General features: G+C 59.9%; 102 protein-coding genes and 2 pseudogenes (1 of these 104 only partly in view). 35 read left to right on the top strand and 69 right to left on the bottom strand.

Translation table 11 applies throughout. From position 1 onward, the window contains the following. On the bottom strand, positions 1 to 289 hold the start of the coding sequence (aceE, locus tag AACY08_RS01555) for a pyruvate dehydrogenase (acetyl-transferring), homodimeric type (RefSeq protein WP_339467536.1). 2,372 nt of this gene lie to the left of the window's left edge; 289 of the gene's 2,661 nt are visible here — the first part of the coding sequence; it begins with the start codon at positions 287 to 289; its stop codon lies off the left edge, out of view. A 145-nt stretch (positions 290 to 434) separates the two neighbouring features. Between aceE and AACY08_RS01550 the strand changes: the two genes are divergently transcribed. Next, a complete protein-coding gene (locus AACY08_RS01550) occupies positions 435 to 905 on the top strand; it encodes a MarR family winged helix-turn-helix transcriptional regulator (protein WP_339467535.1) in 471 nt (156 codons plus the stop codon). 63 nt (positions 906 to 968) lie between these two features. Here the strand turns inward: AACY08_RS01550 and AACY08_RS01545 are convergent, their stop codons facing one another. From AACY08_RS01545 to AACY08_RS01535, 3 genes are all read right to left on the bottom strand, one after another. Beyond that, the gene (locus AACY08_RS01545) at positions 969 to 1,973 is read right to left on the bottom strand and encodes a transketolase-like TK C-terminal-containing protein (RefSeq protein ID WP_339467532.1); all 1,005 of its coding nucleotides are present in this window, start codon (positions 1,971 to 1,973) and stop codon (positions 969 to 971) included. Positions 1,974 to 2,306: 333 nt separating this feature from the next. Further along, complete coding sequence (locus AACY08_RS01540; RefSeq protein WP_339467529.1) at positions 2,307 to 3,335, bottom strand: AraC family transcriptional regulator; 1,029 nt, start codon at positions 3,333 to 3,335, stop codon at positions 2,307 to 2,309. Beyond that, complete coding sequence (locus tag AACY08_RS01535) at positions 3,332 to 4,462, bottom strand: carbon-nitrogen hydrolase family protein (protein WP_339467527.1); 1,131 nt, start codon at positions 4,460 to 4,462, stop codon at positions 3,332 to 3,334. The genes AACY08_RS01540 and AACY08_RS01535 overlap by 4 nt, the downstream gene beginning before the upstream one ends. A gap of 213 nt (positions 4,463 to 4,675) precedes the next feature. On the opposite strand from AACY08_RS01535, the gene AACY08_RS01530 reads away from it, so the two are divergent. Both AACY08_RS01530 and AACY08_RS01525 read left to right on the top strand, forming a co-directional pair. Then, entirely contained in the window at positions 4,676 to 6,715 is a 2,040-nt protein-coding gene (locus tag AACY08_RS01530) for an NADPH-dependent 2,4-dienoyl-CoA reductase (protein ID WP_339467743.1), read from the top strand. 57 nt (positions 6,716 to 6,772) lie between these two features. Continuing rightward, positions 6,773 to 7,657: a 1-aminocyclopropane-1-carboxylate deaminase/D-cysteine desulfhydrase gene (locus tag AACY08_RS01525; RefSeq protein ID WP_339467525.1), complete on the top strand. Its 885-nt coding sequence runs from the start codon at positions 6,773 to 6,775 to the stop codon at positions 7,655 to 7,657. Between the two features lie 191 nt (positions 7,658 to 7,848). On the opposite strand, the gene AACY08_RS01520 is transcribed toward AACY08_RS01525, so the two are convergent. From AACY08_RS01520 to AACY08_RS01510, 3 genes are all read right to left on the bottom strand, one after another. After that, entirely contained in the window at positions 7,849 to 8,415 is a 567-nt protein-coding gene (locus AACY08_RS01520) for a cytochrome b (RefSeq protein WP_339467523.1), read from the bottom strand. 114 nt (positions 8,416 to 8,529) lie between these two features. Then, positions 8,530 to 9,357 (bottom strand): phosphonoacetaldehyde hydrolase, encoded by an 828-nt coding sequence (gene phnX, locus AACY08_RS01515; protein WP_339467520.1) that lies wholly within the window; start codon positions 9,355 to 9,357, stop codon positions 8,530 to 8,532. Then, complete coding sequence (locus AACY08_RS01510; RefSeq protein ID WP_339467519.1) at positions 9,354 to 10,478, bottom strand: 2-aminoethylphosphonate--pyruvate transaminase; 1,125 nt, start codon at positions 10,476 to 10,478, stop codon at positions 9,354 to 9,356. The genes phnX and AACY08_RS01510 overlap by 4 nt, the downstream gene beginning before the upstream one ends. A 113-nt stretch (positions 10,479 to 10,591) precedes the next feature. Here AACY08_RS01510 and AACY08_RS01505 point away from each other — a divergent pair, with 113 nt between their 5' ends. Further along, positions 10,592 to 11,449, top strand: coding sequence for a LysR substrate-binding domain-containing protein (locus AACY08_RS01505; protein WP_339438285.1), 858 nt, complete (start codon positions 10,592 to 10,594; stop codon positions 11,447 to 11,449). A 100-nt stretch (positions 11,450 to 11,549) separates the two neighbouring features. After that, the gene (locus AACY08_RS01500; protein WP_049712595.1) at positions 11,550 to 12,257 is read left to right on the top strand and encodes a YebC/PmpR family DNA-binding transcriptional regulator; all 708 of its coding nucleotides are present in this window, start codon (positions 11,550 to 11,552) and stop codon (positions 12,255 to 12,257) included. 116 nt (positions 12,258 to 12,373) lie between these two features. On the opposite strand, the gene AACY08_RS01495 is transcribed toward AACY08_RS01500, so the two are convergent. The 4 genes from AACY08_RS01495 to AACY08_RS01480 form a co-directional block, all read right to left on the bottom strand. Beyond that, a complete protein-coding gene (locus tag AACY08_RS01495) occupies positions 12,374 to 13,666 on the bottom strand; it encodes a protein kinase (RefSeq protein ID WP_339467518.1) in 1,293 nt (430 codons plus the stop codon). A 39-nt stretch (positions 13,667 to 13,705) separates the two neighbouring features. Then, positions 13,706 to 14,800 carry a cell division protein ZapE gene (gene zapE, locus AACY08_RS01490; protein ID WP_339467516.1) on the bottom strand — a complete coding sequence of 365 codons (1,095 nt, stop codon included), beginning with the start codon at positions 14,798 to 14,800 and terminating at the stop codon, positions 13,706 to 13,708. A gap of 120 nt (positions 14,801 to 14,920) precedes the next feature. Further along, positions 14,921 to 15,658 (bottom strand): anti-sigma factor family protein, encoded by a 738-nt coding sequence (locus AACY08_RS01485; protein ID WP_339417959.1) that lies wholly within the window; start codon positions 15,656 to 15,658, stop codon positions 14,921 to 14,923. Further along, a complete protein-coding gene (locus tag AACY08_RS01480; RefSeq protein WP_339417958.1) occupies positions 15,655 to 16,161 on the bottom strand; it encodes a sigma-70 family RNA polymerase sigma factor in 507 nt (168 codons plus the stop codon). The genes AACY08_RS01485 and AACY08_RS01480 overlap by 4 nt, the downstream gene beginning before the upstream one ends. Before the next feature lie 167 nt (positions 16,162 to 16,328). On the opposite strand from AACY08_RS01480, the gene AACY08_RS01475 reads away from it, so the two are divergent. Further along, the gene (locus tag AACY08_RS01475; protein WP_339467515.1) at positions 16,329 to 17,411 is read left to right on the top strand and encodes a catalase family peroxidase; all 1,083 of its coding nucleotides are present in this window, start codon (positions 16,329 to 16,331) and stop codon (positions 17,409 to 17,411) included. Beyond that, on the top strand, positions 17,408 to 17,947 hold the full coding sequence (locus AACY08_RS01470) for a cytochrome b (RefSeq protein ID WP_339467514.1): 540 nt from the start codon (positions 17,408 to 17,410) through the stop codon (positions 17,945 to 17,947). The genes AACY08_RS01475 and AACY08_RS01470 overlap by 4 nt, the downstream gene beginning before the upstream one ends. Here the strand turns inward: AACY08_RS01470 and AACY08_RS01465 are convergent. Further along, positions 17,849 to 19,120: an MFS transporter gene (locus tag AACY08_RS01465; RefSeq protein WP_339467512.1), complete on the bottom strand. Its 1,272-nt coding sequence runs from the start codon at positions 19,118 to 19,120 to the stop codon at positions 17,849 to 17,851. The genes AACY08_RS01470 and AACY08_RS01465 overlap by 99 nt on opposite strands. Before the next feature lie 99 nt (positions 19,121 to 19,219). On the opposite strand from AACY08_RS01465, the gene AACY08_RS01460 reads away from it, so the two are divergent. Next, the gene (locus AACY08_RS01460) at positions 19,220 to 19,672 is read left to right on the top strand and encodes a winged helix-turn-helix transcriptional regulator (protein WP_339417953.1); all 453 of its coding nucleotides are present in this window, start codon (positions 19,220 to 19,222) and stop codon (positions 19,670 to 19,672) included. Here AACY08_RS01460 and AACY08_RS01455 read toward each other — a convergent pair. Together AACY08_RS01455 and AACY08_RS01450 are read right to left on the bottom strand one after the other, a co-directional pair. Next, the gene (locus AACY08_RS01455; RefSeq protein ID WP_339467510.1) at positions 19,669 to 20,820 is read right to left on the bottom strand and encodes a M14 family metallopeptidase; all 1,152 of its coding nucleotides are present in this window, start codon (positions 20,818 to 20,820) and stop codon (positions 19,669 to 19,671) included. The genes AACY08_RS01460 and AACY08_RS01455 overlap by 4 nt on opposite strands. Positions 20,821 to 21,285: 465 nt before the next feature. After that, entirely contained in the window at positions 21,286 to 21,636 is a 351-nt protein-coding gene (locus tag AACY08_RS01450) for a DUF6124 family protein (protein WP_339467509.1), read from the bottom strand. Between the two features lie 130 nt (positions 21,637 to 21,766). Between AACY08_RS01450 and AACY08_RS01445 the strand changes: the two genes are divergently transcribed. Then, entirely contained in the window at positions 21,767 to 22,399 is a 633-nt protein-coding gene (locus AACY08_RS01445; RefSeq protein WP_339467741.1) for a LexA family protein, read from the top strand. Here AACY08_RS01445 and AACY08_RS01440 read toward each other — a convergent pair. The 4 genes from AACY08_RS01440 to AACY08_RS01425 all read right to left on the bottom strand — a co-directional run bounded on the left by AACY08_RS01440 (position 22,396) and on the right by AACY08_RS01425 (position 28,018). Continuing rightward, positions 22,396 to 24,321: an acetyl/propionyl/methylcrotonyl-CoA carboxylase subunit alpha gene (locus AACY08_RS01440; protein WP_339467508.1), complete on the bottom strand. Its 1,926-nt coding sequence runs from the start codon at positions 24,319 to 24,321 to the stop codon at positions 22,396 to 22,398. The two genes, AACY08_RS01445 and AACY08_RS01440, sit on opposite strands and share 4 nt — an antisense overlap. Continuing rightward, on the bottom strand, positions 24,318 to 25,124 hold the full coding sequence (locus tag AACY08_RS01435) for a gamma-carboxygeranoyl-CoA hydratase (RefSeq protein ID WP_339467506.1): 807 nt from the start codon (positions 25,122 to 25,124) through the stop codon (positions 24,318 to 24,320). The genes AACY08_RS01440 and AACY08_RS01435 overlap by 4 nt, the downstream gene beginning before the upstream one ends. Positions 25,125 to 25,139: 15 nt before the next feature. Next, on the bottom strand, positions 25,140 to 26,744 hold the full coding sequence (locus AACY08_RS01430) for a carboxyl transferase domain-containing protein (protein WP_339467505.1): 1,605 nt from the start codon (positions 26,742 to 26,744) through the stop codon (positions 25,140 to 25,142). Between the two features lie 110 nt (positions 26,745 to 26,854). Then, positions 26,855 to 28,018, bottom strand: a complete 1,164-nt coding sequence (locus tag AACY08_RS01425) for an isovaleryl-CoA dehydrogenase (protein ID WP_339467502.1) — start codon at positions 28,016 to 28,018, stop codon at positions 26,855 to 26,857. Positions 28,019 to 28,168: 150 nt separating this feature from the next. Between AACY08_RS01425 and AACY08_RS01420 the strand changes: the two genes are divergently transcribed. Further along, entirely contained in the window at positions 28,169 to 29,803 is a 1,635-nt protein-coding gene (locus tag AACY08_RS01420; RefSeq protein ID WP_339467500.1) for an AMP-binding protein, read from the top strand. Positions 29,804 to 29,813: 10 nt separating this feature from the next. Next, entirely contained in the window at positions 29,814 to 29,951 is a 138-nt protein-coding gene (locus AACY08_RS01415) for a hypothetical protein (RefSeq protein ID WP_339467498.1), read from the top strand. A gap of 614 nt (positions 29,952 to 30,565) precedes the next feature. Here the strand turns inward: AACY08_RS01415 and AACY08_RS01410 are convergent. The 3 genes from AACY08_RS01410 to AACY08_RS01400 all read right to left on the bottom strand — a co-directional run bounded on the left by AACY08_RS01410 (position 30,566) and on the right by AACY08_RS01400 (position 32,888). Further along, complete coding sequence (locus AACY08_RS01410) at positions 30,566 to 31,465, bottom strand: hydroxymethylglutaryl-CoA lyase (protein ID WP_339467495.1); 900 nt, start codon at positions 31,463 to 31,465, stop codon at positions 30,566 to 30,568. 16 nt (positions 31,466 to 31,481) lie between these two features. Continuing rightward, complete coding sequence (locus AACY08_RS01405) at positions 31,482 to 31,874, bottom strand: MerR family transcriptional regulator (RefSeq protein WP_049712613.1); 393 nt, start codon at positions 31,872 to 31,874, stop codon at positions 31,482 to 31,484. Positions 31,875 to 31,952: 78 nt separating this feature from the next. Beyond that, on the bottom strand, positions 31,953 to 32,888 hold the full coding sequence (locus AACY08_RS01400; protein ID WP_339467492.1) for a LysR family transcriptional regulator: 936 nt from the start codon (positions 32,886 to 32,888) through the stop codon (positions 31,953 to 31,955). A 152-nt stretch (positions 32,889 to 33,040) separates the two neighbouring features. Here AACY08_RS01400 and AACY08_RS01395 point away from each other — a divergent pair, with 152 nt between their 5' ends. Then, on the top strand, positions 33,041 to 34,270 hold the full coding sequence (locus AACY08_RS01395; protein ID WP_339417936.1) for an acyl-CoA dehydrogenase: 1,230 nt from the start codon (positions 33,041 to 33,043) through the stop codon (positions 34,268 to 34,270). A 126-nt stretch (positions 34,271 to 34,396) separates the two neighbouring features. Here the strand turns inward: AACY08_RS01395 and AACY08_RS01390 are convergent, their stop codons facing one another. Both AACY08_RS01390 and xthA read right to left on the bottom strand, forming a co-directional pair. Then, positions 34,397 to 35,728: a phosphate ABC transporter substrate-binding/OmpA family protein gene (locus tag AACY08_RS01390; RefSeq protein WP_339467491.1), complete on the bottom strand. Its 1,332-nt coding sequence runs from the start codon at positions 35,726 to 35,728 to the stop codon at positions 34,397 to 34,399. A gap of 119 nt (positions 35,729 to 35,847) precedes the next feature. Continuing rightward, the gene (xthA, locus tag AACY08_RS01385) at positions 35,848 to 36,660 is read right to left on the bottom strand and encodes an exodeoxyribonuclease III (RefSeq protein WP_339417934.1); all 813 of its coding nucleotides are present in this window, start codon (positions 36,658 to 36,660) and stop codon (positions 35,848 to 35,850) included. Between the two features lie 169 nt (positions 36,661 to 36,829). On the opposite strand from xthA, the gene AACY08_RS01380 reads away from it, so the two are divergent. From AACY08_RS01380 to AACY08_RS01350, 7 genes are all read left to right on the top strand, one after another. Continuing rightward, a complete protein-coding gene (locus AACY08_RS01380; protein ID WP_339467488.1) occupies positions 36,830 to 37,480 on the top strand; it encodes a GNAT family N-acetyltransferase in 651 nt (216 codons plus the stop codon). Positions 37,481 to 37,544: 64 nt separating this feature from the next. After that, complete coding sequence (locus AACY08_RS01375) at positions 37,545 to 39,272, top strand: autotransporter assembly complex protein TamA (protein ID WP_339467487.1); 1,728 nt, start codon at positions 37,545 to 37,547, stop codon at positions 39,270 to 39,272. Beyond that, positions 39,272 to 42,943 (top strand): translocation/assembly module TamB domain-containing protein, encoded by a 3,672-nt coding sequence (locus AACY08_RS01370; protein ID WP_339467485.1) that lies wholly within the window; start codon positions 39,272 to 39,274, stop codon positions 42,941 to 42,943. The genes AACY08_RS01375 and AACY08_RS01370 overlap by 1 nt, the downstream gene beginning before the upstream one ends. Before the next feature lie 184 nt (positions 42,944 to 43,127). Next, entirely contained in the window at positions 43,128 to 43,601 is a 474-nt protein-coding gene (locus tag AACY08_RS01365) for a MarR family winged helix-turn-helix transcriptional regulator (protein WP_339467484.1), read from the top strand. After that, positions 43,598 to 45,049: an efflux transporter outer membrane subunit gene (locus AACY08_RS01360; protein WP_339467482.1), complete on the top strand. Its 1,452-nt coding sequence runs from the start codon at positions 43,598 to 43,600 to the stop codon at positions 45,047 to 45,049. The genes AACY08_RS01365 and AACY08_RS01360 overlap by 4 nt, the downstream gene beginning before the upstream one ends. A 15-nt stretch (positions 45,050 to 45,064) precedes the next feature. Beyond that, positions 45,065 to 46,264: an HlyD family secretion protein gene (locus AACY08_RS01355; RefSeq protein WP_339437225.1), complete on the top strand. Its 1,200-nt coding sequence runs from the start codon at positions 45,065 to 45,067 to the stop codon at positions 46,262 to 46,264. After that, entirely contained in the window at positions 46,264 to 47,793 is a 1,530-nt protein-coding gene (locus AACY08_RS01350) for a DHA2 family efflux MFS transporter permease subunit (protein WP_339467480.1), read from the top strand. Before AACY08_RS01355 ends, AACY08_RS01350 begins: the two co-directional genes overlap by 1 nt. Positions 47,794 to 47,854: 61 nt before the next feature. Here AACY08_RS01350 and lpxH read toward each other — a convergent pair whose 3' ends face one another. Together lpxH and AACY08_RS01340 are read right to left on the bottom strand one after the other, a co-directional pair. Next, entirely contained in the window at positions 47,855 to 48,637 is a 783-nt protein-coding gene (gene lpxH / locus AACY08_RS01345) for a UDP-2,3-diacylglucosamine diphosphatase (RefSeq protein ID WP_339467479.1), read from the bottom strand. Then, positions 48,634 to 49,137 (bottom strand): peptidylprolyl isomerase, encoded by a 504-nt coding sequence (locus tag AACY08_RS01340; protein WP_016977438.1) that lies wholly within the window; start codon positions 49,135 to 49,137, stop codon positions 48,634 to 48,636. The genes lpxH and AACY08_RS01340 overlap by 4 nt, the downstream gene beginning before the upstream one ends. 248 nt (positions 49,138 to 49,385) lie before the next feature. Between AACY08_RS01340 and AACY08_RS01335 the strand changes: the two genes are divergently transcribed. From AACY08_RS01335 to AACY08_RS01320, 5 genes are all read left to right on the top strand, one after another. Further along, the gene (locus AACY08_RS01335; protein WP_339467477.1) at positions 49,386 to 51,086 is read left to right on the top strand and encodes a glutamine--tRNA ligase/YqeY domain fusion protein; all 1,701 of its coding nucleotides are present in this window, start codon (positions 49,386 to 49,388) and stop codon (positions 51,084 to 51,086) included. A gap of 37 nt (positions 51,087 to 51,123) precedes the next feature. Further along, positions 51,124 to 52,512, top strand: coding sequence for a cysteine--tRNA ligase (gene cysS / locus AACY08_RS01330; protein WP_339467476.1), 1,389 nt, complete (start codon positions 51,124 to 51,126; stop codon positions 52,510 to 52,512). A 241-nt stretch (positions 52,513 to 52,753) separates the two neighbouring features. Continuing rightward, entirely contained in the window at positions 52,754 to 53,704 is a 951-nt protein-coding gene (locus AACY08_RS01325) for an ABC-three component system protein (protein ID WP_339467474.1), read from the top strand. Further along, positions 53,685 to 53,924: an ABC-three component system middle component 8 gene (locus tag AACY08_RS30335; protein WP_095016757.1), complete on the top strand. Its 240-nt coding sequence runs from the start codon at positions 53,685 to 53,687 to the stop codon at positions 53,922 to 53,924. Before AACY08_RS01325 ends, AACY08_RS30335 begins: the two co-directional genes overlap by 20 nt. Next, entirely contained in the window at positions 53,921 to 55,705 is a 1,785-nt protein-coding gene (locus tag AACY08_RS01320) for a DUF2326 domain-containing protein (protein ID WP_339467473.1), read from the top strand. The genes AACY08_RS30335 and AACY08_RS01320 overlap by 4 nt, the downstream gene beginning before the upstream one ends. An 81-nt stretch (positions 55,706 to 55,786) precedes the next feature. On the opposite strand, the gene AACY08_RS30330 is transcribed toward AACY08_RS01320, so the two are convergent. From AACY08_RS30330 to AACY08_RS01275, 10 genes are all read right to left on the bottom strand, one after another. Continuing rightward, a complete protein-coding gene (locus tag AACY08_RS30330; protein WP_445262014.1) occupies positions 55,787 to 56,113 on the bottom strand; it encodes a DUF6124 family protein in 327 nt (108 codons plus the stop codon). A 301-nt stretch (positions 56,114 to 56,414) separates the two neighbouring features. Beyond that, positions 56,415 to 57,113: a Type 1 glutamine amidotransferase-like domain-containing protein gene (locus AACY08_RS01315; RefSeq protein ID WP_339467471.1), complete on the bottom strand. Its 699-nt coding sequence runs from the start codon at positions 57,111 to 57,113 to the stop codon at positions 56,415 to 56,417. A 44-nt stretch (positions 57,114 to 57,157) separates the two neighbouring features. Then, positions 57,158 to 57,709: a dihydrofolate reductase family protein gene (locus AACY08_RS01310; protein ID WP_339467468.1), complete on the bottom strand. Its 552-nt coding sequence runs from the start codon at positions 57,707 to 57,709 to the stop codon at positions 57,158 to 57,160. Between the two features lie 198 nt (positions 57,710 to 57,907). Continuing rightward, on the bottom strand, positions 57,908 to 58,246 hold the full coding sequence (locus AACY08_RS01305; RefSeq protein WP_010209506.1) for a Na+/H+ antiporter subunit G: 339 nt from the start codon (positions 58,244 to 58,246) through the stop codon (positions 57,908 to 57,910). Beyond that, the gene (locus tag AACY08_RS01300; protein WP_339467467.1) at positions 58,243 to 58,521 is read right to left on the bottom strand and encodes a K+/H+ antiporter subunit F; all 279 of its coding nucleotides are present in this window, start codon (positions 58,519 to 58,521) and stop codon (positions 58,243 to 58,245) included. Before AACY08_RS01300 ends, AACY08_RS01305 begins: the two co-directional genes overlap by 4 nt. Continuing rightward, on the bottom strand, positions 58,518 to 59,006 hold the full coding sequence (locus AACY08_RS01295) for a Na+/H+ antiporter subunit E (protein WP_339417917.1): 489 nt from the start codon (positions 59,004 to 59,006) through the stop codon (positions 58,518 to 58,520). Before AACY08_RS01295 ends, AACY08_RS01300 begins: the two co-directional genes overlap by 4 nt. Continuing rightward, positions 59,003 to 60,685 carry a monovalent cation/H+ antiporter subunit D gene (locus AACY08_RS01290; RefSeq protein WP_339467465.1) on the bottom strand — a complete coding sequence of 561 codons (1,683 nt, stop codon included), beginning with the start codon at positions 60,683 to 60,685 and terminating at the stop codon, positions 59,003 to 59,005. The genes AACY08_RS01295 and AACY08_RS01290 overlap by 4 nt, the downstream gene beginning before the upstream one ends. Then, on the bottom strand, positions 60,682 to 61,026 hold the full coding sequence (locus tag AACY08_RS01285; RefSeq protein WP_003192163.1) for a Na+/H+ antiporter subunit C: 345 nt from the start codon (positions 61,024 to 61,026) through the stop codon (positions 60,682 to 60,684). Before AACY08_RS01285 ends, AACY08_RS01290 begins: the two co-directional genes overlap by 4 nt. Beyond that, a complete protein-coding gene (locus tag AACY08_RS01280) occupies positions 61,026 to 63,947 on the bottom strand; it encodes a monovalent cation/H+ antiporter subunit A (protein WP_339467463.1) in 2,922 nt (973 codons plus the stop codon). Before AACY08_RS01280 ends, AACY08_RS01285 begins: the two co-directional genes overlap by 1 nt. A 167-nt stretch (positions 63,948 to 64,114) precedes the next feature. Then, positions 64,115 to 65,044, bottom strand: coding sequence for a DMT family transporter (locus AACY08_RS01275; RefSeq protein ID WP_339467461.1), 930 nt, complete (start codon positions 65,042 to 65,044; stop codon positions 64,115 to 64,117). 92 nt (positions 65,045 to 65,136) lie between these two features. Here AACY08_RS01275 and AACY08_RS01270 point away from each other — a divergent pair, with 92 nt between their 5' ends. From AACY08_RS01270 to AACY08_RS01255, 4 genes and pseudogenes are all read left to right on the top strand, one after another. After that, positions 65,137 to 65,700 carry a helix-turn-helix domain-containing protein gene (locus tag AACY08_RS01270; RefSeq protein ID WP_339467460.1) on the top strand — a complete coding sequence of 188 codons (564 nt, stop codon included), beginning with the start codon at positions 65,137 to 65,139 and terminating at the stop codon, positions 65,698 to 65,700. A 154-nt stretch (positions 65,701 to 65,854) separates the two neighbouring features. Next, a pseudogene (locus tag AACY08_RS01265) lies at positions 65,855 to 66,081 on the top strand (SfnB family sulfur acquisition oxidoreductase); the annotation flags it as partial. 31 nt (positions 66,082 to 66,112) lie between these two features. Continuing rightward, a pseudogene (locus tag AACY08_RS01260) lies at positions 66,113 to 66,436 on the top strand (ATP-binding cassette domain-containing protein); the annotation flags it as partial. Positions 66,437 to 66,448: 12 nt separating this feature from the next. Then, entirely contained in the window at positions 66,449 to 67,843 is a 1,395-nt protein-coding gene (locus tag AACY08_RS01255; protein ID WP_339467458.1) for an FAD/NAD(P)-binding protein, read from the top strand. A 42-nt stretch (positions 67,844 to 67,885) separates the two neighbouring features. On the opposite strand, the gene AACY08_RS01250 is transcribed toward AACY08_RS01255, so the two are convergent. Genes AACY08_RS01250 through AACY08_RS01235 form a run of 4 tightly spaced genes read right to left on the bottom strand, consistent with a single transcriptional unit; the run spans position 67,886 to position 72,512 of the window. Continuing rightward, complete coding sequence (locus tag AACY08_RS01250) at positions 67,886 to 69,133, bottom strand: efflux RND transporter periplasmic adaptor subunit (protein WP_339467455.1); 1,248 nt, start codon at positions 69,131 to 69,133, stop codon at positions 67,886 to 67,888. After that, on the bottom strand, positions 69,123 to 70,601 hold the full coding sequence (locus AACY08_RS01245; protein WP_339467453.1) for a TolC family protein: 1,479 nt from the start codon (positions 70,599 to 70,601) through the stop codon (positions 69,123 to 69,125). The genes AACY08_RS01250 and AACY08_RS01245 overlap by 11 nt, the downstream gene beginning before the upstream one ends. Next, positions 70,594 to 71,811: an ABC transporter permease gene (locus AACY08_RS01240; RefSeq protein ID WP_339467451.1), complete on the bottom strand. Its 1,218-nt coding sequence runs from the start codon at positions 71,809 to 71,811 to the stop codon at positions 70,594 to 70,596. Before AACY08_RS01240 ends, AACY08_RS01245 begins: the two co-directional genes overlap by 8 nt. After that, entirely contained in the window at positions 71,808 to 72,512 is a 705-nt protein-coding gene (locus AACY08_RS01235; RefSeq protein WP_339467449.1) for an ABC transporter ATP-binding protein, read from the bottom strand. Before AACY08_RS01235 ends, AACY08_RS01240 begins: the two co-directional genes overlap by 4 nt. A gap of 360 nt (positions 72,513 to 72,872) precedes the next feature. On the opposite strand from AACY08_RS01235, the gene AACY08_RS01230 reads away from it, so the two are divergent. Next, positions 72,873 to 73,631: a TetR/AcrR family transcriptional regulator gene (locus AACY08_RS01230; RefSeq protein WP_339467448.1), complete on the top strand. Its 759-nt coding sequence runs from the start codon at positions 72,873 to 72,875 to the stop codon at positions 73,629 to 73,631. Between the two features lie 181 nt (positions 73,632 to 73,812). On the opposite strand, the gene AACY08_RS01225 is transcribed toward AACY08_RS01230, so the two are convergent. Together AACY08_RS01225 and AACY08_RS01220 are read right to left on the bottom strand one after the other, a co-directional pair. Then, the gene (locus AACY08_RS01225) at positions 73,813 to 74,871 is read right to left on the bottom strand and encodes an FUSC family protein (RefSeq protein ID WP_339467447.1); all 1,059 of its coding nucleotides are present in this window, start codon (positions 74,869 to 74,871) and stop codon (positions 73,813 to 73,815) included. A gap of 53 nt (positions 74,872 to 74,924) precedes the next feature. Further along, positions 74,925 to 76,541, bottom strand: a complete 1,617-nt coding sequence (locus tag AACY08_RS01220; protein ID WP_339467445.1) for an NADP-dependent glyceraldehyde-3-phosphate dehydrogenase — start codon at positions 76,539 to 76,541, stop codon at positions 74,925 to 74,927. Positions 76,542 to 76,704: 163 nt separating this feature from the next. Here AACY08_RS01220 and AACY08_RS01215 point away from each other — a divergent pair, with 163 nt between their 5' ends. After that, positions 76,705 to 77,580 (top strand): Dyp-type peroxidase, encoded by an 876-nt coding sequence (locus AACY08_RS01215; protein ID WP_339467738.1) that lies wholly within the window; start codon positions 76,705 to 76,707, stop codon positions 77,578 to 77,580. A 183-nt stretch (positions 77,581 to 77,763) separates the two neighbouring features. Here the strand turns inward: AACY08_RS01215 and AACY08_RS01210 are convergent, their stop codons facing one another. Continuing rightward, on the bottom strand, positions 77,764 to 78,285 hold the full coding sequence (locus AACY08_RS01210; RefSeq protein WP_339467444.1) for a DUF3087 family protein: 522 nt from the start codon (positions 78,283 to 78,285) through the stop codon (positions 77,764 to 77,766). Positions 78,286 to 78,398: 113 nt separating this feature from the next. Here AACY08_RS01210 and AACY08_RS01205 point away from each other — a divergent pair, with 113 nt between their 5' ends. After that, positions 78,399 to 78,575, top strand: a complete 177-nt coding sequence (locus AACY08_RS01205; RefSeq protein WP_339467442.1) for a hypothetical protein — start codon at positions 78,399 to 78,401, stop codon at positions 78,573 to 78,575. Between the two features lie 14 nt (positions 78,576 to 78,589). Next, on the top strand, positions 78,590 to 78,790 hold the full coding sequence (locus AACY08_RS01200) for a DUF6021 family protein (protein ID WP_314566665.1): 201 nt from the start codon (positions 78,590 to 78,592) through the stop codon (positions 78,788 to 78,790). 31 nt (positions 78,791 to 78,821) lie between these two features. On the opposite strand, the gene AACY08_RS01195 is transcribed toward AACY08_RS01200, so the two are convergent. The 23 genes from AACY08_RS01195 to AACY08_RS01085 form a co-directional block, all read right to left on the bottom strand. Beyond that, positions 78,822 to 79,058: a DUF6555 family protein gene (locus tag AACY08_RS01195; protein WP_339417897.1), complete on the bottom strand. Its 237-nt coding sequence runs from the start codon at positions 79,056 to 79,058 to the stop codon at positions 78,822 to 78,824. Between the two features lie 319 nt (positions 79,059 to 79,377). Next, on the bottom strand, positions 79,378 to 80,841 hold the full coding sequence (gene nuoN, locus AACY08_RS01190) for an NADH-quinone oxidoreductase subunit NuoN (RefSeq protein ID WP_049712664.1): 1,464 nt from the start codon (positions 80,839 to 80,841) through the stop codon (positions 79,378 to 79,380). A 7-nt stretch (positions 80,842 to 80,848) separates the two neighbouring features. Beyond that, positions 80,849 to 82,381, bottom strand: a complete 1,533-nt coding sequence (gene nuoM / locus AACY08_RS01185; protein ID WP_049712665.1) for an NADH-quinone oxidoreductase subunit M — start codon at positions 82,379 to 82,381, stop codon at positions 80,849 to 80,851. Between the two features lie 55 nt (positions 82,382 to 82,436). After that, a complete protein-coding gene (gene nuoL / locus AACY08_RS01180) occupies positions 82,437 to 84,290 on the bottom strand; it encodes an NADH-quinone oxidoreductase subunit L (protein WP_339427839.1) in 1,854 nt (617 codons plus the stop codon). Further along, complete coding sequence (gene nuoK, locus AACY08_RS01175; RefSeq protein ID WP_003174727.1) at positions 84,287 to 84,595, bottom strand: NADH-quinone oxidoreductase subunit NuoK; 309 nt, start codon at positions 84,593 to 84,595, stop codon at positions 84,287 to 84,289. The genes nuoL and nuoK overlap by 4 nt, the downstream gene beginning before the upstream one ends. Before the next feature lie 2 nt (positions 84,596 to 84,597). After that, positions 84,598 to 85,101: an NADH-quinone oxidoreductase subunit J gene (nuoJ, locus tag AACY08_RS01170; RefSeq protein WP_049712667.1), complete on the bottom strand. Its 504-nt coding sequence runs from the start codon at positions 85,099 to 85,101 to the stop codon at positions 84,598 to 84,600. Between the two features lie 9 nt (positions 85,102 to 85,110). Continuing rightward, the gene (gene nuoI, locus AACY08_RS01165; RefSeq protein ID WP_003174725.1) at positions 85,111 to 85,659 is read right to left on the bottom strand and encodes an NADH-quinone oxidoreductase subunit NuoI; all 549 of its coding nucleotides are present in this window, start codon (positions 85,657 to 85,659) and stop codon (positions 85,111 to 85,113) included. Positions 85,660 to 85,670: 11 nt separating this feature from the next. Further along, positions 85,671 to 86,678: an NADH-quinone oxidoreductase subunit NuoH gene (nuoH, locus tag AACY08_RS01160; protein ID WP_012724954.1), complete on the bottom strand. Its 1,008-nt coding sequence runs from the start codon at positions 86,676 to 86,678 to the stop codon at positions 85,671 to 85,673. Continuing rightward, entirely contained in the window at positions 86,675 to 89,389 is a 2,715-nt protein-coding gene (gene nuoG / locus AACY08_RS01155) for an NADH-quinone oxidoreductase subunit NuoG (RefSeq protein ID WP_339467440.1), read from the bottom strand. Before nuoG ends, nuoH begins: the two co-directional genes overlap by 4 nt. Before the next feature lie 135 nt (positions 89,390 to 89,524). Beyond that, on the bottom strand, positions 89,525 to 90,880 hold the full coding sequence (nuoF, locus tag AACY08_RS01150) for an NADH-quinone oxidoreductase subunit NuoF (protein WP_065872061.1): 1,356 nt from the start codon (positions 90,878 to 90,880) through the stop codon (positions 89,525 to 89,527). Further along, complete coding sequence (nuoE, locus tag AACY08_RS01145; RefSeq protein WP_049712670.1) at positions 90,877 to 91,374, bottom strand: NADH-quinone oxidoreductase subunit NuoE; 498 nt, start codon at positions 91,372 to 91,374, stop codon at positions 90,877 to 90,879. The genes nuoF and nuoE overlap by 4 nt, the downstream gene beginning before the upstream one ends. Before the next feature lie 2 nt (positions 91,375 to 91,376). After that, positions 91,377 to 93,161, bottom strand: a complete 1,785-nt coding sequence (gene nuoC, locus AACY08_RS01140; protein WP_065872063.1) for an NADH-quinone oxidoreductase subunit C/D — start codon at positions 93,159 to 93,161, stop codon at positions 91,377 to 91,379. A 73-nt stretch (positions 93,162 to 93,234) separates the two neighbouring features. Beyond that, positions 93,235 to 93,909: a NuoB/complex I 20 kDa subunit family protein gene (locus AACY08_RS01135; RefSeq protein ID WP_012724951.1), complete on the bottom strand. Its 675-nt coding sequence runs from the start codon at positions 93,907 to 93,909 to the stop codon at positions 93,235 to 93,237. A gap of 10 nt (positions 93,910 to 93,919) precedes the next feature. Next, positions 93,920 to 94,333: an NADH-quinone oxidoreductase subunit A gene (locus AACY08_RS01130; protein ID WP_003219575.1), complete on the bottom strand. Its 414-nt coding sequence runs from the start codon at positions 94,331 to 94,333 to the stop codon at positions 93,920 to 93,922. A gap of 592 nt (positions 94,334 to 94,925) precedes the next feature. Further along, a complete protein-coding gene (gene aceA / locus AACY08_RS01125) occupies positions 94,926 to 96,251 on the bottom strand; it encodes an isocitrate lyase (RefSeq protein ID WP_339417886.1) in 1,326 nt (441 codons plus the stop codon). 489 nt (positions 96,252 to 96,740) lie between these two features. Beyond that, complete coding sequence (locus tag AACY08_RS01120) at positions 96,741 to 97,478, bottom strand: secretin N-terminal domain-containing protein (RefSeq protein ID WP_339467438.1); 738 nt, start codon at positions 97,476 to 97,478, stop codon at positions 96,741 to 96,743. Positions 97,479 to 97,629: 151 nt separating this feature from the next. Then, positions 97,630 to 98,052 (bottom strand): GNAT family N-acetyltransferase, encoded by a 423-nt coding sequence (locus tag AACY08_RS01115; RefSeq protein WP_339417882.1) that lies wholly within the window; start codon positions 98,050 to 98,052, stop codon positions 97,630 to 97,632. Further along, complete coding sequence (locus AACY08_RS01110; protein WP_049712673.1) at positions 98,045 to 99,211, bottom strand: ribosomal protein uL16 3-hydroxylase; 1,167 nt, start codon at positions 99,209 to 99,211, stop codon at positions 98,045 to 98,047. Before AACY08_RS01110 ends, AACY08_RS01115 begins: the two co-directional genes overlap by 8 nt. A gap of 83 nt (positions 99,212 to 99,294) precedes the next feature. Next, complete coding sequence (purB, locus tag AACY08_RS01105; protein WP_032889684.1) at positions 99,295 to 100,665, bottom strand: adenylosuccinate lyase; 1,371 nt, start codon at positions 100,663 to 100,665, stop codon at positions 99,295 to 99,297. A gap of 125 nt (positions 100,666 to 100,790) precedes the next feature. Then, the gene (gene hflD, locus AACY08_RS01100) at positions 100,791 to 101,414 is read right to left on the bottom strand and encodes a high frequency lysogenization protein HflD (RefSeq protein WP_065872067.1); all 624 of its coding nucleotides are present in this window, start codon (positions 101,412 to 101,414) and stop codon (positions 100,791 to 100,793) included. Then, a complete protein-coding gene (mnmA, locus tag AACY08_RS01095) occupies positions 101,411 to 102,535 on the bottom strand; it encodes a tRNA 2-thiouridine(34) synthase MnmA (protein ID WP_339467436.1) in 1,125 nt (374 codons plus the stop codon). The genes hflD and mnmA overlap by 4 nt, the downstream gene beginning before the upstream one ends. 58 nt (positions 102,536 to 102,593) lie before the next feature. Then, positions 102,594 to 103,040: an NUDIX hydrolase gene (locus tag AACY08_RS01090; RefSeq protein WP_339467434.1), complete on the bottom strand. Its 447-nt coding sequence runs from the start codon at positions 103,038 to 103,040 to the stop codon at positions 102,594 to 102,596. A gap of 228 nt (positions 103,041 to 103,268) precedes the next feature. Next, positions 103,269 to 105,494 (bottom strand): NADP-dependent isocitrate dehydrogenase, encoded by a 2,226-nt coding sequence (locus AACY08_RS01085; protein ID WP_339467432.1) that lies wholly within the window; start codon positions 105,492 to 105,494, stop codon positions 103,269 to 103,271. A 495-nt stretch (positions 105,495 to 105,989) separates the two neighbouring features. On the opposite strand from AACY08_RS01085, the gene icd reads away from it, so the two are divergent. Beyond that, positions 105,990 to 107,246, top strand: coding sequence for an NADP-dependent isocitrate dehydrogenase (icd, locus tag AACY08_RS01080; protein ID WP_339467430.1), 1,257 nt, complete (start codon positions 105,990 to 105,992; stop codon positions 107,244 to 107,246). Positions 107,247 to 107,327: 81 nt separating this feature from the next. On the opposite strand, the gene cspD is transcribed toward icd, so the two are convergent. Continuing rightward, positions 107,328 to 107,618, bottom strand: a complete 291-nt coding sequence (gene cspD, locus AACY08_RS01075) for a cold shock domain-containing protein CspD (RefSeq protein WP_445261405.1) — start codon at positions 107,616 to 107,618, stop codon at positions 107,328 to 107,330. 224 nt (positions 107,619 to 107,842) lie between these two features. On the opposite strand from cspD, the gene clpS reads away from it, so the two are divergent. Next, entirely contained in the window at positions 107,843 to 108,211 is a 369-nt protein-coding gene (clpS, locus tag AACY08_RS01070) for an ATP-dependent Clp protease adapter ClpS (protein ID WP_101271708.1), read from the top strand. Positions 108,212 to 108,240: 29 nt separating this feature from the next. Next, positions 108,241 to 110,511, top strand: a complete 2,271-nt coding sequence (gene clpA, locus AACY08_RS01065) for an ATP-dependent Clp protease ATP-binding subunit ClpA (protein WP_339467427.1) — start codon at positions 108,241 to 108,243, stop codon at positions 110,509 to 110,511. Positions 110,512 to 110,655: 144 nt separating this feature from the next. Here clpA and infA read toward each other — a convergent pair whose 3' ends face one another. The 3 genes from infA to aat form a co-directional block, all read right to left on the bottom strand. After that, positions 110,656 to 110,874 (bottom strand): translation initiation factor IF-1, encoded by a 219-nt coding sequence (gene infA / locus AACY08_RS01060; RefSeq protein ID WP_002553999.1) that lies wholly within the window; start codon positions 110,872 to 110,874, stop codon positions 110,656 to 110,658. A 100-nt stretch (positions 110,875 to 110,974) separates the two neighbouring features. Continuing rightward, entirely contained in the window at positions 110,975 to 111,682 is a 708-nt protein-coding gene (locus AACY08_RS01055; RefSeq protein ID WP_339467426.1) for an arginyltransferase, read from the bottom strand. Positions 111,683 to 111,737: 55 nt separating this feature from the next. Next, positions 111,738 to 112,418, bottom strand: coding sequence for a leucyl/phenylalanyl-tRNA--protein transferase (aat, locus tag AACY08_RS01050; protein WP_339467425.1), 681 nt, complete (start codon positions 112,416 to 112,418; stop codon positions 111,738 to 111,740). Between the last annotated feature and the right edge of the window lie 226 nt (positions 112,419 to 112,644).

The raw sequence follows: 112,644 nt of genomic DNA, 5'->3' as shown, positions 1-112,644 counted from the left end.
GCAATACCATCGCCATGGCGTTCCAGCGAATAAACGCATTGGTGCGGCGTTCCATGGCCAGGTTGCCGGGGTAGGGCAGTTGGCGGTCCACCGGGAGGGTGTTGACGTAGGGGGTGGTAACCCGCCCATAGAAGTCGCCATGCCGCGCCACGTCGAAATCCAGCAACTGATCGATCAAGTAGTGCGCGCGCGGGCGGCCTTCGGTGGACAGCACAGATTCGATGGACTCCAGCCACTCGCGGGTTTCCTGTGGATCGTCGTCGCGTCTGACTGCGTTGTTCGGGGTCATGTGAAGCTCCAGGGTAGGCGGAATTCAAGTGACGGGCTCCTCGTGGGAGTGTCGTCAATGTAATTGCAATTGCAACTACATGACCGAATCTAGCGCGGGATGAGCTACTATTGCAACCTTCTTGAAATCCCTCGGATGGTGTTGCATGTCGTCGAAAGAGCCTGATGTATGGTTCCGTTTTGTCAGGGCCCACAGGACGGTCATCCGTGAAATCGAACGCCGCCTGGCCGAGGCGGACTTGCCGCCCTATGCCTGGTACGACGCATTGTGGGGCCTGGAAAGCGGCCCCGATGGCACCCGCCGCATGCACGAGCTGGCGGATGTGTTGGCCATCGAGCGCTACAACCTCACGCGTCTGGTCGACCGCCTGGAAAAGGATGGCTTGGTCGTGCGTTCGCGCTCCGATGGCGACGGCCGCGCGGCGTTTGCCTCGATCACCGATGCCGGCCGGGTGTTGCGTAAGAAAATGTGGAAGATCTACGAGAGCACGGTGGATGAGTTGTTTCTGTCGCAGATCGAGCCGGCGCAGCGCCGGGGGTTTGCGGATGCGCTGGAGCGCACAGCGGGGCTGGCGATGGAAGCCGGGGTACAGACCCGCAGCCGGCGCAAAACCTGAGCCTCAGCAGAGATCCAATGTGGGAGCAGGCAAGCCAGCTCCCACAGTTGACGGCATTCCAGTTCATTTGAGTGGGTACCGGGCCATCGCTGTTTCCACCTGCTGAATATCAATGCGCCCCTCATCCGCCAACGCCCGCAGCGCCATCACCACAATCCAATACCGACTCGGCGCACCGGCCTGCACCGACCCCGCTCCCAGCGCCACAAACCGCGCATCCATATGAGCGGCCAACTGATCGACAATCGCCTGCGGATACCCGGTGACGGCTATCACTGGCGCCGCAGTTGCGGCCAGGCATTCACGCAGATGGCAACTGCGCTTGGGCGCTGTGGGGTGCAGCCGATTCCAGCGTTCAGCCGCTGCAGCCTCACGCGCCAGTCGCGTGTAACTGGGGCAACTCCACACCTGGGCCTTGATGTCCCAGTCCTGCTTCAATAACCGTGCGGCATGCAGCACGTCTTCCAGTGCCCGGCCCGCACCGAGCAAACGTACGTCGCCCGTGTGGTCACGCTTGATTGGGTACATGCCCTTGAGCGCGTCCTCGCGATCCTGCGCGCTCAGCACCCCTGCGCTTTGCTGATCATGCAACGCCAGGTAATAAAACCCCGGTTCACCGTCGACATACAGCGTGTGCAAGCCAGCCAACACGATTGCCCGGGCTTCTTCGCCGGACGCCGGGTCGTACGGCGTGCAACGTGGATGGGTAGCGAGCCACAGCGGCAGGGAAGGTTGTGCACCTTTGGGCCAGGGCGAAGGCTGGTTTTCGATGTCGTTACACAGGATGCCGCGCTGCTGGGTCACGTCCGCCAGCGCACTCAACTGTGCCGATGATTGCGCGCTGTGTAGGTACAGCAAGGGTTTTTCGACGGTATTGCGCGCAAACCAGCGGGGCCAGTTCCCCACACGCCGGGAGCGTGACTGGCCGCGAATCACCCACGCCTGTCGGCTGGATTCGAGCGTGTTGGCCATGGTCATCACGGTGTACAGCGGTGAGTTGGGAGGGTCTTCTGCGGCGCTCAAAACGTCGATGCAGCGTTGCGCGCAGTCAAGGGTGGAGGCGGGCATGGGCGAGTCACCTGGTAACAGATGCGCCTACCCTAATCGAATTCTCTATATTATTGCAATTGCAATGATTGCAATCGCACCTCAAGTCCTGGCGACTAAATCCATAAAGCGCTGCTACGTTTAATCCTGAAGTGCAGGAACGTCATGGCGCAGACATTTTTTCGTCATCACGGCACTTTAGGCTTGTGATGAATGTCATTTGTTTGCAACCGCTTTTAATTCAAAAAAGGAGTCCCCCATGGACGATTACCAGGAAGAGCTGCTCGAGTACCAGGCCTTTGAATGGGACCCGCTGGAACCCGCAGACGATGCAACCGAGCTGTAAGACCGACTTCAGGCGGAATGCCGCTGACTGCGGCGAAATTCCCCTGGGGTCTGGTTGTTCCACCGCCTGAACGCCCGCTGGAAGGCTTGGGCCGAGGCAAAACCGAGCAAGTAGGCGATCTCGCCGAACGCCAGTTCCGTGTCGCGAATATAGGTCATGGCCAGGTCGCGGCGGGTATCGTTGAGAATTGCGCGGAACTGAGTGCCTTCTTCGGCCAGTTTGCGGCGTAGCGTCCAGGTCGGCAGCTTCAAGCGTGCCGCCACTTCTTCCAGGTCGGGTTCCCGGCCGCCATTGAGCATCGGCCCGAGCAACCGGGTAATGCGCTCGCGCAGGCTGCGGGTGCGGGTCAATTGCTCCAACTCTCTCTCACAAAGTTGTAACAACAAGTTCCAGGTGCTTGGGCAGTGCTGCGGGTTGCGCAGGGCCAGGGTTTGCTGGTTGAGGCGCAATTGGTTGGCCTCGGCGCTGAAGTGAATGTCTCCGAGCGGGTTGTACTGATCGGCATACACCGGTGCTTCAAATTCGATGTCGATGCGTTGTGCCTGCACCCGATGCTGGGCCAGGCTCGACAACTGATGCAGCCAGCCGGCGATGATCGAGTCGACCACAAAGCGGTTGAAGGCGTTGTAGGGGCTGATGGAGTAGAAGCGCAGCCATGCGCCTTCGGCATCCTCGACAAAGCTCGACTGCCCGCGATAATTGGAGCCATACAGTGCTTCGAAACGAGTCAATGTGCGCGCAGCCTCGCGTACGTTGGGCGCCTGGGCGGCAGTGACGCCCGCGAGCCCTGACTGGCTCAAGCGGCTGAACTGGCCCATGCGCAAACCCAGGCTTGGGTCGCCGGTGAGCTGGATGGCCGCATGGCCAAGGCGCATGTAACGCGGGATCGATAAGCGTGCTCCGGCCTCTGCGAGGCGGGCCGGGTCGAGGCCGTATTGCAGCAGCAGCGGCTGCGGGTCCAGGCCGTGGCTGTGGATGGCATCCGCCAGGGTGTGCACGAAGCCCACCGACAGGTCCCCCAGCCGTACGGGCTTCACAGCCAGATATTCAACAAGCGCGCACCACGGGCGTCGCTATCTGCGCTGATGTGCCCGTTGCTGCTGAGGAAGCTATGCCCAGCAGTGCCCAGGTCCCAGAACTGTCCACGCAGGAACACGCTCATGCCGGCGCTTGCCTGACTGACGGGCGGCTGGCTGATCAGCGTGAGACGGCGCCAGGCTTCGCCTTCACTGAGTTCTTCGGGCTTGAGGCTGATTTCAGTCGGGGTGGAGACGCTTTTGAAACCGCGCCATGGGCGGTCCCAGGTGTCACGTCCCAGCACAAAGGCTGGCACTGCGATCAACTGCGCGCCGTGTTCGTTGAGTTTGCGGTAGTTGTCCGGGTACCAGCTGTCGCTGCCCACCAGCACGCCCAGGCGACCGGCCGGGGTGTCGACCACGCTGACGACGTTTTCATCACCGGGTTCGATAAAGCCACGTTCATCGTAGATCGGGTAGAGCTGACGCTGCGGCTCGCCGACGGGCAAACCGTCGGCGCTGAAGACAACGCTGGCGTTATACAGCGCACCATGGCCGACCTGCAGCTGTCCCTGACTGACGCTTGGGTTGGGCAGGGTGATGGAGCCGGCCACCAAGGTCACGCCAAACTCCTTGGCCAGGCCGCCAAACAACACCTGATAGTCCCGCGCCATGCCATCGGCTTTCATGCGCAGGTAGGCGTCGTCGGTGCGGTTGTCGCCCGTGGCGCTGATCCACGCGCGCGCAAACATCAGTGGGTTGCTGACCGACAGCCAATTCATCGCATCCTTCGCGTGGAGAGCCTGGTAGACCTCGTTCTTCTCGCCTATGAGCATCAGCCAGGTGCCAATATGTTCGGGCAGTACCACGATGGTCTTGTCGTTGATCAGCCCTTGGTCGCGTGCTTTTTGCAGGTAGGCCGACAGCTTCAGGTGCAGGCGCTCCAGGCTCTGGTAGTCGGCCGGAAACAGCTCCGGCTGGATGCCCAGCAAGTTGCCACGGTCAGCCGGCAGGCCTTCGTTGACGGCGAGGGTGATGCGCAGGTCCGACAGGTAATGCGCCACGGGGCGCTCCTGGGTCCAGACCAGATACGCGGCGACGGCGGCAACCAGGGCCATGGTGGCGGTAAAAGCTAGAAGTTTACGCATGGGGCAACAGACAACAGACCGTGTGCAGGGTTCGCCGACTAGGGTAGGGCCCATGGGCCGGCTTGCCAAGGGGCGCTGTGCATTTGGATCAATAACTTGTCAGTTTCAGTCATTGAGCGGTAGTCCGCCGGCTCTTAGTCTGTGGGACATAAACCGATGGCGGGCCGCATGAGCCTGTCACGCCCCCGTGATGATCCGTTGTGGAGCTTGACCATGACCGCTGTTGCCTACCCGCACCTGCTGGCCCCGTTGGACCTGGGTTTTACCACCTTGCGCAACCGTACCCTGATGGGCTCGATGCACACAGGCCTTGAAGAAAAGCCCGGCGGTTTCGAACGCATGGCCGCCTATTTTGCCGAGCGCGCCCGTGGCGGCGTTGGCCTGATGGTCACGGGCGGCATTGGCCCGAATGACGAGGGCGGGGTGTACGCCGGCGCGGCCAAGCTGACCACCGACGAAGAAGCGCAAAAACACAAGATCGTGACCAAAGCCGTGCACGAGGCGGGCGGCAAGATCTGCATGCAGATCCTCCACGCCGGTCGTTATGCCTACAGCCCTAAACAAGTTGCACCGAGCGCGATCCAGGCGCCGATCAATCCGTTCAAGCCCAAGGAGCTGGACGAAGAAGGCATCGAAAAGCAGATCCAGGATTTTGTCACCTGTTCGTTGCTGGCCCAGGTCGCCGAGTACGACGGCGTGGAAATCATGGGGTCCGAAGGCTACTTCATTAACCAGTTCCTCGCCGCCCACACCAACCATCGCACCGACCGTTGGGGCGGTAGCTACGAAAACCGCATGCGCCTTGCGGTGGATATCGTGCGCCGTGTGCGTGAAGCCGTCGGCCCGAATTTCATCATTATCTTCCGCCTGTCGATGCTCGATCTGGTGGAGGGCGGCAGCAGCTGGGAAGAAATTGTGCAGTTGGCCAAGGCTATCGAAGGCGCCGGTGCGACCCTTATCAACACCGGGATTGGCTGGCACGAAGCGCGTATCCCGACCATCGCCACCAAGGTGCCGCGCGGCGCGTTCAGCAAAGTCACCGCCAAACTGCGCGGTGCGGTGCAGATTCCGCTGATTACTACCAACCGCATCAACACCCCGGAAATCGCCGAGCAGATCCTCGCCGAGGGCGATGCCGACATGGTGTCCATGGCACGCCCATTCCTGGCCGACCCGGAATTCGTCAACAAGGCCGCCGCTGGCCGTGCCGATGAAATCAACACCTGTATCGGCTGCAATCAGGCCTGCCTGGACCACACCTTCGGCGGCAAGCTGACCACCTGTTTGGTCAACCCGCGCGCGTGCTATGAGACTGAGCTCAACTACCTGCCCGTGCAGCAAATCAAGAAGATCGCCGTGGTTGGTGCCGGTCCTGCCGGTCTGGCGGCGGCAACCGTGGCTGCGGAGCGCGGCCATCAGGTGACGCTGTTTGATTCCGCCAGCGAGATCGGCGGCCAGTTCAATATCGCCAAGCGCGTGCCGGGCAAGGAGGAGTTCTTCGAAACCCTGCGCTACTTCAAGCGCAAATTGCAGACCACCCACGTGGAGCTTTGCCTCAATACCCGTGTGGACGTGGCGCAACTGGCGGCGGGCGGTTATGACGAGATCATCCTGGCTACCGGCATCGCGCCGCGTACCCCGGCGATCCCGGGGGTCGAGAATGCCAAGGTACTGAGCTACCTGGACGTGATCCTCGAACGCAAGCCGGTAGGCAAGCGCGTAGCGGTGATCGGCGCCGGTGGTATCGGTTTCGACGTCTCGGAATTTCTCGTGCACCAAGGTGTGTCCACCAGCCTGGACCGCGAAGCGTTCTGGAAAGAGTGGGGCATCGACACCCAGCTGCAAGCCCGCGGTGGTGTAGCCGGTATCAAACCGCAACCCCATGCGCCGGCGCGTGAAGTGTTCTTGCTGCAACGCAAGACTTCCAAGGTGGGCGACGGCCTGGGCAAGACTACCGGCTGGATCCACCGTACCGGTTTGAAGAACAAGCAGGTGCAGATGCTCAACAGCGTCGAGTATTTGAAAGTCGACGATGAAGGCCTGCATATCCGCATTGGCGCCGAGGGTGAACCCCAAGTGCTGGCGGTGGACAACATCGTCATCTGCGCCGGCCAGGACCCGCTGCGCGAACTGCAGGACGGCCTGGTCGCGGCGGGCCAGAACGTGCACCTGATCGGCGGCGCCGATGTGGCGGCCGAGTTGGATGCAAAGCGCGCTATCAATCAGGGTTCACGCCTCGCTGCCGAACTGTAAGAACCCAAACGGGGCGGTGTTAGACTACCGCCCCATTTTTCATGCAGATGTTTCCCGATGGGCCCCTTCGATTGGTTTCCCCGCGCACCGCTTGAACCCTTGCAACTGGATTGGCTGCAAGGGGTCGAGCTGGCCGTGTTGCGCCTGGATTGTATCGACCCGCTGATCAGTGGCAACAAATGGTTCAAGCTCAGTGGGCATTTAGCGCAGGCGCAAAACGCCCGCGGCATCATCAGCCTGGGCGGCGCTTACTCCAACCATTTGCACGCGTTAGCCGCTGCCGGCAAGCGTTTTGACTTCCTCACCGTAGGCCTGCTGCGCGGGCATCCACAAGACACCCCTACTGTCCTCGACTTGAAGGCTTTTGGCATGCAATTGCATTGGCTGGGTTATGGCGGCTACCGCGCGCGCCATGAGCCGGACTTTTGGCTGCCGTGGCGTGAGCAGTATCCCCATCTGCATCCCGTGCCTGAAGGCGGCGGCGGTAGTGCGGGTGCATTGGGTTGCTCCGTGTTGGTCGAGCAGGTGCGGGCGCAATTGCCCGCGCGGGGGTGGGCCGATTACGACGCTTGGTGGTTAGCTGCGGGCACTGGCACCACATTGGCCGGCCTGGTGCTGGCAGAGGCGGGGGCACACACGGTGTACGGCGCCATGGCGGTGCCGGATGATCACGGTGTGGCGCAGAACGTCGAAGCGATCGTGCAGGGAGGTTATGAACTGTTGGACGCTAGTCGCGGGGGCTTTGCCAAAGTTGATCCGTTGCTGCTCGATTTTATCGACGCTACGCAGCAGGCCTGCGGTGTGCCCTTGGAGCCGCTCTACACCGGCAAGGCGTTACTGGCGTTGAAGCTGCAGATCGAAGCCGGGCGCTTCTCCCCCGGCACACGCCTGATCTTCGTCCACACCGGCGGCCTGCAGGGCTGTCGAGGGTTCAATGCCTGACGCAGAACCCTTGTGGGGCTGGCTTGCCTGCGAAGAGGGTGTATCAATTGACATTCTGTAGCTGACCTACCGCCTTCGCAGGCAAGCCAGCTTCCACATTTGAACCGGTAACCCCTGATAAAACCAGGTCGCCTGTCAGACCGTCACAGATACAACGCAGCACATGCTACCCATGCCGCAATAGAGGTCCATCATTCAGCTGTTTTCCTGGCAAACCGACCCGGTATCATCCGCAACGCCGTGTTATCCCGCAGGATGTAATGGTGAGCAATCCCCGCCAGTGCATGCAGCCCGATCAGCCAATAACCGACTTTGCCGAACCAGACATGCCAGCCTTCAATCTGCTTGGCGAGGTCCTTGTTCTCGCCAATCAACGGCGGCAACTCCATGCCATAGAAACTCACCGAATGCCCCTCGGCACTGACAATCAGCCAACCGGCAATCGGCATGCCGATCATCAACGCATACAACGCGACATGCATCAGCGTAGCCAGCAAACGCTGCCATTGTGGCGGTGCAGGTAGGATCTTCGGTGCCACGCCCAGGCTGCGCGCAAATAACCGCAGCCACACCAGCACAAACACGGTAAGGCCAAACATAAAGTGCATTTCGACGATCAACGTTCGCGCACCGCTGCCTTTCGGAAACTGGCCGCGCAGTTCAATGCAGGCGTAGACCACTGCCAGCAGCACCACCATCAACCAGTGCAACGCGATCGACAGGGTGCTGTAGCGCGTATCGGAGTTTTTCCACGGCATCGCTGTGTTCCTCACTTATCAGGTCATACCTCCGTTCTTTAATGACGAAGTCCTTTTAATGTAAGCCTGTTTTGTGCGTTTTACCCGGTGCGACTGCGCTTTTCTTGACCTCGGTCAGTGGCTCTGCGGCATTTCCCCACGCGCCAGGCGCGCATTGATGTCGGCGATCACCGAAGGCAGGTCGTTGATGGTGTCGATCAGGTAGTGCGGGCGCGAGCCTTCGAACATCGCTTCGACGCGCTTGCGCTCGCTGGCCAGGGTCGCGGCGTCAAGGGCGCTGAACTGCGCGTAGGTCAATCCCAGTGCGTTGCCTGAACAGGTCAGGGCAACGGTCCACATGCCGGCGCGGCGGCCTTCGAGGATGCCCGGCACCGTGTCGTCAACCTTTACGCACGCTGCCACATCATCGATACCCAGCGCGATCACATTAGTCAGCGCCTGGGCCGGCCAGGGGCGACCATTGGGCACTTCATCGGTGGCCACTACATGATCGGCGATATAACCGTTGGTGGCCGCCAGTGCGACGACTTTATCCATCACTTGTTTGGGGTAGCCGGAGCAGGAACCGATCTTTATGCCTTGCACGCGCAGCCGTGCGATGGTGTCGAGGGCACCGGGAATAAGCGTCGAGTGCTCGGCGATCTTCTCGATCTGCAATGGCATGAAGCGTTGGTAGATGGCGGTTACGTCGTCATCGCTCGGCGTGCGGCCGAAGGCTTTGCGGTAGCGTTCGGCGACCTGCGGCTGGTCGCACAGGGTGCGGATGTGGTCCCACTTGCCCATGCCCATCGGGCCTCGGGCTTCTTCGATGGAGACTTGCACGTCGAATTCGGCAAAGGCTTCGACAAAAATCTGCGTCGGTGCGAAGGAGCCGAAGTCGACCACGGTGCCGGCCCAGTCGAGGATCACAGCTTGCAGGGCGTTGGGGTTCTGGTAGTTCATGCGTTTGTTCCGAAGGAAGAGAGGGTGATGCCCATGGCTTGCAGTACTTCGCCAATGGCGGTGACGGCGGCGTTCATATCGGTGGCATCGACATGGCCGATGCAGCCCACGCGAAAGGTTTCCACCTGGGTCAACTTGCCCGGATACAGGATGAAACCCTTCGCCTTGACTCGTTCGTAAAAATCCTTGAATTGATAGCGCGGGTGTTGCGGAGCGTGGAAGGTGACGATGATCGGCGCCTGGATCGCCGCCGGTAGGAAGCTGCGCAGGCCCAGTTCGGCCATGCCATCCAGCAGCACCTGGCAGTTGCGTGCATAGCGTTGATGGCGCGCGGGCAGGCCGCCTTCTTCAACGTACTGCAGCAGCGCTTCGTGAAGGGCTGCGACCACGTGGGTCGGCGGGGTGAAGCGCCATTGGCCGGTCTTGGTCATGTAGCTGTGCTGGTCAAACAGGTCCATCGCCAGGGAATGGCAGTTGCCTTGGGCCGCGGCCAGCGCGGTTTTTTCGGCGAAGACAAAACCCATCCCCGGCACGCCTTCCAGGCATTTGCCGGAGGCGGCAATCAGAGCGTCGAACGGCACTTCTCGGGCGTCGATCGGCAGCGCACCAAAGGAACTCATGGCGTCGATGATCAGGCGCTTGCCGTGGTTTTTAATGACTTGGGCGATTTGCGGCAGTGGGTTGAGAATACCGGTGCTGGTTTCGCAGTGGATCAGCGCGACGTGGGTGATGGCCTTGTCGGCCTGCAGCAGCCGGTCGACGTCGGCGGCGGTGGTCGGTTTGTCTTCGGCGGTTTCAAAGGTGCTGAAATCGCGGCCGAGCACTTCGCAGATCCGTGCCAGGCGCTTGCCATAGGCACCGTTGATCAGCACCAGCACCTTGGCGTTGTGCGGTACGAGGGTGCCGATGGCGGCTTCGACAGCGAACGTGCCGCTGCCTTGCAATGGCACGCAATGGTGACTGTCGGCGCCGTTGAGAATCGCCAACAGGTGTTCGCACGCACTGGCGGTGAGCTGGTTGAAACGGTCATCCCATGAACCCCAATCCACCATCATTGCCTGACGGGTCCGGGCGGAGGTGGTCAGGGGGCCAGGGGTCAGCAGGATCGGCGCGGTGGTCATCTCAAATTCTCGCAAGGCATCGGGGGCTGAAGCTACGGCGCCTAAATTGCAGTTTGGCTTGTCATCAATCAAATTGTTTGTTGTTATACGAGCTATCAGTGAGGCCGATAGCTATGAATCTGTTTCAATTGCGCGCATTCGATGCCGTGGCCCGCGAAGGCAGTTTTACCCGTGCGGCGGCGCGGCTGTTCATCAGCCAACCGGCGGTAACCGGGCATATCAAGGCTCTGGAAGAGCACTACCAGATCCCGTTGCTGCGGCGTACCGCACGTCGGGTAGAGGTGACGCAGGAGGGCGCGCGCCTGGCGGCGATCACGCGGGCGATCTTCGGCCTGGTGGATGAAGCACAGGCGATGCTGGAGGCCAACCGGCAATTGCTCACCGGGCGCCTGGAAGTGGCGGCGGACGGCCCGCATCTGGTGATGCCGATGATCGCCAGCCTGCGCGCGCGTTACCCTGGGATTACCGTCAACCTGCGCTTGGGCAACGCCCAGGAAACCCTGGCTGCGTTGTTGTCCGAGCATGCGGATGTGGCGGTGCTCACCGAAGTGGAGCCGCGTAATGGCCTGCATCTGCTACCCCTGAGCGAGTCGCGGATCTGTGCGCTGGTGCCTGCCAGTCACCCCTGGGCGACGCTGCCCAAGGGTATCCGCCTGGATCAGCTCAACGACGTGATCATGGTGCTGCGCGAGCCCAGCTCCATCACCCGGCGCACCTTTGATGACGCCTGCCTGGCTGCCGGTGTACAGCCCAAGGTGCTGCTGGAACTCGACAGCCGTGAGGCGGTGACCGAGGCCGTTGCTGCCGAATTGGGCGTAGGCGTGGTGTCGTCGATGGAAGTCAGCCCCGACCCGCGCGTGTGCGCCGTGCCGATCCAGGGCGAAGGGCTGCTGAATCACCACATGCTTGGCTGCATGGAGCGGCGGCGCTCATTGCGCTTGACCCAGGCATTTTTCGAGTTGGCACCCTGACGGTTTTTTGGTGGAACGATGCGTTCTTGCGCTATAAACTCTGCCCCCAAAGCGCCGGCCAGTAGACGTTTCGGCGCGATGGACGAAAAGAGAGTGAGTCATGGGCGCACAGTGGAAAGTCAAACATAAAGAAGCGGCATCCAATGCCAAGGGCAAGATCTTCGGCAAGCTGGTGAAAGAAATCACCATCGCCGCCCGCAATGGCGCCGACACCGCGACCAACGCCCACCTGCGTCTGGTGGTGGAACAGGCCAAAAAGGCCTCGATGCCCAAGGAAACCCTGGAACGCGCGATCAAGAAAGGCGCCGGTCTGCTCGGCGAAACCGTGCAATACCACCGTGTGACCTACGAAGGGTTCGCCCCGCACCAGGTGCCGCTGATCGTCGAGTGCGTGACCGACAACATCAACCGCACCGTGGCTGAAATCCGTGTGGCGTTCCGCAAGGGGCAACTGGGTGCCTCCGGCTCCGTGGCGTGGGACTTCAACCACGTCGGCCTGATCGAAGCCTCGCCGGACAGCCCGGACGCCGATCCGGAAATGGCCGCGATTGAAGCCGGGGCCCAGGATTTCGAAGACGGCGAAGAAGAGGGCACCACCCTGTTCATCACCGAAACCACCGACCTGGACGCCGTACAAAAGGCCTTGCCGGAGCAGGGTTTCACCGTGCTGTCGGCCAAGCTGGGTTACCTCTCGAAAAACCCGGTGAGCGGTTTGAGCGCCGAGCAGATGGCCGAAGTCGAAGCCTTCCTGGAAGGCCTGGACAACCATGATGACGTGCAGGATATGTTCGTCGGTCTGGCTGGCTGAAACGCGGTAAAAAGTGCGGCAGCTGGCTTGCCTGCGATAGCGGTGTATCAGTCACTGAAAAAGTGAATGACACGAGCTCATCGCAGGCAAGCCAGCTCCCACATTTGAATCGAGTTTCAGTCCCGGTTCAGCAGTGCTTCGATTTCCTCGAACCCTGGCCGCGCCAGTACATCAGGCTGACAGCAGCTTTCTTGCAGCGTCATCAATTCGCTGCTCACCGGCTCCTCAACCCGCTCCAACAACTCCCCCAGCAACACGCCGAACGCTCGCACTTCAATGCGCTGCAACGCCTTGGTTTCCAGGGTGCTTGCCGTGCCATGGAATGAAGCCGCGCCAAAGTCCCCCAGCAGGCAATCACCCGCTTCATTCCATAAAATATTGTGGCCGTAGAGGTCGCCATGGGTAATGCCATGACGGTGCAAATGCGCAGTCACCGAAGCGATGCCCCGTGCCATGCGCAAGGCCACTTCAAGACTGAGGCGCATGCCCGGTTCGTAGATATCCCGGGTGCACGAGGCCAGGCTCGGCAGGGCTGCAAGGTTGCGGTAGCTCGGGTCGATCAGGTCCATCACCAATGCGGCCTGGTCATCAGGATGGCCGATAACGCGGCCTTCTACCGTGATCAGGTTGGGGTGCAACCCGGCGGCGATGCAGGCTTGCATTTCGTGCAACGGTGAGCCGTCGCTGGTGATGGTGCCTTTATAGAGTTTGACTGCGACGGGTTTGCCTGACGGTTTCCACAGCGCTTTGCGGATAACGCCGGAAGCGCCTTCACCGAGGACTTCGGCCAGTTCCAGTTCGGACCAAGGAATATTGGGGGTGGCGTCATCACCTGCCACCTCCATCGCCATTTCCACCGGGTTACCGGCATAGGCCAGCCAGGTCAGGCTTGGCAGGGCCAGTAGCCATTCCGGCAGCTGGGTGAGGCGGTTGGAGGCGATGCGCAGCAATTCGAGGTTGTGGCAGTGGGCCAGGCTCTCCGGCAGGTGCACCAGGTGATTGCCGGCCAGCATCAGCTTTTGCAGCAGCGGGCGCTTGCCCAGTTCGTCGGGCAATTGGCTGATGCAGTTATCGGTCAGGATCAGCCAGCGCAACAACGGCGGCAACGCGGCGGCAGGCACGTGGCGGATCTGGTTGGCCTTGAAGCCGATCATGCTCAGTCTCGTGCATTCGCCCAGGCAGGCTGGCAGTTCAGTAAAGAGGTTATCCGAGCAAAACAGCACGCGCAGGTGAGGCAGGCGGTGCAGATCGTCGGGCAGGCTGCTCAGGGCGTTACCGCTGAGGTTGAGGATCTCCAGCGAGTCGGCCAGTTCGAAAATTTCCCGGGGGAATTCGGTCAGTCCACAGGACAGGTCCAGCCGCGTGATACCGGCCAGTTGGCCGGCCTTGAGTTGGGCGAGGGTATTCATGAACGGCGCAGTCACTCGGCAAGGTGGCGTGAATGGCGTTCATGATACCGGGTCGCGCGAGCGTTGCGGGCCGGCCTGTTGCAATTGTCCGAGACGGCTGGCGGTGCGGGCGAGGTCGATGGCTTTGCCACCCAAGGCAAGGTTGAGGGGCTGCTCGCCGATCAGAATCAGTTGCTTGTCCCGGTCGTAGAGTACGTCCACCAGATTGATGAATCGCTGCTGCACGGCAATCGGGCACTCCGCCAGTTGTGGCAGGCCGTCGATGATCCAGTCATCGTAGTCCTGGCAGAGCAGCAAGTAGTCCGTCACTGCCGTCAACTGTTCGCACAGGTCGTTGAAGGTGAAGGCAATGGAGCGGCCTGTATGGCGGCGACATATCAAGGTTCGAGTGCCGACGGGCAAGGGCTGAGGCGTGCAGTCTACAGCGGTCAAACCGAGTGCTTCGCGCTGGCTCGCGGTCCCCGGCCAGACGTAGTGACCGCTGGTAAAGCGTTGCGCGCTCCGAGTCTGGGGCAGGCTGCGAAAATCCTGGGGCGAGCTGACTTCCAGCACCTCCATACGCGCGGCGATCAGGTCGATCACCGGCTTGAAGCGCTCGTGATACAGGGGGTTGGGTAGCAAGTCTTGCGGCGCATAGTTGGACGTTACCAGCACCAGCACACCGCGTCCGAACAGGGCCTTGAACAGCCGAGATATCAACATGGCATCGCCGATGTCGTGGACGTGGAATTCGTCGAAACACAGCACCCGGCAGTCCGTCAGCAGTTCATCCAGGGTCAAGACCAGGGCATCGTCTTGCCCGCGATGCTTGAACATGCCGCGATGCAGTTGGGCAAAAAAGTCATGGAAGTGCACACGTTGCTTCTCGGTAATCGGCAACGCCTGAAAAAAGCCATCCAGCAGCCAGCTTTTGCCGCGGCCCACCGGCCCGTGCACATACAGGCTGCGGGTGGGCTGGCCGGCGAGCAGGGTCTTGGTTTCACGGGCCAGGGCGGCAATGGCGCGGGTTTGGCCGCTGCTCAGAGTAAAGCCCTGTTGCTCGGCTTTTTGCTGAAAGAATGCAGGGATGGGCGAGTCGTCGAGGCTGTCGGTTCTTTTACCGAGGAGGCGACGGATAAGGGGAAGCACGGCCAATGCAAGTCACTCTGTATTTCAGTGGTCGCTTACTGTAGGGCGCCCGCCGCGATTTGACCAATAGAGCTAGGTGCCGCTGGGCGGCACCTGGCTCGATAGCATCGTGTTGGGCGTGGGCTTCTAGAACTTCAGCATCTGCGGGGTCGGCTGGCCCACGGGGCTGACCACCGCATAGTTGTAGCCAGCGCCGGACCAGTATTGGGCCTGCAAGCCATCGGCGCGGCGGCTGCCACTGGGCAGGAAACCGTTATCCGGGCCAGGCGGGCGGATGTAGAAACTGATGCGCCGCCCTTGCGGGTCTTCGTAGAGCACCATGGCGGCGGCACCTTGCTCGGTAGTGAGCAGGCGCCCGCTGACCGGCCTGAAGCCCGATGCGCTCAGGTCAGGCAGGCGGTGCGCCTGGTTGAAGTAGCGGTCTAGCCAAGCCTGCATCGTGCCGTCGCCCTGAACCTTGTAGTCGGCGGGCATGATGCCGTCCTGGGCAAACAGGCGGAAGGCTTGCATCGCATCGGCCATCGGCAACAGAGGCGGCTGAGTGGCTTCACGGGCGTGCCAGCCACCCAGGCCACCGAGGCTGACGGCGATCAATAGCATGGCTGCCGTAGCGAAATGGCGGCGCGATTGGCGCTTGATGCGCTGGCGAATCAGTGCCGGGTCCAGGTCCGGGTTAGCCGGCTGTTGCAGGGCACCGCCCAATGCGGCGCGCAGCAATTGCGCGTCGTGCTGCCAGGCGTGGACCTGGGCGGCGACGTCCGGATGGGCCGCCAGATAGGTTTCCAGGACACGGCGATCACTTTCCAGCAGTTGGTGATCGACGTAGGCATGCAAATCGCGTTCGCTGGGGGGCAGGCTGATCATTTGAGTATCCGCAGGGAAGGGCTGGCAATTTCGCCATCACTGAGTTGACGCAGGGCTTGGCGTGCTCGGGACAGGCGCGACATCACGGTACCGATGGGGACATCGAGGATCTCGGCGACTTCCTTGTAGCTCAAGCCTTCGACCGAGACCCACAGCAGCAGGGCGCGCTGCTCGGTGTTGAGTTGATCGAAGGCTTGCAGGGTTGACTGGGCGATCACCGTACGTTCGACCGACGGCTGTGCATCATCACGCCCGGTAAAGAATTCCAGCATGCGTGCGTAGCGCCGTGTGCGGCGGTGGGTGTCGAGAAACTGCCGATAGAGGATCGAGAACAGCCACGCGCGCAAGTCGCCTTCGACGCGTTTGTCGGCCCAACTGATGATCGCCCGTTCCAGGGTCGACTGCACCAGGTCGTCGGCGCTGCTGGTGTTACGCGTCAGGGACACGGCAAAGCGCCGCAGCCTGGGGATGAGTTCACGTAACGGTTCGTCGAGTTCATGCATGGGGAGCTGGCTGTTCACTACGCTGGGACTAGAGAGACGTGCGGCGATGAAGGTTATTCCCGTTGCCGGGAAATAAATCCAAGGCCAGGGAATAGAGCCAATCGGCGTTCGTCTTAATGCTCCGACCTTATGTTCACCCCTACGGCCTTTGGCCCTGGAGTTTCTTCATGGTAGATCACTCATCACCGCCCCGTCCCCCCTTGAGCACGTCGAGCCTGATCGCGCGCCTGGCGGGTATCGGAGCCGTGGTTGCGGTTATGGCGGGGGCATTTGCCTACGTCAATGGCACCCTCGACCCACAGCGCTTGCGTCCGAAAACCCTGGTCAATGCCTTGGAAACCAACAACGGTGTCCACCCAGGCTTCCGGCGTAACCATGCCAAGGGCGTGTGCGTGGCCGGGTATTTCGAGAGCAGCCCCGAGGCGCGTGCCTACTCCAGTGCCCAGGTGTTCAACGAGGCCAAGACCCCGCTGATCGGCCGGTTTGCCTTGCCCAGCGGCAACCCCTATGCGCCGGACAGCAGTGTGCCGATCCGCAGCTTTGCCGTGCAATTTAGCCAATCCAACGGCCAGCAGTGGCGCACCGGCATGAACAGCATGCCAGTGTTCCCGGTGGGTACGCCCGAGGCGTTCTACCAGATGCTCAAGGCCGGTGCGCCGGAGCCTTCCACCGGCAAGCCCAACCTGGCGAGCATGCCGGCGTTCTTTGCGGCTCATCCCGAGACGGCGCCGTTCCTGGCGTGGGTCAAGACCGCCAAGCCTTCCGCCAGTTATGCGACCGAAACCTACAACGGTATCAACGCGTTTTACCTGGTGGGCGCCGATGGCAAGCGCCAGGCCGTGCGTTGGGGCGTGGTGCCACAGCGTCAGGATGCAGCGGGCGATACCGCACCTGCGGGCAGCGATTTCCTGGAAAAAGACCTGGTGCAACGCCTGTCCGCTGGACCGTTGCGTTGGCAGTTGAACATGACCTTGGCCAATCCCGGTGACCCGCTGGACGATGCGAGCAAGACCTGGACCGGCGAGCATAAAGTCATCAATGCCGGCACCCTGGTGCTGCAAAGCAGCCAGGCTCAGGCCGATGGCGATTGCCGCGATATCAACTTCGACCCGCTGATTCTGCCCAGTGGCATCGAAGCCTCCAATGACCCGTTGCTCGCGGCACGTTCGGCGGCGTATGCCAGCTCGTACCTGCGCCGCGCCGGTGAAGTCAGCCCGTTGCACAGCGCCCCTCAGGAGTCGAAGCCATGAATGACCAACCACGGGTTTTCGCCCCCCTGGCGCGCCTGCTGCACTGGCTCATGGCGCTGATGGTCATCGCCATGCTGTTTATCGGCGCGGGCCTGGCGGCGTCGGTTTCGGAGCGGCATGAATGGTTGATCCACCTGCACAAGCCGCTGGGTATCGCGATTCTGGCGCTGGTGATCGTGCGGCTGGTGGTGCGCTTCTCCACGCGCCAACCACCGTTGCCCGCCGACGTACCGCTGTGGCAAGTGTTGGCAGCCAAGGCGTCTCACCTGGTGCTGTATGCCTTGATGCTGGTGTTGCCGCTGCTGGGTTGGGCGATGATTTCGGCGGCGGGCGACCCGGTGATGCTTAGCAGTTCAGTGCAGTTGCCGGCGCTGGTGGGGGCAAATGCGCCTTTGTTTGCGGTGCTGCGCAAGGCCCATGGGTTCCTGGCCTATCTGCTATTCCTCACCGTGTTGTTGCACTTGGCGGCGGCGCTGTTCCATGGGCTGATTCGCCGTGACGGCGTGCTTCAAAGCATGACCGGCAGCAAAGACTGAGACCGGTTTCGGGGGCAGTGTGGTCAGCCAGTAGATCAACGCCAGCAGGTTGATCGCCGCGCCCAGGCCGCACACCCCGATCCACCCGGCCCAGGCATACATCGCCGTGGCACTGACCGATCCCACCGCACTGCCCACTGAGTAAAACACCATGTAACCCGCCACCAGCCGACTCTGTGCATCGGGGCGTACCGCATAGATCAGGCTTTGGCTGGTGACGTGCACGGCCTGCAAGCCCAGGTCGAACACAATCACCCCCAGCGACAGTGCCCACAGAGACGATTGGGTAAAACCGATGGCAACCCAAGAGAGCAGCATGAGCAGCAGTGCCGTGCCGCTGACCCATTGGGCGAAGCCCTTGTCGGCCAGGCGTCCGGCGTGCGCGGCACCCAGGGCTCCGGCGGCACCGGCGAGCCCGAAGAGGCCGACCTGCGTGTGCGAAAGCGACAGCGGCGGGGCGCTCAAGGGCAGTACCATTGGCGTCCACAGGACGGTGCCGGCGGCGAAAATCAGCATCGCCAGCACGGCGCGGTCACGCAGGACTTTTTCCTCTTTGAACAAGCTGAAAACCGAGCGGATCAACGCGCCATAGGTGCCGGTTGCCTGCGGTTGCTCCGTGCCTGGCAGCACTCTCCACAGCAGGATCGCCATCAATAACGTCAGGCCTGCCGACAGCAGGTACACCGAACGCCAACCCGCCAGGTCAGCCATGGCGCCTGAAACCGAGCGCGCCAGCAGCAAGCCGACCACGATACCGCTGGTAACCAGCCCGACCACGTGCCCGCGCTGTTCAGGCGACGCCAGATGGGCCGCGAATGCCACCAGCACCTGGGCGATAACGGCCAGCAGCCCGGTGAGCACCATGCCGGCCAGCAACCAGAAACTGTTGCAAGACAACGCCACCACCAGCACGGCGAGCGTGGAAAGCAGCAGTTGGGTGACGATCAATTTGCGCCGGTTGAGTAAATCCCCGAGAGGCACCAGCAGCAACAGTCCCACGCCATAGCCGACCTGGGTGAGGGCGATGATGATGCCAACGGTGGCGTGATCCATGGCGAAGGTCTCGGCCATGGCGTCGAGCAGCGGCTGCGCGTAGTAGACGTTGGCCACCGACAGGCCACAGGCGATGGCGAACAGCAACACCACGGCGCCGCTCAAGGGGGATGAGGGCATGCGGCTTATCCTTGTGTGGTTCTAAAATGAAACCAGTTGCACGGTAAGGATTCCGGTTTTATATTGCAACCACATTATTGATCCAAGACAGGCAGCCTGATGGTCAACCTCACCCGTTTTGAAAGTGCCGAATGCCCGGTGGCGCGTTCGTTGGATGCCATTGGCGATGGTTGGTCGTTGCTGATCATTCGCGACGCGTTTGATGGCATCCGTCGCTTTAGTGAATTCCAGCGCAGCTTGGGGATGGCCAAGAATATTCTGTCCACGCGCTTGCGCAGCCTGGTGAACCATGGCGTGCTAGAGGTCGTGCCGGCGTCGGATGGTAGTGCGTATCAGGAGTACGCCCTCACGGAAAAGGGTCAAGGCCTGTTCAACGTGATCATCGGGTTACGGCAGTGGGGGGAAGGGTTTTTCTACGGGGCAGGCGAGGCGCATTCGGTGATGGTAGACCGCGCCCAGGGTGAGCCGCTGCGAGCGCTGGAATTGCGCTCCGCGGATGGACGCTTGCTGGGGCCCGAGGATTGTCGGCGGGTGCCCGCCGAGTCGGTTTAACGCAGCTCGTCGACGATAGAGGCCACGGTGCTCAACACATCCTTGCCCAACTGCATCGAGCGTTTACCTGACCAACCGGTGTGCGGGTTGGGGGCGTCGTCGTTGTCCTTGAAGGGCATTTCCAGGGTCAGGGACAGGCAGTCGTATTGCTCGCCTACCGCGTTGCAGGCCAGGCTCATGTTGGCTTCTCCCGGCAGGTCGCGGGTGTAGCCGTAGGTGGTCTGGAAGTCGCGGGTCAGGCCACTCAAGTGGCTGCGGAAATGTTCTTCCAGCGCCACGATGCGCGGGGTATAGCCGGGGTTGCCTTCACAGCCAGCGGTGAATACGTAGGGGATTTCCTCGTCGCCGTGGATATCGAGGAACAGGTCAACGCCGTACTTTTCCATTTGTTGCTGCACGAACAGCACTTCCGGGCTGTTCTCCTGGCAGGCGCTCTGCCAGGCGCGGTTGAGGTCCTGGCCCATGGCGTTGGTGCGCAGGTGGCCGTGGAAGGCGCCGTCCGGGTTCATGTTGGGCACCAGATACAGGTCGGCGACTTTCAGCAGCTTTTTCATCTCATCGTCGCCGTCCTGTTGCAGGCGTTCGATGATGCCTTCCATAAACCATTCGGCCATGTGCTCGCCGGGGTGCTGTTGAGCGATGATCCAGATCTTGCGCCGGCCTTCGCCCCCTTTACCCCGCCGTAGCAGCTGGATATCACGGCCTTCAACACTTTTACCGGTGACCAGCAGTTGGGTGCCAGTGCGGTTCAGGGCCTGCTCGATCAGCCAGTCGTGACGCTCGCGGCTATAGGGTTCGAAATAGGCGAGCCAGGCATTTTTTTCGCGGGTCTCGAGGCTGATATGCAGGATTTCCCCATCAAATCGCGAAGGTACCCTAAACCAATTGATGTGGTCGTAGGACGCCACGGCGTTGTAGCCGCTCCATGCGTTGGGGTAGGAGGACTGTCCCGCGTTGCTCAGGCGAAAGGTATGGGTGTGGCCCACATGCATGCCTTCGGCCTTGAAGTGGAACCATTGGTAATGCGCGCTGCATGTATCGGGTTTGATTGCCAGCAACAACTGATAGGCATCGTGGGCATCCAGTACCTGGATATTGCCACTGTCGAAGTCGGTGCTGATTTTGATGGAGGTCAAGGCCACGGTCATAGTCTGGTTGCCTGAATATGAGTGTTGTGGCGGCTATATTACACAGGAGTCTGGTAAAGATCGGATGCAAAATTGTTGCGAGAGGGAGGGGGCGTCTTCCTTGACGCCGCGGCAGCTTAGAATCTATGAGATTGATTCTCAAGCGCTAATTCGCAAAGATGTGGGCTAGAGCTATCCGCTGGCTTTCTTTTGGCGATGGTCGTTTGCTACCATGCGCGCCATCAAGTCGCACACAGTCTTCATTAGCCTGAAGCCACGCCAGGGAAACTGGCAAAAAAAAGACCCGGCCAAAGAGCCGGGTCAAAAACCGTGATTAGCCTGATGAGGAGATATTCCAAGAGTCCGACCTAAGGTCCCTTGGTCTATCGACTGATCTCGCGATCAGCTAGGCCCAATAATAATCATTATCATTTGCAAGTCAAATGTTTTTATCCTTGGGATAGAAATATTTTTTCTAACCGCCAGTTATCTATTCGCTTGAGCCTCTGGCACTTGCAACGACCGCTCCACCATCGCCTTCGCCATATCGATCAAATACACCACTGAAAACGCCATGTCACGATGACTGCCCTGATGGCTGCTCGCTGATGCATAGGCCGTGGCCGCAGCGCTGCGCAACAGCTCCGAGGCGTGCACCAGGGCATCCTCCTGGCTGATGCCTGCATTGATGGCAAACAAGGCCTTTTCAGGGGTTGATGTCGACATATCCTCTTTCAAGTAAAAGTCCAACGCACGCTTGGCGGCACCGCTGCTGAGCAGGTCGTGCAATTCGTCGTCTTCCGGGATTTCAGGCAGGAGAAGCGGGCTTGTCGTCATAAGGGGCGGTACTCTGGGTGGGTGTCGAAAACCTTATGTCCGATGATAGTACGTATCGTATTTATGTCGTTTTATGGATTACTACAAACTGTTTATTGCCCTGAAAACTACGTCACGTATTGTCAGCCCCATGGATAACTGGATCGCGTTGGTCAAGGCCAACATGGAAGACCGCAAGGTCACGCAAGGTGAGTTGGCTGAACGCTTGGGTATGTCCCAGGGGGGCGTGGGCCATTGGCTCAACAAGCGCCGTGCACCCAGCCTGGCGGACATGAACCGGGTATTGGCGGCGTTGGGCCTGGGCTACCTGGAGGTCGCGCTGGATATTCGCGAGCGGGTCGATGAAGTGCCTCAGGAGAAAAACTACAACCCGTATTTCCGCTATCCGGTCAGCGACTGGAAAGGGCTGTGCGAAATCCGCGAAGAGCGAATGCCTTATGGCACCGCCCGCTTCGAGTTGACGGATTATCATGCCCACGGCGATGCCTTTTGGCTGCCGGTCACAGGCGATGCCATGACGGCACCCAGCGGGCTCAGCGTGAGTGCGGGCATGATGATTCTGGTCGATCCGGCCATTGCCGCCGAGCCCGGCAAGCTGGTGGTCGCCCAATGGGCCGATAGCCCGCAGGCGACCTTCCGTCAGCTGCTGGAGGAGAGCGGCCAGCTCTATCTGGTGCCGCTCAATCCGACTTACCCGAAACGGCAGTTCACCGGCGATTGCCGCATTCTTGGCGTCGTTGTGCAGGCCACGGCAAAGTTCTAGCCCGCTGTTTCCAGCTCCACCAACGCGCAACCTTCGGCAACCATTTCGCCTTCCTGGCAGAACAGCGCCTTGACCACTCCAGCCTGGGGCGCGCGAATGCTGTGTTCCATCTTCATAGCCTCCAGCACCACCAGTTGCGTGCCGGCCTCCACGTTGTCCCCGACCTGCACCAGCACGCGCACGATGCTGCCGTTCATCGGTGCCGTAAGGCCACCTTGATGAGCGCCGCTGGCGTCGACCGCTGCAATCGGGTCAAACAGGCTGACGGCATGCACCTCGCCGTCCCAACGCAGGTACACCGTGCGGTCGTGGCGCACAGCCAGATGGCCAAGGCGCACGCCCTGGTGCTCGATCAACAACTGTTCACCGCGCAATTGCGCGGTATCGGCAGCGAGTGTCACCAGCCGATCCTGACCATTGCAGCTCAAATGCAGCGAAACCTCGGCAGGTAAACCGGCACGAAAGCCTCGCTTATCTGCCCAAGGCCCTTCACCGGCCGGCAAGGTCTGTATGAACGCCGCGCCCGCTGCCTGCCAGAACTCATTGCTCAGTTCGCCAGGTGTCGGCAGCAGCTCATCCTGATAGCGCGGAATAAAGCCGGTATCCAACTCGGCTGCCGCAAACGCCGGATGCCCGATAATGCGCCGCAAAAAGCCCAGGTTGGTCTTCAGGCCACCCACGGCAAACTCATCCAGCATGCCCAGCAGGCGCAGGCGCGCCTGTTCACGGTCCTCGCCCCAGGCAATCAGCTTGCCCAGCATCGGGTCGTAGTAGGGCGACACGCTATCGCCTTGCTCGACACCGCTGTCCACGCGGCGGCCAGCGCCCGACGCCGATTCGCGGTACAGCGTCAGGTGCCCGGTGGCGGGCAGGAAATCATTGGCCGGGTCCTCGGCATACAGGCGTACTTCGATCGCATGGCCGATCAGCGGCACCTGCTCCTGGGTGATCGGCAGCGCCTCGCCCTGAGCGACACGAATCTGCCAGGCCACCAGGTCGAGGCCGGTAATCGCCTCGGTCACCGGATGCTCCACCTGCAGACGCGTGTTCATCTCCATGAAGAAGAACTCACCGCGAGCGTCCAGCAAAAACTCCACGGTACCTGCGCCGACATACCCGATGGCCTGGGCCGCACGCACAGCGGCTTCGCCCATGGCTTTGCGTTGTTCAACACTCAAGCCTGGAGCCGGCGCTTCCTCGACGACTTTTTGGTGGCGCCGCTGTATCGAGCAATCCCGTTCATTGAGGTACAGGCAATGCCCATGCTGATCGGCAAACACCTGGATCTCCACGTGACGCGGCTTGAGCAGGTATTTTTCAACCAGCATCTGCCCATTGCCGAAAGACGACAGCGCCTCACGTTGTGCCGAGGCCAGGGCCTCGGCCAGTTGGCTGACGTCCTCGACCACCTTCATGCCTTTGCCACCGCCACCGGCCGTGGCCTTGAGCAGTACGGGGTAGCCGATACGCTCGCAGGCCGCGCGGAAGGTTTCCAAGTCCTGGGCCTCGCCGTGATAACCCGGCACCAGCGGCACGCCGGCGGTTTCCATCAGCGCCTTTGCAGCCGACTTGCTGCCCATGGCATCGATGGCCGAGGCGGGCGGCCCGAGGAAGATCAAGCCGGCGGCTTCAATCGCGCGGGCAAACCCGGCGTTCTCCGACAGAAAACCATAGCCTGGGTGAATTGCCTGGGCGCCACTGGCCTGGGCGGCGGCGATCAGTTTATCGATTTGCAGGTAACTGTCAGTGGCCTTGCTGCCGCCCAGGTCGACACGGATATCTGCCTCGCGACTATGTCGCGCATCGCGGTCGGTGGCGCTGTGTACGGCCACGGTTTTCAGGCCCATGGCCTTGGCGGTGCGCATCACGCGGCAAGCGATCTCGCCACGATTGGCTACCAGCAGGGTCGTCAATAGGCTCATGAAAGCGGCTCCTGGAGCTTCCAGTTCGGAGGACGTTTTTGCAGGAAGGCGCGCAAACCTTCCTGGCCCTCGGCACTGACGCGAATGCGCGCAATCGCATTTTCGCAATAGCGGCGCAGGGCCGGGGTGAGGGCGCCGTTGCCGACTTCGCGCAGCAAGTCTTTGCTGGCACGCATTGCCGCCGGGCTGTTTTGCAACAGGTTGGCGACCCACTGCTCCACCTGCTGGTCCAGCGCGTCGATTGGGTAGCTCTCCGCCAGCAAACCGATATCCCGTGCGCGCTGGCCGCCAAAGCGTTCAGCGGTCAGCGCATAGCGCCGTGCCGCGCGTTCACCAATGGCCTGTACCACAAACGGGCTGATCACCGCCGGCGCCAAGCCAATGCGCACTTCCGACAGACAGAACTGCGCATCGTCCGCGCCAATCGCCATGTCGCAGCAACTGATCAGGCCCAGTGCGCCGCCGTAGGCCGCGCCTTGTACCACCGCCAGTGTCGGGATTTTCAGCTTGGCCAGGTTGTACATCAGCTCCGCCAGTTCGCGGGCGTCGTCCAGGTTGGTGTGGTAATCCAATTCGGCCGATTGCTGCATCCAGGCCAGGTCTGCGCCGGCACTGAAGTGCTTGCCTCGCCCGCGCAGGACTAAAAAGCGCAAGGACGGATCGCCTTGCACTTGGTCGAGGGCGATGATCAGTTCGCGGATCATCTGGGCGTTGAATGCGTTGTTCTTGGCTTCACGACTGAGCCACAGCGTGGCAAAACCACGGCTGTCGGTGATCAGTTCGAGGGTATTGAAATCGCTCATGGGGTGCAGCTCCATTTACATGCGGAACACGCCGAAGCGGCTCGGCTCGATGGGGGCGTTCAGCGAGGCGGACAAGGCCAGGGCCAGCACGTCACGGGTCTGCAACGGGTCGATGACACCGTCGTCCCACAGGCGCGCGCTGGAATAGTAGGGGTGGCCCTGGGTTTCGTACTGGTCGAGGAGTGGCTGCTTGATCGCGGATTCTTCTTCGGCGCTGAAACCAACGCCCGCGCGTTCAGCCTGCTCACGTTTTACCTGCACCAGCACGCCGGCCGCCTGTTCGGCCCCCATCACGCCGATGCGTGCGTTCGGCCACATCCACAAGAAACGCGGGTCATAGGCACGGCCGCACATGCCATAGTTACCGGCACCAAAGCTGCCACCGATGATCACCGTGAACTTCGGCACCTTGGCGCAGGCCACTGCGGTGACCAGCTTGGCGCCGTGTTTGGCAATGCCGCCAGCTTCGTATTTCTGCCCGACCATAAAGCCGGTGATGTTCTGCAGGAACAGCAGGGGAATGCCGCGCTGACAGGCCAACTCGATAAAGTGCGCGCCTTTTTGCGCCGCCTCGGCAAACAGAATCCCGTTGTTGGCCAGTATCGCCATCGGGTAGCCGTGCAGGTGCGCAAAGCCGCACACCAGCGTGGTACCGAACAGTGCTTTGAACTCATCGAACACCGAGCCGTCGACCAGCCGTGCGATCACTTCGCGTACGTCAAAGGGCTGCTTGGCGTCGGCCGGGATCACACCGTAAAGCTCTTCGCAGCTGTACAGCGGTGCTACGGGCGTGCGCTGCAACAGTTCGCCCTGCTTGCGCCAGTTGAGGTTGGCCACGCTGCGCCGGGCCAGCGCCAGGGCGTGTTCATCGCTGTCGGCGTAGTGGTCGGCCACGCCAGAGATCTTGCAGTGAACATCGGCACCGCCGAGGTCTTCGGCGCTGACTACTTCACCGGTGGCAGCCTTCACCAAAGGCGGTCCGGCGAGGAATATCGTCGCCTGGTTGCGCACCATGATTGCCTCGTCCGCCATCGCCGGCACATAAGCACCGCCGGCGGTGCATGAGCCCATTACCACGGCAATCTGCGGGATGCCTTGGCCGCTCATATTGGCTTGGTTGAAGAAGATCCGCCCGAAGTGCTCGCGGTCCGGAAACACTTCATCCTGACGTGGCAGGTTGGCGCCACCGGAGTCCACCAGGTAAATGCACGGCAGGCGATTCTGCTCGGCGATGGTTTGCGCGCGCAGGTGCTTTTTTACAGTCAGGGGGTAGTAGGAGCCGCCTTTTACGGTGGCATCGTTGGCGACAATCATGCATTCGACGCCCTCCACGCGGCCGATCCCGGCAATTACGCCAGCGGCGGGCACATCTTCGCCATACACCTGATAAGCGGCCAATTGGCTGAGTTCGAGAAACGGCGAGCCTGGGTCGAGAAGGCGGTTGATGCGCTCGCGTGGCAGCAATTTGCCGCGCGACGTGTGCCGTTCCTGAGCCTTGGCGCCGCCGCCTTGCTGCACATGGGCGAGCAGGCTGTGCAGGGCGTCGACCTGTTGGCGCATCGCCGCGCTGTTGGCGGCAAACTCCGCCGAGCGTGGGTTGAGCTGGGTGTGTAAAAGCATGGCTTACTCCGTAGGCGTTGCGAGCTACGAACTGCAAGCTGTCAGCCACAAGCTGCAAGTAAACGCGGTCCTCTTGCAGCTTGAAGCTTGGCACTTGCGGCTGACGAAATTCATTTCGTCTCGTTAAAGAGTTCGCGGCCGATCAGCATCCGGCGGATCTCACTGGTGCCGGCGCCGATTTCGTACAGCTTGGCATCGCGCAGCAGGCGCCCGGCAGGGAATTCGTTGATGTAGCCGTTGCCACCGAGAATCTGGATCGCATCGAGGGCCATTTGTGTGGCGCGTTCGGCGCTGTAGAGGATCACCCCAGCCGCATCCTTGCGCGTGGTTTCGCCACGTTCGCAGGCCTGGGCCACCGCGTAGAGATAGGCGCGGCTGGCGTTGAGTTGGGTGTACATGTCGGCGACCTTGCCCTGGATCAGCTGGAATTCGCCGATGCTCTGGCCGAACTGCTTGCGGTCGTGGATGTAGGGCACGATCAGGTCCATGCAGGCCTGCATGATCCCGGTGGGACCACCGGAGAGCACCACGCGTTCGTAGTCCAGGCCGCTCATCAGCACTTTCACGCCGCCATTGAGTACACCGAGGATGTTTTCTTCGGGCACTTCGACGTCATCGAAAAACAGTTCGCAGGTGTTGGAGCCGCGCATGCCTAGCTTGTCGAACTTGTTGCTGCGGCTGAAGCCTTTCCAGTCGCGCTCGACGATAAACGCGGTGATGCCGTGGGCACCTTTTTCCAGGTCGGTCTTAGCGTAGATCACGTAGGTGCTGGCGTCAGGGCCGTTGGTGATCCAGGTCTTGCTGCCGTTGAGCACGTAATGATCGCCGCGCTTATCCGCGCGCAGTTTCATCGAGACCACATCGGAACCGGCGTTCGGCTCGCTCATGGCTAACGCGCCGACGTGTTCGCCGCTGATGAGTTTGGGCAGGTACTTGAGTTTCTGTTCGTGGTTGCCGTTGCGGTTGATCTGGTTTACGCACAGGTTGGAGTGCGCGCCATAGGACAAGGCCACCGACGCCGAACCGCGGCTGATTTCTTCCATGGCCACCACGTGCGCCAGGTAACCCAGGCCGGCGCCGCCGTACTCTTCTGGCACAGTAATGCCTAACAGGCCCATGTCGCCGAACTTGCACCACAGGTCCGCTGGGAACAGGTTGTCGATATCGATCTGTGCCGCACGGGGCGCGATTTCCTTGCCCACGAACGACTGCACCTGGTCACGCAGCATGTCGATGGTTTCACCGAGAGCGAAGTTCAGGGACGGGTAACTCATGGACGGGCACCTTAATGTGAGCGTTGTTTTTGTGTGGATGGCGCGCCAGGGGAGGGCGTTCACCTTTACGTTAACGTAAGCTTGCGTTAAGGCGCTGTCAATCGTAGTTTACGTTTACGTCAACCTACAAAAAAGACAACAGGGGTCGTTATGGATCAATCGAATCAGAGCTACAGCCGTGGCGTTCAGGACAAGACCTTGCTGGCCATGACGATTGGCCAGGCCTTTGATCGCACCGTTGCACAGTTTCCCGATGGCGAGGCGCTGGTGGTGCGCCATCAACAGCAGCGCTACACCTGGCAGCAACTGGCGCAGGCCGTGGATTTACATGCCCGCGCATTCCTCGCGCTGGGCATGCAGATCGGTGATCGCCTGGGTATCTGGGCACCCAATTGCGCCGAGTGGTGTATCAGCCAGATCGCCAGTGCCAAGCTGGGTGTGATCCTGGTCAATATCAATCCGGCGTACCGCAGCAGTGAATTGGAGTACGTGCTCAAGCAGTCCGGTTGCCAGTGGCTGGTATGCGCCGGGTCGTTCAAGACGTCCGATTACCACGCGATGCTCCAGGAATTGAAGCCCGAGCTGCGCGGCATGATCAGCCTCGACCCCAGTCCGCCTACGGGATTCCTGCCCTGGTCGCAGTTGGCCGCGCTCGGCGCTGGCATTGCGCCCGAACAGTTACACAACCGCCAGGCCAGCCTGCACTTCGACCAAGCCGTGAATATCCAGTACACCTCCGGCACCACCGGCTTCCCCAAGGGCGCGACCCTCAGTCATCACAACATTCTCAATAACGGCTACATGGTCGGTGAAAGCCTGGGTTTGACCGCGCAGGATCGCCTGGTGATCCCGGTGCCGCTGTATCACTGCTTTGGCATGGTGATGGGCAACCTGGGCTGCATCACCCACGCCACCACCATGATTTACCCCAATGACGGCTTCGACCCTCTGCTGACCCTCACTGCCGTCGCCGAAGAGCGCGCCACCGGCCTGTACGGCGTGCCGACCATGTTTATCGCCATGCTCGATCACCCACGTCTCGGCGACTTCGACCTGTCTACCTTGCGCACCGGCATCATGGCCGGTGCGACGTGCCCTATCGAAGTGATGCGCCGGGTTATCAACGAGATGCACATGAGTGAGGTGCAGATTGCCTACGGCATGACCGAAACCAGCCCGGTGTCCCTACAAACCGGCGCGGATGATGACCTGGAACGTCGCGTCACCACGGTCGGCCGCACCCAGCCGCAGCTGGAAAACAAGATCATCGACGCTGACGGCAATACCGTCGTACGTGGTGAAATCGGCGAGTTATGCACCCGTGGCTACAGCGTGATGCTCGGCTACTGGAATAACCCCGATGCCACCCGCGAGGCCATCGATGACGCCGGCTGGATGCACACCGGCGACTTGGCGAGCATGGACGCCCAGGGTTATGTATGCATCGCGGGGCGCAACAAGGACATGATCATTCGCGGTGGCGAGAACGTATACCCGCGCGAGTTGGAGGAGTTTTTCTTCACCCATCCGGCAGTGGCGGATGTGCAGGTGATCGGCATTCCGGATGAACGCTTCGGTGAAGCCATCGTCGCCTGGGTCAAGTTTCATCCAGGCCATGTGGCCAATGAATTGGAGCTGCACACCTGGTGCAAGGGGCGAATCGCGCATTTCAAGACGCCCAAGCATTTCAAGATCGTGGAGGAGTTTCCAATGACGGTCACGGGCAAGGTTCAGAAATTCCGCATGCGCGAGATCAGCATCGAGGAGTTGCGCGACGACGCCTGAAGCGTGGTGCATGTCTACTGCTTACCGGTTCGCGCGCCTGTTGAGTATGCGCAGGGATCAAATCCTGGTGAATGGCGCGATGCAAAGCGCGTTTTACGAGCGCGAACTCAAGCAGCTAGGGGCTGAGCGGCGGGCGCTGGCACAATGAGCGCTGCACACCTTGACGCGGCGGGTGTTCAACAACGTCGCGGCCTCAGGTGGGACCGCCCTGTAATCGCACGGTGCAGAAAGCACAAAGGGGACCCGAGGGTCCCCTTTAATTTGTCGTTGCGTGCTCTTTTTTTATTATTGAGGGGCGGTCTATTGTTGTTTTTGGTAACCGTTACCCTTTACCGCTGTTTTTGGCGACCCCCATTCGGAGTCAAGAGCAAACGTATTTTTTTGAGCGCTGACCTGCTTCTTCGTTATCGATCCAACCAGTGGGTAGCTACCTGAGGTAGTTTTATTTTTCTCTAACCGGTTGCGGGTTTCGGCACGCCGTACCCTGCGAAGCACATCTTCTCCAAAAAAATCTGTTAGCTGCGTCTCTGCCGTGTTGTTTTTGTTATGTCAGAGTCGTTTCGTCTTATTTTTATTAGGTTTGGCGCTTTTTATTCTTGTTATGCCATAGAGATAGCAGAAGCCGTGCCAACTTTATAATTTCCTTTAAAATCAATGGCTTGATTTTTATGTAGGGGTTGGCCTACGGCAATCACGCCGAAATATGTTTCCGTGTTACTCGATGTGTAGGTGTGCGGTAACACATTGTCACGGCTACGCTACTCAACCGGCGTTGAGCGCCTTGGCCACACGCGACCCTGTCGGTCGGCCCAGCACGTTGCTGATCTGCTGGCCCGCACGAATCAACGCCTCCAGGTCGATACCGGTTTCGATGCCCAAGCCGTTGAGCAGGTACACCACATCTTCGGTAGCAACGTTACCGCTGGCGCCTTTGGCATACGGGCAACCGCCAAGGCCCGCGATTGAGCTGTCGAACACTGTGATTCCTTCCAACAGGCTGGCGTAGATATTCGCAACGGCCTGGCCATAGGTGTCATGGAAGTGCCCGGCCAACTTTTCTCGTGGCACGTGGGCGCCGACCACCTCGAACAGTCGCCGCGTCGCGCCCGCCGTGCCGGTGCCAATGGTGTCGCCCAGGGACACTTCATAGCAGCCCATGGCATACAACTCGCGCGCGACCATCGCCACCTGTTCCGGCGCGATCTGGCCCTCATACGGGCAACCCAGCACGCACGACACATAACCACGCACGCTGATCCCATGTTGCTTGGCCGCGGCCATGATCGGCGCGAAGCGTTCCAGGCTTTCGTTGATGGAGCAGTTGATATTGCGCTGGGAGAACGCCTCGGACGCCGCCGCAAACACCGCTACTTCCTTAACGCCGGCCGCCAACGCGTCCTCAAAACCCCGCAGGTTAGGCGCCAGGGCACCATAGGTCACGCCAGCTTTACGCTGAATCTGTGCAAACACCTCGGCAGAACCAGCCATCTGCGGCACCCATTTGGGCGATACAAAACTGCCGACTTCGATGTAGCTCAAGCCCGCGGCACTGAGGGCGTCCACCAGTTGAACTTTGTCCGCCACGCTGATGGGGTGGGCTTCGTTCTGCAAACCGTCGCGCGGGCCGACTTCCACCAGGCGTACGTGTGAGGGGAGGGACATGGCAGTTACCTTCTGATCAATGGCCAGCTTGGCTCATGGTGTGGGCCAGGGCCTGGGTGCAGCGCTCTTCCGCGGTGTCCAGCTCCAGCTTCATTTGTTCGATATCCAGCAGTTGCTGTTCCAACTGTTCACGGCGCTCGGCGATCTTGGCCAGCATGCTGTTGAGTTGGATGTGGTTGCCGCCGGAGGGGTCGTAGAGCTCGATCAGCTCGCGGCATTCGGCCAGGGAGAAACCGATGCGCTTGCCACGCAGTATCAGCTTGAGGCTGACCTTGTCGCGCGCCGAGTAGATGCGCTCCTGGCCCCGGCGTTCCGGGGCCAGCAGGCCTTGTTCTTCGTAGAAGCGAATGGCGCGTGTGGTGATGTCGAGCTCGCGGGCGAGGTCGGAGATGCTGTAGGTCGTGCTCATGGATGTGCCCGAGAAGATGTCTTGGGCGCTAAGCTAATGGCTGCTTGACGTTAACGTCAAGGATCGCGCTCACTACCGTCAGGGTTGTTTGCCGTCCAGTTTTTTTTCATGGGCCGTCACCTGCTGACACAACTCGATCATTTGCTCACGCATCCATCGATTGGCAGGGTCCTGGTCAGTGCTTTCGTGCCAGTACAGGTGGGTTTCGACTGGCGGCACATCGTTGACCGGCAGGTTGAACCAGTGCAGTTCGTGGCGTCGAGCGAAGCGTTCTGGCACGGTCATGACCATGTCGGTCTGCTGCAGCACTTGCGAGGCCATCAGGTAGTGCTGGGAGCGCAGCGCGATCTTTCGCTGGATGCCCATTTTGCCCAGTGCCAGGTCAACGTGCCCCAAGCCGTTGCGACGGCTGGAGATATGGATGTGGGTCAGCGTCAGGTAGTCATCCAGTGTCAGCTTGTCTTTGCCAGCCATGGGATGACCCTTGCGCATAGCGCACACATAGCGGTCTTCCATCAGCTTGACGTGGCGCACCTGTGGGTCGGTGTTGAGCGGCGCATCCACCGCAAAGTCCAGGCGCCCGGCGGCCAATTCCTTGGTGGTCTCGCGGCGTTTGGACAGGAAGCTCTCGATCACCACCGTCGGCGCCAAGCGGCGCAAGCGCTGGAACAGCGGCGGCAGAATCACTGCCTCGGTGAGGTCGGTCATGCTGATGCGGTAGGTCTTGGCCGCCTGCTGCGGGTTGAAAATCCGGCTTTCCTGCACTGACACCCGCAGCAACGACAGGGCATTACGCACGGGGCCGATGATGTTCTGCGCCATCGGCGTGGGCACCATGCCTTGAGCCGTACGCACGAACAGCGGGTCGTTGAAGGTCTCGCGCAGGCGTGCCAGAGCGTTGGACACCGCCGGTTGGGTGATGCCGACAATCTGCCCGGCGCGGGTCAGGTTGGCTTCGGTGTAGATCGCGTCAAAAACGATAAACAGGTTGAGGTCGACCTTGCTCAGATTCATTGGGTTGCGCTCTTATTGTTAGGGTGCCGATAGGCCGATCATATATCGGTGATGAATGTTAATACACGCCGAGAATAGGCTAGGTAAATTATCAACGCTGTTCTAGCATCGATTGCATGACCTAAACAACCTCTCAGAGAAGGGAGCTGCTCATGGATTTCGCCTATTCGCCCAAGGTTCAGGAACTGCGTGAACGCGTCACTGCATTTATGGATGCTTACGTTTATCCGGCCGAGCCGGTGTTCGAACGCCAGGTCAGCGAAGGTGATCGCTGGCAACCCACCGCAATCATGGAAGAGTTGAAAGCCCGCGCTAAAGCCGAAGGCCTGTGGAACCTGTTCCTGCCGGAATCCGAACTGGGCGCTGGCCTCACCAACCTTGAATACGCGCCGCTGGCCGAAATCATGGGTCGCTCACTGTTGGGTCCAGAGCCGTTCAACTGCTCCGCTCCCGATACCGGCAATATGGAAGTGTTGGTGCGCTACGCCAACGAAGAGCAAAAACAACGCTGGTTGGCGCCGCTGCTGCGCGGTGAAATCCGCTCAGCCTTCGCCATGACCGAACCGGACGTAGCGTCTTCGGACGCCACCAACATGGCTGCCCGCGCCGAGCGCCAGGGCGACGAATGGGTGATCAATGGCAAGAAATGGTGGACCTCCGGCGCCTGCGACCCGCGCTGTAAAATCCTGATCTTCATGGGCCTGAGCAACCCGGATGCGCCGCGCCATCAGCAACACTCGATGATCCTGGTACCGGTGGACACCCCCGGCGTGAAGATCGTGCGCCCGCTGCCCGTGTTCGGCTACGACGACGCGCCCCATGGGCATGCTGAAGTGCTGTTCGACAATGTGCGCGTGCCCTATGAAAACGTGCTGCTCGGCGAAGGCCGTGGTTTTGAGATTGCCCAGGGCCGCTTGGGCCCAGGCCGTATCCACCACTGCATGCGCTCCGTCGGCATGGCTGAGCGTGCACTGGAATTGATGTGCAAACGCTCCGTCAGCCGTACCGCGTTCGGCAAGCCGCTGGCCCGTTTGGGCGGCAATATCGACAAGATCGCCGACTCACGCATGGAGATCGACATGGCGCGCCTGCTGACCTTGAAGGCGGCGTACATGATGGATACCGTGGGCAACAAGGTCGCGAAAAGTGAAATCGCCCAGATCAAAGTGGTCGCACCAAATGTGGCCTTGAAGGTGATTGACCGTGCGATCCAGATCCACGGCGGCGCGGGCGTCTCCAACGACTTCCCGCTGGCCTATATGTACGCCATGCAACGTACGCTGCGGTTGGCGGATGGGCCGGATGAAGTGCACCGCGCCGCGATTGGCAAGTTTGAGATTGGCAAATATGTGCCTAAAGAACTGATGCGCGGCGGTCAATAAGACCGCGTCGCCTGCATTCGCGAGCAAGCCCGCTCCCAGAGTTGACCGCATATCTTCAGTAAGAATGCGGTCGAATGTGGGGCTTGCTCGCGAGGCGGCCAGTCAAAACACCACAAGACTTAGATCTCAATACACCCAAACCTCCACCCGCCGATTCTTGATCCTGCCTTCATCCGCCGTATTCGCCGCCACCGGCATCTGTGCCCCAAACCCACGAATATCGCGCAGTATCACACCGTTCTTCACCAGCTCCCGACGCACCGCCATCGCCCTCAACTTAGACAACAACGCCGCCCGTTGCGGGTCATTGTTGACATCACCAAACCCCACCAATGTCACCTGCTTATCCAGCTTGTTGTGACTTTTCAGGTACGCCACCACCCGCTGCAAATCCTGGCGCGCTTTGTTGTCCAGGCTGGCACTGCCTTCTTCGAAGCGAAAATTCACGGTCAAACGCTGAGCGTCACGCGCGATGGCTTGATAGTCCTCGAGCATCGACGCGCGCGGCTCGACGGCGATCGCCTGTACCTGCTGCGCGATAAACCCGTTGGCCGCGACAATCGCCTGGCCCTTGCTGCTCTGGGTGAAGTCCACCAGTGCCTTGGCCCATGGGTTGCGCCCCGATGGCGGCAGGTAGAAAAACAGCCGGCGCGACAGCGGGTAATCCTCGGTGGCAATCAGGCTGTTGAGCGGCAACATGGGTTGCGAGTCGCCATCCACAATCGCCACTGCCTTGGCCTGACGCACGTAGGGCAGGCCGATAAAACCGATGCCCTGCGGGTCCTGGCTGACCGCGTCGGACAGCTGTTCGCTGGACTCGAAACGTTTGGCACCTGCGGCGAGCGGCTTGCCACGCAAGCGAAGCACCAGTTCCTTGAAGGTGTCGTAGGTGCCGGACTGATCATCGCGCGCATACAAATGAATCGGCCCGCCGACCCCACCTAATGCTTCCCACGTGCTGATTTCGCCATTGAAGATCTGCGCCAGTTGCTCGGTATTCAAGGCGTTCAACGGGTTTCGCGGGTTGAGGATGATGGCCAGGCCGTCGATGGCGATCACCTGTTCGGCGTCGGGGCTTTTCAGGTCGCCGAGGGGGTCGAGGTCGACCAGTTCACTGTCCTTGATCGGACGAGACGAGGCCGCCAGGTCGGCCGTGGCTTTTTTCAGCGCCATGAAACCGGTGCTGGAGCCGTGGGCAGCGACCTCGATCGACACGGTCTTGCCTAGGCGCGTCTTGCCGGTCACGCGTTGTTCATTGGCACCTTGCGCCGGTTCAATGCGAACGGCCTGCAGGCCCTGATGTTCCATCAATCCCTTGACCAACGCCGGCCCCAGCGCCGCGCCAATGGTATTGGAACCCTGGATGCGTAATGCAGGGCCTTGATCGGGAGCGGGTAGGGGGGCGGAAACAGCGTAGAGAGGAAAGAGCGCCAGCAGAAACAGAACGCGCAGCATCATGCCGGCACCTTCTTAAGCCAAAGGGAGTGCCGCGAGAATAAGTCAGGCAGGTTTCAACAATGTGACTGATAAGCCATGGATCCAATTGTGGGAGCCAGCTCCCACATTGGACGATGTTGTCAGCTCAATTCAAGCCAGATCGGCGCATGGTCAGACGGCTTCTCCAGCCCGCGCAGATCATAATCTACGCCCGCATCCTTGACCCTTGGCAGCAAGCCATTGGACGCCAGGATCACGTCGATCCGCAGCCCGCGCTTAGGCTCATCTTCAAACCCACGGCTGCGGTAGTCGAACCAACTGAAGCGGTCGGCCACGTCCGGGTTGAGGTGGCGGAAGCTGTCCACCAGGCCCCAGTTCTTGAGGCGGGCCATCCATTCGCGTTCTTCGGGCAGGAAGCTGCACTTGCCCGTCTTGAGCCAGCGCTTGGCGTTGTCGGCGCCGATGCCGATGTCGCAGTCTTCCGGGGAAATATTCACGTCGCCCATCACTACCAGCGCCTGGTCATTGCTGAACTGGCTTTCCAGCAACTGTTGCAGGTCTTCATAGAAGCGCTGCTTGGCCGGGAACTTGGTCGGGTGGTCGCGGCTTTCGCCCTGGGGGAAATAGCCATTCATGATGGTGACCGGTTGGCCGTTTTCGTCGGCGAAGGTGCCCCAGATAAACCGGCGCTGGGCGTCTTCTTCGTCGGTGGCAAAACCCTTGTGCAGGCTCAACGCCGGCAGGCGCGAGAGCAGAGCCACACCGTAATGGCCTTTTTGCCCATGGTAGTACACATGATAGCCAAGGGCCTGTACTTCGGCCAACGGGAACTGGTCGTCGTGGACTTTGGTTTCCTGCAGGCCGATCACATCCGGCTGGTGCTTCTCGATCAGCGCCGCCAGCTGATGAGGACGGGCGCGCAGCCCGTTGATATTGAAGGAGACGATTTTCATGGTCGGCAGTCCAGTCCTGGCAAAAGGGCGATGCTAGCCGACAAGTCGGACGGGGGCCAGCGTGGCGGTAGGGCAGTTGCGCTGCTAATGTCTGGGAACGACTCGTGCTGCGTGGGTTCGTACCCATAAGAACGCCGCCTTCTGAGCGGTGCCCAGGGAGATTCACGGTATGCCAGACACTTCGACCGCCATTGGCGAAATCCGCTTGCTCAACAGCGGCTACTCCCGCGAGGCCCGCTCCCTGCTGTACCAGGCCTACCGGCATGAGCCAACGTTTGCCTATATCTTTGAAGCGGAACGTTCAGGTTATGAGCAGCGAGTGCGCGCCACCGTGCGCGAACTGGTCAAGCAGCATTTCTTCCAGAAGCTTCCGGCCATCGGCCTATTCGTCAATGACCGGCTCATCGGCATCGCCCTGATCGCCCCCCCGCAGCGGCGCCTGGGGATTACCGAAAGCTGGGCCTGGCAAATCCGCATGTGGCTGAGCACCGGCGTGCGCGGCACGCGGCTTTACCTCGACTACCACCATGCGGTGCTGGCGTGCCTGCCAAGTGAGTCGGTACACGTGCTGCCGCTGCTGGGTATTCACCCGCAATTCCAGGGCAAACACTACGGCGAGCAGTTGCTGGAAGCGGTGCACAACTGGTGTGCCGACGACCCGCACTCGTCCGGTGTGGTGCTGGACACCGGCAATTCTCGCTACCTGGATTTCTACAAGCGCCAGGGGTATGAAGAGATCGGTGAAGTCGCTGTAGGACCTGTCGTGGAGCACGTGTTTTTTCATCCCAACCCGCAGTCGTCACATGCTGCAACGGCTTGATGCAGAATTTTTCAGAATTTTCCGAGTTCTAAAGTGCTCTCCAGCTCGTGTAGCATCCGCGCCTATGAAGTTTCCAGGAAGATTTACCAGCGGCTTGATTCTGCTGTTCACAAGCTGCGGCGCGTTGGCGCAAAGCGAATTGGACGTGCGGATCAATCCCTCAAACGATGCGTTGAAAGCCAACATCGAAGGCTACATCGGCGGGGTGGGCGATCGTGATGAAGAGGCCTTGCTGCGGTTCAGCCGTGGCGCCGAGGAGCAGGCGCGTAAAGCAGCCCAGGCCCTGGGCTTCTATCAGCCAAAGATCGAAAGTGATGTGAAGGACGGCAAGAACCCGCGCCTGATCCTCACCATCGAGCCCGGCGAGCCGGTGCATTTGCGAGACGTGACCCTACGGGTCGACGGCCAAGCCGCAGACCTCAAAGCTTTTCGCGTGCCCGTCAGCGACGACCTCAAATCCGGCGCCGTGCTCAACCACGGTCATTACGAAGACGCCAAGCGGCTGATCCAGAACCAGGCCTCGCGCTACGGCTTCTTCAGCGGGCGTTTTACCAAACAGAAACTGTTGGTGGACCCGCAGGCGGGCGTCGCCGATATCGAACTCATCTATGACAGCGGCCCGCGCTACACCTTGGGCAAGGTGAGCTTTGCCGGCGACACGCCGTTTGACGAAGAGCTGCTGCAACGCATGGTGCCGTTCAAAAGCGGTACGCCCTACGATTCCGAATTGATCGCCGAACTCAACCAGAATCTACAAGCCAGTGGTTTTTTCGAAGGCGTGCGCGTGGACGCTGCGCCGGCCGCCTCGACGAATGACATCATCCCGGTGGCCGTGCGTCTGGAAACCCGCAAGCCGCGGACCATGGGCCTGGGTTTGGGCTTTTCGACCGACGTTGGCCCGCGCGGCAAAGCCAACTGGACCCGTCACTGGGTCAACCCCCAAGGCCATAGCTATGGCTGGGAAGCCGAGCTGTCGGCACCGCGGCAGAACGTCGGCCTGTGGTACGACATTCCGCTCGACCCCCCGCTCACCGACAAACTGCGCTTCTCCGGTGGCTATCAGAACGAAGAACTCGCCAACACCGACACCGTGAGTAAATTGCTCACCCTCGGCCCAGAATGGCATAGCAAGTTGCCCAGCGGTTGGACCCGAGTAATCTCGCTCAAGTATCAGCGCGAAGAGTATCGCCTGGGCAACGACTCCGGCTTGAGCAACCTGGTGATGCCGGGTATCAGCTACGCCTACCTGCGCAGCGACAACCGCATCGACCCGCACCACGGCTATCGTCTGCAATTCGACACCAAGGTCGCCAAAGAGGGCTTGGGCTCCGACACCAACCTGCTTTACGGCACGGCCATGGTCAAGGGCCTGACCACCTTGTGGGACAACCACCGCTTTCTCGCCCGCGCCCAGGTCGGCGGCAGTGCCACCAACGGTTACAAATCGGTGCCGCCGTCGTTGCGCTTTTTTGCCGGTGGTGACCAGAGCGTGCGCGGTTATGAGTACCAGACGCTGTCGCCCGAGAACGACCGCGGCGACCGCATCGGTGGCCGCTACATGGTTGCCCTCAGCGCCGAGTATCAATATTCCATCGCCGAGAAATGGCGGATCGCGACGTTTATCGACCAGGGCAACTCGTTCAATTCCCTGGACCTGCCCAGCCTGAAAACCGGCGTCGGCGTCGGTATCCGCTGGGTCTCGCCGGTCGGCCCGATCCGCCTTGACCTGGCCCATGCCCTCGAAGATCCGGGCGGCGTTCGATTGCACTTTTCCATGGGGCCTGAGCTGTGATGCGTGGTGTGAAAATAGCGGGGCTGGCCGTGCTTGCCATCCTTGCCGTGCTGTTATTGGCGCTGTGGGCGTTACTCGGCACCCAGGCCGGCAGCCGCTGGGCATTGGCCCGCGTACCGGGGTTGAGCGTAGAGCATTTCCAGGGGCATTTGGGCGGCCAGTGGAGCGCCGACCATCTGCTGTGGCAACAAGACAGCAGCCGCGTCGAACTCCAGGCGCCGACGGTGGATTGGTCGCCCGCCTGCCTGTTGCGCATGACCTTGTGCATTAATCGGTTGGACGTGGATCAGGTCAGCCTGCAATTTCCGCCGGGCACTGAGGAAAGCAGCGGCCCGATCCAGTTACCCGACCTGAAACTGCCCGTAGCCATCCAGTTGGGCGACGTTCGCGTCGGTAGCCTGCTGTTCAACGGCAGCGAAGAACTCAGGGGCCTGCAATTGGCGGCGCATTGGACGGCTGCCGGTCTGCAAATCGACGCCGTGCACCTGCAACGGGACGACTTGGTACTGGACCTGGCCGGCTTGCTGCAACCCACCGGCGATTGGCCGCTGAGCGCCACTGGGAATGTAAGCCTGCCGTATGCGCCAGGCGGCGCACCTTGGAAGGTGGCGTTGAAGATCGATGGCGATTTGTTAAAGACTCTCACGCTGGATGCAGACAGCAGCGGCTATTTGCCAGCCAAGCTCACTGGCGAACTGCAACCCTTGGCAGAAAACCTCCCGGCCCAATTGCACATCACCGCCGACAGTTTCAAGCCCAGCGCCGATCTGCCGGACACCTTGCAACTCAACACACTCGACCTCACCGCCAAAGGTGACTTGAAGCGCGGCTACCAATTGTTGGGCAAGGCCGTGCTCCCTGCGGAAAAAGGCCCGGTGGATGTGCTGCTGCAAGGCCGGGTTGACGCCAAGGGCGCGCAGATCGACGGCCTGGACCTGAATGCCGGAGACAAGCAAAGCCTTAAGCTGACGGCCCAACTGGATTGGCAGCAAGGTTTCAGCGCCGACGCCAATATCGATTGGCTGGACTTCCCCTGGCATCGCCTCTATCCGGTTGTCGACGAGCCGCAAGTCGTATTGCGTACGTTTAATGGTGAAGTTTCCTACAAAGACGGTAACTACCTGGGCAACCTCAAGGCCGACCTCGACGGCCCGGCGGGCAAGTTCAATGTGGTCACGCCGTTCAGTGGCGACCTCAAGCAAGTCTTCCTGCCCGAGCTGAAACTCACCGCCGGCCAAGGCAAGGCCGAAGGCCACTTGAACCTGCAATTCGCCGACGGCATCGCCTGGGACACCGCGCTGGACCTGTCGGCCCTGAATCCGGCGTACTGGGTTGCTGAGCTGCCCGGCACTTTGGCCGGCCCCCTGCGCAGCAAGGGCGAGTTCAAGAACGAGCAGCTCAAGCTGAATGCAGACCTCGACCTCAAGGGCCGCCTGCGCGGGCAAACTGCCGTGCTGGCGGCCAAGGCTGAAGGCGCGGGCGAGCAGTGGACCCTGGCCAACGTGGATATCCGCCTGGGCGACAACCGCATCAACGGCAGCGGCAGCCTGCAACAACGCCTGGCTGGGCAGATCGATATCAAGCTGGCGCGCCTGGCCCAGCTGTGGCCGCAGTTGCGCGGGCAGGTTAATGGCCGACTCGACGTGGCCGGTAGCCTCAAGGCCCCCCAAGGCAAGCTCGCCCTCAAAGGCCAGCAATTGGCGCTCGCCGACAATCGCCTGCAAAGCCTTACCCTCGACGCCAGCCTCGATAGCGCCCAGCGCGCCAGGATCGACCTCAAAGGCAGCGGCATTCAGAGCGGTGACACCCAGGTCGGCACCCTGACAGCCAGCGCCCGGGGCGATATCAAGAACCAAAAGGTCCAACTGGACCTGGCCGGCCCCTTGGTCAAGCTGGCCCTGGCGTTGGATGGCAACCTCGACAAAGGCAATTGGCGCGGGCGCCTCGCCAGTGGTGATGTGCAAGCGGGCGGCCAGGACTGGAAGCTGCAAGCACCGGCGAAGATCGAACGCATGGCCGATGGCAAGCTGACGTTTGCCGCACACTGTTGGGTCTCCGGCCCCGCCAGCCTGTGCGGCGAAGACCAGCGGCTGATGCCCGAGCCAAAGCTGCGCTACCACCTCAAGCAATTTCCCATCGACAGCCTGGCGGCGTTTTTGCCCAAGGATTTCGCCTGGAAGGGCAAGCTCAACGCCGACCTGCAGCTCGATCTGCCGGACAGCGGCCCCAAAGGCGTGGTCTCGGTGGACGCCAGCGGCGGCACCTTGCGCGTCAAGGACAAGGACCAGTGGCTGGATTTCCCCTATGACACGCTGAAGCTGGAAACCACGCTCAACCCCAAGCGTATCGACACCCAGCTGAACTTCCGTGGCGGCAAGCTCGGCGAGCTGATGTTGCAAGCGCAGATCAACCCGTTGCCGAAGAGCAAACCGATCACGGGCACGTTCACCCTTGCCGGCCTGGACCTCGCGGTGGCGCGGCCGTTTGTGCCGATGGTGGAAACCCTCAGCGGCAAGCTCAATGGCAACGGGCGCATCTCCGGCGGCTTGTTGGCACCTCAGGTCAACGGCAGCGTGAACCTGGTGGGCGGCGAGATTTCCGGTCCTGAACTGCCCATTAGCCTGGAAGGCCTGAACGTGCAGGCGCTGATCGCCGGTGAAAGCGTGCAGCTCAATGGCGGCTGGCGCAGTGGCAAAGCCGGGCAGGGCAGCCTCAAAGGGCAGATAGACTGGGGCAAGGCCCTGGTGGTGGACCTCAGCCTGCAAGGCTCGCAGTTGCCGGTCACGGTTGAACCTTACGCCGTGCTGGAAGTGGCGCCCGACCTGAAAATCACCCTGAAGAATGACAAGCTCGCCGTGGCCGGTAACGTGCACATCCCGCGTGGCGATATCATCGTGCGCGAGTTGCCACCGTCCACCGTGAAGGTCTCGGATGACACCGTGATCGTGGGCAGCCAGACCGAAGAGGGCAAGCCGCCGATGGCGATGGCCATGGACATCAACGTGGTGGTGGGTGAGGACAAGCTCAACTTCTCGGGCTTTGGCCTCACCGCCAAGGTGCAGGGCCAGGTGCACATCGGCGACAACCTCGACACCCGTGGCGAGCTGTGGCTCAACGACGGCCGCTACCGCGCCTACGGGCAGCGGCTCGATGTGCGGCGTGCACGGCTGCTGTTCGCCGGTCCGTTGGACCAGCCGTATCTCGATGTCGAAGCGATCCGCAAGACCGACGATGTGATCGCCGGTATCCGCCTGAGCGGCAGCGCCGAGCAGCCCACCACGCAAATCTTCTCCGAACCGGCCATGAGCCAGGAACAGGCGCTGTCCTACCTGGTGCTTGGCCGTCCGCTGAGCTCCACCGGTGAAGACAACAACATGCTTGCCCAGGCGGCGTTGGGCCTGGGGTTGATGGGCAGTGCCGGGGTGACCTCGGACCTTGCCACCAAGTTGGGCATCAAGGATTTCGACCTGGATACCCAGGGCAGCGGCAACAACACCGCCGTGGTCGCCAGCGGCAAAATCACCGAAAAGCTCAGCCTGCGTTACGGGGTAGGGGTATTCGAACCGGCCAGCACCATCGCCTTGCGCTATTTGTTGAGCAAGAAGGTGTATCTGGAGGTGGCGAGTGGTGTGGCCAGTTCGCTGGATATCTTCTACAAACGCGATTTCTGACCCCGGCGCGATTCAAAGCTGTGGGAGCAAACAGATGTGGGCGCTAGCGGCCACATCCGTTTGCATTTCAAACCGCTCATCGTGAAATTACCAAGCAAGCTAACTATTCCATTTGACATTCGCTGCCTAAGCAGTAATATCTCGTCACACATTCACTGCCTAGGCAGTAATAAGGTGACTTCCGATGAAACACTTCACCCCGGATAACTTCCACAACTGCCACCTGGGGCTCTTGCTCGGGCGCGCCGCAATCCTCAAAGACCGCATCATCGACACCCACATGGAACCCCACGGCATCACCGCCGCGCAGTTCAAGGTGTTGATCATCATGGCTCAGTTCGGCGTCGACACCCCGGCGGAGCTGTGCCGCCACCTGTCTTTGGACAGCGGTTCAATGACCCGCATGCTCGACCGCCTGGCGCAGAAGGGGCTGCTGGATCGCAAGCGTTCAGAGCTGGATCGACGTCAAGTGCAGCTTGTGCTCACGTCCGACGGCCAGCGCCTGGCAGACATGCTGCCGTTCATCGGCGCCGATGCGTTAAACCAGTTGGCCGGCGCATTGGAACCGGGTGAGTTGGAAACCCTGGAAAAGATCCTCAAGAAAATTCTGATAGCTGCAGGTGATCCCATCACTATCCAGCGGGTAGGTAACCAATGAACACACGCGCCCTTTGCCTGGTGCTGGTGGCCATGAGCATGGCCGGTTGCGCCAACTACAGCGGCCTCGACACCCAGGGCAAACGCCTTGACGCCAATACCTTGCAAACCGGCAAGTCCTTGGGTGGCGTGACCCTGTCGAGTGCCGCCTGGCCCAGCGCCGACTGGTGGAAAAACCTCGGCGACCCGCAGCTCGACGGCTTGATCCAGGAAGCCCTGCAAAACAGCCCCGACATGCAAGTCGCCAGCGCCCGTGCCCATCAGGCCGAAGCCGCCGCTTACGCCGCCAATGCCGAGCGCATGCCGACCCTGGATGCCAGCGCTGGTGTGAGCCGCTCGCGTCTGGCCAAAGACCAGGACCCGCGCGGCGAAGGCGATGCCTATTCGACCGTGCGCAACATCGGCGCCAGCTTTAATTACAACTTCGACCTCTGGGGCGGCCAGCGCGCTGCCTGGGAAGCCGCGTTGGGCGAGGCTCGCGCCGCCCAGGTTGATCAGCAGGCGGCGCGCCTGACCCTGGCCGCCAACGTCGCCAAGGCCTACAGCGACTTGGGCCAGGCGCATATCGTGCGTGACCTGGCCAATGACGACCTCAAACGCACCCGGCAGATGCTTGACCTGAGCAAACGCCGCCTGGACTCGGGTGTCGACAGCCAGTACCAGTACCAACAGACCGAAAGCCTGGAAGCCAGCTCGCAGTCGCAACTGATCGACGCGGAAAAGCAACTGCAGAGCGCGAAAATCGCCCTGGCGGTGCTGCTCGGCAAAGGCCCGGACCGTGGCAATGAGCTGGCCCGTCCCAACGTACTCAAGCCCAGCGCGGTCGCCGTGCCTTCAGTGCTGCCGGCTGAGCTGCTGGGCCGTCGCCCGGATCTGATCGCCGCGCGCTGGCGCGTCGAGGCAGCGGGCAAGAGTATCGATGCCAGCAAAACCCGCTTCTACCCCAACCTCAACCTGAGCGCGAGCGCCGGGGCCGAGTCGTTGCTGGGGGATGCGATGTTTGGTTCGGCCAGCCGCTTTTTCAATATCGCGCCGACGATCTCGCTGCCGATCTTCGACGGCGGCCGCCTGCGCGCCGACCTCGATGCCCGCGACGCCGACTACGACCTGGCCGTGGCCCAGTACAACAAGACCCTGGTGCAAGCCCTTGGCGATATCGGCAACACCCTTTCGCAACTGCGCGATACCGGCCGGCAGATCCAGGCTCAGCAACACGCAGCGGACATTGCCCAGCAGTCCTACGACACAGGCGTTCAACGTTACAGCGCCGGGATCGGTAACTACCTGGATGTGCTCAGCATCGAGCAGCAGTTGCTGCAGGCCCAGCGCCAACTGGCGAGCCTGAATGCGGCGCAGATCGATCTGTCGATTCAATTGATGCAGGCCCTGGGTGGCGGATACCACGCCAACAATGTGGCCGCGACCACCCCAGCCACACGCTCGGAATAATTTGAGGTATTTGTCATGGCCACTGCCGACAGCAACACCGCAACTGAACAACCCAAGGACAACAACCCACGCAAACGCAAAGTGATGCTGATCGGCCTGGCGCTGATCGTCATCCTTGGCGTCGTGGGCGTGTGGGGCTGGTATGAGCTCTACGGCCGCTTCAACGAAAGCACCGACGACGCCTATGTGAACGGCAACGTGGTGGAAATCACCCCGCTGGTCACCGGTACCGTGGTGAGCATCGGCGCCGACGATGGCGATTTGGTCCATGAAGGCCAAGTGCTGATCAACTTCGACCCGAACGACGCGGCCGTCGGCCTGCAAAGTGCCCAGGCCAACCTGGCCCGCACGGTGCGTCAGGTGCGTGGTTTATACAGCAACGTCGACGGCATGAAGGCCCAAGTCAATGCGCAGAAAGCCGACGTGCAAACGGCCCAGGACAATTACAACCGTCGTAAAACCCTGGCCCAGGGCGGGGCGATTTCCCGGGAAGAACTGTCCCACGCCCGTGACAGCCTGACGGCGGCGAAAAACGCCCTGACCAACCTTGAGCAGCAACTCAAGACCAGCAATGCGCTGGTGGATGACACCGTGATCTCGTCCCACCCGGACGTGCAGGCCGCCGCCGCGCAACTGCGCCAGGCGTACCTGACCAATGCACGCAGCACCCTGATTGCCCCGGTCACCGGCTACGTGGCCAAGCGCACCGTGCAACTGGGCCAGCGCGTACAGCCCGGCACGGCGTTGATGGCGGTGATTCCACTCAACCAGCTGTGGATCGATGCCAACTTCAAGGAAACCCAGCTGCGCGATATGCGTATTGGCCAGCCGGTGGACATCGAGTCGGACATTTACGGCAGTGACGTGAAGTACAGCGGTACTGTGGACAGCCTTGGCGCCGGTACCGGCAGCGCATTTGCCCTGCTGCCGGCGCAGAACGCCACCGGTAACTGGATCAAGATCGTGCAACGGGTGCCGGTGCGCATCCACATCAACGCCGACGAGTTGGCCAAACACCCGCTTCGGGTGGGCTTGAGCACCGTGGTCAATGTGGACCTGCACGACCAGAGCGGCCCGGTACTGGCGCAACAGGCGCCGCAAAAGGCGTCGTTCACCACCAATGTGTATGACGGCCAATTGGCCGAGGCGGATGCCATGATCAAGCAGTTGATTCATGACAACAGCACCGCCGCACCCAAGGCTGCGCAACGCTGATGAGCAATAACGCCTCCTTCACGCCACCCAGCCTGTTGATGGCCACTATTGGCCTGTCGCTGGCGACCTTTATGCAGGTGCTCGACACCACCATCGCCAACGTCGCGTTGCCGACTATTTCCGGCAACCTCGGCGTGAGTTCGGAGCAGGGCACCTGGGTCATCACCTCGTTCGCCGTGAGCAACGCCATTGCCCTGCCACTTACCGGTTGGCTGAGCCGCCGTTTTGGCGAGGTGAAGCTGTTTCTGTGGGCGACCATTCTGTTTGTGCTGGCCTCGTTCCTGTGCGGTATTTCCACCTCGATGCCCGAGCTGATCGGTTTTCGGGTGCTGCAAGGTTTGGTCGCGGGGCCGCTGTACCCCATGACCCAGACCTTGCTGATCGCCGTGTACCCGCCGGCCAGGCGCGGCATGGCCCTGGCGTTATTGGCGATGGTCACGGTGGTGGCGCCGATTGCCGGTCCCATCCTCGGCGGCTGGATCACCGACAGCTACAGCTGGCCGTGGATCTTCTTTATCAACGTGCCCATCGGCATCTTTGCGGTGCTGGTGGTGCGTTCGCAGTTGAAGAAGCGCCCGGTCGAGACCAGTTACCAGCCGATGGACTACGTTGGGTTACTGAGCCTGATTGTCGGTGTCGGCGCCTTGCAGATCATTCTCGACAAGGGCAATGACCTGGACTGGTTCGAATCCAACTTCATCATCATTGGCGCGGCGATTTCGGTGATTGCGCTGGCGGTGTTCGTCATCTGGGAAATGACCGACAAACACCCGGTGGTGAATCTGCGACTGTTTGCCTACCGTAACTTCCGTATCGGCACCATTGTGCTGATTCTGGGCTACTCGGGCTTCTTCGGTATCAACCTGATCCTGCCGCAATGGCTGCAGACCCAGATGGGTTACACCGCTACCTGGGCAGGCCTGGCGGTGGCGCCGATTGGCATTCTGCCGGTGCTGATGTCGCCGTTTGTCGGCAAATACGCGCACAAGTTCGACCTGCGCCTGCTGGCAGGCCTGGCGTTCCTGGCGATTGGCTTGAGCTGCTTTATGCGTGCTGGCTTCACCAATGAAGTGGACTTCACGCACATCGCCCTGGTGCAGCTGTTCATGGGCATCGGCGTGGCGCTGTTCTTCATGCCGACCTTGAGCATCCTGATGTCCGACCTGCCGCCCAGCCAGATCGCCGACGGTGCGGGCCTGGCGACGTTCCTGCGTACCCTGGGCGGCAGCTTTGCGGCCTCGCTGACCACCTGGATCTGGATTCGCCGGGCGGACCAGCACCATGCGTACATGAGCGAAAACATGACCACCTACGACCCGGCGACCCGCGACGCGTTGCAGGCGCTGGGTGGGGCAGGGCACAAGGCGTATGCGCAACTGGATCAAATCCTCACCAGCCAGGCGTACATGATGTCCACCGTGGATTACTTCACGTTGTTGGGGTGGATGTTCATGGGGTTGATGTTGTTGGTGTGGTTGGCGAAGCCGCCGTTTGGTGCGAAGGCTGGGCCGGAGGCCTCCGGCCACTGAGGATGTACTCGATCCATGTGGGAGCTGGCTTGCCTGAGATAGCATCACCTCCGTGCTCTTGTTACACCGAGGTGCCTGCATCGCGGGCAAGCCCGGCTCCCACAGGCAGCGCCAACTGCGGGTTCACAAAATCAAACGCCGCCAACTGAAACCCTTGCTCATCCACCTGCAGCGCCCAGCCTTGCTTATCCCAATCCCCCAGCACAATACGCTTGGCCGCCTGCTCACCAATCTGCAACTTGTGAATGGCGGGACGGTGCGTATGGCCGTGGACCAGGGTGCGCACGCCAAATTTTTGCATCACCCGTGGTACTTCTTCGGGGGTCACATCAACAATGTCGTTGGCCTTCATGCGCGTCTGCGCACGGCTTTCACTGCGCAGCTTGCGCGCCAGCTTGTGCCGGGTGCGCAATGGCAGGTGGCGCAGGATAAACAGCAAAATCGGGTTACGCAGGATGCGCCGCAGCTTCATATAGCCAACGTCGCGGGTGCAGAGGCTATCGCCATGCATCAACAGCACAGGCTCGCCATGGAGCTGCACGACACTCGGGTCCTTGAGCAGGGTGGCGCCGGCTGCTGTGCAGAACGCCTTGCCAATCAGGAAATCGCGGTTGCCATGCATGATAAAAATCGGGGTGCCGCTGTCGCTCAGTTCGCGTAGAGCCGCGCAAATCGAACGCTGGAACGGTGTCATACCGTCGTCGCCAATCCAGGCTTCAAAGAAGTCCCCCAGAATGTACAACGCCTGGGCGCCACGGGCGCGGCCATGGAGCAGATCCAGAAACGCCCGGGTGATGTCCGGGCGCGTATCGATCAGATGCAAATCTGAAATCAGCAATATCACCCAACGATCTCGGCTTTCTCGACGATAACGTCTTCTACCGGAACGTCCTGGTGGCCGGCTTTACCGGTGGTTTGCACGCCTTTGATCTTGTCAACGACGTCCTGGCCTTCGGTCACTTTACCGAATACCGCGTAACCCCAGCCCTGCACGTTCTTGCCGCTGTGGTTGAGGAAGGCGTTGTCTGCCACGTTGATGAAGAACTGCGCGGAGGCCGAATGCGGCTCCATGGTACGGGCCATGGCGACGGTGTACTTGTCGTTGGAAAGGCCGTTGTCCGCTTCGTTCTGGATGCTTGGGCGCTTGTCTTTCTTTTCTTTCATGCCAGGTTCGAAACCGCCGCCCTGGACCATGAAGTTGCCGATGACGCGGTGGAAAACAGTGTTTTCGTAGTGGCCGGCGTTAACGTATTCGATGAAGTTGGCGACGGTGATCGGCGCTTTTTCGGCGTTCAGCTCGATGACGATGTCACCGTGGTTGGTGGTCAGTTTGACTTGAGTCATGTTCACTACTCTTTTCAGGGAATTCGTGGGTTTGGGTGCCTGGGCACCACGACCGGTATGGCGAAGTTGCGGCCAAGACGCGCAGTTTAGCGTGCCTTGCAGGAATTTCGAGGTGGTTTTTTACCGCCTATGCAATAAATGCAGCCGTTTTCAGTGCTTCTCTGTCAGGTGCTTGACAGCATCGGCTATGATATCGCCTTTGTTTTGTCGGCCTAGCCCGGCCACGTACTTGTCTGTTCAAGGATCCTATGAGCAAGCCCACTGTCGACCCTACCTCGAATGCCAAGGCCGGACCTGCCGTCCCGGTCAATTTCCTGCGCCCGATCATCCAGGCGGACCTGGATTCGGGCAAGCACACGCAGATTGTCACCCGCTTCCCGCCAGAGCCCAACGGCTACCTGCACATCGGTCACGCCAAGTCGATCTGTGTGAACTTCGGCCTGGCCCAGGAATTCGGCGGCGTCACGCACCTGCGTTTCGACGATACCAACCCGGCCAAGGAAGACCAGGAATACATCGACGCCATCGAAAGCGACATCAAGTGGCTGGGCTTCGAGTGGTCCGGTGAAGTGCGCTATGCGTCCAAGTATTTCGACCAGTTGTTTGACTGGGCGGTCGAGCTGATCAAGGCCGGCAAGGCCTATGTCGACGACCTGACCCCGGAGCAAGCCAAGGAATACCGTGGCACCCTGACCGAACCGGGCAAGAACAGCCCGTTCCGCGACCGTTCGGTGGAAGAGAACCTGGACCTGTTCGCCCGCATGCGCGCGGGTGAGTTCCCGGACGGCGCCCGCGTACTGCGTGCCAAGATCGACATGGCCTCGCCGAACATGAACCTGCGCGACCCGATCATGTACCGCATCCGCCACGCCCATCACCATCAGACCGGTGACAAGTGGTGCATCTACCCCAACTACGACTTTACCCACGGTCAGTCCGACGCCATTGAAGGCATCACCCACTCCATCTGCACCCTGGAGTTTGAAAGCCATCGCCCGTTGTATGAGTGGTTCCTCGACAGCCTGCCGGTACCGGCGCACCCGCGTCAGTACGAATTCAGCCGCCTGAACCTGAACTACACCATCACCAGCAAGCGCAAGCTCAAGCAACTGGTCGATGAAAAGCACGTGCATGGCTGGGATGACCCGCGCATGTCGACGCTGTCGGGCTTCCGCCGTCGTGGCTACACGCCTGCGTCGATCCGCAACTTTTGCGACATGGTCGGCACCAACCGTTCCGACGGCGTGGTTGACTTCGGCATGCTCGAATTCAGCATCCGCCAGGACCTCGACGCGAACGCCCCGCGCGCCATGTGCGTGCTGCGTCCGTTGAAAATTGTGATCACCAACTACCCGGAAGACAAAGTCGAGCACCTCGAACTGCCGCGTCATCCGCAAAAAGAAGAACTCGGCGTGCGCAAGCTGCCGTTCGCCCGTGAAATCTACATCGACCGCGATGACTTCATGGAAGAACCGCCAAAAGGCTACAAACGCCTGGAGCCAAACGGCGAAGTGCGCCTGCGCGGCAGCTACGTGATCCGTGCCGATGAAGCGATCAAGGACACCGATGGCAACATCGTCGAACTGCGTTGCTCGTACGACCCGGAAACCCTCGGCAAGAACCCTGAAGGCCGCAAGGTCAAGGGCGTGGTCCACTGGGTGCCGGCGGCTGCCAGCATCGAGTGCGAAGTGCGCCTGTACGATCGTCTGTTCCGCTCGCCGAACCCTGAAAAGGCCGAAGACAGCGCGAGTTTCCTCGACAACATCAACCCTGACTCCCTGCAAGTACTCACGGGCTGTCGTGCCGAGCCCTCGTTGGCCGACGCACAGCCGGAAGACCGTTTCCAGTTCGAGCGCGAAGGTTACTTCTGCGCGGATATCAAGGACTCGAAACCCGGTCAGCCGGTATTCAACCGTACCGTGACCTTGCGTGATTCGTGGGGCCAGTGAAGCCTTTGGCGGCTTTGCGTAGAAAGAAGGATTTGTCGTGCTAACGATCTACAACACACTCAGCAAGACCAAAGAAGTCTTCAAACCGCTGGATGGCAACAAGGTGCGCATGTACGTGTGCGGCATGACCGTATACGACTACTGCCACATCGGCCACGGCCGCAGCATGGTTGCCTTCGACCTGGTGACCCGCTGGTTGCGTTTCAGCGGCTATGACTTGACGTACGTGCGCAACATCACCGACATCGACGATAAGATCATCAACCGCGCCAATGAAAACGGCGAGTCGTTCGACGCGCTGACCGAGCGCATGATCGCCGCCATGCACGAGGATGAGGCGCGCCTCAACATCCTCAAACCGGACATGGAGCCGCGCGCCACGGACCACATCCCTGGCATGCATGCGATGATCCAGACCCTGATCGACAAGGGTTACGCCTACGCCCCAGGCAATGGCGACGTGTACTACCGCGTCGCCAAGTTCATGGGCTACGGCAAGCTGTCGCGCAAGAAAATCGAAGACCTGCGCATCGGCGCACGCATCGAAGTCGATGAAGCCAAGCAAGATCCGCTCGACTTCGTGCTGTGGAAAGCTACCAAGCCGGGCGAGCCAAGCTGGGAATCGCCATGGGGTGCGGGCCGTCCGGGCTGGCACATCGAATGCTCGGTGATGTCCACCTGCTGCCTGGGTGAGACCTTCGACATTCATGGCGGCGGCAGCGACCTTGAGTTCCCGCACCACGAAAACGAAATCGCCCAAAGCGAAGCTGCTACTGGCAAAACCTACGCCAACGCCTGGATGCACTGCGGCATGATCCGCATCAATGGCGAGAAGATGTCCAAGTCCTTGAACAACTTCTTCACCATTCGCGACGTGCTGGAAAAATACCCTCCGGAAGTCGTGCGTTACCTGCTGGTGTCGAGCCATTACCGCAGCGCCATCAACTACTCGGAAGACAACCTCAAGGACGCCAAAGGCGCCCTGGAGCGCTTCTACCATGCGTTGAAAGGCTTGCCATCCGTGGCGCCTGCCGGCGGCGAAGCGTTCGTGGCACGGTTTACCGAGGTCATGAACGACGACTTCGGCACACCGGAAGCCTGCGCGGTACTGTTCGAGATGGTGCGCGAGATCAACCGCCTGCGCGAGAGTGATCTCGATGCAGCGGCTGGCCTTGCTGCTCGTTTGAAAGAACTGGCGAGCGTGCTGGGCGTGTTGCAGATGGAAGCCGATGACTTCCTGCAAGCCGGCGCCGAAGGGCGTGTGGATGCGGCTGAAGTGGATGCGCTGATCCAGGCGCGTCTGGCTGCGCGTGCCAATAAAGACTGGGCGGAATCCGACCGTATCCGTGACCAACTGACCGCGATGGGTGTGGTGTTGGAAGACGGGAAGGGTGTGACGACGTGGCGGTTGGCTGATCAGGCCTGATCGGTAAACGCTGAACAAAAAACGCCCCGACTGGTTCGGGGCGTTTTTTTTTGGCTGTTTTAGCTTGGTACTTGATGCCCAGAGTCGAATGTAGCCCACCTACTGATATCCAAGGTTCTCTTGCAGTCATAGGTGTGCCTCTGTAATGATGATGGCATTATGATTGTTCGTTTGCGGTGAGTGATTTATAACGTTCAGATGGAAAGGGCTGGAAACCGCCTTTTTTACAGGGAGTAGGTGAGTGAGATTTCAGTACAGTCATTTGTCACCTGGACAGTTCGAGTCATTGGTGATCCATCTCTGCTATGAGTTGCTTGGGTTTGGTACTGAAACTTTTTCCGATGGGAAAGATGGTGGGCGAGACTCGAGGTTTGAAGGTAAGGCTAATTCATACCCAAGCATTGTTGAGCCTTGGACGGGGGTGACGATAATACAAGCAAAGCATACTTCTGCATATAATAAAAAATTTTCAGATGGTGAGTTTTTTGGATCCGCCTCCTCAGAAATTGATGGTGAAATCCCTAAAATTATTAAGTTGATAGAAAGCGATTTACTAAAAAACTATTTTTTATTTTCTAATAGGAAGCTGCCGGCTAATGCGGCTTCAAATATACGAAACTATATATCTGTTCAGACTGGTTTGGAGTCTTCCAGTGTTGGGTTGGTCGGTGTTGAGCAGTTTGAGAACTACTTCAAAAGATTTAAGCATATCCCTGAAGCTGTGGGCCTGAATCCATTTGATATGCCACTTAATATCGAGCCGGATGAGTTGGCTGAAATTATTGTAACTCTAAAAAATAATCTCCAGGCGATCAAGGCTGTAGACGCTACGCGCAGAATTGTCAGAGTCAGTTTTGATCGAAAAAATCAGATCAATAATCTCAGTGACTCTTACGGTGGTGTGATCAAGAAGAAAATCGGTGAGATGTATCAGGTTCAAGAATTTCTTGCTATGCCGGAAAATGAAGAGTTGCAAAAGCTATACATGCAAAGCGCTGAAGAGCTTGCAGCAAAAATAAGCGTATTTCATAGCCCAGAACAAAAATTTGAGCATGTTCTAGAAAAAATAATTGATTTGCTCTTAGAGCGTGATAGCGATCTGAGAATGAATAAGCCACTTACAAGGCTAATGATATATTACATGTATTATCATTGCGATATTGGTGAAGAATATGCTGCTGTTGCCAAATAAGAATGCGCACCCCGATTTAACAATATTGTCAGTGTCGGCATTTTTGTTGTCGGTGCTCAGAAAATATAGAGTCCAGCCCTACTCGGACTTATATGGCAAGCTTGTAAGTCATGAAAAGCGTGCGTCTTATTTGTTTGAGAGGGCACTTGAACTATTGTTTTTATTGGGGCTTGTTCAATATCATCCAAGAAATGACATTTTAGAGTATGTAGGGAAATGAAAATATCAAGAATTTATTCAAACTTCGAAAGCGAGTTCAAAACGATTGACTTTTGTAGTGGCTTTAATGTGGTTCTAGGTCAGATATTTCATCCCGGAAATTTACAGAAAGATGCGCATAATCTGGGTAAGTCAAAGCTTGCTGAATTAATAGACTTTTGTCTTCTTAAAGGGCGGAGTCCAGAGTTTTTTCTTTTTAAGTTTCCAACGGTTTTTACTAAATATGTGTTTTTTATTGAGTTGGTTCTAAATTCGGGCGGCTATATAACTATCAGGAGAGGCGTTTCGAAAAATACAAAAATATCGATTAAGAAACACGGCGAGGGTCGTCAGCATTTTCGTGGTGATGGAGTGTCTTGGGATTATGAAGATGAGCCCATTAACATGGCTAAAATGTTGCTGGAATCGTACTTGGATCTTGCCGTTGTTGGCGAGTGGAATTATAGGGATGCAGTAGCTTATTGTCTTCGTTCTCAAGAAGATTATACAGAAGTTTTTAAGCTGGATAAGTTTAGGGGGCAGCATGTATTTTGGAAGCCGTATTTAGGTCATATACTTGGATTTCAAGCACAAACTCTTGTAAGGAATTACGAGCTAAGAAACGAAATAGATCTTCTAGCGGTTAAGCTGGCTGATTTGAAAAAAGTTCTTGGATCTACTCAGGGAGACAAGGGTGAGGTTTTAAGTCAGCATCTTCAAAGTCAAATTGAAATATCTAAAAGTCTGAGTTGGCAGTTGGAAAACCTAAATTTCGATGAGTCAGATAGAAAATATATTGAAGAGTTAACTGGGGAGATTGATGCTGAATTAGAGGACCTAAATAGGGTCAAGTATTATATGACTGCAAGGCTTAGGAAGCTTCAAAAAACTGCAGCGGTAGATAGTGGACGCTTTGACCTTGAGTCTGTTGCTCAGTTGTTTGAGGAGGCAGGCGTGGTGTTCGGTGATCAAATAAAACGCTCCTACTCTGATTTGGTCGAGTTTAATCGCCAGATAACTTCGGAACGTAAGGAATTTGTTCAGCAGCAAACCTTGGAGCTTGAGCAGACGCTTGAGGAGTCCGCAAGTAGAGCAGATGAGCTAAACTCGGAACGATCGAATAAGTTGTCTTATCTGAGTTCGTATGACATTTTTTCCAAGTATAAAGAAGTTGCAGGCAGGTTGGCGGAAATAAATTTAAGTATATCGGAGATTAATAAGGGACTTGAGCTTAGTGAGTCTTTAAAGAAGCTTGAAGAGGACTCTCGAGAGCTGGTTCGTGAAAAAACAGATACGGTTGAGAGGATTCGCGTTAATCGTGAGGAGGTTATCAGCGGCAAGGGAGGTGTTTATAATAAAATTAAAGATGTGTTTGTAGATTGCATTTCAGAAATTTTGAATAAGAGCGGTGCCATAACAACTGAGCAAAATGGCGAAGGGAATCTTGAGTATTTTGCAGGGCTCATCGGTCCTGACGGAATTATTACGGGTGAAAGTGACGGTCATAGTTATAAAAAAATACTTTGCATTGGTTTTGATTTGGCTGTTATGTCTGCTTACTCAGAGGAAAAATTTGTTCGCTTTCTTTATCACGACGGAGGTTTGGAGACGTTAGATGATCGGAAAAAACTTGAGTTTATTGAGTATGTGCGAACAGCTTCTAGCATGAATGGGTTTCAATATATATTGACGGTGATTGAGTCTGACCTTCCTGCGGGATTTAAATTTCCTGACCATGAAGTTGTTCGTGTGCTACATGATGATGGCTCCTCTGGTAGGTTATTCAATATTCCTACTTGGTGAAAGATTTCTATTGATGGCCGGGCGAGCCTATACAAACGCAATAAAGATGCGCCCGGACGGTATGTGGAATTTTTTATCTGCCTATCTAGACGAGCGTTGGTCTAATGCGCGCTCTACCAAGAGCTGAATCCCTTCCAGAATTCGACAAATCCCGAGTGCTACGTCACGCGGAGTGCCTTCGATTTCGAACGCTAGGTGACTAGTGAGCGCCTGAACAGAACCAATGTCCTCCGACGCGTTGACCAGCAGCGTCTCGACGTCTAATCCTTCGCGTACGGTAAATAAACTATGGCCCTCAGTAGACGGCTCTGGTTCCTCAGGTGGGTTCAAGTAGTGGTTAATTGCTCGATGAGCCGCAGTATGAAACGCGGCTGAGTCTGACGGCGGATTCGGACTGTCTTTAATCATGGCGAAGCTCCTAGAGTATTGGAGCCACCACCCATCGCTGCGAAACGATACCCGGGTGGCAGCTGTGCGCAGGTTCGCAGACCGGGACTCTAGGCACCCGGCATACCCGAAGGTATCCCGCGCACAGCCGCCATAACATCAGGCATAAAAAAGCGCCCGCTATCTTGAGGTGGACGCTGTGCGTCTAGAGTTTAACCGGGCTGCGAAACCCGGTCGCTGAGTTTTCAGCGACCACCGAAGATTAGGCAGCCATCTTCCGAGCGACAACCCTAAAACACTGTCGGAAATTTCCTTGCTGCGTTTACCCGCCTGAAGTTTGCAATACCTGTGCTAGGTAGGGGGGGCTTGTACTGACTTTATAGGCGTTACTAGCTGCGTCGTTATAGATCGTCTCGTGATACTCGCCGTCCTTGAAATGCAAAGCGACGCCATCATCGACCGCGTAGGCGGGTTGTATCCCCTCACGCTGAACAAGCTCGACAAACGAGGTTTCCCTTCCTGCTTCTGAGCTGAAATGCGGACACAGTGCTCCTGGCAGCAAGCCCAGGCAGTGAACCAGCGCAAACGCTCCCCCTGAATCGGAATGCCCATGCTCGAACCAGCAAATGGCGCCTGCACTGACACCACACAGGACTTTGCCGTTTTCCCAGGCCTTCTTCAGAGGGTCCACTACAGCAAATTCGCGCCAGATCGCCAACATGGCGCGGGTATTTCCGCCTGGCACGTAAATGATGTCGGCTTGCTCAAAGAGTGATGAAACATGATTGGCGTTGGGGAAGGGTGAAATGAAAAATGCCAGCGTAGTTACGCGACAGCCAGCGCTTTCATATTTGGCGGTGAAATCGGAAATCTTGATTCGGTCATCGCCATTGGCGGTGGAGATATAGAGCACAGTAGGGTGCGTTTTGCCTGATGACGCGACGATGTGTTTATCGATACGCGTCATACGCTGCATGTCTTCGGTGGACTCGCCGCCAATCACAATAATGTGCTTAGTCATCCTGACCTCCTGTCCGTCTTGCGCGATATGAGTGTCTGCCGCCGCTATGAAGATTGCATCACTTGATACCGACTTTGAACAAAACCATTGTCCGACTCATGCGTGCGGATATGGCGAAGCTCAAGTTCTCGACCGATCTGGCTGAAGAGTGGGATTCCTTGCCCGAGTAAAATCGGAATACGCGTAATGATCAGCTCATCGATCAGGCCCGCTTCAAGAAACGCCTGGATCGTTTGGCCACCGTCGATATAGAGATGCTTCATGCCGCGCTCGGCTAACTGTGCCACCAGCGCGATTGGGTCCAGAGACATCACCTCGACCTTGCCCTGCAAATACGCTGGGATTTCTACGGCCTGGTGAGAAAGGGCGATGACCGGCATACCCTCATAGGGCCACTCTGGAAACGACAGGACTTTTTCCAGGGTTTTGCGGCCCATCACCAGCGCATCGACCGTCGCGATGTAGCTTTCATACGTCAGGCCGTTCAACGCTGCCAGCTCATATTCCGGCCGGTGCAGCCACTCGATATCGCCATCTGGCCGGGCGATGAAACCGTCAATGCTTGCGGCGATAAACACGGAACACTTGATATCCATGATGGGAATTCCTTTTCCTGATACCTGATGTTCGAAAGGCGTCCCCGCCACACATCCGATCTTTCGCCAAGTACCCATCCAAATGTGGGAGCGGGCTTGCTCGCGAATGCGGTGTATCAATCGCCACTATCATCAACTGACAGACCGCATTCGCGAGCAAGCCCGCTCCCACATTTTTGACCGTGTTCATTCAAGGGATCAGCGGCGGCTGCTGACCTCGGCGGGGACGTCATCACCGGCCATGCGCTTGCGGAACAGTCCGGTGCGGGCCAATAGCAATGTGGTCACCGGCACCGTGATCGACAACAAAATCGGAATCAACCACCCGTGCAACACCGGCCCGGACTTGAGCACCGAAAAGTAGATGATCGACGCCAGCGCCACGCACCATGCGCCCAAGGTCGAGGCCAATGCCGGCGGGTGCATGCGCTGAAAAAAGTCCTTCATCCGCAGCAAGCCAATCGCGCCAATCAACGCAAACACACTGCTCAATACCAGCAGCACCGCCACGATCACTTCCACCCATAACGGCATCATTCAATCACCTCCCCACGCAGCAGGAATTTCGCCAGGGCAAACGAGCCTACGAAGCCAAACAGCGCAATCAGCAGCGCCGCTTCAAAGTAAGTGTCACTCGCATACCGAATGCCCAGCACCAGCATCATCAGCATCGCCAGGATGTACAAATAGTCCAGCGCCAGGACCCGGTCCTGGGCCGACGGGCCATTGAACAGGCGTAACAGCGTCAGCACCATTGCCAGGGAAAACAGGAACAGGCTGAACAGGATCGCATTGGAGAGCAGGTCGCTCATTCGAAGATCTCCATCAGGGGCCGTTCGTAGGCGTGTTTGAAGTGCTGGATAAAGTGCGCTTCGTCATTCAGGTCGAACACGTGGATCAGCAAAATACTGCGGTCCAGCGCCAGTTCCGACCAGACGGTACCGGGCGTGACGCTGGTGATCATCGACAAGACGGCCAGGCCATTGGCGTCGCGCAGGTCCAGGGGGATCTTGATAAAGCGCGAGCGCGGCGGGCGCGAGCCGCACACCAGCACGCCCCAGGCCACTTGCAGGTTGGAGGCGATGACGTCACGGCCCACCACGAAGAACAGGCGAATGATCACGCCGGGGCGGCGGATGCGGATCGGCAGCGGGCGCAGCGGCGCCATCAGCAGCGGTGCGAGAAAGCCCAGCAGCGCGCCCAGCAACAGGTTGCCGGGGCTCACCGACAGGTTCAGCACCAGCCACAACACCCACAACGCCAGTGACAACCACGGGGCGGGGAACAGGCGCTTCATGGTTGCACCTCCACGGCTGCGGCCTTGGCTTCAGGGCTTGGAATCGGGCGCGTCGCCATCACCGCCATCACATAGTGTTCCGGGTTGTTCAGGCTTTCGGCGGTCGCCTGGGTGTAGCGCATCAGCGGTTCGGCCTTGAAGGTGAGCAGGATGCTCAAGCCGAGCAGGAAGAAGATCGGCAGGCACTCGTAGCGACGCAGCAGCGGCGAAGGGCGCTCTTCCGGGGTCCAGAAACGCTGGATGCCGAGGCGGGCGAAGGCGATCAGCGAGGCCAGGCCCGAGAGGATCAACAGCGCCACCAAGCCCCAGGCGGCTGGACGAATCGGCGCATCCGCTGCGTTGCCCAAGCCCAGCGGATTGACCAGCGCACTCAACAAACTGAGTTTGCCAATAAACCCGGACAGCGGCGGCATACCGATAATCAACAGCGCACAGGCGACAAAGCTCAAGCCGAGGAACGCCATGGTCCACGGAATCACCTGGCCAACCACAGCCTTCTGTTCGTCATCAAGGTTGACGCCGGGGCGTGGATGCAGGGATTCCATGGCCTTGGGCAACGCATCGATTTCCTCATCCAGCGGCAGATCGTTGGCCGAACGTGAGCGCTCGATCAATTCAGCCAGCAAGAACAACGCGCTCAACGCCAGTGTGGAGCTGACCAGGTAGAACAGCGCCCCAGCAGTCAGGCTCGGCTGGGCGAAGCCCACCGCCGACAGCAGAATCCCGGCTGACACTAGAATGCTCAGGCTGGCCATGCGTTCCAGGCGCTGCGCCGCCAACATGGCCAACGCCGCGCAGATAATCGTTGCCATGCCGCCATACACCAGCCAGTCGCCGCCAAACAGCGCCGACGCACCGGCCTGGCCGGAGAACAGCAGGGTCCACAGGCGCAGCACGGTGTACACGCCGACCTTGGTCATGATCGCAAACATCGCCGCCACCGGCGCACTGGCCGAGGAATAGGCTGGGGCCAGCCAGAAGTTCAGCGGCCACATGCCGGCCTTGGCCAGGAACGCGGTGGCGAGGATCGCCGCACCGGCATGCAGCAGGCCGCGATCGGCTTCCGGCACCAGCGGGATTTTCAGCGCCAGGTCAGCAAAATTCAGGGTGCCGGTCACGCCATAGATCATCGCCGCGCCAATCAGGAACAGTGACGACGCCAGCAGGTTGATCGCGACGTAATGCAGCCCCGACGACACCCGCGCACGGCCGGAACCGTGCAGCATCAAGCCATAGGACGCCGCCAGCAGCACCTCGAAAAACACGAACAGATTGAACAGGTCTGCGGTGAGAAACGCGCCATACAAGCCCATCATCTGGATCTGGAACAGCGCATGGAAACTGGTGCCTGCACGATCCCAGCGGGCCATGGCGAACAGCAGCGCGCTCACGCCGATGATCCCGGTGAGCACCAGCATCAGCGCTGACAACGGGTCCACCACCAGCACGATGCCAAACGGCGCTTGCCAGTTGCCCGGCAGGTACACCCCGATCGAGCCGGGGCCGCCTTTTTGCGTCCAATACAGCAGCACAATGGCCACGCCCAGGCCAAGCATGCTCGAGACCAAGTTGATCTGCGCCTTCAGCGGGCGACGTTTTTCGCCCAGCATCAGCATCAGCGCGGCGGTGAGCAATGGCAGCAGGATCGGTGCAACGATCAGTTGGTTGACCCAATTCATTCCTTGGGCTCCCGGCCATCAACATGGTCAGTACCGGTCAGGCCACGCGAGGCCAGCAACACCACCAGAAACAGCGCGGTCATGGCGAAGCTGATCACGATCGCTGTGAGCACCAGCGCCTGGGGCAGCGGGTCAGTGTAGTTGAGCAGGTCCTGCGGCACGCCGTCCTTGATGATCGGCTCCTTGCCGATAAACAGGCTGCCCATGCTGAAGATGAACAGGTTGACCCCATACGACAGCAGGCACAGGCCCATCACCACCTGGAACGTCCGTGGCCGCAGGATCAGCCAGACGCCGGAGGCGGCCAGGACTCCAATGGCAATTGCGATGACTTCTTCCATCAGGCGGCTCCTTCTGTTGCAGCAACGACTTTGGCCTGGTTGCTCGGTTTATGCGCTCGCACCGACTGGTGACCGAGGGCAGTGAGCATCAGCAGCGTCGAACCGACGACCATGGCGTACACGCCGACGTCGAAGAACAGCGCGCTGGCGATGTGGATATCGCCCAGCAGCGGCAAGTTGAAATGCCAGGTATGGGTGGTCAGGAACGGGTACCCGGCAAAGAGTGCGCCGAGCCCGGTGAGGGTCGCCGAGAACAGCCCGAAGCCCATCCAGCGCATCGGCCGCAGGCTCATCTGTGCCTCGACCCACTGGGTGCCGGCCACCATGTATTGCAGGATAAACGCCACCGACATCACCAGGCCTGCGACAAACCCGCCGCCCGGTTGATTGTGGCCGCGCATAAACAGGTAGAACGACACCACCAGCGCAATCGGCAGCAGCAGGCGCACCAGCACCGCGGGCACCATCATAAAGCCCAGGGCGGTATCGCTGGCCTGGCGCGGGTTGACCAGGTCGGTGGCCACGTCCGGCGCCAGTTGGCGCTGTTGTGCGGGCAGTTGCATGCTTTCTTTCGACGGGCGGAAGCGGCGCAACAGGGCGTACACCGTCAGCGCCACGGCGCCGAGTACGGTGATTTCGCCGAGGGTGTCGAAGCCGCGGAAATCCACTAGCATCACGTTCACCACATTGCTGCCGCCGCCTTCGGGCAGTGCGCGGCTGAGGTAGAACGAGGAGATATCGTTGGGCGTCTGGCGGGTCAGCATCGCGTAGGACAGCAGCGCCATGCCGCCACCCACCACGGTCGACAACAGGAAGTCGCGCAGACGACGGATGCGTGCCTTGCGCAGCGAGCTGGGCAGTGGCGACACTTCTTCGATCCGCCGCGGCAACCAGCGCAGCCCCAGCAGGATCAGCACCGTGGTGACCACTTCGACCACCAGTTGGGTCAACGCCAGGTCCGGCGCCGAGAACCACACAAAGGTGACGCAGGTCATCAGGCCGCACACGCTGACCATGGTCAGGGCCGCCAGCCTGTGATACTTGGCTTGCCAGGCGGCACCGAGGGCGCAGGCGATCGCCAGTAGCCAGAGGGTAACAAACACGATGGAGCCCGGGATTCTCGGCCGGTCGCCCCAACTGAGGCCACTGTTGATCATTGGGATCATGCCGCCGATGACCGCCACCAGCACCAGGAGAAACAGCTGGGTTTGCAGGCGCTTGGTGCTGATGCGTTTTTCGATCTTGCGCACGCCGCGCATCATCACCACCAGGCAGCGCTCGAACATGCGCTTGCCGTTGAAGTAGCTGATCACCGGCGGGTACTTGAAGCGGCCACGCTTGAGTTGCTTGCGCAGCAGCAGGTACAGCACCACGCCGCCGGACATGGCTACCAGGCTCATGATCATCGGCGCATTCCAGCCGTGCCAGATCGCCAGGCTGTATTCGGGCAACTCACCGCCGACAACCGGCAGCGCGGCGGCTGCGAGGATCGAACCGACCACCTGGGCCGGGAAAATCCCCACCAACAGGCAAGTGAATACCAGCAACTCAACCGGCGCGCGCATCCAGCGCGGCGGTTCGTGGGGCGTGTGGGGTAGGTCAGTTGCGGGCGGGCCGAAGAACACATCGACCGTGAAGCGCAGCGCATAGGCCACGCTGAAGGTGCCGGCGATAGTCGCGATCATCGGCAGGGCGATTTCCACCCAGGCGGTCGATGACACGAATACGGTTTCGGCGAAGAACATTTCTTTGGACAGGAAACCATTGAGCAGCGGCACGCCGGCCATGGATGCACTGGCGACCATTGCCAGGGTCGCGGTAAACGGGATCAGCCGCACCAGGCCGCTGAGCCTGCGGATATCCCGCGTGCCGCTTTCGTGGTCGATGATGCCCGCCGCCATGAACAGCGACGCCTTGAAGGTCGCGTGATTGAGAATATGGAACACCGCGGCAACGGCGGCCAGCGGGCTGTTAAGGCCCAGCAATAAGGTGATCAGCCCGAGGTGGCTGATGGTGGAGTAGGCCAGCAGGCCCTTGAGGTCATTCTGGAACATGGCGCAGTAAGCGCCGATGAGGAGGGTGAGGGCGCCGGCACCGCCGACGATATAGAACCATTCTTCGCTGCCGGACAGCGACGGCCACAAGCGGGCCAGCAGGAACACGCCGGCTTTCACCATTGTCGCCGAATGCAGATACGCCGACACCGGCGTTGGGGCTGCCATCGCGTGGGGTAGCCAGAAGTGGAACGGGAACTGCGCGCTTTTGCTCAGGGCACCGATCAACACCAAGACCAGCATGGCCGGGTACAGCGAATGCGCGCGAATCTGATCGCCCGCCGCCAATACCAGGTCCAGGTCATAGCTGCCGACAATATGCCCCAGCAATATCACGCCCGCCAGCAGGCACAAGCCGCCGGCACCGGTGACCATCAGCGCCATATAAGCGCCGCGCCTGGCATCGGCGCGGTGGTGCCAATAGCCGATCAGCAGGAACGAGAACAGGCTGGTCAGTTCCCAGAAAAACACGATTTGGATCAGGTTGCCGGAAATCACCAGCCCGAGCATGGCGCCCATGAATGCCAGGAAAAACGCGAAAAAGCGCGGCACCGGATCGTCCGGCGACATGTAGTAACGCGCATACAGCGAAACCAGCGAACCGATGCCGAGCACCAGCATTGAGAACAGCCAGGCAAACCCATCCATGCGCAGCACGAAGTTCAGCCCAAGGCTGGGTAACCACATGAATTCCTCGCGGATCACGCCACCGTGGGCGATCTGGGGGTAGAGCAGGGCGACTTGAAGGGTGCCAACCAGCGCCACAAGGCCTGCCAGCAGGGATTCGGTGTTACGTGCATTGTGCGGCAGCAAGGCCGCCAGACAGCTGCCAATAAAAGGCAGAAGCAGTAGAACTATCAGGGACATAGGCTTCTAATCTGCGGGAGTTTGGGATGCATCATACGTGCCGCTTTCGCGATCACCAAACGGCAAGATGTGTAAGGATCCTACAGAAGCAGTCGAAGGCAGCTACAAGTGGCAGTCTTCAAGGGGATAGCCGGGCCCGAGCGTCTTGCCGCTTGCAGCGCATAGCATCAACCCTGACTTTCCGGCTCAACATCGGCCTTAGCCTCAACAGCTTTCGAGTTGCTCCTCTTCATCTCACTCACAATCACCGCCGCCACAATCAACACCGCTCCCAGCATCGCAATCGGCGGGAAGCGTTCGCCGGCAATCCGCCCCACCACGCCCGCCCACACCGGCTCACCGGCATAAATCAAAGTCGCCCGCGTCGGCGAAACACTCTGCTGTGCCCAGTTCATCGCGACCTGGATCACCGCACTGGTCAAGCCCAGGCCCACCGCGCTGAACAGTAGCAACCACGAAAACCCCGGCAGCGCTTCACCCATCGGCACCACCATCAGGAACGACAACAGCGAAGCGGTGGCCAGTTGCACAACCGTCACCCGGCGCACATCCACTTGCCCCGCGAATGCACTGATCAGGATGATTTCCGCCGCAATGGCGATGGCGCCGATCAGCGTAGCGATTTCACCGGGACTGAAATTCAACGACGCCCCCGCCGGCCCCGTCAGCAGCATCAAGCCGGCAAACGCCAGCATGATGCCAATGCTCGGCATCAACCCCGGACGACGGCCCAGCACCAGCCATTGCAGCAGTGGCACGAATGGCACATAGAGCGCGGTGATAAACGCCGACTGGCTGCTCAGGATGGTCTGCAAACCGATGGTCTGCAGGCCGTAGCCAAACATGATCGCTACACCGATAAACACACCGGCCTTCAATTCGAACAAGGTCAAGTCACGCAGGGTGCGCAAGGAAAAGCAGCCAACCACAATGGCCGCAGCAGCAAAACGCAGGCCGACGAAAAACATTGGCCCGCTGACGGTCATCGCGTGCTGCACCAGCAAAAAGGTGCCGCCCCATATCATGGTGATCACCACCAGGATGCATTCGGCTTTGCTGAAACGGTTGAAACGCGAAGGGGAGTTCGGGGTGGTCATGGCGGCTCGGTCTTGCAAGGGAAAGGCACGGACCGCACAATGCGCCGCACGCTGGGCAGTATACTGCGCACACCCACCCATTGAGCAATATAGTGCACAAAGAAAATCCGCAACGGGCCTCGGTCCTGCAGCACGTCAGCCAGAATGTTCGTCGCCTGCGCCATGCCGCCGACCTCAGCCAGACCGCGCTCTCGGAAAAGTCCGGGGTCAGCCGGCGCATGCTGGTGGCGATTGAGGCGGGGGAGAAGAATGTCAGCCTGTCTACCCTCGACCGCGTGGCCGAAGCGTTGGAGGTGGCGTTCAGCGACCTGATCCAGGCGCCGGATGTGCGTGACCACAGCCGCATCAATGAGCTGGCTTGGGCCGGTGAAATTACTGGCAGCAAGGCGGTGCTGCTGGCCAAAGCGACCGCGCGGCGTGAAGTGGAGCTATGGGAGTGGCGCCTCGAACCCGGTGACCGCTACTGCCCAGACCCGGATCTGGAAGGCTGGAGCGAGCAGCTGTTTGTTTTCGAGGGCAGCCTGACCCTGGTGGTGGGGGACGTTGAAAACACCCTCCATGCCGGCGAATTCTTCATGTTTGCCAGCCACCAGCCCCACGCCTATCGCAACGAGGGTGACGTCGCGGTGCGCTTCATCCGCAACGTGGTGATCTAACTGTCCGCCAGGCAACAGTAGCTGCACACTTTGCTGGTTTGAAACGCGCTCTACCGCGCTGATTTAACAGCAAGTCGCTGATTTTATTGGCGATTAAATTCAGGCACGACCCCTGCAATCACTCCAGCATCCCAACGGAGCCTGGAGTCGGCCCTTGTCTGCCCACCCTCAACACCCTGCCCATATCATCCGCTCGGACGCGGAAGCCATCGAGGTTGCCAGGCGCCTGGCCGCGCCGAGGTGTCCTATGTGACCGTGGACGAGGTGATCAAACTGATTTCCGCCGCGGACCCTTCACTGGGCCAGATCCCGCAGAACCACTTGGGCGTAGTGGACATCGTGCTGCAAACCGCGACCGAGGATTACTTCGGCAAAGTCCTGCCGCCAGGAGTGATGGAGCGTGCCGACACTCACCTGCACCGGGCTGACGCCGGGCGGCGAGCAACAGATGGTCGCCATCGGCCGGGCGCTGATGACGCGTCCTACTTTGGTACTGCTCGACGAACCGTCCATGGGTTTGGCGCCTATGATCGTGCAGGAGATTTTCGAGAGCATCGCGCAACTCAACCGTGAGCAGCAGGTGAGCTTTTTGATCGCCGAACAGAACACCAACGTCGCACTGAACTATGCGTCCCACGGCTACGTGCTGGATACTGGGCGTGTAGCCCTGAGTGGCAGCGCCGCTGAACTGCTGGCGCGGGGCGACCTGCATGATATTTATCTGGGCAAACAGTAAGGGCGACTCCGCATGACTGAATCCATCCGCAACGCTGATGTGCTGATCATCGGCGGCGGCCTGAGCGGCACGATGCTGGCCGTGCAACTGCTGCGCTTGCCGGGCAAGCGGCAGATTTTGGTGATCGAGCCGCGCGCTGAACTCGGCCGCGGCGAAGCCTACAGCTCCGTCGAACTGGGCCACACCCTGAACGGCAACGCGGCGCGTATGAGCGTTGACCCGGACAATGCCGACGACCTGACCCAATGGCTCACCGACTACATCGGCGCGGGCGGGTGGCCCGAGTCAGGCCAGCAGGCTGTGCCGATCAGCGAGCTGTTTCCACCGCGCGGGATGTTTGGTCTGTATGCCCAGCAACGCTTGGCCGAAGCCAAGGCGCAGTCCGCTTCCAGCGTCGAGCATGTGCGCGGTGAAGGGGTCGACCTGCAAGTGGATGAAGCCTCGACGCTGCTCACCCTCGATAACGGGCAGCAACTGCGCGGCAGCTTTGCGGTGTTGGCCACCGGCATGTTCCCGGCGGCGCGTACACCGCAGACCAAGTCCAGCGGCTTGAACGCGGCGGCGGTCGACCCTTGGGACGTGCAGGCGATGACCTTGATTGACCCGCAAGCGCCGGTGCTGATCATCGGTTCCGGGTTGACCATGGTCGACGCCGTGGTGTCCCTGGAACAGGCCGGGCATTGTGGGCCGATCGAAGTTTTCTCGCGTCACGGCCTGCTACCCCATGTGCGCCGACAACCGCCGAGCTGGGTGGATTTTCTCGGCGAAGACTACAGCCTGCGCACTCCTTGGCAATTGCTGCGTGAGGTGCGTCGCCAATGCCGGATTGCGCAAGCGCAGGGCATCGATTGGCAAGCGCCGCTGGACACGGTGCGCGCGCACATCGGTCGCCTGTGGAGCCAGGCCAGCGAGCGTGAAAAACGTCAGTTCGTGCGTCATGTAAGGCCGTGGTGGGAAAGCCATCATCACCGCTCGCCGCCGTTGAGCGCGCAACGGGTGGCACGGTTGCAGGAAGAGGGGCGGTTGCGGATTCGGGCGGCGTCTTACAAAGGGCTGGAACCTTCGGTTGAAGGGGTGACCATCCGTTTGCGTTACCGCGGCGAGCAAGCGGTCACTCAGGTTTCAGGGGCGGCGTTGATCAACTCCAGCGGCATCGAATACGACTGGCGCCGCGTGGCCCGGCCGTTGCCGCAGCAGTTGCTCAAGCGTGGGTTGATTCAGCCAGGGCCGTTGGCGTTGGGGATCACGGCGGATGCTTCGGGGGCGGTGGTGGATGCTCAGGGGCAGGTCAGCGCGCGGTTGTTTGCCATGGGGCCGCCGTTGCGGGGAATGTGGTGGGAAAGTACGGCGGTAACGGATGTGGCGATGCAAGCCAAGGCACTTGCCTTAAAGCTGACAAAAATCTAAATGTGGGAGCGGGCAAGGCCGCTCCCGCATTTGGATCTTCATTTATCTTGAGACTTTCACAAGTCCAGGTTTGAGGCCAAACACCTCAACCCCCTGCGCCGTGGACTGCCCAGTCGTCACCGTCACCCGCTCCACCGGCTTATCCATCGCCGCCCGGTATTCAACCGTCATGTCCGGCCCTATCGCCTGGCTCGGCACCACAATCGCCTGCGCATTGTTGTAGGTCACGATGGTCAACCGCGCACTCATCCCCAGACGCACCCGTTGCAACTGTTGCGGCGTGAGCCTGGGGATCGACAAGGTCACCGGAAACTGCGCGCTGCCCTGGCTGTCGGTGGCAATCGCCAAACCGCTCACCACGCTTACCGACCCTGTCAGCCGCTCCCCCTCAAAACCATCCCCCAGCACTTCCACCGCCTGGCCCTGGTGCAACTGGTTGATGTCCAGCTCTGACACCTTGGCAACGATTTTCAGCCGCTCGATATTTGCCAGGCCAAACAACACCTCACCCTGGCTGACCTTACTGCCAGCCTGCACCGGGGCATTGTTGTTGCCGCCGCCTTGGGAGGAGGCGCTATTGCCCGGCGGTGGCACCACGATGCCGGAGAACGGTGCCTTGACCTCTTTGCCTTCGAGCAGTTGGTGCAGCGCGTCGTATTTCACCGTGGCGTTGGTCAGTTCCATATCGGCGATCTGGCGGTATTCGCCCTTGCCCTGGTCGATCGCCTGTTGCAGTTCGCTGCGTGCGGAGGCCAGGTCCAGTTGTTGCTGCTGGGTCTGTTGCTTGAGGTCGTCCAACTCATTGCGCGGGATGATGCCGCGCTGGAACAGGTTTTCACTTTCGGTGAGTTTGCGCTGGGTGTTACTGGCGGTCATTTCGGTGGTGCGCAGGCTGCGGCGTGCACGGCTGACGGTGGGGCCGTTGTCCCAGTCCTGCATCTCTTGCACGGTGCGCCGGGCCTTGAGTTGGGCGGAGAGGGCGTCGCGCAGTTGCACCTCCAGGGTCGTCGGGTCCATGCGCAACAGCACTTGGCCGGCCTCGACCCGCTGGCCTTGCTCCACCAGATTGGCTTGCACATTGCCATCGAAAGGCGCGGTAAGGGTGATGGTGGTGTCGGGCTCGATTTTGCCCACCAGGCCGATCTGGTGCACCAGCGCGTCGGGCTTGACGGCCAGCCACTGCTCGCTGGTGCTGGCCGGCGCGGACGCAGGGCTGCGCAAGGCCATGCCCGCGCCCCCCAGCAGTACGATCAATACGGCGCCCAGCAGGCGTTTCTGATTAGTAGTCATTGAGGGCGATTTCCCAACTTTCCAGCGTCATGCCCAGCGTCAAGTCGAGCTGGGTCTGGGCGTTCAAATAAGCGATCAGCGCATTGAGCTGCGCGTTTTCGGCGTTGCGCAGGTCGGTCTCGAAACTCAGCACCTGGAAGTTGGTGGAGCGCCCGGCGCTGAGTTTTTCCCGTTCGATCTCGATCTTGCGCCGCGACAATTCCACGGCGCGCTGGGAGATTTCATATTGGCGCCAGCGGGTGCCGAGGTCGCGCACTACATCGTTGACGCTACGCTCCAGTTCCTGGCGCGCGTCGGTGATGCGGATCTGCTGGTCCTCCACGTTTACCCGTGCGCGGACTTCGGCCTGGCGCGTGCTGATATCGCCGATGGGGATTTGCACCTGCACCCCGGCGTAGCTGTCCCACGTGCGATTATTGCTGCTGCCGGCATCGTTATTGTAGGCGTCGCGCACCTGATTCGCGCCGGCTACCAGGTCCACCTGCCAGCGCCCGGAGTCCTTGGCGATCACCAGGTTGAGGTCAGCCTGCTGGCTGCCGAGCAGGGCCGCGAGGTATTCCGGCTGCTGGGTCTGCGCCAGGTTGAAGGCCTGGCGCTTGTCGATTTGCATCGGCCGGGCCTCCAGGGCTTCGGTGGCGCGGACCGGCGTGGACAGGTCCAGGGCCAGCAGGCGCAGTAGGGAGAGACGGCTGGTGTCCAGTTGGTTCTGCGCCTCTTCCACGCCCAGTTGCTGGGTGGCGATGTCGGCTTCGGTCTGCACGATTTCAAATTCGGCCATGCGCCCGGCACTGATCAGCGCCTTGTTGACTTGCAGCAAGGTGTCAGAGCGCTTGAGGGCGTCCTGCACGATGCTCAGTTGCTCCTGGGCGCGCAGCAGCTCGCGGTAGGTCGCGATGATCTGGCTGATGGTCTGCGCCACGGTGGCCTTGAGGTTCAAGCGGTTGGCCTGTTCCGACAGGCGCGACAGGCGCAGCGGTGCGGTGGTGGCGTCCCAGCCGGCGCCGCGCAGCAGTGGCTGGATGATCGCGAGGTCGAGACCGTCGCTGCGATAGCGGCCGGCGCGGTCGGCGTTGCTCAGTTGCTGGGTCCAGGCCATGCTCAGGCGCGTGCCGTATTCGCCGAGCAGGCTGGTGGCCGGCGCCACGCTGGCATTGCGCGCGTTGTCGGCTGAGCCGCGGGTATTACGGTAGTAGCTGTTGAGGGTGAGCTTGGGGCTGAACACATCTTCGGCTACGCGCAGGTCGAACTTCTGCGCTACCCGTTGCAGGTAGGCGCTGCGAATTGCCGGGTTGTTGCGCAGGCCCAGGTAGACTGCGTCGCCCAGGGTCATGGTGGTGGCCTGGGCATTCAGCGAGACGCCCCGATCGTAACCGCTGCGCGTGGTGCTCGGCGCCGACGGTTTGATCACCACGTCGGCGGCCACGCCAGGCAGGCTGACCAATGCGAGCAGCCAGAGCCATTTATTCATCGCGCAGGGCCTCCACCGGTTGCAACCGTGAGGCCGAGATTGCCGGGTAGATGCCGAAGAACAACCCCACCAGCAACGTGCTGCCCACCCCCAGCGGCAAGGCCGCGACAGCGAGTGCAAATTCCCAGCCCGACAGCCAGGCATACAGCCACGCGGCGGTCATGCCCAACACCGCGCCGCACAAGGCACCCACCGCCGTGAGCGTGATGGCTTCGAGCAGGAACAGGTTGCGGATGTCCCGCTGGCGCGCGCCGAGAGCCATGCGAATGCCGATTTCGCGACGCCGCTCCGAGACGTTCATCAACATCACGTTCATCACCCCCACGCCACCGCCCACCAGGGAAATCGCCCCCAGGGCCAGCAGCAGATAGGCGAAGGTGCGGCTTTGCCGGGTCATGCCGTCGATCATTTGCTGGGGCACCTGGATGTCCACATCGTGGTCGGGAAGTTGCGGTTTCAGGGCGGCGGCGGTGTTCCTGGCAACGCGCTCCATGTCCTGGCCTTGCGTGGCGCGGATGATCACGTTGCTGATCTGCGGCGTTGCGTAGATGCGGCGCATGCCTTCGGCGGGGATGAACAGTGATTCGTTGGCCTGCACCGGCATTAGCATTGCCCGCGGCTGGCCTTGCAGGATGCCCACAATCAGGAACAGGTAATCGTTGATGCGCACACGATCGCCCAGTTGCAGCGGATCTCCCGGCACGCCCAGGGCCTCGGCCACCTGCGCGCCGATCACGCCGTAGGTTTCGTTGGCATCAAAGCTCGACAGGAAACGTCCCTGTTGCAGTGCCAGGCGCATCGCGTCCTTGATATCCGGTGTGCTGCCGACGAAGTTGGTGTTGACGGTGCGGCCATGGAATACGATGGGCCCGCTGAACAATGTGAGGGCGCCAATGTGCGCGATGCCTGGCACCGCCTGGCGCACGGCGTCCAGGTCGAGGCGGGCGGGCATCGGTGAGCTGCTGCCGCCTTTAGGTGGGAACTGGGCGATCAGGGTGTCGGTGCCCATGTCCTTGAAGATCATCGCGGCATCCACCGCCGCGTTATGGCCGATATTAATCAGCGCCACCACCGACGAGCTGCCGATCACGATACCCAGCAGGGCCAGGATCGAACGCTTGCCTAAGGTGCGCAGGCTGACAAACGCTTCGTGCAGCAGTTGGCTGAGGCTTTGTTCGACCCGCAGGCTGCTCTCTCCCTGCTGGGTCATACGCAGCCGGCCTCTTGCACCACGCCATTGCGCACCAGGATCTTGCGTTCCAGGCGCTCGGCGATGTGCGGGTCGTGAGTGACGATGATCAGCGTGACCTGTTGCTCGCGGTTCAACGCCAGCAGCAGGTCCATGATGTCCTGGGCGGTGGTGCTGTCGAGGTTGCCGGTGGGTTCGTCGGCCAGTATCACCGAGGGTTTGCCGACCAGGGCCCGGGCAATCGCGACCCGTTGGCGCTGGCCGCCGGAAAGGTCGGCGGGGCGGTGGTGGGCACGGTCGGCCAGGCCGACTTGCTCGAGCATGCGCAGCGCTTGCTCCACTGACTCATGGCGCGATACGCCGCGATAACTCAAGGGCAGGGCGACATTGTCCAGGGCGCTGAGGCGTGGCAGCAGGTTGAAACTCTGGAACACGAAACCGATCTGCTGATTGCGGATGGCCGCCAACTGGTCGGGGGTGGCGTTGAAGATATCGTGGCCGGCGAAGTGGTACTGACCACAGTTGGGCAGGTCCAGCAGGCCGAGGATATTGAGCAAGGTACTTTTGCCGGAGCCGGACGCCCCCAGGATGCCGCAGCTGTCGCCGCTGTCGATGGTCAGGCATACATCATTGAGAATGCACAGGTGTTGCCCGGCCAGTTGATAGCTTTTGCCGATGCCTTGCAGGGAGATCAAGCCTGGGTGCGCGGGGGTATCTGTCATGAATACGCCTTCAGTCTCGCCGCGGCCGCCACCTCCTTTTGTAAAGCCTTGTAACAAGTTAAGGAGGAATTTTGGGTGCACGTCACAGATGGGTTTTGTTTCTTGTTTTTAAAATATTGTTTGAATACTAACCGCGTTCCAGCCGCTTCGCCAGCCATGGATATAGAGCGGTTTTACCTTGGCAAAATGCCACTTCCAGGGCGCGCGCAGGTTGCTCAAAACCCCGTCGACGTGCCTTGGCGAGCCCATCGGCCAAGGCTTTCGATCCTCGGGTGCTGTGTCAATACTTGCTTTCGAACGGCGGCCCCGGTATAAAAAATCAAATTATATTTTTAAACAATTTTTCCGCGTGGAATCTCTATGGTCGCGAAGAAAGTCAGCGCTCCGAACATTACCAAGACTCGATTGCTGGATGCGACAGAGGCTCTCTTCATCAAGTATGGATACGACGCAGTTTTGTTGCGGCAGATTACCGAGCGTGCCCAGGTCAACCTGGCGGCGGTGAACTACCACTTCGGGGACAAGGACTCCCTGATGAAAACTTTGCTGATGCAGCGCCTGGAACCGCTCAACGAGCAGCGCCTGGAACTGTTGGCACGCTGCGAAGCCGAGTCCGATGGCCCACTTGATTGCGACACCTTGCTTGGCGTGCTATTTGCCCCCGCCATGGGCCTGGAACGCAGCGATCCAGCCAGCGCGAGTGGGGAAGGGCGTTCGTTTATCCGGTTCCTGGGTCGGGTCTACAGCGACACGTCGCCGTTTATCCAGGAATACCTCAAGGTGCATTACCAGCCGGTGTTCCAGCGTTTCTTCGAAGCTTTCGCCCTGGCCTTGCCGGATCTGCCGCGCAATGAACTTGGGGTGCGCCTGCAATTTGCCCTCAAGGCGATTTCCGGCGTGATGGCCGGGACCGAGCTGCGCCTGCTGATGAACTCCATGAGCCTGGGCCGTCCGGCAACGGATGCCGAGGTGATGGCCAAGTTGATCACCCTGGTGTCGGCGGCGATCCGCGTGCCACAGCAAAGTCCGGAAGCGGAACATGCCTTGGCCAAGGTGCTGGATACCCAGCGGGCCATTCGTGAGCAGTCGATAGCGCCAGCGAACAAGGCGGCGCGCTAGCTCGAATTCCAGGCAAAAAAAAGGCCCGCTGGGGCGGCGGGCTTGATATGCAACGTTTGTAACGGATGAGGCTTCACACTACGTTCCGGGATGTGAATAAAACGTGAAAACTTTGTAAGGTAAAGTGTGAAAACCTTAAAATCTGTAGACGCATGGGGAATTTCTTTTTCTCCCAGCGAATTCAGATTTTCCAGCGCCCGGCACTCTTGGCCAGCCTCTGGCGCATCGCACCGATGTTCTGCGCCAGTTGCAAGGTCAGCAGCCGGTAGCCATCCAATGCGCTATAGACCGGCACGTCCAACCCAGGCTCAACGCTGGCGTGACTCGGCCGCTCCAACCGCTCCGTTAGGCCAGATTTCAACGCCCGTGCCATGCCCACCAGTTGCACGCGAATTTGCCGATGCTCGGCCTTCAATATCACCTGCATCCGCGCCATCGCCGGTTCGTCGCGAGGGTCAGGCCGGGTATTGCCGAGAATCTCCAGGGTGCTGATGCACATCCGTAAATGCCGCTGTATCGCGTCCAGTTCAGTCATGGAGATGCGTACCTCCTTGGACACCGACGGCATTAACGAGCGCAACTGCAACATCGCGGCATTCAGACGATTGAGCAGCTTCAGGTGTTTATCATCGGTGACCGACTCGCCATTGATGATCCGGCTGTAGATCTCGGCGCAATCGCGCAACGCACTGGCCATGTTGTAGCGCCAGGAGTACACGGCATACAGCGGCAGGGCGAAGGAAAAGGCCAGGGCGAGGGCGATGCCGATCAGGATATCCACGGTGCGCCATAGCCCGTCCGACAGCGGGTTGTCGCCGTGACCCGCGACGATAAACACAGTGATCGCCGAGAGCAACGCGGTGTAGCCGCCCTTGCCGATGGCGTGGTAGGAAAAGAAGCCGCACACCACCGACATCAGCAGATAGGTCAACAGCGGCTGGCCGACGTATGCCTCCTGCACCACCAGCAACAGGCCGACACTGGCGCCGATCAAGGTGCCATAGGCACGCTCCACGGCTTTCTTGCCGATATTGCCGTGGTGCTGCAAGCCGCCGATCACCACCAGCATGGTCACCGAGGCCCACTCACCATGGGGCAGGTTGAGGCCAGTGGTCAGCATAATCGTCGCCAGCAAGCCGATGGACACGCGCACGGCGTGGATCAGCTTGGCATGGCGATAGCGGCGGTACGGGTCGAGCAAGGGGCGCAACAGGCGCCGGGCGAAGAAGGGCAGGTTCATCGTTCTAAAATTGGCCTCTACGGTATGAATGTATGCGGTCAAATGTGGCGTTGTTAGAAAATGTAATCAGTGGTCAAGAAACTCGAATCACGGTTGCGCAATATATCGCTGACCAGCGCCTTGTTGCTCTCCTGGAATTTGGTCGCCACCAAGGTGCGGATTGAGAACACGCGCAATGCGTCATGTACCGACAACGTGCCCTCGGCCGAGTTCTTGCGCCCGTTGAAAGGGAAAGTGTCCGGGCCGCGCTGGCACTGGGCGTTGATGTTGATACGGCCGACCTGGTTGGCAAAGGTATCCACCAGGCGCCCAACTTCCGCGGCATTCGTACCGAAGATGCTCAGTTGTTGACCGAAATCAGAGTCCAGCACGTAGTCGATCACCTTCTCTACATCACGGTAAGGCACGATCGGCACCACTGGGCCGAACTGTTCTTCGTGGTACACGCGCATCTGCGGGTTCACCGGGTAAAGCACGGCCGGGTAGAAGAACGAACCGCGACTCTCACCGCCATGCTCATTCACCACATTGGCACCGTGTTGCGCGGCATCGGCCACCAGGCTGTTGAGGTAATCCACCTTGCCCACTTCTGGCAATGGCGTCAGCGCCACGCCGTCCTCCCACGGCATGCCGGGCTTGAGCGTGGCCAGCTTCTGGTTGAATTTGTCGATAAAGCTGCCGACGACGTCTTCATGCACGAACAGGATTTTCAACGCGGTGCAGCGCTGGCCGTTGAACGATAGGGAACCAGTAACGGCTTCGCTGACGGCATTGTCCAAGTCCACCTCAGGCAGCACGATGCCGGGGTTTTTCGCATCCAGGCCCAACGCCGCGCGCAGGCGGTGCGGCTTGGGGTGCAATTTCTTCAAGTCGCTGGCGGCCTTGTTGGTGCCGATAAACGCGAAGATATCGATCCTCCCGCTGGCCATCAGCGCGCTGACGGTTTCACGGCCGCTGCCGTAGATCACGTTGATCACCCCTGCCGGGAAACTGTCGCGGAACGCCTCCAGCAGCGGGCGGATCAGCAGCACGCCGAGCTTGGCCGGCTTGAACACCACGGTATTGCCCATGATCAGCGCCGGGATCAGCGTGGTGAACGTTTCGTTCAGCGGATAGTTATAAGGGCCCATGCACAAGGCCACGCCCAGCGGGACGCGGCGGATTTGGCCGAGGGTGTCCTGTTCCAGCTCGAAACGGCTGGAGCGACGGTCGAGTTCCTTGAGGGCATTGATGGTGTGGATGATGTAGTCGCAGGTACGGTCGAACTCTTTCTGCGAGTCCTTGAGGTTCTTGCCGATTTCCCACATCAGCAGCTTCACCACCGCGTCGCGTTGTTCACGCATGCGTCGCAAGAACGCTTCGACATGCTGGATGCGGTCGGCCACGCGCATCGTCGGCCATTCGCCCTGGCCCCGGTCATAGGCGCGCACGGCGGCGTCGAGGGCGGTCAGGGCGGTGGCGGCATCCAGCAGCGGCGTGCTGCCGATATGCACACGTTCGTCGCCCAGTTGCACCGGGCTCTGCACCTTGGCTAACGGGCCGTTCCATACCTGCAACTGGCCGTCGACCAGGTAATCGCGCTGTTCGATGGGCGCTGCCAGGCGCAATTGTTCGGGAATGTCGGCGGCGCAGGTGGGAAACAGCTGGGCGAGCAGGTTGCTGGTGGTCATGTCGCTACCCCTGGAATAGTTGAAAAACATGACTAGAGAGTCACCCATCCAAGGGCGGCGTGGCAAGGGCCAGCCGCATCAGAGCAGCCCGGTGACCTGGAAAACCTTGAGCACAAGCCCGCGCTGGCCGGGTAAACTTGGCGGCTTTCTTGAAGGCGTTCACATGAGTCAGTACCAGCCGGGCATTTTTGCCGCACCGGTGCCGTTGCAGGCACGCCATCTGTTTTTTGCCGTGGATTCCCTGGCCGCCGTTCCCGCAGCGCTGGATGCGTTGGTGCAGTTGGCCGATTCGGCGGCAGTGGTCGGTTTTGGCGATCTGCTGGTAAACGCGCTGGGCGCACGGATTGAAGGCCTGCGCACATTCCCCACCGTCAGTGGGCCGGGCGCGCATAACCCGTCGACACAGCAAGCACTGTGGGTGTGGTTGCACGGTGTGGATCGTGGTGAACTGCTGTTGCGCAGTCGCGCGTTTGAAAAGGCCCTGGCCCCGGCGTTTCGCCTGGTGCAGACGACCGAAGGTTTCCGCTACAAAACCGGCTTCGACCTGACCGACTACGAAGACGGCACTGAAAACCCCCATGACGACGCAGCGGTTGAAGCGGCCCTGACCGACAGCGGCGCCAGTTTTGCCGCGATCCAGCAGTGGCAGCACGACCTCGACGCCTTCGCCGCCTTGCCTGCGCAAGAGCGCGACCACATCATCGGCCGTCGCCACGGCGACAACGAAGAACTCGACGACGCCCCCGAGTCTTCCCACACCAAACGCACCGCCCAGGAAAGCTTTACCCCGCAAGCCTTCGTGGTACGCCGTTCCATGCCATGGGCCGAGAATGGCCAGGCCGGGTTGATGTTTCTTGCGTTTGGTCATTCCTTTGATGCGTTTGAAGCGCAACTGCGCCGCATGAGCGGCCTGGAAGATGGGATTGTCGATGGGTTGTATCGCATCAGCACGCCGCTGACCGGTGGATACTACTGGTGCCCACCAATCAAGGAGGGGCATCTGGACCTGAGTGCACTGTTCGTCACTGCAAGCCACTGAACATGTGCGAGGGGGGCAGCTACGTACCGGCTCGGCGGCTGTGAGCCCGGTTGCCTGCTGGTGCTGAAAAAAAGTCGGACGTTCCACGCGAATTTACCGCCTTGATTATCGCGATCGTCCTGCTGTTTATCTATGCAGGTACGGCGCTGTTTCGTAGCGAAGTGCCATGCTCAGCGCAATGATTCAAGGGGTTTTGAAGCTTTGCAGCCAGGCCGGATCGAAACGGGTTTGCTCGGTGTCCATGCCCAACGCGTGCATCTTGGCCTTATGGGCCTCGGCCTCACCAACCAATTGCGCCTGAGCGCTGGAGTTGGCGTCCAACTCATCCATTTGCGTCAGGCCCAGGTGATAAAAACGCAGCACCTTGATCGCCGTCGGGTCATTGGCCTGGGCCCGCTCGGTGACCTTGTGCATCACATTGGTCACGCTCATCAGGCTGCGCTTGAGTTGCCAACCGTACACCGCCGACGCCAGCCAAGGCTGGGTCCAGAACGGCCCGCGCACCAGGGCCAAAGTGATCAGCACCCCCGCGAAGACGCCGCCGACATTGAAGCGGAAGTTATCACCGCCGGGCTCGCCGAACAGCATCACTGCCAGGCTCGACAGCAGCATACCCAGGGCCAGGAAGAGCACCGCCACGATCAGCGTACTGCGCCGGGTCTGCTGGCGAAAGGTGACAGGGTCGCAGGGTTTGAGCTCGAACATCCGGGTCGTTTCTCCAGAAGGGGCGGGCATCATCTCACGCTTGGGCAAACAAGTTGAACGATGGCGCACAGCGGTTTCTCTAAATCTGTGTAGACCCTTTGAGGTGAACCAGCATGTCCGACTACAAGCAGCCGCCGCCCGGCACCCCGAACCCTGACCGCACACCGGGTGAAGAGGAGCGTGACAACGATGCGTTGCGCCCCAACGATCCGGCGGAGCGTCAGCACCACGACGTGGAACGCGTCGAGGAAGACCTGGAAAACCTTCACGACAAAGCCCGCCCGCTCTAAACAAGGAGATCGCCGTGAATAACCCACCGAAAGGTCCGTCTTCAGACGAGCATGCCAGCGGTAAGGATGAATTGGGCTTCGACCCGGATTCGCCGGATGTGGCAGACCCACAGGTCGACCCCATCGGCCCTGCCATTGCACCGCTGGACAAGGACAAGAAAGACCAGGCCGAAAAAAAGCCGCCCTACGATCCGTTGGGCGACTTGAAGCCTTGAATCGAGCCCCGCCTTTGTGCGGGGCTTTTGTTTATTTGGGTGCGATCCAGATGACGTCGGTAATGCCGAATTTCTCCGCCCAAGGCCGGGTAGTTTTCTTCACTTGTTCGTGGCCGACTCGACCCACGCGACTGACATGCGCAATGTCGGCATCAACGGCCGCCCAGTGCCATGCCTCGGCGTTGTTCATCACTTCGGCGCGCACCACAAAGGACTTCCGTTGACCGTGCAGTTGGTAGTTGATGGTGTAGATTTTTGCGGTACTCATGTTGCCTCCCTGTGTTGTTATAGATGGATACGGGAGCGTTCAAAAAGGTTCATTCAAAATGACAACCTGCGTGCTGACGCCCGCAGGCCACGGCGCACGAACCTTATCGCCTGAGCTTCGACGGCCAGAGCAATTACACCCTGTGGGCGCCCGTCGCACTATCGATGGCCGCACCAGGCTCAAGGTAGATGACTTGGCAGCGACACCGTGGACCTCAAGTACCGCACCAATCCGCACGCCGCAGTGTCCTGGCTCTTCCCCATAACGCAAAAACGGCGCCCGAAGGCGCCGTTTTTGTTTACTGCATCCCGCTAAGCGATCAAACGCCCAGCACCGCGTGCTGCACCAGGGTGAGCAACGGTTGTGGGTACACGCCCAGGAAGAACGCGAGCAGGGCAATGGCCAGCAGCATCACGCCGCCTGCCTTCTGTTCCCAGTGCAGCTCGGCGTCCACACGGCGCAGGTTTGGCTCGATCAGGTACAGGGTGACCATCACGCGCAGGTAGTAGAACACGCCGATGGCGGAGCCTAGCACCAGCGATGCAACCAGCCACCATTCATGCGCTTGAACACCGGTCGCCACGATGTAGAACTTGCCGATAAAGCCCGCAGTCAGGGGGATACCCGCCAGGGACAGCATCATCACGGTGAGTACGGCAGTCAGGTACGGACGGCGCCAGAACAGGCCGCGGTATTCGTACAGCGCGTCGGCGTCACGGCCTTTGAACGGCGAGGACATCAGCGTGATCACGCCGAATGCGCCGAGGCTGGTGATCACGTAGGTGACCAGGTACACGCCCATGGCTTCCACGGCCAGGCCCTTGCTCGCCACCAGGGCGATCAGCAGGTAACCGAAGTGAGCGATGGAGGAGTAACCCAGCAGACGCTTGAGGTTGTTCTGGGTCAGGGCCAGCAGGTTACCGAACAGGATCGAAGCAATGGCGATCACGGTCAGCACGTCGCTCAGCACGCCGGTGTTGGCGGCGGGGGAGATCTGGAACAGCCGCACCATCACCGCAAACACGGCCACTTTCGACGCGGTCGCCAGGAACGCTGCCACCGGCGCCGGGGCGCCTTCGTACACGTCCGGGGTCCACAAGTGGAACGGCACCAGAGACAGCTTGAACGCCAGGCCGATCAGCATCATGGCCAGGCCCAGTTGGGCAATCGGCGCAGGCATGCTGGTCGCCGCCAGCGCGTGCCCGATGCCGGTGAAGCTCAGGCTGCCAGCTTCGGCGTAGAGCAGGGCCATACCGAACAACAGGAACGCGGAACCGGCGGCCGACAGCACCATGTACTTGATGCCGGCTTCCAGCGAGCGCTTGTTGAAGAAGGCGTAGGCCACCAGGCCATAGGTCGGGATCGACAGCAGTTCCAGGCCGATGAACAAGCCGGCCAGGTGCTGAGCGCTGACCAGCACGATACCGCCGGCCGCAGCCAGCAGGATCAGCAGGTACAGCTCTTCCTTGTTGCCCGGGTAGCCGGTGCCGCCTTCGCCGAGGTAGGCGTGGGCGAGGGTGACGCAGGCCAGGGTCGCGACCAGGATCAACGCGATGTACAGCAGCGCGAAGTCATCGACCATCATCAGTGGCGTGACCGCCAGTGGTGCGACCTTGAGGGCCGGAATGATCGACAGCAGGGCCAGGTTGAGACCGGCACACGACAGCAGGAACGTTTGTGAGTGATTGCGGCGCCAGGCGATTGCCAGCATCACCACCACGATGGTGAGGCTGGTAATCAGCAGCGGCGCAAGCGCGATAAAGTGTTGGATCGTGAATTCCATAGCGCTCTTACCGGGCCGAAGCGAGTTGAGAGAAGGCGGTGCCGAACCACTGCTGCACGCCATGCATCGTCGCGGCAGAAGTGTCCAGGAACGGTTGCGGGTACACGCCGATGTAGATCAGCAGTACCGCAAGGCCGAGCACCATGATCAGTTCGCGAGCATCCATCCCTTGCAGGACGGTGTCGGACTTGGCCGGGCCGAAGTAGGCGCGGTGGATCATGATCAGTGAGTAGACCGAACCAAACACTAGGCCGGAGGTAGCAATCGCACTGATCCACGGTGTTTGCACGAAGGCACCCATCAGGATCAGGAACTCGCCGATGAAGTTACCGGTACCCGGCAAGCCCAGCGACGCGGCGGCAAAGAACAGGCTGATCGCCGGCAGGTAAGCGATGCGCGACCACACGCCACCCATTTCCCGCATGTCACGGGTGTGCAGGCGTTCGTACAGCTGGCCACTCAGGATAAAGAGTGCAGCGGCCGAGACACCATGGGCCAACATCTGGATCACGGCGCCTTGCAATGCCAACTGGCTGCCGGAGTAGATGCCGATCAGTACGAAGCCCATGTGGGAAACGGACGAGAAGGCAATCAGACGCTTGATGTCGGTTTGTGCGAAGGCCAGGAACGCGCCGTAGAAGATCCCGATCAGACCCAGCGTCATGGCGATCGGCGCGAACTCGGCCGAGGCGTTCGGGAAGAGCGGCAGGGCGAAACGCAGCAGGCCGTAGGCCGCAGTCTTCAACAGAATACCAGCCAAGTCCACGGAACCGGCAGTCGGCGCCTGTGCGTGGGCATCCGGCAGCCAGGAGTGGAACGGCACCACCGGCAGCTTCACCGCGAATGCGATGAAGAAGCCCAACATCAGGATGTACTCGGTGGTCAGGGACATCTTGGTTTTCAACAGGTCGGCGTAGTTGAACGTAATCACGCCCGTGCTGTTGAAGTTGACCAGTACCAGGCCCAGGATCGCCACCAACATGATCAGGCCGGAAGCCTGAGTGAAGATGAAGAACTTGGTCGCCGCGTAGATCCGGGTTTTCTTGCCGTCCGAAGAACTGTGACCCCAGAGCGCGATGAGGAAGTACATCGGCACCAGCATCATTTCCCAGAAGAAGAAGAACATGAACAGGTCGAGGGCGAGGAACACGCCGACAACGCCGCCCAGGATCCACATCAGGTTCAGGTGGAAGAAGCCCACGTGACGCTGGATCTCTTTCCAGGAGCAGAGTACCGAAAGGATACCCAGCAGGCCGGTCAGCAGGATCATCAACAACGACAGGCCGTCGAGGGCCAGGTGCACGTTGATGCCGAAGCGCTGGATCCACACGTGCTTGAACTCAAGCGCGAAGGTTGGATCGGCACCCGGTGCCGGAGCAAATGAATAGTCGCCATGGGCCCACAGCCAGAGGCCGAGTGCGAGTTCCAGGGACATGGTCAGCAACGCAATCCAGCGGGGGAGGGTGGCGCCGAAGCGTTCACCCATCCAGCAGAGCAGGCCGCCGATAAAGGGGATCAGGATTAGCCAGGGCAGAATCATGACAGGCTCGTTTCCTTTCGCAAGTTCGCAAAGTTGGCAGTGCAATCAAACATAGTCAGGCCGCTACCACGACGATGGCGCCGATCACCAGCACGGCACCGGCCGCCATGGACGCTGCATACCAACGCAATTGGCCCGTTTCGCTGCGACTCAGGGCGGTGTGACCGGCCTTGGCGGCACGTGGGATCAAACCGATGGTCTGGTCGAGCGGGTCTTTACGCAGTACGTGGCTGATGGCGAGGTAAGGCTTGACGAACAGTTTGTCGTAGAGCCAATCGAAGCCCCAGGCAGCGAACCACCAGGCCGATAGGAAACGACCAATGCCACTGTTGGCAACGGCCGTCACGAAGCGACGTTTACCCAGGAACAGCAGGGCCGCCAGCAGGATACCCGCGATGGCGATGGCGCCCGAGGCGATTTCCAGGCTGTGCTTGGCAGCGCCGCCGGCATGGCCAGCGCTTTCCGGCAGTACACCGGCCAGGGGTGGCGTGATCAGTGCGCCGATGAAGGTCGACAGGATGATCAGTACCGACAAAGGCAACCAATGCGAAATGCCATGGCCTGCGTGTGCTTCGGTCTTGGCTTCACCGTGGAAGGTGATGAAGATCAGGCGGAAGGTGTACAGCGAGGTCATGAACGCACCCACCAGGCCTGCGTACAGCAGGTTCTGGTTACCGCTGGCAAAGGCTTCCCAGAGGATTTCGTCTTTCGAGTAGAAACCGGCGGTCACGAGCGGCAGGGCTGCGAGGGCGGCGCCACCGACGATGAAGCTGGCGTAGGCCAGTGGCAGTTTCTTCCACAGGCCGCCCATCTTGAAGATGTTCTGCTCGTGGTGGCAGGCAACAATCACCGCACCGGACGCAAGGAACAGCAGGGCCTTGAAGAAGGCGTGGGTCATCAGGTGGAAGATCGCCGCGTCCCAGGCACCAACGCCCAGGGCCAGGAACATGTAGCCGATCTGGCTCATGGTCGAGTAGGCGAGAATACGCTTGATGTCGGTTTGAACCAGCGCGGCAAAGCCGGCCAGTACCAGGGTCACGCCGCCCACTACGCCCACCAGGTGCAGGATATCCGGCGCCAGGGTGAACAGGCCGTGAGTACGCGCGATCAGGTACACACCCGCAGTCACCATGGTTGCCGCGTGAATCAGTGCGGAAACCGGGGTAGGACCGGCCATCGCGTCCGCCAGCCAGGTTTGCAGCGGCAGTTGCGCGGATTTACCGACAGCGCCGCCCAGCAGCATCAGGGTGGCCAGGGTGATCCAGAAGTCGCCGACCTGGAATTTCTGCGGTGCCAGCACCAGCAGTTCCTGGATGTTCAGCGTGCCCACCTGTTGGAACAGGATGAACAGGCCGATGGCCATGAACACGTCGCCGATGCGGGTAACGATAAAGGCCTTGAGTGCGGCGTTACCGTTGTTGCGGTTGCTGTAGTAGAAACCGATCAACAGGTACGAGCACAGGCCCACGCCTTCCCAACCGAAGTACAGGAACAACAGGTTATCGCCCAGTACCAGGAACAGCATGCTGGCGATAAACAGGTTGGTGTACGAGAAGAAGCGCGAGTAACCGGCTTCACCGCGCATGTACCAGGATGCGAACAGGTGGATCAGGAAGCCCACACCGACGACCACGCCGAGCATGGTGATCGACAGGCCGTCGACATAGAGGGCGAAGTTTGGCTTGAAACCCTCCACAGACATCCACTGCCACAGCACCAGGGTGTAGTGGCCGCCTTCCGGCGGCGCCACGTTGAATTGCCAGATCACGTAGGCAGCAACGATGGCCGACAGGCCAATGGAACCCACACCAATTAAGGCAGACACATTTTCCGACAGGCGCCCGCGAGAGAACGACAGCAGCAGGAAACCGATCAGGGGGAATACGAAAGTCAGAAAGATCATGTTCATCCGCGCATCTCACTGGCAGCGTCGATATCAAGCGTGTGGAAGCGACGATACAGTTGCAGCAGGATCGCCAGGCCGATACTGGCCTCGGCGGCTGCCAGGCTGATCACCAAGATGAACATCACTTGTCCATCCGGCTGGCCCCAACGTGCGCCTGCCACGATGAACGCCAGTGCTGCGGCGTTCATCATGATTTCCAGGCTCATCAACACGAACAAAATGTTACGGCGAACCATCAGGCCGACCAGGCCAAGGCAGAACAGGATGCCGGCGACCGCCAGACCATGCTCCAAAGGGATAGCAGGCATCGTCATTGCTCCTTGGCTTCGTTGCGGCCCAAGTGGAAGGCAGTGATGGCTGCGGCGAGCAGCAGCATCGACGCCAGTTCGACCACCAGCAGGTACGGACCGAACAGGCTGATGCCCACGGCCTTGGCGTCTACGGTGGTGTGGCCGATGGCCTGGCCGCTCTGGTGAGCGAACAGCACATACAGCAGTTCAGCCAACAGCAGCGCTGCGAGGATGACTGGGCCGAGCCAGATGCCAGGCTTGAGCCAGACGCGTTCCTGGGCGACCGAAGCCGGACCGAGGTTGAGCATCATCACCACAAACACGAACAGCACCATGATGGCGCCGGCGTAGGCGATCACTTCCAGCACACCGGCGAACGGCGCGCCGAGTGCGAAAAAGGTCATGGCCACGGCGATCAGCGAAATGATCAGGTAGAGCAGGGCGTGCACAGGATTGGTGTTGGTGATCACGCGAAGCGTGGACACCACTGCAATACCGGACGCGAAATAGAAAGCGAATTCCATCTTTCTTCCTTAAGGCAGCAAGCTCTTCACGTTGATCGGCTCGGCTTCGTTTTGCGCGGCGCCTTTCGGCTTACCAGCAACGGCCATACCTGCAACACGATAGAAGTTGTAATCAGGGTTTTTACCGGGACCAGAGATCAGCAGATCTTCTTTCTCGTACACCAGGTCCTGACGTTTGAACTCGGCCATCTCGAAATCCGGTGTCAGCTGGATTGCGGTGGTCGGGCAAGCTTCCTCGCAGAGGCCGCAGAAAATGCAGCGCGAGAAGTTGATGCGGAAGAAGTCCGGGTACCAGCGACCGTCTTCGGTTTCAGCTTTCTGCAGGGAGATGCAACCCACCGGGCACGCCACGGCGCACAGGTTGCAGGCTACGCAACGCTCTTCGCCGTCGGGGTCGCGGGTCAGCACGATACGGCCGCGATAACGCGGCGGCAGGTACACCGCTTCTTCCGGGTATTGCAGGGTGTCGCGTTTGCGAAAGCCATGGCCGAAAACCATCACCAGGCTTCGCAACTGGGTACCGGTACCCTTAACGATGTCGCCAATATATTTGAACATGGGTCAAATCCTCACTGAACCGCGGCCGCTGGCGTGTTCAACAACACAACGGCAGCAGTCACCAGCAAATTGATCAGGGTCAGTGGCAGGCAGAAGCGCCAGCTGAAATCCATCACCTGGTCGTATCGTGGACGCGGAATGGAAGCGCGCAGCAGGATAAACAACATGATGAAAAACGCGGTCTTCAGGAAGAACCAGAAGAACGCCAACTGCGGCAGGATGCCAAACGGTCCGTGCCAGCCGCCGAAGAACAGCGTGACCAGCAGGGCCGAGATCAAGATGATGCCGATGTACTCGCCAACGAAGAACATGCCCCACTTCATGCCGGCGTATTCAATGTGGTAACCGTCAGCCAGTTCCTGTTCTGCTTCCGGCTGGTCGAACGGGTGACGGTGAGTCACGGCGACGCCAGCGATGAAGAAGGTACAGAAGCCAAAGAACTGCGGAATGATGAACCACAGGTTCTGCGCCTGGTACTCGACGATGTCGCGCATGTTGAACGAGCCGACCTGCACCACGATGCCCATCAGCGCGAGGCCCATGAACACTTCGTAGGACACGGTCTGGGCTGAAGCCCGCAAGCTGCCCAGCAGGGCGAACTTGTTGTTACTCGACCAACCCGCGAACAGCACCGCGTAGACCGACAAGCCGGCCATGGCGAAGAAGAACAGCAAGCCGATGTTCAGGTCCGCCACGCCCCAGGTCGGGGTGATCGGGATGACCGCAAAGGCGATCAGCAAGGCGCTCATGGCCACGACCGGCGCCAGGGTGAAGATCACCTTGTCGGCAAACGGCGGGGTCCAGTCTTCCTTGAAGAACATTTTCAGCATGTCGGCAGCGATCTGGAACATACCGAAAGGGCCAACGCGGTTCGGACCGTAACGGTCCTGCCACCAGCCCAAGAGGCGACGTTCGACGAAGCTGAGCAGAGCACCCGCGACGACCACGGCCAACAGGATCACGATGGCCTTGACCACCGAGATGATCACGTCAATCACTTCAGGCGTGAACCAAGTCATTGCGCTGCCTCCTGCAGACCGTCAACGGTTTTGCCAAAGATCGCCGCTGGAATACCGGCGATGCCTTTCGGCAGGGCAACCAGGCCAGCGCCCAGCGCTTCGTTGATGCGCAGCGGCAGACGCAGGGTCTGGCCAGCCACGTTCAAGCTGAGCAGGGCACCGTCGTTGACGCCAAGGCGGTCGGCTTCGGACTTGGCCAGGGCCACGTAGGCTTCTGGAATGCGTTCTTGAACCGGCGCGGCCTTGGAAGAGTTCTCTTCGCTGCCGAACAGGTGGAAGAACGGTACAACCTGCCAGGTGCCCGGGGCCGGGTTGAACGGACGCGGTACGGACGCGAACCAGTTCAGCGAGTCACCGGTGCTTTCGATCAGGCGGGTGCCCGGGTCGCCGGCGCGGATGTGACCACCGACTTCGTCCTGGAACTTGTTCCAGGCCTGTGGCGAGTTCCAGCCCGGCGACCAGGCAAATGGCACCTGCTGACGTGGCTCGACCGAACCCGAGTAACCTTCCATCGAGAAGTTGAACGCGGTGTCCGGGTCCTGCGGCGTACGCGGTTCGTGCACGCTGATGTTGGCGCGCATGGCGGTACGACCGGAGTAACGCAGCGGCTCACGGGCGAGTTTCATGCCCTTGATGCGGAACGCGGCGGACGGAGCCGCATCGACGATACGTGCCAGCTGCGGCGCGCTTGCGGCGGTGGCAGCGGTGACGTGGTCGAGCTGGGTCCAGTCGATTGGCTGGTTCAGCAGGGTCGCGCGCAGGGCATGCAGCCAGCGCCAGCCTTCGTGAACCAGGATGCTGGCGTCCATGTATTTCGGGTCGAACACTTGGAAGAAGCGCTGGGCGCGGCCTTCCTGACTGACCAGGGTACCGTCGCCTTCGGCGAAGGTAGCGGCTGGCAGCACCAGGTTGGCACGCTCGCTGGTGGCGGTCTTCTGGTGGTCGGCAACGATCAGTACTTTGGCAGCGTCCAGCGCGGCGTCGACCTTGGCCGAATCCGTGCGGGTGTACAGGTCGTTTTCCAGCACGACGATGGCGTCGGCGTTGCCGTCGATCACGGCTTGCAGGGCCGCGTCCAGGGACTCGCCACCGAGCATGGCCAGGCCGAGGCTGTTGGCTTCCGGTACGACCAGGCTGATGGAGCCGTTCTTGTCGCGCAGCTTCAAGGCTTTGGCGATGTTGGCAGCGGCTTCGATCAGCGCCTTGGAACCCAACGAGGTACCGGCAATGATCAATGGGCGTTTGGCGGCCAGCAGGGCGTCGGCGATACGCTGGGCCAGTTCAACGGCTTCAGTGTCCAGGCCTTCGACGGCAGGCGCGCTGGCGTCGAGGGCGTGGGCCACGGCGAAACCGATGCGAGCCAGGTCGTCCGGTGCTGCGTGTACGCACTCTTCGGCGATATCGTCGAGCTTGGTTTCAGCGATGCTTGCAATAAACAGCGGGTTCAGCGCGTGCTGGCCGATGTTTTTCACCGCAGCGTCGAGCCAAGGCTGTACGCGCATAGCGTCGGCCATGTCTTCGGCCTTGCCTTTGACCGACTGGCGCAGCGACAGGGCGATACGCGCTGCGGTCTGGGTCAGGTCTTCACCGAGAACGAAGATCGCGTCGTGGTCTTCGATGTCACGCATGTTCGGAACCGGCAACGGGCTGTCGTTCAGCACTTGCAGGACCAGGCGGATGTGCTCCAGTTCACTGGCTTCGATACCGCTGTAGAAGTGCTCAGCGCCGACCAGTTCGCGCAACGCGAAGTTGCTTTCGAGGCTGGCGCGTGGCGAACCGATACCGACGATGTTGCGGCCGCGCAGCAGTTCGGCGGCTTTATCCAGCGCGTCGTCCAGGCTCAGCTTGGCGCCGCCGGCCAGCAGTGGCTGGCGCGGGCGGTCTTCGCGGTTGACGTAGCCATAGCCGAAACGGCCACGGTCGCACAGGAAGTACTGGTTGACCGAACCGTTGAAGCGGTTTTCGATGCGACGCAGTTCGCCGTAGCGTTCGCCCGGCGAGATGTTGCAACCGCTGGAGCAGCCATGGCAGATGCTCGGCGAGAACTGCATGTCCCATTTACGGTTGTAGCGCTCGGAGTGGGTCTTGTCGGTGAACACACCGGTCGGGCAGACCTCGGTGAGGTTGCCGGAGAATTCGCTTTCGAGCACGCCGTCTTCAACGCGACCGAAGTACACGTTGTCGTGGGCGCCGAACACGCCGAGGTCGGTGCCGCCAGCGTAGTCTTTATAGAAACGCACGCAGCGATAGCAAGCGATGCAACGGTTCATCTCGTGGGAAATGAACGGGCCCAGTTGCTGGTTCTGGTGGGTGCGCTTGGTGAAGCGATAACGGCGCTCGTTGTGGCCGGTCATCACCGTCATGTCTTGCAGGTGGCAGTGACCGCCTTCCTCACAGACCGGGCAGTCGTGGGGGTGGTTGGTCATCAGCCATTCAACGACACTGGCGCGGAACGCCTTGGATTCTTCATCGTCGATGGAGATCCAGGTGTTGTCGGTGGCTGGCGTCATGCACGACATGACGATACGACCACGGGTGTCGTTCTCGTCGGTGTATTGCTTGACCGCACACTGGCGACAGGCACCGACGCTACCAAGCGCGGGGTGCCAGCAGAAATACGGGATGTCGAGGCCTAGTGAGAGACATGCCTGTAACAGGTTGTCTGCCCCATCGACTTCGAGCGCTTTGCCGTCTACGTGGATAGTGGCCATGGTTCAAAGTTCTTCGTTGGCCCGTTGTCAGCGGGCGTGGCTAATGGAATCTTGTTATTCATGTGCATCTACACAGCCCTAAAGGCGTCAGCACATGAGAAAGCGAAGGGCACGGACCCTTCGCCTTTTAAAGCGTTACGCGCCGACTACGATCGGCCTTGCCAGAGGCGGGACGGCGGCGCTGGTAGGCGCGATGCCGGCTTCGAACTCCGAGCGGAAGTATTTGATTGCGCTGCCCAATGGCTCCACGGCGCCCGGTGCGTGAGCACAGAAGGTCTTGCCTGGACCAAGGAAGCCGACCAGGCCGAGCAGGGTTTCGATATCACCCTCGCGGCCTTCGCCATTTTCTAGGGCCATCAGCAGCTTCACGCTCCATGGCAGGCCGTCGCGGCATGGGGTGCAGAAACCGCACGATTCACGCGCGAAGAACTGCTCCATGTTGCGCAGCAACGAAACCATGTTCACCGTGTTGTCGACCGCCATTGCCAGGCCGGTACCCATCCGGGTGCCCACCTTGCCGATGCCGCCGGCATACATTTGTGCGTCGAGGTGCTCAGGCAGCAGGAAACCGGTACCGGCGCCGCCTGGCTGCCAGGCTTTCAAGGTGTAGCCGTCGCGCATGCCGCCGGCGTAGTCCTCGAACAGCTCGCGTGCGGTCACGCCGAACGGCAGTTCCCACAGGCCAGGGTTCTTGACCTTGCCGGAGAAGCCCATGAGCTTGGTGCCCATGTCTTCGCTGCCTTCGCGGGCCAACGATTTGTACCAGTCGACGCCGTCGGCGATGATCGCCGGCACGTTGCACAGGGTTTCAACGTTGTTCACGCAGGTCGGCTTGCCCCACACGCCCACGGCGGCAGGGAAGGGCGGCTTGGAGCGCGGGTTGGCGCGGCGGCCTTCGAGGGAGTTGATCAGTGCGGTTTCTTCACCGCAGATATAACGCCCGGCGCCGGTATGCACGAACAGTTCGAAGTCGAAACCCGAACCGAGGATGTTCTTGCCCAACAGGCCTGCGGCCTTGGCTTCCTGCACCGCACGGTTGAGGTGCTTGGCGGCGGTGGTGTATTCGCCACGCAGGAAGATGTAGCCACGGTAGGTTTTCAAAGCGCGGGCGCTGATCAGCATGCCTTCAATCAGCAGATGGGGCAGTTGCTCCATCAGCATGCGGTCTTTCCAGGTGTTCGGCTCCATCTCATCCGCGTTGCACAGCAGGTAGCGGATGTTGATGGATTCGTCCTTGGGCATCAGGCCCCACTTAACACCCGTGGGGAAGCCTGCACCGCCGCGGCCTTTAAGGCCGGCGTCTTTCACGGTCTGGACGATATCGTCCTGGGCCATGTCGGCGAAGGCTTTGCGCGCAGCGGCGTAACCGTTCTTGGCCTGGTACTCGTCGAGCCACACCGGCTCGCCGTCGTCACGCAGGCGCCAGGTCAGCGGGTGAGTCTCGGCCGAACGCTTGATCAGGTTGGCCGGGCCGAAAGATGTCAGGGTCATGGGTAGCCCTCGAGCAATTGGGTCACGCCAGCAGGCTGTACGTCACCGAATGTGTCGTCGTCGATCATCAACGCCGGCGCCTTGTCGCAGTTGCCCAGGCAGCACACCGGCAGCAGCGTGAAGCGGCCGTCCGGGGTGGTTTGGCCGAGGCCGATGCCCAGCTTGTTCTGGATCTCGCTGACCACAGACTCGTGGCCGCCGATGTAGCAGACCATGCTGTCGCACACGCGAATGATGTGGCGACCCACCGGCTGGCGGAAGATCTGGCTGTAGAACGTCGCCACGCCTTCAACGTCGCTGGCGGGGATGCCGAGCATCTCGCCGATGGCGTAGAGAGCGCCGTCAGGCACCCAGCCACGTTCCTTCTGGACGATCTTCAAGGCTTCGATCGACGCCGCGCGCGGGTCTTCGTAGTGATGCAGCTCGTGCTCGATGGCCGAGCGCTCGGTTTCACTCAGGGTGAAACGGTCTGTCTGGATAAGCGTGCTATTCATGCTTAGCGGTCCACGTCGGCCATAACGAAATCGATACTACCCAGGTACGCAATCAAGTCCGCGACCATCTCGCCTTTGATCACCGAAGGGATCTGCTGCAAGTGCGGGAAGCTTGGAGTACGAATCCGGGTGCGGTAGCTCATGGTGCCGCCATCGCTCGTCAGGTAGTAACTGTTGATACCCTTGGTCGCTTCAATCATCTGGAAGGATTCGTTGGCCGGCATTACCGGGCCCCACGAAACTTGCAGGAAGTGCGTGATCAGGGTTTCGATGTGCTGCAGCGTGCGCTCTTTCGGCGGCGGCGTGGTCAGCGGGTGATCCGCCTTGTAAGGGCCGGCCGGCATGTTGCGCATGCACTGCTCGATGATCTTCAGGCTCTGGCGCATTTCTTCGACGCGCACGATGCAACGGTCGTAGGCATCGCCGTTGGCCGCCAGCGGGACTTCGAATTCGAAGTTCTCGTAGCCGGAGTACGGGCGCGCTTTACGCAGGTCGAAATCGCAGCCGGTCGAACGCAGGCCGGCACCGGTGACGCCCCATTCCAGGGCTTCTTTGGTGTTGTACTGGGCGACGCCGATGGTACGGCCTTTGAGGATGCTGTTGTCCAGCGCTGCCTTTTGGTACTCGTCCAGACGCTTGGGCATCCAGTCGATGAATTCCTTGACCAGGCGCTCCCAGCCGTTCGGCAGGTCGTGGGCCACACCGCCGATGCGGTACCAGGCCGGGTGCAGGCGGAAGCCAGTGATGGCTTCGATGACCTTGTAGGCGCGCTGACGGTCGGTGAAGGTAAAGAACACCGGGGTCATGGCGCCAACGTCCTGGATATAGGTACCCAGGAACAGCAGGTGGCTGGTGATCCGGAAGAACTCGGCCATCATGATGCGGATGGTGTCGACGCGGTCCGGAACCTTGATGCCGGCCAGCTTCTCGACAGAGAGCACGTACGGCAGGTTGTTCATCACGCCGCCGAGGTAGTCGATACGGTCGGTGTACGGGATGAAGCTGTGCCACGACTGACGTTCGGCCATCTTCTCTGCACCACGGTGGTGGTAGCCGATGTCCGGCACGCAGTCGACGATTTCTTCGCCGTCCAGTTGCAGGATGATACGGAAGGCACCGTGAGCCGAAGGGTGGTTCGGGCCCAGGTTGAGGAACATGTAGTCCTCGTTGGTGCCGGAACGCTTCATGCCCCAGTCTTCCGGACGGAAGCGCGCGGCCTCTTCTTCAAGCTGTTGCTTGGCGAGGTTGAGGCTGTACGGGTCGAATTCGGTGGCGCGTGCAGGGAAGTCCTTGCGCAGCGGGTGACCTTCCCAGGTGGGCGGCATCATGATGCGCGTCAGGTGCGGGTGGCCCGGGAAGTCGATACCGAACATGTCCCAGACTTCACGCTCGTACCAACTGGCGTTCGGCCAGATGCCGGTCACGGTCGGTACGCTCAGGTCGCTTTCGGACAGCGCGACCTTGATCATCACGTCGCTGTTACGTTCGATCGACAGCAGGTGATAGAACACGGTGAAATCGGCGCCGCTCGGCAGGCCTTGACGCTTGGTGCGCAGACGCTCGTCCACGCCATGCAGGTCATAGAGCATGACGTACGGCTTGGGCAGGTTGCGCAGGAAGGTCAGGACTTCGACGAGCTTGGCGCGCGCCACCCACAGCACCGGCATACCAGTGCGTGTGGCCTGGGCGGTGAAGGCGTCAGGGCCAAAACGGTTATTGAGTTCGACGACCACATCCTGGTCGTCTGCCTTATAAGGCGGGATGTACAGAGCGCTGCCTGTAGTCATGGTTTTTTTATCGCTTTCGGTCAACGTAAAGAATGAAGCCAGGTTTTCGTTCTATAAAAGAAGCGGTGCTGGATCAGACTTCGTCGGGGCTGCGCAGGTTGGTGACTGCGATACGCTGTTCGCGGCGCTGTTCCTTTTGCGACGGCATCTCGGCGCGATACACGCCTTGATCGCCGACGACCCAGGAAAGCGGGCGACGCTCCTTGCCAATTGATTCCTGCAACAGCATCAAGCCTTGCAAGAACGCTTCAGGGCGGGGCGGGCAGCCAGGCACGTAGACGTCCACGGGCAGGAACTTGTCCACCCCTTGAACCACTGAGTAGATGTCGTACATGCCACCGGAGTTGGCGCACGAACCCATGGAGATAACCCATTTTGGTTCGAGCATTTGCTCATAGAGACGCTGAATGATCGGCGCCATCTTGATAAAGCAGGTACCGGCGATAACCATGAAATCCGCCTGACGCGGCGATGCCCGGATAACTTCGGCGCCAAAGCGCGCGATATCGTGGGGCGCCGTGAAGGCGGTGGTCATTTCCACGTAGCAGCAGGACAGACCGAAGTTGTACGGCCACAGGGAGTTTTTACGCCCCCAGTTGACCGCGCCACTCAGCACGTCTTCCAGCTTGCCCATGTAGATGTTTTTGTGGACTTGATCTTCTAACGGATCGGAAACGGTTTCCCGTTCGCCGATAGGGTACTGATCGTTAGGAGCATCCGGGTCGATCCTGGTGAGATTGTATTGCATCGCCAAAGCCTCATTGTTTCAGCTTCGCTTGCCGCTTACGCCGAGCTTCCGGAGCCCAATCAAGGGCGCCCACTCGGAACAAGTAGACAAGGCCTGCCAACAGAATTGCTATGAAAACGAGGGCTTCGACGAATCCGGTCCAGCCGCTTTCGCGGACGGACACAGACCAGGCAAAGAGAAAAAGGGCTTCGATATCGAAGATCACGAAGAGCATCGCGACCAGATAGAATTTGGCTGAGAGCCGCAAGCGGGCGCCACCTGTAGGCAGCATGCCGGACTCGAACGGTTCATTCTTGCTGCGGCCCCAGGCTTTTGACCCGAGGAGGCTGGAGACGCCGAGCATGAAGGCGCAAAGGCCGACAACACCGAGGAGGAAAATGGCAAAGCCCCAGTTGTGGGCCATGAGTCCTGTCGCTTCGGTCATGCTAGAAATCCTTAACAGAGAGCAAAGGTCTCTGAGCTCGAAAAAGTAACGATGCAGTGACGATATGTCGCACTGCAATCAATCGCGGTGATTTTATGGCTAAACACCGGGCAAGTAAAATTCCGATAGCGAAATTATTCGATGGAATAAGCACATAGTGCACCTTCTGGGGGCTGTAGCCCTTATGGGGCGGGCATTAGCGGGCATTTAATCAAATGTGTTTTGTTTAACCTGTAACGAAGTTTTTATGGGTCAAATGATAATGAATATTGTTTGCGCGGGGTTTAAGCGAATGTTTCTCGTGTGGCGCGGGAGTTGTTGTTACTTGGTGGATGGGCACTTAGTTGCTGACGGGGATCTTTTAACCGATTTGATCGAGGCGAATACCGCTCTGGATCAATGTTTTGCACTAAATCTTCAGGCTGGATGCATTCCCTTGTGGGAGCGAGCAAGCCCACACACATTTTGACTTTTATCGTCAGGGGGATTTTCAGTAGGCAAAAAAAAACGCCCCGAACCAGTCGGGGCGTGATTGTTGTGCGGCACTGCGTTTAGCTTTTGAACGGTTACGCAGTGGCCGTGTACTCGATACTTAGTGGAACTGCTCTTCTTCGGTCGAGCCGGTCAGCGCGGTCACGGACGAGGTGCCGCCCTGGATCACGGTGGTCATGTCGTCGAAGTAGCCGGTGCCCACTTCCTGCTGGTGCGCCACAAAGGTGTAACCCTTGGCGGCGTCAGCGAATTCCTGCTCCTGCAGCTTCACGTAAGCGGTCATGTCGTTGCGGGCGTAGTCGTGCGCCAGGTTGAACATGCTGTGCCACATATTGTGAATGCCGGCCAGGGTGATGAACTGGTGCTTGTAGCCCATGGCGGACAGTTCGCGCTGGAACTTGGCAATGGTCGCGTCGTCCAGGTTTTTCTTCCAGTTGAAGGACGGCGAGCAGTTGTACGAAAGCAGTTGGTCCGGGTATTCCTTCTTGATCGCTTCGGCGAAACGCCGGGCTTCGTCCAGGTCCGGCTTGGCGGTTTCGCACCAGATCAGGTCAGCGTACGGCGCGTAGGCCAGGCCGCGGGCGATTGCCTGGTCGAGACCAGCGCGAACCTTGTAGAAACCTTCCTGGGTACGTTCGCCGGTCACGAATGGCTTGTCGTACGGGTCGCAGTCGGAGGTCAGCAAGTCAGCGGCGTTGGCATCGGTACGCGCCAGGATGATGGTCGGTGTGCCGGCAACGTCAGCGGCCAGGCGAGCAGCGGTCAGCTTCTGTACGGCTTCCTGGGTTGGCACCAGTACCTTGCCGCCCATGTGGCCGCACTTCTTCACCGAAGCCAGCTGGTCTTCGAAGTGCACGCCGGCAGCGCCTGCCTCGATCATGCTCTTCATCAGCTCGTAGGCGTTCAGTACGCCGCCGAAACCGGCTTCAGCGTCAGCCACGATGGGTGCGAAGTAGTCGATGTAGCCTTCGTCGCCCGGACCTTTACCGGCTTTCCATTGGATCTGGTCGGCACGACGGAACGAGTTGTTGATGCGCTTGACCACGGTTGGAACCGAATCCACCGGGTACAGCGATTGGTCGGGGTACATGGATTCAGCGGAATTGTTGTCCGCCGCCACTTGCCAGCCGGACAGGTAGATTGCCTGGATGCCGGCTTTGACCTGTTGGACTGCCTGGCCGCCAGTGAGGGCGCCCATACAGTTGACGAAATCTTTGTCGGGACGGAAGGAAGGCTTGGCACCTTGGGTGACCAGGTTCCACAGCTTCTCGGCGCCGAGTTTTGCAAAGGTGTGCTCAGGTTGAACCGAGCCACGCAGGCGGACGACGTCAGCAGCGGAATAAGCGCGGGTCACGCCTTTCCAGCGTGGGTTTTCAGCCCAGTCTTTCTCGAGGGCTGCAATTTGCTGTTCGCGTGTCAGTGCCATGGGAGTAAACCTCGTCGCGTCTTCGTGTGGTGGAAAAATCCATTTGCCAGCCCTGCATTCAATGCGTGGGCAGGGCTGCTCGCTGACCAGAAGCTTAGGCGGTCATGTCGGGTCTGGCGGGGAATGCGACGGGATGAACGATTGGCGAGAGGGGGGAGCAGGTAAAGGCAGACCAGGAACAGTCTTCAGGCGTCGTGGGCCCTTAGGTGTTCAGCAGCGTGTAGCCGGGTTACCTGGTTAGCTTCCGTCCCTCGGGACAACTTCGTTCCAGTCGCAACCTCGTCAAACACACCTTGTGGGCGGTACAGACACGAATCGGCTCAGGTGGGTAGCTTAGAGCAGCGATCCGAAGGCCCTTGCCAGGGCCCTGATTAGCGGGAGCGAGGCCATCATGCCCATGCTTTTTTGGATCGTCAAATGTTTTGTAGTGCTTTTTTTGTAGCACTACATCTTTAGTCTAATACGACTCATCAGTCAGTTTTTGGTGCTTCAGTTCAGGGTGTCGACCTTGACTCGCACTGTCAGGTCGTCGCGGCCCTGAGTAGAGTAGCTAAGGGTTGTAGAGGATTTTTCGGCCTGGGTCTGGCGATTGATGCCGGCCAGGGTAATCCACTCGCCCAACTGCCCACTGACGGTTGTGTCGGTGCTCTGTACGTTCACTACATCGGGACGTTCCTGGCTCATGCGGTCACGGTTGGTACTGATTGCCAGGTGCACGGTTTCACCGGTGACGCTGGCTGTGACGTAGAAGCCCTGGGTGACGTTGCGGTACTGGGTCTGGTTTTGCGGGCGGCCATAGCTGTCTTGCTGGGTGGTAGTGAGCGGTACGCTTTGACCCACCTGGATCAAGGCGGGTACACCTTCACTGGCCTGGATCTGCTGGATACCGCCGTCGCGGCTGGTCGTGCCGTAGCTGATGATGCGGGTCTGGCTGTCGCCGCTGTTCTGCTGATTGCTTTCGTTGGTGTCGACAGTGATCAGCAAGCGCTTGGTCGGGGTGTCCAGTTGCGAGAGCAGAGCGCGCAAGTCCTGGATCTTGGCGGGGTCAGCGTTAACGATCAGTTGGTTGCCGTAGGCACTGACGGTGCCGTCCTTGCCAATGAAGTTCTGTGCCACAGGCAGCAGGTCGGCGCTGGTGCGGTTGCTCAGGTTGACGACTTCAGTGTCGGCCACGGCCGCGAAGCTGGTGGTCAGGAGAACGGCGGTGAGCAGGGTGCGTAGGGACATGTCCGTGATCTCTGCGAGTCATTTGGGCTTGAGTTTGCCAGTTTGTCGGCCTGGCGGGTCGCAAATTGAATTCTGGACGGCAAAATGCCCTGACATGGCAGGGCATTTTTGGTGTTGCTGATATCGCTATCGCAGGCGACGCGGTTTCGGATCAGTCCCCGCGCACCATATCCACATGCGGAATCCCGACTTCAAGAAATTCATCACTGACAATCTTGAAACCCAACCGCTCATAGAACGGCGCAGCATAAACCTGCGCACTCAGAAACTGCTTGGTCTGGCCGCGTTTTTCGGCCTCGCCGATCACAGCTTCCATCAGCTTGTCGCCGACCTTCAGTCCGCGCCAGTCCTTGAGCACTGATACGCGACCAATCTCGCCGCTGGGCAGCAGGCGAGCAGTGCCGATAGGAAAATCGCCTTCAAATGCTAGAAAGTGCATGGCGCCAGCGTCGTCAGCGTCCCACTCCAGCTCAGGTGGAACCGATTGTTCAGCGATAAACACCGCTTCACGAATGCGCCGAATCTCGTCGATATCCATTCGCCAGTCCGCGACACGTACGTGAATCTTATTCATCGGCAAATCCCAGGCTGCCTTGCTTGACCAATTCGCACAGCAGGTCGCGACCGTCTTCATCCGCCAGCCATGGGCCGAGGTTTTCAGCGTGCAAGGCGTCGGCGGCGCAGATCAGCTTCAACAACTCGCGCAGTTTGCCCGGCAAATAACGGCTTTGCCCGCTGGCGAACAGCAGCACGTCGTCGTCCACTTCCGACCAGGCCATACGCGCGCTCGGGTTGCGCACGAGGATCGCGCCGTCTTGCAGGCTGCTGATGAAGTCTTCTTCGCCCACTTCTTCGCCGGCCACCAGTTCCGGGTAGCGTGGCTCGGTCATGAACTGGCCGAACCAAGTCAGCAGCATGCGCTCGTCGCTCATGTGCTCGGCCAGCAGGCTCTTGAGGCGGTCGAGGGCGTCGCTCTGGATCTGGTGCGGGTCGCTGACGGGTTGGGCGTCGGCGTCGGTGTAACGCTCTTCGTCGGTCAGGTACTGGGCCAGGAAGTCGGTGAAGTGGGTCAGCACTTCGGCAGCGCTTGGCGCGCGGAAGCCGACCGAGTAGGTCATGCAGTCATCTTCGGCGATGCCGAAGTGCGCCAGGCGCGGCGGCAGGTAGAGCATGTCGCCCGGTTCCAGGACCCATTCGGCGCTTTCTTCAAATTCGGCGAGGATGCGCAGGTCAGCGTGTTGCAGCAGCGGGCTTTCGGAGCTGCACATCTGGCCGATCTTCCAGTTGCGCTTGCCCTGGGCTTGCAGCAGGAACACATCGTAGTTGTCGAAGTGCGGACCAACGCTACCACCCGGGGCAGCAAAGCTGATCATCACATCGTCGATGCGCCAGCTCGGCAGAAAGCGGAACTGCTCCAGCAGCTCGGCCACTTCCGGTACGAACTGGTCGACGGCCTGCACCAGCAGGGTCCACTCACGTTCGGGCAGGGTGCTGAAGGCGTCTTCAGCGAACGGGCCACGACGCAGTTCCCACGGACGCTCGCCGTGTTCGATCACCAGACGCGATTCGACTTCTTCTTCCAGGGCCAGGCCGGCCAGTTCATCGGCGTCGATCGGGCTTTCGAAATCAGGGATGGCCTGACGGATCAGCAATGGTTTTTTCTGCCAGTAGTCGCGCAGGAATTCCCGTGCCGTGATGCCGCCCAGAAGTTGAAGAGGAATATCAGGATTCATTTGTAACCTATTGAAAAAATGCACTTTTCAGACTGAAATAAAAACGCCCGGCGCGGCCGGGCGTCTCAAGGGGCATGCGGTAATCAGATGCGCTTGGCTTGCTCTACAGCGTTGCCGATGTAGTTGGCCGGGGTCAGCAGTTTCAGCTCGGCCTTGGCCGCGGCTGGCATGTCCAGGCCGTCGATGAAAGTTTGCAGTGCTTCGGGGCTGATGCCCTTGCCGCGCGTCAACTCTTTCAGCTTCTCGTAAGGGTTTTCGATGTTGTAGCGGCGCATCACGGTCTGGATTGGCTCGGCCAGGACTTCCCAGCACGCGTCCAGGTCAGCGGCGATCTTCTGCGCGTTGAGCTCAAGCTTGCTGATGCCTTTGAGGCTGGCTTCGTAGGCGATCACGCTGTGAGCGAAGCCCACACCGAGGTTGCGCAGTACGGTGGAGTCCGTCAGGTCGCGCTGCCAGCGGGAGATCGGCAACTTGCTGGCCAGGTGCTGGAACAGCGCGTTGGCGATGCCGAGGTTGCCTTCGGAGTTTTCGAAGTCTATCGGGTTGACCTTGTGCGGCATGGTCGACGAACCGATTTCACCGGCAATGGTGCGCTGCTTGAAGTAGCCCAGGGAGATGTAGCCCCAGATATCGCGATCGAAGTCGATCAGGATGGTGTTGAAGCGCGCAATGGCGTCGAACAGCTCGGCAATGTAGTCGTGCGGTTCGATCTGCGTGGTGTACGGGTTGAAGCCCAGGCCCAGTTCGTCTTCGATGAAGGCGCGGGCGTTGGCTTCCCAGTCGATCTCAGGGTAGGCAGACAAGTGGGCGTTGTAGTTGCCTACGGCGCCGTTGATCTTGCCCAGTAGGGGCACGGCTGCGACCTGAGCGATCTGGCGCTCCAGGCGGTACACCACGTTGGCCAGTTCTTTGCCCAAGGTCGTTGGCGATGCTGGCTGGCCGTGGGTGCGCGACAGCATCGGCACATCGGCGAAACGGATAGCCAGTTCGCGGATGGCTTCAGCGGTCTGGCGCATCAGCGGCAGCATGACGTCATCACGGCCTTCGCGCAGCATCAGGGCGTGGGACAGGTTGTTGATGTCCTCGCTGGTGCAGGCAAAGTGGATGAACTCGCTGACCTGGGCCAATTCCGGCAGCTTCGCCGCTTGCTCTTTCAGCAAGTATTCGATGGCTTTGACGTCGTGGTTGGTGGTGCGCTCGATCTCTTTCACACGCTCGGCGTGCTCCAGGGAGAAGTTTTCCGCCAGGGTGTTGAGCACAGCGTTGGCTTCGGCGGAAAACGCCGGCACTTCGCTGATGGCAGGGTGAGCGGCCAGGCGCTGGAGCCAGCGCACTTCAACCAATACGCGAGCACGGATCAGACCGTATTCGCTGAAAATAGGGCGCAGGGCCTGGGTTTTGCCGGCGTAGCGGCCGTCAACAGGGGAAACCGCAGTGAGCGAAGAAAGCTGCATGGGGTGTTCTCGGACAGTCGGGCAACGAAATGGGGCGCGTATCATACATGAAAAAATCCGCCGGTCCGTTGCCAACTGACCGGCGTCTTACGCGTAACGGCTTGAAAATGGCTTGCTGGTGCGACTTATTCGTTGCGCATCAACGGGTAAAGCTCTTTGAGCAATTTGCGACGACTGATCACCAACTGCCAACGATGACCGCCCAACTGACGCCACAACCGCGCCGAACGAATACCGGCCAGGAGCAGGGCGCGGATTTTCGAGGCGTTGTTCGGTTGTTGCAGGTTGCGCATGTCGCCGTGCACCTGGATCCGCTGGCGCAAGGTGCTCAAGGTGTCCTGGTACAGCGCGCCGCAGGCCGCGACCACGTTTTCGTGGGCCGGGCCGAAGTGTTCCACCTGGGACTGAATCTGTGGCAGGCGCTTGCCGATGACCTCGAGCATGTCTTCACGCTTGGCCAGTTGACGCTCAAGGCCGAGCATCGACAGGGCGTAGCGCAATGGCTCGCGCTGCAAGGTGCTGGGGTCGCGCTCCAGGGCGCCGATCAGCGCGCGGTAACCTTCACGCAGCGCGATATCGTCACCCCCGTAGACTTCCAGGGTGTCCTTGGGGTCGCGGATCAACAGGCTACCGAGCATGCAGGTCAGGCCTGCCTCGGTGACTTGGCCAGTCTTGGCGATCTTGTCCACCAGTACTGCGGCGAGGAAAACCCCCCCGAGTGCCGTCAATTGCTCCTGGGTCGGGCTCATGCCGGGCTGCTCCAGGCTTGCGCGACTTCAATCACGCCGCCGCCCAGACAGATTTCGCCGTCATAGAACACCACGGACTGGCCAGGGGTGACCGCGCGTTGCGGGTCATCAAAGGTTGCGCGGTAGCCAGTAGCGGTTTTTTCCAGGGTGCACGGTTGGTCGCTTTGGCGATAGCGCACTTTGGCGGTCAGGCGGCGCGGGGTGCTCAGGTCGATCGGGTTGACCCAATAGATTTCAGAGGCGAGCAGGGCGCCGGAGAACAGCAATGGATGTTCGTTGCCCTGGCCAATAATCAGCACGTTGTGTTCCAGGTCTTTGACCAGCACGTACCACGGCTCTTCACTGGCGTCTTTCAAACCGCCAATGCCCAGGCCCTGGCGCTGGCCGATGGTGTGGTACATCAGGCCATGGTGACGGCCGATGACGTCGCCTTCGGTGGTTTTGATTTCACCCGGTTGCGCCGGCAGGTATTGCTTGAGGAAGTCGCTGAAGCGGCGCTCGCCGATAAAGCAGATCCCGGTCGAATCCTTCTTTTTGGCGGTGGCCAGGCCGTGTTTCTCGGCGATCCTGCGCACTTCGGGCTTTTCCAGCTCGCCCACGGGGAACAGGGTCTTGGCGATCTGTTCACCGCCGACGGCGTGCAGGAAGTAGCTCTGGTCCTTGTTCGGGTCCAGGCCCTTGAGCAGTTCGGTGAGCCCCTCGATGTCGCGGCGACGCACGTAGTGACCCGTGGCGATCAGATCGGCGCCGAGCATCATCGCGTAGTCGAGGAACGCCTTGAACTTGATTTCACGGTTACACAGGATGTCCGGGTTCGGCGTGCGGCCGGCCTTGTATTCGGCCAGGAAGTGCTCGAACACGTTGTCCCAGTACTCGGCGGCAAAGTTGGCGGTGTGCAGCTTTATACCGATCTTGTCACACACGGCCTGGGCATCCGCCAGGTCGTCCATGGCGGTGCAATATTCCGTTCCATCGTCTTCTTCCCAGTTCTTCATGAACAGGCCTTCCACCTCATAACCCTGCTCCATGAGCAGAACGGCGGAAACGGAAGAATCCACGCCGCCGGACATGCCGACGATGACGCGCTTCTTTTGGGTGTCAGAAGGGGCTGGATCACGCATAGGTTTCAACGGGTGTCTTGAAAAAGGACGCGATTCTATCAGGCCCGAGCCTTCAAGGCTAAAGAGAAGGGCGGATCAATTCGAGACTGTGCCGCTGGCCGGCCAGATAATCGTCGATACAGCGGATGATCAGCTCACTGCGCCAGCTGTCGCGCAGGTCCATCAATTCGTCGCGGGTCAGCCAGCGGGCGCGGATGATGCCTTCGTCGAGTTGATAGCCCGGGTGGTGTTTCAGTGCGTTGGCGGTAAAGCACACACGCTGGTAAGTCACACCATTGCTGGGGGCGGTGTACAGGTAGATGCCGACGATGCCGGTGGCTTCGACGTCCCAGCCGGTTTCTTCAAGGGTTTCGCGCACGGCGGCTTCGGTCAGGGTTTCATGCGGGTCGAGGTGGCCGGCGGGCTGGTTGAGTACGGCGCGGCCGCCCTTGAGCTCTTCGACCATCAGGAAGCGGCCGTTGTCTTCGACAAGGGTGGCGACGGTGATGTGGGGTTGCCAGGTCATTCAAAACCTCGATTCATGGCGCGGTGCGGTCTTTGGGCAGGATTGCAGTCAGTGTGGGAACGGGCTTGCTCGCGAATGCAATGGGTCGGATAGGCATCGGGCAACTGGCACTCCGCATTCGCGAGCAAGCCCACTCACACATTTTGATTCGGTTTCTTCAGCAAAACCGCAGAGTCCTGAAACAGAAACCCCGGCACAAGGCCGGGGCTTCTTTGCATCCTTACAACCTTACTTCAACTTGGCAATTGCTGCATTGAACGTGTTGCTCGGACGCATGGCCTTGCTGGTCAGCTCAGGGCTTGGCGCGTAGTAGCCGCCGATGTCCACTGGCTTGCCCTGTACGGCGTTGAGTTCGGCAACGATGGTTGCTTCGTTCGCGGTCAGGGTTTTTGCCAATTCGCCAAACTGCGCTTGCAGTGCAGTGTCTTCGGTCTGAGCGGCCAGGGCTTGAGCCCAGTACAGCGCCAGGTAGAAGTGGCTGCCGCGGTTGTCGATGTTGCCGACTTTGCGCGATGGCGACTTGTTGTTGTCGAGGAACTGGCCGGTGGCGTGGTCCAGGGTCTTGGACAGTACCAGGGCTTTCGGGTTGTTGTACGTCACACCCAAATGCTCAAGGGAAGCGGCCAGGGCCAGGAACTCGCCCAGGGAGTCCCAGCGCAGGAAGTTCTCTTCGACCAGTTGCTGCACGTGTTTCGGGGCCGAACCGCCAGCGCCGGTTTCGAACAGGCCACCGCCGTTCATCAGCGGCACGATGGACAGCATCTTGGCGCTGGTGCCCAGTTCCATGATCGGGAACAGGTCGGTCAGGTAGTCACGCAGCACGTTACCCGTCACCGAGATGGTGTCCAGGCCCTTGCGGGTGCGCTCCAGGGTGAACTTCATCGCGTCGACGGGCGACATGATGCGGATGTCCAGGCCTTCGGTGTTGTGGTCTTTCAGGTAAGCCTGAACTTTCTCGACCACGACGCCATCGTGTGCACGCTGTGGGTCCAGCCAGAAAATGGCCGGTGTGTTGCTGGCGCGGGCACGGTTGACGGCCAGTTTGACCCAGTCCTGGATCGGCGCGTCTTGGGTCTGGCACATGCGGAAGATGTCGCCGGCCTCGACTTTCTGTTCCATCAGCAGGCTGCCCTTGCTGTCGGTGACGCGGACTACGCCGTCAGCCTTGATCTGGAAGGTCTTGTCGTGGGAACCGTACTCTTCGGCTTTCTTCGCCATCAGGCCAACGTTTGGCACGCTGCCCATAGTGGTTGGGTCGAACGCGCCATTGGCCTTGCAGTCTTCGATGACGGCTTGGTAAATGGTGGCATAGCAGCGATCCGGGATCACAGCCTTGGTGTCGTGCAACTGGCCGTCGGTGCCCCACATTTTGCCGGAGTCACGGATCATGGCAGGCATCGAGGCGTCGACGATGACGTCGCTCGGTACGTGCAGGTTGGTGATGCCTTTGTCGGAGTTGACCATCGCCAGGGCAGGGCGAGCGGCGTAGACCGCCTGGATGTCAGCTTCGATCTGCGCTTGCTGGTCAGCCGGCAAGGCCTTGATGCGTGCGTACAGGTCGCCGATGCCGTTGTTCAGGTTGAAGCCGATCTGCTCCAGCACGATCGCGTGCTTGGCCAGGGCGTCTTTATAGAACTCGGCAACGATCTGGCCGAACATGATCGGGTCGGAGACCTTCATCATGGTGGCTTTCAGGTGAACCGACAGCAGTACGCCTTGTTTCTTGGCGTCTTCGATTTCAGCGGCGATGAAGCTGCGCAGGGCTTTCTTGCTCAGTACGGCGGTGTCGATGATTTCGCCAGCCTGTACCGAGGTTTTTTCCTTCAGGACGGTCGCAGTGCCGTCTTGAGCGATCAGCTCGATTTTGACGGCATCAGCACCTTCGATCTGTACGGCTTTTTCGCTGCCGTAGAAGTCGCCACTGTTCATGTGAGCAATGTGCGACTTGGAGTCGGCAGCCCAGGCGCCCATTTTGTGCGGGTGCTTGCGTGCGTAGTTCTTGACCGACAGCGGTGCGCGGCGGTCTGAGTTGCCTTCGCGCAGTACCGGGTTCACGGCGCTGCCCTTGACCTTGTCGTAACGTGCACGGGTTTCTTTTTCCGTGTCGGTGGTTACGGTTTCCGGGTAGTCCGGCAGGGCGTAGCCCTGGGCCTGCAGTTCCTTGATCGCGGCTTGCAGTTGCGGGGTCGAGGCGCTGATGTTAGGCAGTTTGATGATGTTGGCTTCAGGCGTAACGGCCAGGTCGCCCAGTTCGGCGAGGTGGTCCGCGATAGCCTTGGCGCCCAGTTGCTCGGGGAAGCTTGCGAGGATGCGCGCGGCGAGAGAGATGTCGCGGGTTTCCACGGCAATATCAGCGGAAGCGGTGAAGGCCTCTACGATAGGCAGCAGTGAATAGGTGGCGAGGGCCGGGGCTTCGTCGGTGAAGGTATAGATGATCTTCGAGCGGGTGGGCATATTCGGATTAACTCTCTTCTTTGCTGAAAGCGTGCGCAGAAACTCGAGATGCGCCGGGTGGAGCGCGTTCGTTCAAAGTCATCCATGAGCGAAATGTCGAGGTTTCTTCGCGGTGATGTTGGGTTGCATCAGTCGAGCGTCAAGCGGGTGGACTATTGTAATAGTCCTGCTTTGCGAGCCGAGGGCATCTGTTCTAGAGCGGTCGGCTGTCGTGACTCTTTGGTCAGCGGCGGCATTATACATAGGTCGCTATGCTTACGCCGAGCCTTCATACAAAAGGTGTGTCGTCCATTGGTCTAAAGGTCGCAGGTACCACGTTGCACCTAAAGTCGTACGTTGTGCTCAAGATTGGCGCTTTTACCTTTGCTTTCAAGCTTGTAGGCGACTAAATGTGCTGTTTTCGATGCAAATGAGCCTGGCGTGAGGTTTCAGTCGTCATTTATCTGGAGTAGGCTCGAACGCAGCCAGATGTTTAATCCATAGATGGAGTTCAGCATGGGATACCAGAAGATTCAGGTTCCGGCAGTCGGCGACAAAATCACCGTCAATGCAGACCATTCTCTCAATGTTCCTGACCAACCGATCATCCCTTATATCGAAGGTGACGGTATCGGCGTCGACATCAGCCCGGTGATGATCAAGGTGGTCGACGCAGCTGTTGAAAAGGCTTACGGCGGCAAGCGCAAGATCTCGTGGATGGAGGTTTACGCTGGCGAGAAAGCCACCCAGGTCTACGACCAGGACACCTGGCTGCCCCAGGAAACCCTGGATGCGGTCAAGGATTACGTGGTGTCCATCAAGGGCCCACTGACCACGCCGGTCGGTGGCGGCATCCGTTCGTTGAACGTGGCCCTGCGCCAGCAACTCGACCTTTACGTGTGTTTGCGTCCAGTGCGCTGGTTCGAAGGTGTGCCCAGCCCGGTCAAGAAGCCTGGCGATGTGGACATGACCATCTTTCGCGAGAACTCCGAAGATATTTACGCCGGGATCGAGTGGAAGGCCGGTTCGCCCGAGGCGATCAAGGTGATCAAGTTCCTGAAGGAAGAAATGGGGGTGACCAAGATCCGTTTCGATCAGGATTGCGGGATTGGCGTGAAGCCGGTCTCCAAGGAAGGCACTGAGCGTCTGGCGCGCAAAGCTCTCCAGTACGTAGTGGACAACGATCGCGACTCGCTGACTATCGTGCACAAAGGCAACATCATGAAGTTTACTGAAGGCGCCTTTAAGGAGTGGGCCTACGGTATTGCTGAAAAAGAATTCGGCGCAACGCTGCTCGATGGCGGCCCTTGGATGCAGTTCAAGAACCCGAAGACTGGCAAGAATATAGTCGTCAAGGATGCCATTGCGGACGCCATGCTCCAGCAGATCCTGTTGCGTCCGGCTGAGTACGACGTCATTGCGACCCTCAACCTCAACGGTGACTATCTGTCCGATGCTTTGGCGGCAGAAGTGGGCGGAATCGGTATTGCGCCGGGCGCGAACCTGTCCGACACCGTGGCGATGTTCGAGGCTACCCACGGTACTGCGCCGAAATACGCGGGCAAGGACCAGGTCAACCCGGGTTCGCTGATTCTGTCGGCGGAAATGATGTTGCGCCACATGGGCTGGACCGAGGCGGCGGACTTGATCATCAAGGGCACCAATGGTGCAATTTCGGCCAAGACCGTGACTTATGACTTCCATCGCTTGATGGAGGGCGCCAAGTTGCTGTCTTCGTCGGCCTTCGGCGATGCGTTGATTTCGCATATGTAAAGGAAGGGCACAAAAAAACCGGTCACCTCATTGGGTTGAGTTGACCGGTTTTTTCATTGCAATATTCGCACTCAGGGGCTTTTAGGTCGTTAACGTTTTTTGGCTGGGAGCGTTTGATGTGGCTGGTTTTTCAGGCGCATCAACCGTAGCGGCAGAAATTTCCACGGCGTGCAGCCCTTTTGGTCCTTGAATGATCTCGAAGCTTACCGCTTGGCCCGCTTTCAGGGTCTTGTACCCGTCCATTTCGATCGCTGAGTAGTGCGCGAAAAGGTCATCATCCTTGCCGTCTTCAATAATGAAGCCGTACCCCTTGGCATTATTGAACCACTTGACCTTGCCCTTTTTCTTTCCATTGATCTTGACGCCAGACATACCCATATCCCTCTGCACCAGACTCCATCACTGGAGTATCATCCAGTTTATCCGTCCTAACCCGAATAAATAAGGTTGACTGCGCGGACCTTTTTTACCCACTGTGGGTTCTATTGGTTGTAACACCGATTTGCCGATAGTCAAGGCGACCAGTCGGTCAGAGTTGAAATTCTGACAGGTCGCCCCCACCACTGTATTTGAACCACTGACGAACCTTTCTTTCCATGCATGCAAACAGCCAGATTCGACTAACATTCAATCAGGATCGACCGGATCATGAACATGATGACGACGGTTCTGCAGGCATTGCTGTTCAGGAGGCCAAGCCTGCTTTACAGGCGCCGCCCATGTACAAGGTGGTTTTGTTCAATGATGACTACACACCGATGGATTTCGTCGTCGAAGTGCTCGAGGTGTTTTTTAACCTGAACCGCGAGTTGGCCACCAAGGTAATGCTGGCCGTTCATACAGAAGGACGGGCAGTATGTGGAGTGTTTACCCGCGACATCGCCGAGACAAAGGCCATGCAGGTCAACCAGTACGCCAGGGAAAGCCAGCATCCGCTACTCTGTGAAATCGAGAAGGACGGTTAACGCCGACCACTTGGGTATGAGGTGAAGCTATGTTAAACCGCGAGCTCGAAGTCACCCTCAATCTTGCCTTCAAGGAGGCCCGTTCGAAGCGTCATGAATTCATGACCGTCGAACACCTGCTGCTGGCACTTTTGGATAACGAAGCTGCCGCCACCGTTCTGCGTGCGTGCGGCGCTAACCTCGACAAACTCAAGCATGACCTGCAGGAGTTTATCGACTCCACGACGCCACTTATTCCCGTCCACGATGAAGACCGTGAAACCCAGCCAACCCTGGGCTTCCAGCGGGTGCTTCAGCGTGCTGTTTTCCACGTGCAGAGCTCCGGTAAGCGTGAAGTCACAGGCGCCAACGTGCTGGTGGCGATTTTCAGCGAGCAGGAAAGCCAGGCAGTGTTCCTGCTGAAACAGCAGAGCGTTGCCCGTATTGATGTCGTCAACTACATCGCCCACGGTATCTCCAAGGTGCCTGGGCACGGCGATCATTCCGAGGGTGAGCAGGAGATGCAGGACGAAGAGGGTGGTGAGTCTTCTTCTTCGGGCAATCCACTGGATGCCTATGCCAGCAACCTCAATGAACTGGCGCGCCAGGGGCGGATCGACCCGCTGGTGGGGAGAGAGCTTGAAGTTGAGCGCGTGGCGCAGATCCTCGCGCGTCGTCGCAAGAACAACCCGTTGCTGGTGGGTGAAGCGGGCGTGGGTAAAACCGCGATCGCCGAAGGCCTGGCCAAGCGCATCGTGGATAACCAGGTGCCAGACCTGCTGGCTAACAGCGTCGTTTACTCCCTTGATCTCGGCGCTTTGCTCGCCGGGACCAAGTACCGGGGCGATTTCGAGAAGCGCTTCAAGGCGTTGCTCGGCGAGCTGAAAAAACGCCCGCAGGCGATTCTGTTCATCGACGAAATCCACACGATCATTGGTGCCGGTGCCGCCTCCGGTGGGGTGATGGATGCCTCCAACCTGCTCAAGCCGTTGTTGTCCTCGGGTGATATCCGTTGCATCGGCTCGACCACATTCCAGGAATTTCGTGGCATCTTCGAGAAAGACCGTGCCTTGGCGCGTCGCTTCCAGAAAGTCGATGTGTCCGAGCCTTCGGTCGAAGACACCATCGGCATCCTGCGCGGGCTCAAGGGGCGCTTCGAAGCGCACCATGGCATCGAGTACACCGATGAAGCCCTGCGTGCGGCGGCTGAGCTGGCGTCGCGCTACATCAATGACCGGCACATGCCGGACAAGGCGATCGACGTGATTGACGAGGCGGGGGCTTACCAGCGCCTGCAGCCGGTCGAGAAGCGTGTGAAACGCATCGACGTGCCTCAAGTCGAGGACATCGTGGCGAAGATCGCGCGGATTCCACCTAAACACGTCAACAGTTCCGATAAGGAGCTGCTGCGCAACCTGGAGCGCGACCTCAAGCTCACCGTTTTTGGCCAGGATGCGGCCATCGATGCGCTGTCCACCGCGATCAAGCTATCGCGTGCTGGCCTCAAGTCGCCGGACAAGCCTGTCGGTTCGTTCCTGTTCGCAGGCCCGACCGGCGTCGGCAAGACCGAGGCGGCGCGGCAGTTGGCCAAGGCCATGGGCATTGAGCTGGTGCGCTTCGACATGTCCGAATACATGGAGCGGCACACCGTGTCGCGTCTGATCGGTGCGCCTCCGGGCTATGTCGGTTTCGACCAGGGCGGCCTGTTGACCGAGGCGATCACCAAGCAGCCGCATTGCGTGTTGCTGCTCGATGAAATCGAGAAGGCCCACCCGGAAGTCTTCAACCTGCTGCTGCAGGTGATGGACCACGGGACCCTGACCGACAACAACGGGCGCAAAGCGGACTTCCGCAACGTGATCGTGATCATGACCACCAACGCCGGTGCCGAAACGGCCGCGCGGGCTTCGATTGGCTTCAGTCATCAAGATCACTCTTCTGATGCCATGGAAGTGATCAAGAAAAGCTTTACGCCGGAGTTCCGCAACCGCCTGGATACCATTATCCAGTTTGGTCGCCTCAGCCATGAGGTCATCAAAAGTGTGGTGGACAAGTTCCTCACCGAGCTCCAGGCGCAGTTGGAAGACAAGCGCGTGCAACTGGAAGTCTCGGAAGCGGCGCGCAGCTGGATCGCTGAAGGCGGATACGATGCGGCAATGGGCGCACGCCCGATGGCGCGTCTGATCCAGGACAAGATCAAGCGGCCGCTGGCCGAAGAGATCCTGTTTGGCGAGCTTTCCGACCATGGTGGCGTGGTGCACATCGACCTGAAGGACGGCGAGCTGACCTTCGAGTTCGAAACCACGGCTGAAATGGCCTGATAGCTGACCGTAACAAAGCAAAAGGCGCCGAAAGGCGCCTTTTTGCTGTCTTGAAAACGAAGGAGATTAAATGTGTGCGGGCTTGTTAGGTAAAGAGCACACACAAAAACGCCCGGCATAACCGGGCGTTTTGTATTGACTTGCTTAGCGAGCGCGGTAAGTGATGCGCCCTTTGCTCAAGTCATAGGGCGTCAGCTCGACGCGCACTTTGTCGCCGGTAAGAATACGAATGTAGTTCTTGCGCATCTTGCCGGAGATATGCGCGGTTACGACGTGCCCATTTTCCAACTCCACACGAAACATGGTGTTGGGCAGGGTGTCGACGACAGTGCCTTCCATTTCGAAGCTGTCTTCTTTCGACATGCAGTAAAGCCCTCGGTATCCAGTGAATGGCCCGGTGCAACTGCGCCAGGCAAAAGCGGCGTGCATTGTGCCCGAAAAAGGGTGTTTAAGCCAAGGGGTTCTAGTTATGTGTGACCCATCTTTGATTAATTAGCAGTTCAATGGGTCGATATTGGGTCTTGTAATTCATCTTTTTGCAGTTCTTGATCCAGTAGCCGAGGTACACCGCCTCCAGTTCCTGGCGCAGGGCTTCGCCAATTTGCCAGAGGATCGCGAAGCGTCCCAGGCTACGGCGTTCTTCGTCAGGCTCATAAAAGGTGTAGACCGCTGAAAGCCCGTTAGGCAGCAAATCGGTCACGGCGACGGCCACCAAGCGGCCGTCCGCACGAAACTCGTAGAAGCGTGAGAAGGGCAGGTCGCGCACCAGGAACGTGGAAAACTGGTCGCGACTGGGCGGGAACATATCGCCGTCGGCGTGTCGTTGCTCGATATAACGCTGGTACAGGTCGAAGTATTCTTCGGTGAAGCGCGGCTTGGCTGGCATCACCGTCAGGTCGGCGTTGCGCTTGAGGATGCGCTTCTGGTTACGGTCCGGCAGAAACTGCGCCACAGGGATGCGCGCCGGCACGCAGGCATTACAGTTCTGGCAATGCGGCCGGTACAGATGATCGCCACTGCGCCGAAAGCCCATTTCCGAGAGATCGGCGTACACATGCACGTCCATCGGCTGGCTGGGGTCGAGGAACAGTGTGGTGGCCTGCTCGTCGGGCAGATAGCTGCAAGAGTGGGGTTGAGTGGCATAAAACTTCAAACGCGCCAACTCGGTCATGATCAACCCTCGGATAAGCTTTGAAGTAAGTGTAAGCCAGGAGTACGCAAGTCGCTCAAGAAACCCACGGCCCGGCGTTGGGCGGGTCCAGATGGTCGCGCAGGAAGCCTGCGAAGTCGCTGCGGGAAATGGCGCGGGCACCCAGGCTGTGCAGGTGGTCGTTGGGCATCTGGCAGTCGATCAGCACAAAGCCCCAGGCCTGTAGTTGGCGAGTCAGCGTGGCAAAGCCGAATTTCGAAGCGTTGTCGGCGCGGCTGAACATTGATTCGCCGAAAAACAATTGGCCCATTGCCAGGCCATACAGGCCGCCCACCAGTTCCCCGTCGTCCCAGACCTCTACCGAATGGGCGTAACCGCGCTGATGCAGTTCCAGGTAGGCGCTCTGGATGCTTTGGGTGATCCAGGTTCCATCGGTATAGGCGCGCGGTGCGGCGCAGGCCTGGATGACAGCAGCGAAGTCCTGGTCGAAGGTGACGCTGTAGCGCTGCTGGCGCAACAGTTTGCCCAGGCTGCGGGACACATGCAGCTCGTCGGGGAATATGACGGTACGGGGGTCGGGCGACCACCAGAGGATCGGCTGGCCCTCCGAGAACCATGGGAAGCAGCCGTGACGGTAGGCTTGCACCAGTCGTTCGGCCGACAGGTCGCCACCGGCCGCGAGCAGGCCATTGGGCTCGCGCATGGCCTTGGCCAGCGGGGGGAAGGTCAGTGAATCGCGTTGTAACCAGGTCAGCATGGCATCCAGGCTTACGGAAGGGGAGGGGAGTGACAGGTATGACACCTGCTTGCGCAGTGCTGATTATTGTCGACATGGCGCCATCGGGCCAGCCCGAATCGGCCTTTCAGGCGTATTAGCGTGAGCAGGTGTTTCTGCAACTCTGTGTCGGGGACGCGGTCGTAATCGGGTCGGTTCGATGCAGGCCATTTGCCAAGCTGGCCTTGATTGATAAAAACAGCTCATA

Origin of the sequence: Pseudomonas sp. EL_65y_Pfl1_R83 (assembly GCF_963970695.1) — a bacterium.
GTDB classification, from domain to species: Bacteria; Pseudomonadota; Gammaproteobacteria; order Pseudomonadales; family Pseudomonadaceae; genus Aquipseudomonas; species Aquipseudomonas tritici.
The sequence above is the reverse complement of the archived record's forward strand: the minus strand, read 5'-3'. Positions and strand labels throughout refer to the sequence as shown.

What these genes read in the sequence shown, in the direction of transcription:
- AACY08_RS01430 (WP_339467505.1), bottom strand. Translation starts at nt 26,744, where the DNA reads ATGCTTTTACACACCCAGCTCAACCCACGCTCGGCGGAGTTTGCCGCC.
- icd (WP_339467430.1), top strand. Translation starts at nt 105,990, where the DNA reads ATGGGATACCAGAAGATTCAGGTTCCGGCAGTCGGCGACAAAATCACC.
- AACY08_RS01390 (WP_339467491.1), bottom strand. Translation starts at nt 35,728, where the DNA reads ATGATGCTGCGCGTTCTGTTTCTGCTGGCGCTCTTTCCTCTCTACGCT.
- AACY08_RS01250 (WP_339467455.1), bottom strand. Translation starts at nt 69,133, where the DNA reads ATGACTACTAATCAGAAACGCCTGCTGGGCGCCGTATTGATCGTACTG.
- AACY08_RS01445 (WP_339467741.1), top strand. Translation starts at nt 21,767, where the DNA reads ATGGATAACTGGATCGCGTTGGTCAAGGCCAACATGGAAGACCGCAAG.
- nuoG (WP_339467440.1), bottom strand. Translation starts at nt 89,389, where the DNA reads ATGGCCACTATCCACGTAGACGGCAAAGCGCTCGAAGTCGATGGGGCA.
- AACY08_RS01305 (WP_010209506.1), bottom strand. Translation starts at nt 58,246, where the DNA reads ATGATGCCGTTATGGGTGGAAGTGATCGTGGCGGTGCTGCTGGTATTG.
- AACY08_RS01195 (WP_339417897.1), bottom strand. Translation starts at nt 79,058, where the DNA reads ATGAGTACCGCAAAAATCTACACCATCAACTACCAACTGCACGGTCAA.
- AACY08_RS01395 (WP_339417936.1), top strand. Translation starts at nt 33,041, where the DNA reads ATGGATTTCGCCTATTCGCCCAAGGTTCAGGAACTGCGTGAACGCGTC.
- AACY08_RS01510 (WP_339467519.1), bottom strand. Translation starts at nt 10,478, where the DNA reads ATGACCACCGCGCCGATCCTGCTGACCCCTGGCCCCCTGACCACCTCC.
- nuoM (WP_049712665.1), bottom strand. Translation starts at nt 82,381, where the DNA reads ATGATTCTGCCCTGGCTAATCCTGATCCCCTTTATCGGCGGCCTGCTC.
- AACY08_RS01210 (WP_339467444.1), bottom strand. Translation starts at nt 78,285, where the DNA reads ATGTTCGAGCTCAAACCCTGCGACCCTGTCACCTTTCGCCAGCAGACC.
- AACY08_RS01375 (WP_339467487.1), top strand. Translation starts at nt 37,545, where the DNA reads ATGAAGTTTCCAGGAAGATTTACCAGCGGCTTGATTCTGCTGTTCACA.
- AACY08_RS30330 (WP_445262014.1), bottom strand. Translation starts at nt 56,113, where the DNA reads ATGATTAAAGACAGTCCGAATCCGCCGTCAGACTCAGCCGCGTTTCAT.
- AACY08_RS01245 (WP_339467453.1), bottom strand. Translation starts at nt 70,601, where the DNA reads ATGAATAAATGGCTCTGGCTGCTCGCATTGGTCAGCCTGCCTGGCGTG.
- AACY08_RS01120 (WP_339467438.1), bottom strand. Translation starts at nt 97,478, where the DNA reads ATGTCCCTACGCACCCTGCTCACCGCCGTTCTCCTGACCACCAGCTTC.
- AACY08_RS01470 (WP_339467514.1), top strand. Translation starts at nt 17,408, where the DNA reads ATGAATGACCAACCACGGGTTTTCGCCCCCCTGGCGCGCCTGCTGCAC.
- AACY08_RS01455 (WP_339467510.1), bottom strand. Translation starts at nt 20,820, where the DNA reads ATGACCGTGGCCTTGACCTCCATCAAAATCAGCACCGACTTCGACAGT.
- infA (WP_002553999.1), bottom strand. Translation starts at nt 110,874, where the DNA reads ATGTCGAAAGAAGACAGCTTCGAAATGGAAGGCACTGTCGTCGACACC.
- nuoL (WP_339427839.1), bottom strand. Translation starts at nt 84,290, where the DNA reads ATGAACATGATCTTTCTGACTTTCGTATTCCCCCTGATCGGTTTCCTG.
- AACY08_RS01275 (WP_339467461.1), bottom strand. Translation starts at nt 65,044, where the DNA reads ATGACCACCCCGAACTCCCCTTCGCGTTTCAACCGTTTCAGCAAAGCC.
- AACY08_RS01480 (WP_339417958.1), bottom strand. Translation starts at nt 16,161, where the DNA reads ATGCATGAACTCGACGAACCGTTACGTGAACTCATCCCCAGGCTGCGG.
- AACY08_RS01460 (WP_339417953.1), top strand. Translation starts at nt 19,220, where the DNA reads ATGGTCAACCTCACCCGTTTTGAAAGTGCCGAATGCCCGGTGGCGCGT.
- AACY08_RS01135 (WP_012724951.1), bottom strand. Translation starts at nt 93,909, where the DNA reads ATGCAATACAATCTCACCAGGATCGACCCGGATGCTCCTAACGATCAG.
- AACY08_RS01295 (WP_339417917.1), bottom strand. Translation starts at nt 59,006, where the DNA reads ATGAAGCGCCTGTTCCCCGCCCCGTGGTTGTCACTGGCGTTGTGGGTG.
- purB (WP_032889684.1), bottom strand. Translation starts at nt 100,665, where the DNA reads ATGCAGCTTTCTTCGCTCACTGCGGTTTCCCCTGTTGACGGCCGCTAC.
- aceA (WP_339417886.1), bottom strand. Translation starts at nt 96,251, where the DNA reads ATGGCACTGACACGCGAACAGCAAATTGCAGCCCTCGAGAAAGACTGG.
- AACY08_RS01230 (WP_339467448.1), top strand. Translation starts at nt 72,873, where the DNA reads ATGGTCGCGAAGAAAGTCAGCGCTCCGAACATTACCAAGACTCGATTG.
- AACY08_RS01485 (WP_339417959.1), bottom strand. Translation starts at nt 15,658, where the DNA reads ATGATCAGCCTGCCCCCCAGCGAACGCGATTTGCATGCCTACGTCGAT.
- AACY08_RS01320 (WP_339467473.1), top strand. Translation starts at nt 53,921, where the DNA reads ATGAAAATATCAAGAATTTATTCAAACTTCGAAAGCGAGTTCAAAACG.
- AACY08_RS01435 (WP_339467506.1), bottom strand. Translation starts at nt 25,124, where the DNA reads ATGAGCGATTTCAATACCCTCGAACTGATCACCGACAGCCGTGGTTTT.
- AACY08_RS01425 (WP_339467502.1), bottom strand. Translation starts at nt 28,018, where the DNA reads ATGAGTTACCCGTCCCTGAACTTCGCTCTCGGTGAAACCATCGACATG.
- AACY08_RS01500 (WP_049712595.1), top strand. Translation starts at nt 11,550, where the DNA reads ATGGGCGCACAGTGGAAAGTCAAACATAAAGAAGCGGCATCCAATGCC.
- AACY08_RS01115 (WP_339417882.1), bottom strand. Translation starts at nt 98,052, where the DNA reads ATGAATAAGATTCACGTACGTGTCGCGGACTGGCGAATGGATATCGAC.
- AACY08_RS01220 (WP_339467445.1), bottom strand. Translation starts at nt 76,541, where the DNA reads ATGACCACCAGCAACCTGCTCGCCCAGCTGTTTCCCACCTGCGCCGCC.
- clpA (WP_339467427.1), top strand. Translation starts at nt 108,241, where the DNA reads ATGTTAAACCGCGAGCTCGAAGTCACCCTCAATCTTGCCTTCAAGGAG.
- AACY08_RS01285 (WP_003192163.1), bottom strand. Translation starts at nt 61,026, where the DNA reads ATGGAAGAAGTCATCGCAATTGCCATTGGAGTCCTGGCCGCCTCCGGC.
- nuoF (WP_065872061.1), bottom strand. Translation starts at nt 90,880, where the DNA reads ATGACCCTGACATCTTTCGGCCCGGCCAACCTGATCAAGCGTTCGGCC.
- AACY08_RS01475 (WP_339467515.1), top strand. Translation starts at nt 16,329, where the DNA reads ATGGTAGATCACTCATCACCGCCCCGTCCCCCCTTGAGCACGTCGAGC.
- AACY08_RS01415 (WP_339467498.1), top strand. Translation starts at nt 29,814, where the DNA reads ATGTCTACTGCTTACCGGTTCGCGCGCCTGTTGAGTATGCGCAGGGAT.
- AACY08_RS01290 (WP_339467465.1), bottom strand. Translation starts at nt 60,685, where the DNA reads ATGAATTGGGTCAACCAACTGATCGTTGCACCGATCCTGCTGCCATTG.
- AACY08_RS01420 (WP_339467500.1), top strand. Translation starts at nt 28,169, where the DNA reads ATGGATCAATCGAATCAGAGCTACAGCCGTGGCGTTCAGGACAAGACC.
- cspD (WP_445261405.1), bottom strand. Translation starts at nt 107,618, where the DNA reads ATGTCTGGCGTCAAGATCAATGGAAAGAAAAAGGGCAAGGTCAAGTGG.
- xthA (WP_339417934.1), bottom strand. Translation starts at nt 36,660, where the DNA reads ATGAAAATCGTCTCCTTCAATATCAACGGGCTGCGCGCCCGTCCTCAT.
- aat (WP_339467425.1), bottom strand. Translation starts at nt 112,418, where the DNA reads ATGCTGACCTGGTTACAACGCGATTCACTGACCTTCCCCCCGCTGGCC.
- AACY08_RS01055 (WP_339467426.1), bottom strand. Translation starts at nt 111,682, where the DNA reads ATGACCGAGTTGGCGCGTTTGAAGTTTTATGCCACTCAACCCCACTCT.
- clpS (WP_101271708.1), top strand. Translation starts at nt 107,843, where the DNA reads ATGCATGCAAACAGCCAGATTCGACTAACATTCAATCAGGATCGACCG.
- AACY08_RS01335 (WP_339467477.1), top strand. Translation starts at nt 49,386, where the DNA reads ATGAGCAAGCCCACTGTCGACCCTACCTCGAATGCCAAGGCCGGACCT.
- hflD (WP_065872067.1), bottom strand. Translation starts at nt 101,414, where the DNA reads ATGAGCCCGACCCAGGAGCAATTGACGGCACTCGGGGGGGTTTTCCTC.
- AACY08_RS01110 (WP_049712673.1), bottom strand. Translation starts at nt 99,211, where the DNA reads ATGAATCCTGATATTCCTCTTCAACTTCTGGGCGGCATCACGGCACGG.
- nuoJ (WP_049712667.1), bottom strand. Translation starts at nt 85,101, where the DNA reads ATGGAATTCGCTTTCTATTTCGCGTCCGGTATTGCAGTGGTGTCCACG.
- AACY08_RS01495 (WP_339467518.1), bottom strand. Translation starts at nt 13,666, where the DNA reads ATGAATACCCTCGCCCAACTCAAGGCCGGCCAACTGGCCGGTATCACG.
- AACY08_RS01130 (WP_003219575.1), bottom strand. Translation starts at nt 94,333, where the DNA reads ATGACCGAAGCGACAGGACTCATGGCCCACAACTGGGGCTTTGCCATT.
- AACY08_RS01340 (WP_016977438.1), bottom strand. Translation starts at nt 49,137, where the DNA reads ATGACTCAAGTCAAACTGACCACCAACCACGGTGACATCGTCATCGAG.
- AACY08_RS30335 (WP_095016757.1), top strand. Translation starts at nt 53,685, where the DNA reads ATGCTGCTGTTGCCAAATAAGAATGCGCACCCCGATTTAACAATATTG.
- AACY08_RS01280 (WP_339467463.1), bottom strand. Translation starts at nt 63,947, where the DNA reads ATGTCCCTGATAGTTCTACTGCTTCTGCCTTTTATTGGCAGCTGTCTG.
- AACY08_RS01090 (WP_339467434.1), bottom strand. Translation starts at nt 103,040, where the DNA reads ATGACCTGGCAACCCCACATCACCGTCGCCACCCTTGTCGAAGACAAC.
- AACY08_RS01225 (WP_339467447.1), bottom strand. Translation starts at nt 74,871, where the DNA reads ATGAACCTGCCCTTCTTCGCCCGGCGCCTGTTGCGCCCCTTGCTCGAC.
- AACY08_RS01400 (WP_339467492.1), bottom strand. Translation starts at nt 32,888, where the DNA reads ATGAATCTGAGCAAGGTCGACCTCAACCTGTTTATCGTTTTTGACGCG.
- AACY08_RS01310 (WP_339467468.1), bottom strand. Translation starts at nt 57,709, where the DNA reads ATGGATATCAAGTGTTCCGTGTTTATCGCCGCAAGCATTGACGGTTTC.
- AACY08_RS01355 (WP_339437225.1), top strand. Translation starts at nt 45,065, where the DNA reads ATGGCCACTGCCGACAGCAACACCGCAACTGAACAACCCAAGGACAAC.
- mnmA (WP_339467436.1), bottom strand. Translation starts at nt 102,535, where the DNA reads ATGCGTGATCCAGCCCCTTCTGACACCCAAAAGAAGCGCGTCATCGTC.
- AACY08_RS01350 (WP_339467480.1), top strand. Translation starts at nt 46,264, where the DNA reads ATGAGCAATAACGCCTCCTTCACGCCACCCAGCCTGTTGATGGCCACT.
- AACY08_RS01440 (WP_339467508.1), bottom strand. Translation starts at nt 24,321, where the DNA reads ATGAGCCTATTGACGACCCTGCTGGTAGCCAATCGTGGCGAGATCGCT.
- nuoC (WP_065872063.1), bottom strand. Translation starts at nt 93,161, where the DNA reads ATGACTACAGGCAGCGCTCTGTACATCCCGCCTTATAAGGCAGACGAC.
- AACY08_RS01085 (WP_339467432.1), bottom strand. Translation starts at nt 105,494, where the DNA reads ATGCCCACCCGCTCGAAGATCATCTATACCTTCACCGACGAAGCCCCG.
- AACY08_RS01405 (WP_049712613.1), bottom strand. Translation starts at nt 31,874, where the DNA reads ATGAGCACGACCTACAGCATCTCCGACCTCGCCCGCGAGCTCGACATC.
- AACY08_RS01525 (WP_339467525.1), top strand. Translation starts at nt 6,773, where the DNA reads ATGGGCCCCTTCGATTGGTTTCCCCGCGCACCGCTTGAACCCTTGCAA.
- AACY08_RS01235 (WP_339467449.1), bottom strand. Translation starts at nt 72,512, where the DNA reads ATGACAGATACCCCCGCGCACCCAGGCTTGATCTCCCTGCAAGGCATC.
- AACY08_RS01450 (WP_339467509.1), bottom strand. Translation starts at nt 21,636, where the DNA reads ATGACGACAAGCCCGCTTCTCCTGCCTGAAATCCCGGAAGACGACGAA.
- nuoI (WP_003174725.1), bottom strand. Translation starts at nt 85,659, where the DNA reads ATGTTCAAATATATTGGCGACATCGTTAAGGGTACCGGTACCCAGTTG.
- AACY08_RS01255 (WP_339467458.1), top strand. Translation starts at nt 66,449, where the DNA reads ATGACTGAATCCATCCGCAACGCTGATGTGCTGATCATCGGCGGCGGC.
- AACY08_RS01550 (WP_339467535.1), top strand. Translation starts at nt 435, where the DNA reads ATGTCGTCGAAAGAGCCTGATGTATGGTTCCGTTTTGTCAGGGCCCAC.
- nuoH (WP_012724954.1), bottom strand. Translation starts at nt 86,678, where the DNA reads ATGACTTGGTTCACGCCTGAAGTGATTGACGTGATCATCTCGGTGGTC.
- nuoN (WP_049712664.1), bottom strand. Translation starts at nt 80,841, where the DNA reads ATGGAATTCACGATCCAACACTTTATCGCGCTTGCGCCGCTGCTGATT.
- AACY08_RS01505 (WP_339438285.1), top strand. Translation starts at nt 10,592, where the DNA reads ATGAATCTGTTTCAATTGCGCGCATTCGATGCCGTGGCCCGCGAAGGC.
- AACY08_RS01205 (WP_339467442.1), top strand. Translation starts at nt 78,399, where the DNA reads ATGTCCGACTACAAGCAGCCGCCGCCCGGCACCCCGAACCCTGACCGC.
- nuoE (WP_049712670.1), bottom strand. Translation starts at nt 91,374, where the DNA reads ATGAATAGCACGCTTATCCAGACAGACCGTTTCACCCTGAGTGAAACC.
- phnX (WP_339467520.1), bottom strand. Translation starts at nt 9,357, where the DNA reads ATGAACTACCAGAACCCCAACGCCCTGCAAGCTGTGATCCTCGACTGG.
- AACY08_RS01465 (WP_339467512.1), bottom strand. Translation starts at nt 19,120, where the DNA reads ATGCCCTCATCCCCCTTGAGCGGCGCCGTGGTGTTGCTGTTCGCCATC.
- AACY08_RS01545 (WP_339467532.1), bottom strand. Translation starts at nt 1,973, where the DNA reads ATGCCCGCCTCCACCCTTGACTGCGCGCAACGCTGCATCGACGTTTTG.
- AACY08_RS01520 (WP_339467523.1), bottom strand. Translation starts at nt 8,415, where the DNA reads ATGCCGTGGAAAAACTCCGATACGCGCTACAGCACCCTGTCGATCGCG.
- AACY08_RS01380 (WP_339467488.1), top strand. Translation starts at nt 36,830, where the DNA reads ATGCCAGACACTTCGACCGCCATTGGCGAAATCCGCTTGCTCAACAGC.
- AACY08_RS01360 (WP_339467482.1), top strand. Translation starts at nt 43,598, where the DNA reads ATGAACACACGCGCCCTTTGCCTGGTGCTGGTGGCCATGAGCATGGCC.
- nuoK (WP_003174727.1), bottom strand. Translation starts at nt 84,595, where the DNA reads ATGCCTGCTATCCCTTTGGAGCATGGTCTGGCGGTCGCCGGCATCCTG.
- AACY08_RS01535 (WP_339467527.1), bottom strand. Translation starts at nt 4,462, where the DNA reads ATGCGTAAACTTCTAGCTTTTACCGCCACCATGGCCCTGGTTGCCGCC.
- AACY08_RS01215 (WP_339467738.1), top strand. Translation starts at nt 76,705, where the DNA reads ATGAGTCAGTACCAGCCGGGCATTTTTGCCGCACCGGTGCCGTTGCAG.
- AACY08_RS01315 (WP_339467471.1), bottom strand. Translation starts at nt 57,113, where the DNA reads ATGACTAAGCACATTATTGTGATTGGCGGCGAGTCCACCGAAGACATG.
- AACY08_RS01365 (WP_339467484.1), top strand. Translation starts at nt 43,128, where the DNA reads ATGAAACACTTCACCCCGGATAACTTCCACAACTGCCACCTGGGGCTC.
- AACY08_RS01410 (WP_339467495.1), bottom strand. Translation starts at nt 31,465, where the DNA reads ATGTCCCTCCCCTCACACGTACGCCTGGTGGAAGTCGGCCCGCGCGAC.
- AACY08_RS01370 (WP_339467485.1), top strand. Translation starts at nt 39,272, where the DNA reads ATGCGTGGTGTGAAAATAGCGGGGCTGGCCGTGCTTGCCATCCTTGCC.
- AACY08_RS01300 (WP_339467467.1), bottom strand. Translation starts at nt 58,521, where the DNA reads ATGAGCGACCTGCTCTCCAATGCGATCCTGTTCAGCCTGTTCCTGTTT.
- AACY08_RS01530 (WP_339467743.1), top strand. Translation starts at nt 4,676, where the DNA reads ATGACCGCTGTTGCCTACCCGCACCTGCTGGCCCCGTTGGACCTGGGT.
- AACY08_RS01240 (WP_339467451.1), bottom strand. Translation starts at nt 71,811, where the DNA reads ATGACCCAGCAGGGAGAGAGCAGCCTGCGGGTCGAACAAAGCCTCAGC.